Source organism: Arenibacter sp. S6351L (genome assembly GCF_023016025.1).
Taxonomy (GTDB): Bacteria; Bacteroidota; Bacteroidia; order Flavobacteriales; family Flavobacteriaceae; genus Arenibacter; species Arenibacter algicola_B.
In genome coordinates, this window is sequence record NZ_JALKBB010000007.1 from 1 (window position 1) to 115,343 (window position 115,343).

119 protein-coding genes and 1 riboswitch (1 of these 120 running past the window's edge) are annotated in these 115,343 nt (G+C 39.8%); of the genes, 62 read left to right on the plus strand and 57 right to left on the minus strand.

Annotated elements, in window-relative coordinates; all coding sequences use genetic code 11:
• The 4 genes from MWU82_RS07435 to MWU82_RS07450 all read left to right on the plus strand — a co-directional run.
• On the plus strand, positions 1-2,691 hold a 2,691-nt coding region (locus tag MWU82_RS07435), incomplete at its 5' end, for a SusC/RagA family TonB-linked outer membrane protein (protein WP_247095892.1).
• A gap of 11 nt (positions 2,692-2,702) precedes the next feature.
• A complete protein-coding gene (locus MWU82_RS07440) occupies positions 2,703-4,118 on the plus strand; it encodes a RagB/SusD family nutrient uptake outer membrane protein (protein WP_247095894.1) in 1,416 nt (471 codons plus the stop codon).
• Positions 4,119-4,141: 23 nt separating this feature from the next.
• On the plus strand, positions 4,142-4,705 hold the full coding sequence (locus MWU82_RS07445) for an insulinase family protein (protein ID WP_247095896.1): 564 nt from the start codon (positions 4,142-4,144) through the stop codon (positions 4,703-4,705).
• A 72-nt stretch (positions 4,706-4,777) separates the two neighbouring features.
• Entirely contained in the window at positions 4,778-7,021 is a 2,244-nt protein-coding gene (locus tag MWU82_RS07450) for an insulinase family protein (RefSeq protein WP_247095898.1), read from the plus strand.
• 66 nt (positions 7,022-7,087) lie between these two features.
• Here MWU82_RS07450 and MWU82_RS07455 read toward each other — a convergent pair whose 3' ends face one another.
• The 9 genes from MWU82_RS07455 to MWU82_RS07495 form a co-directional block, all read right to left on the minus strand.
• A complete protein-coding gene (locus MWU82_RS07455; RefSeq protein WP_247095900.1) occupies positions 7,088-7,366 on the minus strand; it encodes a DUF6520 family protein in 279 nt (92 codons plus the stop codon).
• A gap of 137 nt (positions 7,367-7,503) precedes the next feature.
• Positions 7,504-7,956, minus strand: a complete 453-nt coding sequence (locus MWU82_RS07460; protein ID WP_247095902.1) for a MauE/DoxX family redox-associated membrane protein — start codon at positions 7,954-7,956, stop codon at positions 7,504-7,506.
• 91 nt (positions 7,957-8,047) lie between these two features.
• Positions 8,048-9,031, minus strand: a complete 984-nt coding sequence (locus MWU82_RS07465; RefSeq protein WP_247095904.1) for a helix-turn-helix domain-containing protein — start codon at positions 9,029-9,031, stop codon at positions 8,048-8,050.
• A 42-nt stretch (positions 9,032-9,073) separates the two neighbouring features.
• The gene (locus MWU82_RS07470; protein ID WP_247095906.1) at positions 9,074-9,460 is read right to left on the minus strand and encodes a hypothetical protein; all 387 of its coding nucleotides are present in this window, start codon (positions 9,458-9,460) and stop codon (positions 9,074-9,076) included.
• Positions 9,461-9,975: 515 nt separating this feature from the next.
• On the minus strand, positions 9,976-11,628 hold the full coding sequence (locus tag MWU82_RS07475; protein WP_247095908.1) for a hypothetical protein: 1,653 nt from the start codon (positions 11,626-11,628) through the stop codon (positions 9,976-9,978).
• Positions 11,629-11,880: 252 nt separating this feature from the next.
• Complete coding sequence (locus MWU82_RS07480) at positions 11,881-12,171, minus strand: type II toxin-antitoxin system RelE/ParE family toxin (RefSeq protein ID WP_247095910.1); 291 nt, start codon at positions 12,169-12,171, stop codon at positions 11,881-11,883.
• On the minus strand, positions 12,164-12,403 hold the full coding sequence (locus MWU82_RS07485; RefSeq protein WP_111622471.1) for a CopG family transcriptional regulator: 240 nt from the start codon (positions 12,401-12,403) through the stop codon (positions 12,164-12,166). The genes MWU82_RS07480 and MWU82_RS07485 overlap by 8 nt, the downstream gene beginning before the upstream one ends.
• Positions 12,404-12,558: 155 nt before the next feature.
• Complete coding sequence (locus MWU82_RS07490; RefSeq protein ID WP_247095912.1) at positions 12,559-13,092, minus strand: GNAT family N-acetyltransferase; 534 nt, start codon at positions 13,090-13,092, stop codon at positions 12,559-12,561.
• Positions 13,093-14,901 (minus strand): PDZ domain-containing protein, encoded by a 1,809-nt coding sequence (locus tag MWU82_RS07495; RefSeq protein WP_247095914.1) that lies wholly within the window; start codon positions 14,899-14,901, stop codon positions 13,093-13,095.
• 127 nt (positions 14,902-15,028) lie between these two features.
• Between MWU82_RS07495 and MWU82_RS07500 the strand changes: the two genes are divergently transcribed.
• The 5 genes from MWU82_RS07500 (at position 15,029) to MWU82_RS07520 (ending at position 19,755) form a co-directional block, all read left to right on the plus strand.
• Complete coding sequence (locus MWU82_RS07500) at positions 15,029-16,180, plus strand: 8-amino-7-oxononanoate synthase (RefSeq protein WP_247095916.1); 1,152 nt, start codon at positions 15,029-15,031, stop codon at positions 16,178-16,180.
• 3 nt (positions 16,181-16,183) lie between these two features.
• Entirely contained in the window at positions 16,184-16,567 is a 384-nt protein-coding gene (locus MWU82_RS07505; protein WP_215949586.1) for a DUF2007 domain-containing protein, read from the plus strand.
• Position 16,568: 1 nt separating this feature from the next.
• Complete coding sequence (bioD, locus tag MWU82_RS07510) at positions 16,569-17,180, plus strand: dethiobiotin synthase (protein ID WP_215949585.1); 612 nt, start codon at positions 16,569-16,571, stop codon at positions 17,178-17,180.
• A 139-nt stretch (positions 17,181-17,319) separates the two neighbouring features.
• On the plus strand, positions 17,320-18,588 hold the full coding sequence (gene bioA / locus MWU82_RS07515) for an adenosylmethionine--8-amino-7-oxononanoate transaminase (RefSeq protein WP_247095917.1): 1,269 nt from the start codon (positions 17,320-17,322) through the stop codon (positions 18,586-18,588).
• Between the two features lie 3 nt (positions 18,589-18,591).
• The gene (locus tag MWU82_RS07520) at positions 18,592-19,755 is read left to right on the plus strand and encodes a beta-ketoacyl synthase N-terminal-like domain-containing protein (RefSeq protein WP_247095919.1); all 1,164 of its coding nucleotides are present in this window, start codon (positions 18,592-18,594) and stop codon (positions 19,753-19,755) included.
• A 111-nt stretch (positions 19,756-19,866) separates the two neighbouring features.
• On the opposite strand, the gene MWU82_RS07525 is transcribed toward MWU82_RS07520, so the two are convergent.
• Both MWU82_RS07525 and MWU82_RS07530 read right to left on the minus strand, forming a co-directional pair.
• Complete coding sequence (locus MWU82_RS07525; RefSeq protein ID WP_247095921.1) at positions 19,867-20,157, minus strand: type II toxin-antitoxin system RelE/ParE family toxin; 291 nt, start codon at positions 20,155-20,157, stop codon at positions 19,867-19,869.
• Complete coding sequence (locus tag MWU82_RS07530) at positions 20,157-20,393, minus strand: addiction module protein (protein WP_247095923.1); 237 nt, start codon at positions 20,391-20,393, stop codon at positions 20,157-20,159. The genes MWU82_RS07525 and MWU82_RS07530 overlap by 1 nt, the downstream gene beginning before the upstream one ends.
• Positions 20,394-20,891: 498 nt before the next feature.
• Between MWU82_RS07530 and bioB the strand changes: the two genes are divergently transcribed.
• The 3 genes from bioB (at position 20,892) to MWU82_RS07545 (ending at position 23,482) form a co-directional block, all read left to right on the plus strand.
• Positions 20,892-21,986, plus strand: a complete 1,095-nt coding sequence (gene bioB, locus MWU82_RS07535; RefSeq protein WP_247095925.1) for a biotin synthase BioB — start codon at positions 20,892-20,894, stop codon at positions 21,984-21,986.
• A gap of 76 nt (positions 21,987-22,062) precedes the next feature.
• Positions 22,063-22,920: a cupin-like domain-containing protein gene (locus MWU82_RS07540; protein WP_215949581.1), complete on the plus strand. Its 858-nt coding sequence runs from the start codon at positions 22,063-22,065 to the stop codon at positions 22,918-22,920.
• 64 nt (positions 22,921-22,984) lie between these two features.
• Positions 22,985-23,482 carry a DUF6646 family protein gene (locus MWU82_RS07545; protein ID WP_215949580.1) on the plus strand — a complete coding sequence of 166 codons (498 nt, stop codon included), beginning with the start codon at positions 22,985-22,987 and terminating at the stop codon, positions 23,480-23,482.
• A 49-nt stretch (positions 23,483-23,531) separates the two neighbouring features.
• Here the strand turns inward: MWU82_RS07545 and MWU82_RS07550 are convergent, their stop codons facing one another.
• Positions 23,532-24,014, minus strand: coding sequence for a regulatory protein RecX (locus MWU82_RS07550; protein ID WP_247095927.1), 483 nt, complete (start codon positions 24,012-24,014; stop codon positions 23,532-23,534).
• Positions 24,015-24,230: 216 nt separating this feature from the next.
• Between MWU82_RS07550 and MWU82_RS07555 the strand changes: the two genes are divergently transcribed.
• Positions 24,231-25,169 (plus strand): family 16 glycoside hydrolase, encoded by a 939-nt coding sequence (locus tag MWU82_RS07555; RefSeq protein ID WP_247095929.1) that lies wholly within the window; start codon positions 24,231-24,233, stop codon positions 25,167-25,169.
• A 65-nt stretch (positions 25,170-25,234) separates the two neighbouring features.
• Here MWU82_RS07555 and MWU82_RS07560 read toward each other — a convergent pair whose 3' ends face one another.
• Together MWU82_RS07560 and MWU82_RS07565 are read right to left on the minus strand one after the other, a co-directional pair.
• On the minus strand, positions 25,235-26,782 hold the full coding sequence (locus MWU82_RS07560; protein ID WP_247095930.1) for a ribonuclease E/G: 1,548 nt from the start codon (positions 26,780-26,782) through the stop codon (positions 25,235-25,237).
• A gap of 271 nt (positions 26,783-27,053) precedes the next feature.
• On the minus strand, positions 27,054-27,344 hold the full coding sequence (locus MWU82_RS07565; protein WP_031445631.1) for an HU family DNA-binding protein: 291 nt from the start codon (positions 27,342-27,344) through the stop codon (positions 27,054-27,056).
• Between the two features lie 130 nt (positions 27,345-27,474).
• On the opposite strand from MWU82_RS07565, the gene mutY reads away from it, so the two are divergent.
• From mutY to gldD, 4 genes are read left to right on the plus strand one after another with little or no spacing between them, the layout of a single operon-like run.
• Positions 27,475-28,512, plus strand: a complete 1,038-nt coding sequence (gene mutY, locus MWU82_RS07570; protein WP_247095932.1) for an A/G-specific adenine glycosylase — start codon at positions 27,475-27,477, stop codon at positions 28,510-28,512.
• A 24-nt stretch (positions 28,513-28,536) separates the two neighbouring features.
• Positions 28,537-29,004, plus strand: a complete 468-nt coding sequence (gene ssb / locus MWU82_RS07575) for a single-stranded DNA-binding protein (protein WP_215949576.1) — start codon at positions 28,537-28,539, stop codon at positions 29,002-29,004.
• A gap of 25 nt (positions 29,005-29,029) precedes the next feature.
• Positions 29,030-30,358, plus strand: a complete 1,329-nt coding sequence (locus tag MWU82_RS07580) for a gliding motility-associated protein GldE (protein WP_247095934.1) — start codon at positions 29,030-29,032, stop codon at positions 30,356-30,358.
• Positions 30,348-30,902, plus strand: a complete 555-nt coding sequence (gene gldD, locus MWU82_RS07585; protein WP_215949574.1) for a gliding motility lipoprotein GldD — start codon at positions 30,348-30,350, stop codon at positions 30,900-30,902. Before MWU82_RS07580 ends, gldD begins: the two co-directional genes overlap by 11 nt.
• A 7-nt stretch (positions 30,903-30,909) precedes the next feature.
• On the opposite strand, the gene MWU82_RS07590 is transcribed toward gldD, so the two are convergent.
• Positions 30,910-31,329 carry a hypothetical protein gene (locus tag MWU82_RS07590; protein WP_247095936.1) on the minus strand — a complete coding sequence of 140 codons (420 nt, stop codon included), beginning with the start codon at positions 31,327-31,329 and terminating at the stop codon, positions 30,910-30,912.
• Positions 31,330-31,752: 423 nt separating this feature from the next.
• Here MWU82_RS07590 and MWU82_RS07595 point away from each other — a divergent pair, with 423 nt between their 5' ends.
• From MWU82_RS07595 to rpmA, 3 genes are all read left to right on the plus strand, one after another.
• Positions 31,753-32,208 (plus strand): DUF4199 domain-containing protein, encoded by a 456-nt coding sequence (locus MWU82_RS07595; protein WP_215949572.1) that lies wholly within the window; start codon positions 31,753-31,755, stop codon positions 32,206-32,208.
• 100 nt (positions 32,209-32,308) lie between these two features.
• Positions 32,309-32,842, plus strand: coding sequence for a 50S ribosomal protein L21 (gene rplU / locus MWU82_RS07600; protein WP_111622451.1), 534 nt, complete (start codon positions 32,309-32,311; stop codon positions 32,840-32,842).
• Between the two features lie 24 nt (positions 32,843-32,866).
• Positions 32,867-33,127 (plus strand): 50S ribosomal protein L27, encoded by a 261-nt coding sequence (gene rpmA, locus MWU82_RS07605; RefSeq protein ID WP_031445623.1) that lies wholly within the window; start codon positions 32,867-32,869, stop codon positions 33,125-33,127.
• 90 nt (positions 33,128-33,217) lie between these two features.
• On the opposite strand, the gene MWU82_RS07610 is transcribed toward rpmA, so the two are convergent.
• Together MWU82_RS07610 and ahcY are read right to left on the minus strand one after the other, a co-directional pair.
• Complete coding sequence (locus tag MWU82_RS07610; RefSeq protein WP_247095938.1) at positions 33,218-34,321, minus strand: SDR family oxidoreductase; 1,104 nt, start codon at positions 34,319-34,321, stop codon at positions 33,218-33,220.
• A 110-nt stretch (positions 34,322-34,431) separates the two neighbouring features.
• Positions 34,432-35,748 (minus strand): adenosylhomocysteinase, encoded by a 1,317-nt coding sequence (gene ahcY / locus MWU82_RS07615; protein ID WP_215949570.1) that lies wholly within the window; start codon positions 35,746-35,748, stop codon positions 34,432-34,434.
• Positions 35,749-35,937: 189 nt separating this feature from the next.
• Between ahcY and MWU82_RS07620 the strand changes: the two genes are divergently transcribed.
• The 8 genes from MWU82_RS07620 to MWU82_RS07655 all read left to right on the plus strand — a co-directional run bounded on the left by MWU82_RS07620 (position 35,938) and on the right by MWU82_RS07655 (position 43,041).
• Positions 35,938-36,570 (plus strand): 4'-phosphopantetheinyl transferase family protein, encoded by a 633-nt coding sequence (locus MWU82_RS07620; protein WP_247095940.1) that lies wholly within the window; start codon positions 35,938-35,940, stop codon positions 36,568-36,570.
• Positions 36,571-36,908: 338 nt separating this feature from the next.
• Positions 36,909-37,547 carry a nicotinamide riboside transporter PnuC gene (gene pnuC, locus MWU82_RS07625; RefSeq protein WP_247095942.1) on the plus strand — a complete coding sequence of 213 codons (639 nt, stop codon included), beginning with the start codon at positions 36,909-36,911 and terminating at the stop codon, positions 37,545-37,547.
• Entirely contained in the window at positions 37,502-38,065 is a 564-nt protein-coding gene (locus MWU82_RS07630; protein WP_247095944.1) for an ATP-binding protein, read from the plus strand. The genes pnuC and MWU82_RS07630 overlap by 46 nt, the downstream gene beginning before the upstream one ends.
• Positions 38,065-39,603: a DUF4301 family protein gene (locus MWU82_RS07635; RefSeq protein ID WP_215949566.1), complete on the plus strand. Its 1,539-nt coding sequence runs from the start codon at positions 38,065-38,067 to the stop codon at positions 39,601-39,603. The genes MWU82_RS07630 and MWU82_RS07635 overlap by 1 nt, the downstream gene beginning before the upstream one ends.
• 278 nt (positions 39,604-39,881) lie before the next feature.
• Entirely contained in the window at positions 39,882-40,193 is a 312-nt protein-coding gene (locus tag MWU82_RS07640) for a hypothetical protein (protein ID WP_247095946.1), read from the plus strand.
• 359 nt (positions 40,194-40,552) lie between these two features.
• Complete coding sequence (locus MWU82_RS07645) at positions 40,553-40,855, plus strand: hypothetical protein (RefSeq protein ID WP_215949565.1); 303 nt, start codon at positions 40,553-40,555, stop codon at positions 40,853-40,855.
• Positions 40,856-41,232: 377 nt separating this feature from the next.
• A complete protein-coding gene (locus tag MWU82_RS07650) occupies positions 41,233-41,532 on the plus strand; it encodes a hypothetical protein (RefSeq protein WP_215949564.1) in 300 nt (99 codons plus the stop codon).
• Positions 41,533-41,682: 150 nt separating this feature from the next.
• A complete protein-coding gene (locus MWU82_RS07655; RefSeq protein WP_247095948.1) occupies positions 41,683-43,041 on the plus strand; it encodes a sigma-54 dependent transcriptional regulator in 1,359 nt (452 codons plus the stop codon).
• Here the strand turns inward: MWU82_RS07655 and MWU82_RS07660 are convergent.
• On the minus strand, positions 43,016-45,487 hold the full coding sequence (locus MWU82_RS07660; protein ID WP_247095950.1) for an ATP-binding protein: 2,472 nt from the start codon (positions 45,485-45,487) through the stop codon (positions 43,016-43,018). The two genes, MWU82_RS07655 and MWU82_RS07660, sit on opposite strands and share 26 nt — an antisense overlap.
• A 125-nt stretch (positions 45,488-45,612) precedes the next feature.
• Positions 45,613-45,707: riboswitch (TPP riboswitch) on the plus strand.
• A gap of 107 nt (positions 45,708-45,814) precedes the next feature.
• On the opposite strand from MWU82_RS07660, the gene MWU82_RS07665 reads away from it, so the two are divergent.
• A complete protein-coding gene (locus tag MWU82_RS07665; RefSeq protein ID WP_247095952.1) occupies positions 45,815-47,986 on the plus strand; it encodes a TonB-dependent receptor in 2,172 nt (723 codons plus the stop codon).
• Positions 47,987-48,118: 132 nt separating this feature from the next.
• Here MWU82_RS07665 and MWU82_RS07670 read toward each other — a convergent pair whose 3' ends face one another.
• The 3 genes from MWU82_RS07670 to MWU82_RS07680 are packed head-to-tail and all read right to left on the minus strand — an operon-like array spanning position 48,119 to position 51,289.
• Positions 48,119-49,495, minus strand: coding sequence for a Gfo/Idh/MocA family oxidoreductase (locus MWU82_RS07670; RefSeq protein WP_247095954.1), 1,377 nt, complete (start codon positions 49,493-49,495; stop codon positions 48,119-48,121).
• Positions 49,496-49,543: 48 nt separating this feature from the next.
• Positions 49,544-50,638 carry a PmoA family protein gene (locus MWU82_RS07675; RefSeq protein WP_247095956.1) on the minus strand — a complete coding sequence of 365 codons (1,095 nt, stop codon included), beginning with the start codon at positions 50,636-50,638 and terminating at the stop codon, positions 49,544-49,546.
• Positions 50,639-50,692: 54 nt separating this feature from the next.
• Entirely contained in the window at positions 50,693-51,289 is a 597-nt protein-coding gene (locus MWU82_RS07680; RefSeq protein WP_215949558.1) for a DUF1080 domain-containing protein, read from the minus strand.
• Between the two features lie 457 nt (positions 51,290-51,746).
• On the opposite strand from MWU82_RS07680, the gene MWU82_RS07685 reads away from it, so the two are divergent.
• On the plus strand, positions 51,747-52,736 hold the full coding sequence (locus MWU82_RS07685) for a Gfo/Idh/MocA family oxidoreductase (RefSeq protein WP_247095958.1): 990 nt from the start codon (positions 51,747-51,749) through the stop codon (positions 52,734-52,736).
• Positions 52,737-52,742: 6 nt separating this feature from the next.
• Here the strand turns inward: MWU82_RS07685 and MWU82_RS07690 are convergent, their stop codons facing one another.
• Positions 52,743-53,180: a hypothetical protein gene (locus MWU82_RS07690; RefSeq protein ID WP_247095960.1), complete on the minus strand. Its 438-nt coding sequence runs from the start codon at positions 53,178-53,180 to the stop codon at positions 52,743-52,745.
• Between the two features lie 111 nt (positions 53,181-53,291).
• On the opposite strand from MWU82_RS07690, the gene greA reads away from it, so the two are divergent.
• Entirely contained in the window at positions 53,292-53,765 is a 474-nt protein-coding gene (greA, locus tag MWU82_RS07695; RefSeq protein ID WP_031445604.1) for a transcription elongation factor GreA, read from the plus strand.
• A 181-nt stretch (positions 53,766-53,946) separates the two neighbouring features.
• On the plus strand, positions 53,947-54,339 hold the full coding sequence (locus tag MWU82_RS07700) for an HIT family protein (protein ID WP_247095962.1): 393 nt from the start codon (positions 53,947-53,949) through the stop codon (positions 54,337-54,339).
• Here MWU82_RS07700 and MWU82_RS07705 read toward each other — a convergent pair.
• Both MWU82_RS07705 and MWU82_RS07710 read right to left on the minus strand, forming a co-directional pair.
• Complete coding sequence (locus MWU82_RS07705; protein ID WP_215949554.1) at positions 54,332-54,682, minus strand: hypothetical protein; 351 nt, start codon at positions 54,680-54,682, stop codon at positions 54,332-54,334. The two genes, MWU82_RS07700 and MWU82_RS07705, sit on opposite strands and share 8 nt — an antisense overlap.
• Before the next feature lie 4 nt (positions 54,683-54,686).
• Positions 54,687-55,835: a HAMP domain-containing sensor histidine kinase gene (locus MWU82_RS07710; protein WP_247095964.1), complete on the minus strand. Its 1,149-nt coding sequence runs from the start codon at positions 55,833-55,835 to the stop codon at positions 54,687-54,689.
• A 117-nt stretch (positions 55,836-55,952) separates the two neighbouring features.
• Between MWU82_RS07710 and MWU82_RS07715 the strand changes: the two genes are divergently transcribed.
• The 3 genes from MWU82_RS07715 to aat all read left to right on the plus strand — a co-directional run bounded on the left by MWU82_RS07715 (position 55,953) and on the right by aat (position 58,181).
• The gene (locus tag MWU82_RS07715) at positions 55,953-56,834 is read left to right on the plus strand and encodes a flavin reductase family protein (protein WP_247096082.1); all 882 of its coding nucleotides are present in this window, start codon (positions 55,953-55,955) and stop codon (positions 56,832-56,834) included.
• 200 nt (positions 56,835-57,034) lie between these two features.
• Complete coding sequence (locus tag MWU82_RS07720; RefSeq protein ID WP_215949552.1) at positions 57,035-57,412, plus strand: DUF3127 domain-containing protein; 378 nt, start codon at positions 57,035-57,037, stop codon at positions 57,410-57,412.
• A gap of 133 nt (positions 57,413-57,545) precedes the next feature.
• Positions 57,546-58,181: a leucyl/phenylalanyl-tRNA--protein transferase gene (gene aat / locus MWU82_RS07725; protein WP_215949551.1), complete on the plus strand. Its 636-nt coding sequence runs from the start codon at positions 57,546-57,548 to the stop codon at positions 58,179-58,181.
• A 23-nt stretch (positions 58,182-58,204) separates the two neighbouring features.
• Here aat and MWU82_RS07730 read toward each other — a convergent pair whose 3' ends face one another.
• The 3 genes from MWU82_RS07730 to MWU82_RS07740 are packed head-to-tail and all read right to left on the minus strand — an operon-like array spanning position 58,205 to position 60,140.
• On the minus strand, positions 58,205-58,771 hold the full coding sequence (locus MWU82_RS07730; protein WP_247095966.1) for a hypothetical protein: 567 nt from the start codon (positions 58,769-58,771) through the stop codon (positions 58,205-58,207).
• Positions 58,761-59,324 carry a DNA-3-methyladenine glycosylase I gene (locus tag MWU82_RS07735; protein WP_215949549.1) on the minus strand — a complete coding sequence of 188 codons (564 nt, stop codon included), beginning with the start codon at positions 59,322-59,324 and terminating at the stop codon, positions 58,761-58,763. Before MWU82_RS07735 ends, MWU82_RS07730 begins: the two co-directional genes overlap by 11 nt.
• Before the next feature lie 60 nt (positions 59,325-59,384).
• Positions 59,385-60,140 carry a slipin family protein gene (locus MWU82_RS07740; protein WP_111622427.1) on the minus strand — a complete coding sequence of 252 codons (756 nt, stop codon included), beginning with the start codon at positions 60,138-60,140 and terminating at the stop codon, positions 59,385-59,387.
• 253 nt (positions 60,141-60,393) lie between these two features.
• Here MWU82_RS07740 and MWU82_RS07745 point away from each other — a divergent pair, with 253 nt between their 5' ends.
• The 5 genes from MWU82_RS07745 to MWU82_RS07765 all read left to right on the plus strand — a co-directional run bounded on the left by MWU82_RS07745 (position 60,394) and on the right by MWU82_RS07765 (position 65,107).
• The gene (locus MWU82_RS07745; protein ID WP_247095968.1) at positions 60,394-60,969 is read left to right on the plus strand and encodes a phosphatase PAP2 family protein; all 576 of its coding nucleotides are present in this window, start codon (positions 60,394-60,396) and stop codon (positions 60,967-60,969) included.
• A gap of 82 nt (positions 60,970-61,051) precedes the next feature.
• Entirely contained in the window at positions 61,052-62,368 is a 1,317-nt protein-coding gene (locus tag MWU82_RS07750) for a gluconate:H+ symporter (protein ID WP_247095970.1), read from the plus strand.
• A gap of 14 nt (positions 62,369-62,382) precedes the next feature.
• Positions 62,383-62,847: a RidA family protein gene (locus MWU82_RS07755; RefSeq protein WP_215949546.1), complete on the plus strand. Its 465-nt coding sequence runs from the start codon at positions 62,383-62,385 to the stop codon at positions 62,845-62,847.
• 19 nt (positions 62,848-62,866) lie between these two features.
• On the plus strand, positions 62,867-63,976 hold the full coding sequence (locus tag MWU82_RS07760) for a D-TA family PLP-dependent enzyme (protein ID WP_247095972.1): 1,110 nt from the start codon (positions 62,867-62,869) through the stop codon (positions 63,974-63,976).
• Between the two features lie 63 nt (positions 63,977-64,039).
• Positions 64,040-65,107, plus strand: a complete 1,068-nt coding sequence (locus tag MWU82_RS07765; protein ID WP_215949544.1) for a membrane dipeptidase — start codon at positions 64,040-64,042, stop codon at positions 65,105-65,107.
• 18 nt (positions 65,108-65,125) lie between these two features.
• Here MWU82_RS07765 and MWU82_RS07770 read toward each other — a convergent pair whose 3' ends face one another.
• Complete coding sequence (locus MWU82_RS07770) at positions 65,126-66,043, minus strand: AraC family transcriptional regulator (protein ID WP_247095974.1); 918 nt, start codon at positions 66,041-66,043, stop codon at positions 65,126-65,128.
• A gap of 248 nt (positions 66,044-66,291) precedes the next feature.
• On the opposite strand from MWU82_RS07770, the gene MWU82_RS07775 reads away from it, so the two are divergent.
• The 5 genes from MWU82_RS07775 (at position 66,292) to MWU82_RS07795 (ending at position 71,974) form a co-directional block, all read left to right on the plus strand.
• Positions 66,292-67,815: an aldehyde dehydrogenase family protein gene (locus MWU82_RS07775; protein ID WP_111622421.1), complete on the plus strand. Its 1,524-nt coding sequence runs from the start codon at positions 66,292-66,294 to the stop codon at positions 67,813-67,815.
• 18 nt (positions 67,816-67,833) lie between these two features.
• Positions 67,834-68,208 (plus strand): DUF779 domain-containing protein, encoded by a 375-nt coding sequence (locus MWU82_RS07780; RefSeq protein WP_247095976.1) that lies wholly within the window; start codon positions 67,834-67,836, stop codon positions 68,206-68,208.
• A 144-nt stretch (positions 68,209-68,352) separates the two neighbouring features.
• Positions 68,353-68,994, plus strand: coding sequence for a hypothetical protein (locus tag MWU82_RS07785; RefSeq protein WP_215949541.1), 642 nt, complete (start codon positions 68,353-68,355; stop codon positions 68,992-68,994).
• Between the two features lie 308 nt (positions 68,995-69,302).
• The gene (locus tag MWU82_RS07790; RefSeq protein ID WP_247095978.1) at positions 69,303-70,064 is read left to right on the plus strand and encodes an SGNH/GDSL hydrolase family protein; all 762 of its coding nucleotides are present in this window, start codon (positions 69,303-69,305) and stop codon (positions 70,062-70,064) included.
• 173 nt (positions 70,065-70,237) lie between these two features.
• A complete protein-coding gene (locus MWU82_RS07795) occupies positions 70,238-71,974 on the plus strand; it encodes an ABC transporter ATP-binding protein (RefSeq protein ID WP_215949540.1) in 1,737 nt (578 codons plus the stop codon).
• 136 nt (positions 71,975-72,110) lie between these two features.
• Here the strand turns inward: MWU82_RS07795 and MWU82_RS07800 are convergent, their stop codons facing one another.
• From MWU82_RS07800 to trmB, 7 genes are all read right to left on the minus strand, one after another.
• Complete coding sequence (locus tag MWU82_RS07800) at positions 72,111-72,440, minus strand: 2Fe-2S iron-sulfur cluster-binding protein (protein ID WP_031445582.1); 330 nt, start codon at positions 72,438-72,440, stop codon at positions 72,111-72,113.
• Positions 72,441-72,510: 70 nt separating this feature from the next.
• Positions 72,511-73,569: an NAD(P)/FAD-dependent oxidoreductase gene (locus MWU82_RS07805; RefSeq protein ID WP_215949539.1), complete on the minus strand. Its 1,059-nt coding sequence runs from the start codon at positions 73,567-73,569 to the stop codon at positions 72,511-72,513.
• 69 nt (positions 73,570-73,638) lie between these two features.
• Positions 73,639-73,881: a NifU family protein gene (locus MWU82_RS07810; protein WP_072860500.1), complete on the minus strand. Its 243-nt coding sequence runs from the start codon at positions 73,879-73,881 to the stop codon at positions 73,639-73,641.
• Positions 73,882-73,883: 2 nt separating this feature from the next.
• Positions 73,884-75,026, minus strand: a complete 1,143-nt coding sequence (locus MWU82_RS07815; RefSeq protein ID WP_215949538.1) for an Mrp/NBP35 family ATP-binding protein — start codon at positions 75,024-75,026, stop codon at positions 73,884-73,886.
• A 166-nt stretch (positions 75,027-75,192) separates the two neighbouring features.
• Positions 75,193-75,528 carry an MGMT family protein gene (locus tag MWU82_RS07820; RefSeq protein ID WP_215949537.1) on the minus strand — a complete coding sequence of 112 codons (336 nt, stop codon included), beginning with the start codon at positions 75,526-75,528 and terminating at the stop codon, positions 75,193-75,195.
• Positions 75,528-76,157, minus strand: coding sequence for a LysE family transporter (locus MWU82_RS07825; protein WP_215949536.1), 630 nt, complete (start codon positions 76,155-76,157; stop codon positions 75,528-75,530). Before MWU82_RS07825 ends, MWU82_RS07820 begins: the two co-directional genes overlap by 1 nt.
• Before the next feature lie 3 nt (positions 76,158-76,160).
• Positions 76,161-76,832 (minus strand): tRNA (guanosine(46)-N7)-methyltransferase TrmB, encoded by a 672-nt coding sequence (gene trmB / locus MWU82_RS07830; protein WP_215949535.1) that lies wholly within the window; start codon positions 76,830-76,832, stop codon positions 76,161-76,163.
• Positions 76,833-77,254: 422 nt separating this feature from the next.
• Between trmB and MWU82_RS07835 the strand changes: the two genes are divergently transcribed.
• From MWU82_RS07835 to MWU82_RS07850, 4 genes are all read left to right on the plus strand, one after another.
• Positions 77,255-78,103 carry a hypothetical protein gene (locus tag MWU82_RS07835; RefSeq protein ID WP_247096083.1) on the plus strand — a complete coding sequence of 283 codons (849 nt, stop codon included), beginning with the start codon at positions 77,255-77,257 and terminating at the stop codon, positions 78,101-78,103.
• A gap of 44 nt (positions 78,104-78,147) precedes the next feature.
• On the plus strand, positions 78,148-79,149 hold the full coding sequence (locus MWU82_RS07840; RefSeq protein ID WP_215949533.1) for a glycoside hydrolase TIM-barrel-like domain-containing protein: 1,002 nt from the start codon (positions 78,148-78,150) through the stop codon (positions 79,147-79,149).
• 105 nt (positions 79,150-79,254) lie between these two features.
• Entirely contained in the window at positions 79,255-80,514 is a 1,260-nt protein-coding gene (locus MWU82_RS07845) for a POTRA domain-containing protein (protein WP_247095979.1), read from the plus strand.
• 24 nt (positions 80,515-80,538) lie between these two features.
• A complete protein-coding gene (locus MWU82_RS07850; protein WP_215949531.1) occupies positions 80,539-81,585 on the plus strand; it encodes an N-acetylmuramoyl-L-alanine amidase in 1,047 nt (348 codons plus the stop codon).
• 6 nt (positions 81,586-81,591) lie between these two features.
• On the opposite strand, the gene MWU82_RS07855 is transcribed toward MWU82_RS07850, so the two are convergent.
• From MWU82_RS07855 to MWU82_RS07880, 6 genes are all read right to left on the minus strand, one after another.
• Positions 81,592-82,299: a TIGR04283 family arsenosugar biosynthesis glycosyltransferase gene (locus MWU82_RS07855; RefSeq protein ID WP_215949530.1), complete on the minus strand. Its 708-nt coding sequence runs from the start codon at positions 82,297-82,299 to the stop codon at positions 81,592-81,594.
• The gene (locus MWU82_RS07860; RefSeq protein WP_247095981.1) at positions 82,286-83,041 is read right to left on the minus strand and encodes a DUF547 domain-containing protein; all 756 of its coding nucleotides are present in this window, start codon (positions 83,039-83,041) and stop codon (positions 82,286-82,288) included. The genes MWU82_RS07855 and MWU82_RS07860 overlap by 14 nt, the downstream gene beginning before the upstream one ends.
• A 62-nt stretch (positions 83,042-83,103) precedes the next feature.
• Positions 83,104-84,069: an arsenosugar biosynthesis arsenite methyltransferase ArsM gene (gene arsM, locus MWU82_RS07865; protein ID WP_215949528.1), complete on the minus strand. Its 966-nt coding sequence runs from the start codon at positions 84,067-84,069 to the stop codon at positions 83,104-83,106.
• An 87-nt stretch (positions 84,070-84,156) separates the two neighbouring features.
• Positions 84,157-84,972: a purine-nucleoside phosphorylase gene (locus MWU82_RS07870; protein ID WP_215949527.1), complete on the minus strand. Its 816-nt coding sequence runs from the start codon at positions 84,970-84,972 to the stop codon at positions 84,157-84,159.
• Positions 84,973-84,978: 6 nt separating this feature from the next.
• Positions 84,979-85,590, minus strand: a complete 612-nt coding sequence (locus MWU82_RS07875) for a TIGR04282 family arsenosugar biosynthesis glycosyltransferase (RefSeq protein ID WP_247096084.1) — start codon at positions 85,588-85,590, stop codon at positions 84,979-84,981.
• Between the two features lie 164 nt (positions 85,591-85,754).
• Positions 85,755-86,372: a rhodanese-like domain-containing protein gene (locus tag MWU82_RS07880; RefSeq protein WP_247095983.1), complete on the minus strand. Its 618-nt coding sequence runs from the start codon at positions 86,370-86,372 to the stop codon at positions 85,755-85,757.
• Positions 86,373-86,509: 137 nt separating this feature from the next.
• On the opposite strand from MWU82_RS07880, the gene MWU82_RS07885 reads away from it, so the two are divergent.
• Positions 86,510-87,445, plus strand: a complete 936-nt coding sequence (locus tag MWU82_RS07885; protein WP_215949526.1) for a YitT family protein — start codon at positions 86,510-86,512, stop codon at positions 87,443-87,445.
• 119 nt (positions 87,446-87,564) lie between these two features.
• On the plus strand, positions 87,565-88,188 hold the full coding sequence (locus MWU82_RS07890) for a thioredoxin family protein (RefSeq protein ID WP_215949525.1): 624 nt from the start codon (positions 87,565-87,567) through the stop codon (positions 88,186-88,188).
• Here the strand turns inward: MWU82_RS07890 and MWU82_RS07895 are convergent.
• The 7 genes from MWU82_RS07895 to MWU82_RS07925 all read right to left on the minus strand — a co-directional run bounded on the left by MWU82_RS07895 (position 88,165) and on the right by MWU82_RS07925 (position 93,606).
• Entirely contained in the window at positions 88,165-88,902 is a 738-nt protein-coding gene (locus MWU82_RS07895) for a hypothetical protein (protein ID WP_215949524.1), read from the minus strand. The genes MWU82_RS07890 and MWU82_RS07895 overlap by 24 nt on opposite strands.
• Before the next feature lie 77 nt (positions 88,903-88,979).
• A complete protein-coding gene (truB, locus tag MWU82_RS07900; RefSeq protein ID WP_215949523.1) occupies positions 88,980-89,675 on the minus strand; it encodes a tRNA pseudouridine(55) synthase TruB in 696 nt (231 codons plus the stop codon).
• Complete coding sequence (locus MWU82_RS07905) at positions 89,675-90,460, minus strand: undecaprenyl-diphosphate phosphatase (RefSeq protein ID WP_215949522.1); 786 nt, start codon at positions 90,458-90,460, stop codon at positions 89,675-89,677. Before MWU82_RS07905 ends, truB begins: the two co-directional genes overlap by 1 nt.
• 3 nt (positions 90,461-90,463) lie before the next feature.
• Positions 90,464-90,730: a DUF3098 domain-containing protein gene (locus MWU82_RS07910; protein WP_215949521.1), complete on the minus strand. Its 267-nt coding sequence runs from the start codon at positions 90,728-90,730 to the stop codon at positions 90,464-90,466.
• A gap of 9 nt (positions 90,731-90,739) precedes the next feature.
• The gene (locus MWU82_RS07915) at positions 90,740-91,618 is read right to left on the minus strand and encodes a permease-like cell division protein FtsX (RefSeq protein ID WP_215949520.1); all 879 of its coding nucleotides are present in this window, start codon (positions 91,616-91,618) and stop codon (positions 90,740-90,742) included.
• Between the two features lie 139 nt (positions 91,619-91,757).
• On the minus strand, positions 91,758-93,320 hold the full coding sequence (locus tag MWU82_RS07920) for a T9SS type B sorting domain-containing protein (protein ID WP_247095985.1): 1,563 nt from the start codon (positions 93,318-93,320) through the stop codon (positions 91,758-91,760).
• Positions 93,321-93,393: 73 nt separating this feature from the next.
• Complete coding sequence (locus MWU82_RS07925; RefSeq protein WP_247095987.1) at positions 93,394-93,606, minus strand: hypothetical protein; 213 nt, start codon at positions 93,604-93,606, stop codon at positions 93,394-93,396.
• A gap of 111 nt (positions 93,607-93,717) precedes the next feature.
• Here MWU82_RS07925 and MWU82_RS07930 point away from each other — a divergent pair, with 111 nt between their 5' ends.
• The 4 genes from MWU82_RS07930 (at position 93,718) to MWU82_RS07945 (ending at position 99,218) form a co-directional block, all read left to right on the plus strand.
• Entirely contained in the window at positions 93,718-96,690 is a 2,973-nt protein-coding gene (locus tag MWU82_RS07930) for a class I tRNA ligase family protein (protein WP_247095989.1), read from the plus strand.
• A 92-nt stretch (positions 96,691-96,782) separates the two neighbouring features.
• Positions 96,783-97,037, plus strand: a complete 255-nt coding sequence (locus tag MWU82_RS07935) for a SemiSWEET transporter (protein WP_215949516.1) — start codon at positions 96,783-96,785, stop codon at positions 97,035-97,037.
• 250 nt (positions 97,038-97,287) lie between these two features.
• Positions 97,288-98,388: an alanine dehydrogenase gene (ald, locus tag MWU82_RS07940; RefSeq protein ID WP_247095991.1), complete on the plus strand. Its 1,101-nt coding sequence runs from the start codon at positions 97,288-97,290 to the stop codon at positions 98,386-98,388.
• Between the two features lie 134 nt (positions 98,389-98,522).
• A complete protein-coding gene (locus MWU82_RS07945; protein ID WP_215949514.1) occupies positions 98,523-99,218 on the plus strand; it encodes a zinc metallopeptidase in 696 nt (231 codons plus the stop codon).
• 51 nt (positions 99,219-99,269) lie between these two features.
• Here MWU82_RS07945 and MWU82_RS07950 read toward each other — a convergent pair whose 3' ends face one another.
• On the minus strand, positions 99,270-99,740 hold the full coding sequence (locus tag MWU82_RS07950) for an Lrp/AsnC ligand binding domain-containing protein (RefSeq protein ID WP_072860523.1): 471 nt from the start codon (positions 99,738-99,740) through the stop codon (positions 99,270-99,272).
• 48 nt (positions 99,741-99,788) lie between these two features.
• Positions 99,789-101,162, minus strand: a complete 1,374-nt coding sequence (locus MWU82_RS07955) for a saccharopine dehydrogenase family protein (RefSeq protein ID WP_215949513.1) — start codon at positions 101,160-101,162, stop codon at positions 99,789-99,791.
• Positions 101,163-101,239: 77 nt separating this feature from the next.
• On the opposite strand from MWU82_RS07955, the gene MWU82_RS07960 reads away from it, so the two are divergent.
• Complete coding sequence (locus MWU82_RS07960; protein WP_247095992.1) at positions 101,240-101,632, plus strand: DUF423 domain-containing protein; 393 nt, start codon at positions 101,240-101,242, stop codon at positions 101,630-101,632.
• 51 nt (positions 101,633-101,683) lie between these two features.
• The gene (gene pckA / locus MWU82_RS07965) at positions 101,684-103,300 is read left to right on the plus strand and encodes a phosphoenolpyruvate carboxykinase (ATP) (protein WP_247095994.1); all 1,617 of its coding nucleotides are present in this window, start codon (positions 101,684-101,686) and stop codon (positions 103,298-103,300) included.
• Positions 103,301-103,374: 74 nt separating this feature from the next.
• On the opposite strand, the gene MWU82_RS07970 is transcribed toward pckA, so the two are convergent.
• Together MWU82_RS07970 and MWU82_RS07975 are read right to left on the minus strand one after the other, a co-directional pair.
• Entirely contained in the window at positions 103,375-104,121 is a 747-nt protein-coding gene (locus tag MWU82_RS07970; RefSeq protein ID WP_215949510.1) for a uroporphyrinogen-III synthase, read from the minus strand.
• Complete coding sequence (locus MWU82_RS07975) at positions 104,118-104,783, minus strand: DUF4271 domain-containing protein (protein ID WP_215949509.1); 666 nt, start codon at positions 104,781-104,783, stop codon at positions 104,118-104,120. Before MWU82_RS07975 ends, MWU82_RS07970 begins: the two co-directional genes overlap by 4 nt.
• Positions 104,784-105,329: 546 nt before the next feature.
• Here MWU82_RS07975 and MWU82_RS07980 point away from each other — a divergent pair.
• Genes MWU82_RS07980 through MWU82_RS07990 form a run of 3 tightly spaced genes read left to right on the plus strand, consistent with a single transcriptional unit; the run spans position 105,330 to position 107,828 of the window.
• Complete coding sequence (locus MWU82_RS07980; protein WP_247095996.1) at positions 105,330-106,058, plus strand: polyprenol monophosphomannose synthase; 729 nt, start codon at positions 105,330-105,332, stop codon at positions 106,056-106,058.
• 1 nt (position 106,059) lies between these two features.
• On the plus strand, positions 106,060-107,400 hold the full coding sequence (locus MWU82_RS07985) for a dihydroorotase (RefSeq protein ID WP_247095998.1): 1,341 nt from the start codon (positions 106,060-106,062) through the stop codon (positions 107,398-107,400).
• Positions 107,400-107,828 carry a DUF4296 domain-containing protein gene (locus MWU82_RS07990; protein WP_215949506.1) on the plus strand — a complete coding sequence of 143 codons (429 nt, stop codon included), beginning with the start codon at positions 107,400-107,402 and terminating at the stop codon, positions 107,826-107,828. Before MWU82_RS07985 ends, MWU82_RS07990 begins: the two co-directional genes overlap by 1 nt.
• Here the strand turns inward: MWU82_RS07990 and MWU82_RS07995 are convergent.
• On the minus strand, positions 107,809-108,816 hold the full coding sequence (locus MWU82_RS07995) for an NAD-dependent epimerase/dehydratase family protein (RefSeq protein ID WP_247096000.1): 1,008 nt from the start codon (positions 108,814-108,816) through the stop codon (positions 107,809-107,811). The two genes, MWU82_RS07990 and MWU82_RS07995, sit on opposite strands and share 20 nt — an antisense overlap.
• A gap of 105 nt (positions 108,817-108,921) precedes the next feature.
• On the opposite strand from MWU82_RS07995, the gene tyrS reads away from it, so the two are divergent.
• Both tyrS and MWU82_RS08005 read left to right on the plus strand, forming a co-directional pair.
• Positions 108,922-110,217 (plus strand): tyrosine--tRNA ligase, encoded by a 1,296-nt coding sequence (tyrS, locus tag MWU82_RS08000; RefSeq protein WP_247096002.1) that lies wholly within the window; start codon positions 108,922-108,924, stop codon positions 110,215-110,217.
• 68 nt (positions 110,218-110,285) lie between these two features.
• Entirely contained in the window at positions 110,286-110,816 is a 531-nt protein-coding gene (locus tag MWU82_RS08005) for a hypothetical protein (protein WP_215949503.1), read from the plus strand.
• Here MWU82_RS08005 and MWU82_RS08010 read toward each other — a convergent pair.
• The 4 genes from MWU82_RS08010 to MWU82_RS08025 all read right to left on the minus strand — a co-directional run.
• The gene (locus tag MWU82_RS08010; protein WP_247096003.1) at positions 110,811-111,788 is read right to left on the minus strand and encodes an acyl transferase; all 978 of its coding nucleotides are present in this window, start codon (positions 111,786-111,788) and stop codon (positions 110,811-110,813) included. The two genes, MWU82_RS08005 and MWU82_RS08010, sit on opposite strands and share 6 nt — an antisense overlap.
• 362 nt (positions 111,789-112,150) lie before the next feature.
• Positions 112,151-112,474 carry a T9SS type A sorting domain-containing protein gene (locus MWU82_RS08015; RefSeq protein ID WP_215949501.1) on the minus strand — a complete coding sequence of 108 codons (324 nt, stop codon included), beginning with the start codon at positions 112,472-112,474 and terminating at the stop codon, positions 112,151-112,153.
• Between the two features lie 173 nt (positions 112,475-112,647).
• Positions 112,648-112,965, minus strand: a complete 318-nt coding sequence (locus tag MWU82_RS08020) for a T9SS type A sorting domain-containing protein (protein ID WP_215949500.1) — start codon at positions 112,963-112,965, stop codon at positions 112,648-112,650.
• Positions 112,966-113,134: 169 nt separating this feature from the next.
• Positions 113,135-115,343 carry the 3' portion of a TonB-dependent receptor gene (locus MWU82_RS08025; RefSeq protein WP_215949499.1) on the minus strand. The gene runs 620 nt beyond the window's last position, so 2,209 of the gene's 2,829 nt are visible here — the last part of the coding sequence; the start codon falls outside the window, past its right edge — the gene reads right to left on this strand; its stop codon occupies positions 113,135-113,137.

A 115,343-nucleotide genomic window follows, 5' to 3' on the forward strand; every position in this document is an offset into this window, starting at 1 on the left:
ATGAAGTCCGAGGTCACCGAGCTTCAAGAGGTGGAGGTCAATGCCGGTTACTATACGGTAAAGGAAAAGGAACGCACCGGCAGCATCAGTAGGGTCGCGGCCAAGGAAATAGAACTACAGCCCATCGTAAGTCCGTTGGAGGCCCTACAGGGCCGGATGGCGGGGGTGGAGGTGGTACAGCCCAATGGTGTGCCGGGGAGCGCGCCCAGGATACGGATCAGGGGACAGAACAGCTTAAGGAACGGTAGCGAGGACAATGGCAACCTGCCCCTATATATTGTGGACGGAGTACCCATAAATGCTGCTCCCATCCATAGTTATAGCGGATTGACCAATTCTACGGGGCTGGACCCGTTAAATACCTTGAACCTGGCCAATATTGAAAGTATAGAGGTGCTGAAGGATGCGGACGCCACGGCCATTTATGGCTCCCGTGGGGCCAATGGGGTAATCCTTATCAGTACAAAAACGGGCAGGGGATCTGAAGGGAAAACCCAGGTGGACGTCCGTCTTTATTCCGGTCTGAGCAGGGCCTCAAATCGGTTGGACCTCTTAGATACGGAACAGTACCTTTCCCTTAGAAGGGAAGCTTTTGAAAATGATAATGTGGCACCAACAACATTCAACGCGGTAGATCTGGTAGTATGGGACCAAGACCGGTATACCGACTGGCAAAAGGAACTGTACGGGGGAACCGCTACGGTAACGGATCTGAACATAGGGGTATCGGGCGGTAAAAAAAATACTTCTTTTGGTTTCGGGGGTTCCTATCATACGGAAGGTACCGTATTTCCAGGAGGCTCCAAATACAACAAGGTAACTGCGAACTTCAATCTTGACCACTATTCCAGGGATGCCAGGTTCCGATTGAACCTGACGGTAAACTTTGGACTGGACCATAACCGGCTCTTCAATGGCTCTTCCTTTGTAGCACAGGCCCTGAGCCTGCCACCCAATGCCCCCGCACTATATAATGATGATGGCAGCCTTAATTGGGAGGGTTCCACATGGACGAACCCATTGGGAATTCTTAAGATGGATAGCCGTGCCCAGGCCAATAACCTGATCTCCAATGTTGGGATGTCCTATAAGATCGGTAAGGCAATTACCTTGAGGACCAATATGGGATATACCTTTTTGGACAGTGGGGAGAAGTTGAGACGGCCTATAAGCGCTTATGATCCTGCAAATTGGGACAGGGCAACGCATAGCTCCCTTCATACCCTCACCAATAGGAAATCTTGGATCATTGAACCCCAGATCATATACCATGGTTCCAACCAATTAGGGAATCTCGATGCCCTTTTGGGTACTACCTTCCAGCAAAACAATGATAATATTATCAGGATGACCGGAACGGGGTATTCCAACGAGCATTTGATAGGTAACCTGGCCGCAGCCGATGCGGTCACCGTGGGCACCAATGAGAATGCCCTGTATAGGTACAATGCCATATTTGGACGGATAGGATATAACTGGAAAAGAAAATATTTTATAAATCTTACGGGAAGAAGGGATGGTTCCTCACGTTTCGGAAAGGATAAAAGATTTGCCAACTTTGGTGCCATCGGGGCGGCCTGGATCTTTTCTAAAAATAACCAATTGGACAAGGACCGATCCTTTTTATCCTTTGGGAAGTTCCGTGCCAGCTATGGCCTTACCGGGAGCGACCAGATCGGAAATTATAGGTATTTGGATGCTTATGAGGTTACCCCTGGGCCAGGGGGACTATATCCTACCCAGCTTACCAACCCCGATTATTCATGGGAATCCAACAAGAAATTGGAAGCCGCTGTGGAGCTCGGATTCTTTAAGGACATGATCAATTTTGGCGTGAGCTGGTACCGCAACCGCTCTTCCAACCAATTGGTGGGCTACCAACTTCCTTCAATAACGGGTTTTACCACTGTTCAGGCCAATCTGCCCGCAACCGTACAGAATAAAGGATTGGAAATAGAGGCATCTACCCTTAATTTTAATACCAAATATTTTAGGTGGCGAACATCCTTTAATATTTCATATCCAAATAACGAATTGGTCGATTATCCCGACCTGGAACAGTCATCCTATGCCAATCTGTATAGAATAGGCCACCCTTTAAATATTGCCCTTCTGTACAATTATGATGGTATTGATCCCGAAACAGGACTTTATCGGGTGGTGGACGTCAATGAGGATGGCAGGTTGGACTATGCGGACCGAACGATCATCCTGGACCAGAACAGAAAATATTTCGGAGGTGTCCAAAACGAGTTCAACTATAAGGGCCTTTCATTGAACTTCCTACTGGAATTTGTAAATCAGGACGGTATTAGGCAACCCAGTACCCCTCCGGGGAGAAACAACAATATACCCCAGGGACTGAACAATGTTTGGCGGGCGGAGCGCCAGCAAACGAACGTCCAAATGGCCTCACAGGCCTTCCCTGCCTATATTGCCTATCTCAATATGCAGAACAGCGACTTTAATTATGTGGATGCATCGTTCATTAGATTAAAGACCCTTTCCATGGGCTATGCACTGCCCAGCTCTATATTGCAAGGGGCCCATGTGAGTGCATGCCAGATCTATGTGCATGCACAGAACCTTTTTACAATAACGGGCTACAAGGGCCTGGACCCTCAAAGGCCCGGTTCTACCCAGTTACCGGCCTTAAGAAGTATAACCTTGGGAGTCCAGTTACAATTCTAAAAACAAGAACTATGAAGACACTATTTTCAAAATCGGGCATTATTGCCATTGCGTATTTTACCATGCTCTTAATTTCCTGCGAGAAATTTGTGGATGTGGATGTCCCCGACCATATGATCGTAAGCGAATCGGTTTTTGGGGACGATCAAAGTGCAATGTCGGCCATACAGGGGGTATACAACCAGTTGTTCAGGGCGGATTTTTCTTCCGGAGGGGGAAGGTCCGTGACCCTGCTGTCCGGATTATCGTCGGATGATTTTAAAATAACGACCTCCTCCAAGGAATACTTGGAATACCATGGGAACCAAATTTTGATAGCCAACAGCTATAATCAGGTACTCTGGTCCAGCATGTACAATGTCGTCTATATGGCAAATTCAATTTTGGAAGGGGTTTCAAATTCTGGGACTTTAAGTAGGGCCATTCAGCAACGATTGGTCGGCGAGGCCAAATTCGTGCGTGCGTTCTGTTATTTCTATTTGGTCAATCTTTATGGGAAAGCACCATTGATACTCGGTACGGATTATAAGGTCAATTCCTTGGCATCAGGGTCCGATACCGAAACCATATACGGTCAAATTGTTCTGGACCTGAACGATGCCATAGAATTATTGGGAGTTGGATATGCAGATGGAGAAAGAACCCATGCCAATAAGTTTGTGGCCAAGGCCTTATTGGCCAGGGTATATCTATTTCAAGGGAACTGGGAAAATGCCAAAACATTGAGCAGCGAAATAATTGCCCAAGCTTCCACATTTGGGATATTGGACGATCTGGACCAGGTTTTTCTTGCCAATAGCAAGGAGGCCATTTGGCAAATTTCCCCGCTGGGAAGGGGCAATAGCCTGACCCATACCGAGGAAGGCAATATTTTTATCAAGACCTCTTTGACCAACACGGCCATCGGACTCTCGGATAATTTGATGGACTCTTGGGATGTAGGGGATAGGCGCCATACCAATTGGGTAGGCCGGTTTGATGGTAGCGGTCCCGATGAAACCTATTATTATCCCTTTAAATATAAGGTCCGTTATGATAATTCGGGAGGCGATATCACGGAATATTCCATGGTCCTGCGCTTGGCGGAACAGTACCTAATCCGTGCCGAGGCCAATATTAAATTGGGCAATCTTCGGGAAGCCATTGCCGATCTGGACGTTCTAAGACAACGGGCCGGGATTTCACTATTGGCCGATTCATCCCCCAATTTGAGTGCTCCGGACCTCCTGGAAATTGTACTAAAGGAAAGGAGGAACGAACTGTTTGCGGAGTGGGGACACCGTTGGCTGGACCTAAAACGACATGGGATAGCGACAGAGGTGTTGGGGGAGACTAAGGACAATTGGGACCCTACCGCGGTGCTTTATCCCATACCTCAGGATGAAAGGTTGAAAAACCCCAATCTGGATCAAAATACAGGATACTAAAATTCATGATTTAAATTTTTAGGATGAAAAGAATTAAAAGAACCCTAATGGTCCTTTGGATATTGCATAATTCTACAATAATATGGGGACAGACCTCGAACCATATGGAAAGCAACATTCCACCTTTGGACCCAGGGATACGACATGGCCAATTGGCCAACGGATTTCAATATTATATAAAACCTATCCCTAATTCAGGAGCAAAGTTGTCCATGCGCCTTTATGTGAAGGTAGGAACGTTTCAGGAAGACCCGGATCAATGGCAATTGGCCCATTTTACGGAACATATGGCCTTTGTAAGGACGCAGAACTTTACCAATATAGGTGCAAACTTCGACATTTTATCATCTATGGGAATGAAGCAGGGAGATGTCTTTGCTTTGACCGCTGGAAACTTTACGAACTATTGGTTCGATATTCCGGCCCGAAACCCAACTGCACTTACAAATGGCCTTTTGTGGTTCCACGATATCATCAGTGGAAAAATGGAATTTAGAAAAGAGGAAGTTGATGGGGAGCGGGGACCTTTTTTTCAGGAATATCTTTTTCGAAATGGTAGGGGACGTTATTTGGATAGGAAAATCTAAGAGGGCATATCGGAGTGTTCTAAAAACCCTATCCATCCCGATGATTATAATAGGTACGTCCAGACTTTTGATATGGAAAAGCTGGTGCGTTTCTATAGGGATTGGTATCGGCCGGACCTGTCGGCCATAATGATCGTTGGGGACGTACAGGATCTGGATGCCCTGGAAAAACAGATCCGTAAAAGCTTTTCGGACTTAAGGGCGGTCAAAGGGGCAAGGGCCAAAGTGGATTGTGCCAAAGAATATCTAAAACGCCCGGACCAGTTCATTGTCCTTGAGGATTCAAAGAACCGGTCCAGTACCGATATTGACAACAAGGTGCTTGTACATTCCTTCATAAGGGACAATGGGGCCGTACTGCCCACTTTGGACAGCAACCGGTCAGCTTTGGCTATGGCCCTATTAAGTGAGGTAATCAACATGAGAACAGATCAAGTGTCCCAGGATTTGGGCAATACTTCCTATCGCCTAAGAAGCTTTTACGACCCTTCCGATGAATTTCCGGCCATTGAGATGAAATGGGAGACCAGGGAAGGAAAAGTGAGGGAATCGATAGAATTTGTCGCAAAAGTGCTACGGCATATCAAAGTAAGGGGTATTGATAGAACGGAGTGGGAGAATATGAAAGGGACGGCGCTTAAAAAACTAGAAAACGATACCGGTGCAATACAATATTGGTTAGATCAGATCAGGGACCATTTTGTTCTGGAAAGACCATTGCCGAAAGACAAAAACCTAATATTGCAAAATTGGTTAGGGGACCTTTCCCTTTCGTACATAAATGGGATATTGTCCAGATCTATCCCCGATATACCACAGGATATTGCTGTTATTGCACCAAATGGGAGTGAAGTTCTGAAATTGTCGGAAGGGGAGGTCAGGGAATGGATCTTAGGAATAAACCAGGGACCCCTTATGGAGGTTTCCAGACAGGCGGAAATAACCTCGTTGATGGATGCTGACAAAGTGGATGGGCTTATACCTGTAGGATATGAAGAAAAGGAGGACTACAAATTGGGGGTCAAGGAAATCTTCCTTGGCAACGGGGCCAAAGTGGTATTGCAGAAAGGCAGTTTTAAGGGTAATATCACGGTACACGGCTTTAGTTTAAAGGGGACTTCTTCATTTTCAAGAGAGGATTTTTATTCAAGTACAAATGCTCCTTCAATCGTAAGAAATTCCGGTGTAGGCGAATTGAATAATTTCCAATTGAACAAGTATCTCCGAAATACCAGTATCCCTGTGACGGTACTGCCCTATATGGAATATACAGAAAGCGGGATCAAAGGGGAATCCGACCTACAGGACTTTGAAAAGTTGATGCAACTCATCCACTTGTATTTTACGGCACCACGAAAGGATTCCTTGGCCTTTAAGTACTGGCAAGAAAAACAAAGGGACCGATATCATAAACAATCCGCCGAGTCGTTGATGTATACGGATATGCTCAATGAATTTATGGATAAGGTTTCCAATGATAGCATCATATTCCGTCCAATGGGGGGTACAAAACATTATAATGGGATAGGAAGAACCGATCAGGACCAGGCGTACAAGGCCTATTCCCAAATATTCGGCAATGCACGGGATTTTACCTTTTTGATCAGTGGAAATTACGAAGAAAAGAGGATTTTACCTTTGATCCGAAAATATTTGGGCAATCTGCCCAATCTGCAAGTGCCGGACATGCATATGGAGCCGGTCATGAAACATGAAGTGCACCATTTTTCCGAAATCAGATCCGAGCTATCGGGCCTGTCCTCCGAAAACACAAAGATCAGGATCAAATACATATATCCCGCAGAGGAAAAGTTGGATTGGAGAGAAAGGATCGGATTTGAATTATTAGCATGGGCATTAAGTGCCAAACTTGATGGATTGCGCTATGTAAACAAACGGGACGTATTTTCTGCAAGGGCCCATCAATGGTATTATGCGTCTATTGGATGGAATGTTATTTCGATAGATCTGGAGTGTTCCGTGAAAGATACCAAAGTGATAAGGAGGGACATACATAAAATAATCAATAATATAAAGAATCAAAAATTGGACGATGCCACTTTCCAATATGTGGCGGAAACCTATTACAACAAATATAGAGCTCAAAGGGTAAAAAATAGCGCACAGAAGATGCAGGAAAAAATTTATCGCACTATCCGTTTTGAAGAACCATACGTTTCCCCGGAAGAAGTTGAAGGCTATGTAAGGTCGTTGACCCCCAGAGATATTTTGAAAAGTGCCCAAAAAATCCTTGATGAGGATTATTGTTCCGAATTCATATTGAAAGGCTCGGAAAAGGAAGCTTATATGGAATAGTTGTTCTAGGGATGGCCAAAATTAAGCCCCGTATTTTGTAACAAATACGGGGCTAGTTCAATGTCCCTAATCCGTAATGGTATACGGTGTAGTAGTATTGGAATCGTACGGTTCTTGCAGGTCAAAATCCTTATAGAGTGTATAAGGACCTGGATTCTGAAGACTCTGTACAATTACTTGGCAATCTTCCCCGGTCCCTTCGCATGGGACGGTATTGATCTTATGTGGTGTACCTCCACCTAGATCGATCCATGCATCGGAATCCAGAGCGGCATTTACAGTTGTAAACGACATTCCAACGGCAAAAATGATTGCCAATACGGGCAATAAAAATTTAGTTTTCATAATACTTAGATTTATATTAACAATAAGTGCCTACTCTCTTTTACAGGTTTTCGGTCTTCCCCCTGCTCTTGCTGCGCAACAAAATATCTTCATCATTTTACTTTTTATATCATGGTCCCATGACCATTTATGGACCTTTACGGGCCTTCTTCAAGGGGTCCCCAATCTTTGAGTGAGGACCATATGGCCAGTAGGGCCAATAGGAGCAACATGGCATTGAACACCAAATGCTGTTCCCAGGACAGCAGGGAGATAATGCCCCCACAGGAACAGGGCCTGTAGGGGGCAAAAAATACAATGGCCACGGTATAGCCCGTAAATAGCAGCATTAGGCCCAATGCGCCATAAAAACCTATCAATCTGGTTTTTTTCCAAATCAAAAGAAGGGCAACGGCCAGTTCCGATAGCGGTAAGGTCCAAGAGGCCAGGGTCGCCATGGTTCTGCCCCCGAGAACGGGCGAATTTAGGATACTGTCATAGAATAAATTGGGAACCAAGAGTTTGGTGAGTCCGGTATAGACAAATAGGATTATAAACAACAGGCAAATCACCTTAACAATTATTCCCCTATATCTTGCAATCCATTTCATGTTCATTGGTTTGATATTCAATGGAATAAAGTTAAGAAGGTAGTTGGATCTATTTTGAGCAATATTTATCTAAACAGGATTATTTTAGTAACTATATATAATAATAATTAAGATGTGAGGATAACAATCTTAGTTCGGTGGGTGTATACCCGTAGCGTTTTTTGAATTCCCTGGCTAAATGGTTGCCCTGCTTGAATCCTACCGATCTAGCGATATATCCGATTTTTTTATTGGTATATTGGATAAGGGTGTGCGCTTTCCTAAGCCGCTGGTCCTTGATAAATTGAAAGACTGTCATCCCGTACAGTTCCTTGAATCCATTTTTTAATTTATATTCGTTGGTGCCCATAGTGTGTGCCAGATCCAAAATGTCAGGAATTGATTCGTTCAGGTGTGCTACAATATATTTTTTAATGGAATGTATCATCTCTATATCCAAGGTGTTCAGGATATATTTATGGCCCTTTTTATTCTTGGGTATTTGTGTTCGCCCTCCATGTGTTTTTTGGAGATCTAAATTTAAAATATCCTCAGGAGCCTCCCTTTGAAGTGAGACCTTAATTGATGTAACAATGATCTTTTGATTTAGGTACTGCTCATCGGGAAAGTACAATACCTTGCACTGTGCAGGGAACAAAAGACCGTAGTTGGTCAAAAAGCTCAATTGCAAGGTTGTTTCCCGTTCAGGTCCGCTGATAATTCCTTTCACCCCCTGGTCCCAGACTTTATGGGAATCGGTATAGAGCAACTTTTTAAATGTAAGACCTAAAATGTCGTTTTCTTCATAATGCAACAACTTTTTTACTCCATTGTTCATTTTAATGATATTGCGGGATCTATCCAGGAAAAAGAGCATTTGCGTGACTACCGTATAGGAATAAAATGGCCTTGAAAACCCAAGACGCATTATGGACCCCCTTATTTGTTCCGTTATCATATTGACCAATACCGATAGAGCCTCCAAATGGTCTTTGCTATTGGTACGTTCAATCTGCTGGAAATAATCACCATTGAGCATTGCCAATAGTTGTTGGTACAGATTTTCCAATCTTTGGCTGTTCTCCAATTTGTCCATGATCCTTAATTTTGATGTTTGTAATAGTTTTCTGTTTAACTACTAACGGGAAACAGCTTGGGCAAATGGGTGTAGGAATTCCAATGCCGACGTTTCATCCGTGAACATTTTTATTCGGAACGGGGAAATATCGTTGATATATATTTTGGTAAATATAGTAGACAATGGGGTCTTGGAAACGAATGCCAGGGCGTTGATCAACAAAGTGCCTTCTACGGCAAAGTATCCTCGGGCTTCCTTGGAGATTTCCCTTAGACCCCTGATATTACACAATATGGGATAGACATTTCCCTGTTGGAATGTCAGGCGTTGGGCAACTACTTTCATGGCGTCCCCTAGAAATAAGTTTACGTTCTCTTTGTAAACAATATGGAGGATGCCGTTTTCTAGCCGAAAGGATGCAAATTCATTTTCTTCATACTTTTTCATGATATTTAAAAAAAATCGGTTCAAATTACATATTTTTCTAATACATATAATAAGATAATTCTTATTAAACTTGTTAAATAAGTATCCATAATGGATAAAAAAATATCTGAAAGGGATTATTTTTATTTATGGATAGGTTCTCAGTTCTTGGTAGATTGTTCGAAACGGCCTATACTTTATGTATAGGATAGATTCAAAAGAGTTTGCAACCTCTATTTAAACCATCCAATTCTTGGACCCTTCTATCTATCCGGATTGCCTTCCGGCGTATATTCGGTAGTTCTGGAGACCTTTTTTGGAAAAATATTGAGGAAGAGCATCCTGAAATAGCACTCGATATTTCCAATTATTAAATATGGGGCTCGAAAAATTCCTATTTAGTAAGATGAAAATCCGATTAATAGGTTGTGGCCAAATGTATTACAACGGCCTCGGCATCGAGTAGTTCGGGGTTGCATACACTTGTCTTACGGCCTCTCAATTAGGTTGGTATATGGGATTTTCAATACTGGATCCTAATAAGTATTTATCCTCACATCCTTGAACATAAACGGATTTCTGCTGATTATCAAAGCCTTGCCACTTACGGTGGTTACATTCTTAAGGATTATTTCATTGGTTTTGATGTAGGGAAATTGCTCCTGATAAGTATCGTCCGTCATTTCTTCATTAAAATCTTTAAAAATGGCGGGCCCTTCGTAGTCTTCCGGATGATTGTTGTCATCTATGCGGAGGTTTTCTATGGTAATCCTTTCCGGCATATAACAGGTATAGCCAAAATTATGCTGCCCAGAGTAGGAACCTCCTATAATGTTGGCTTCGCTGGGCTTGCCCCCTTCGGGTACAAAAACACAGTTACGGATCACTATCTCTCCCTGCCATGTACTTCCATAATCCTCGCGCAAATTAATTAGGGTTTTACCTCGGATAGTGCTGTTCTCAATGGTCAAGACACCGCTACCTATAGCATTGATTCCCATATGGCCAAGGGTAGAATTTAGGATCGTGGCATTGGCAACCCCCTTATGGGCATCGAAGCGTGAAAAGGTGCAATGGTCATAGATCAGGTTCTTGGAGTAATTGGAACTCATTATCCCCCAATAGGTATTGTCGTTAATATCATTGGTCTGCCTGCAATTCTCAAACTTTACATTGAGGCCACGGTTTACCAGTAGGTCATACGAGCCCATAGATACCGGTTTCCCTGCCGAGCCAATAGTTCGGTAGGTTTTGCGACCGGTGAGGAGGGTGTTCTTCACTGTTACATAGGCACAGTCACGAATATTGAGAAAGCCGCCATAGGGCGCACCATGATCTCCTTCTCCTATGACGTGGTGCTCCAGCCCATCGATTACTACATTGGAACGGTTGACCCAGATGTTCCTGCTATAATAATTGTACTTGGATTCGGCCTTATTGGCAATGGTGGTAAAACGTCCTCCTGTAATATTTAGGGTTGTGGTGTCCAAGGGTATGGCGGTTACATTCGAAATCTGCTCAAAATCCCAAATAATGGGGGCGTCCAAATCCACATGTCCGTTTTTGTCAACGACAAAGATATCGGTTTGCTGGGAGCCATTGTCTTGGTTTAGCCCAAAGCGGATATAGTGCCTCACATTGGAATTCGTAACCGTGATAAGACAGGACTGAGGCAAAACGACGTCTATTTTTTCCTGGTTTCTTTTAAGTGATGTTATGCCATCCAGTTTAAAGGGTAGTAAGTTGGAAACCACCTTAAAAACTGAAGCTTTGTGGTTTTGGACTTGGGTATCATCAATAATAAAGGCCGCCGTTCCAAAATCGGTATCGGTTTGGATTTCTGCCGTACGTTCCTTGCCTCCTATGTAGTAGGTGAAACCCTGGTCGGCTTTCACCATAAGGCCGTGAAGATTGGCGAAGGCATGGGTTGCGGCAATGGCGTCCATATCATCTGTTTTACCATCACCTGTGGCGCCGAAATCACTATAGCGTACCCATCCAATAGCTTTAAATTTAAGGACATTTTTTGGGGATACATTTAGATGCAATTGCCCATTGTTACCTGCTTTTACTTGGGTTTTTTTCTTGTTGGAGGTGATAATTACATTTTCAAACTGCTTTTCTGCCTGTCCATGTGCCAAAAATAAACATGAAAAGAAAAAGATCAATAAAAAGGAATATTTCATCATGGGCGCATGCTTTAGGTCATTAATTTGAGAAAAAATCTTGCGGACGTTATAAATATATAAAAACTTGGCATTAAACAGCAAAGCTTGCATTGCCGAAGGGATTCAGTTATTCTCCGGCTTCCTAGAAGTACCGGTTAAGTAATTTGAGTTACTATTTAATAATAGGGAAGATATGAGCCTGCCGATTTGGACAAGGTTGAGTTAGCACAGGAATTTGTGGAGAAATAACTATTTAATCTGCGCTAACGGAGGTTAGAGTGGCATATTGTTTAAATCTTGCCTTCCAATAATGGCCATTATTTCAACAGTGTCATCCTGTATTCTGTAATAAATACTATCTGAACCGCAAACACAACGTCTATAGCCTTCTTTTATAAAATCAACTGCTTCAAATGAAAAAGGTAGTTGGGCAATAATGTCAAAATACTCGAAAAATGAATAGTAGTATTGGTCAGCTTGTTCAACACCAAATTTTCTTACTCCGTATTGATGAATTCGTATCAAATCCACTCTGGCAGAGTTGCTTAATTTATAGTTAGCCACGAAGTAAGGACTTGGATTGCTCTAATATTTGTTCTTTACTATCTTCAGTAAATCCGCTGTTCTCAGCTTTTTCTAATTTAGTTCTGATCCAATCTATTTGGACATGTTGTTTTCTGGCTTGTCTGATCAAATCATTGACCAGTTCACTTTTGCTAGAGTACTCCTTATTGTCTACTTGTTTTTTTAACCATTCATCGTTGGGTTCTGTGAATGAAATACTTTGTCTAGACATAATTTTTATTTTGGTGTAAAAATACACCAAAAACGAATCAAATACAAATTTCTCAATTATCTTACCTAGCTTATCGCATGGTTAACGCCTGCTTGACGGCTAGGTAGGTTTGCGCCCAAGTCTTACGGTTATTCCATCTTATTTCCCAAAATTCATTACCGCAACACGATCAACTTCCAATCCTGTCCGCCTGCATTATAGGTTTTTAGTTCCTTAAATCCCACCGCGTAATGCGCTTCCAAAGAACGGAGGTTAGTGGCATCTACCTCGGTAACGATACCGGTAAACTCCGGCTGTAGGCTATTCTTCATGGTCTCGTACAGCTTTCTAAAAATGCCCCGCCGCCTATACTCTTTGTCTATACAGATTTGCCCCATGACCATATAGGGGTCCGCTTTGGGTATTACCGAAGCTATTTCCTTAAACATGGGTTTTAAGACCTCTATATCGTTCCCAAAACTGGGGTGCATGCAAAGTGCATAGCCCACTACTTTATCTTGGTCCTTGGCAATGATATGGGGACAGGCGGTATTCATTTGGGTCAGGAGTTCCAAAGTATGGGATACCGTAACAAATCCTTCTTTTTCCTTTTCATCTGCATCCACATTTTGTAAGTGGTTCCTATGTTGCAGGTCCAAGATTTGCTGCAATTCGGATTTTGTGCTGCAGCGGGTGAATTTTATTTCCATTTATTCCAGTTTTAACCAAGCCTTTCTATTTTTTAATACTTGTTTACTGACTTTGCCTCCACCCTTCTCCATTAATTCTATGGTATAGGAGGGATCCGCACTTAAAACAACCGTGGTGGTTTTTGGAATGCCAAATCGGGTGTAGGCTACCTGAACACTTTCCCCTACCTTGAATTGTGCTATTAACTCCCCAAAATTCTGGTTAGAAGTCAGGGGGATATTGTTTATCGCCGTAATCACATCCCCGTACTCCAACCCTGCGGTATAGGCCGGGCTCCCAATGGTGGTATTACGTTGTACAAGGCCCGCACCAAATTGGTTGATGTTTACACTTGCCCCAAAATAAGGTTTGTCCTTGGCACGTTTCAGCACTATGCCTACTGAGTTGAACAGCTCCTCATAATTGGGCATTTCACTGTTATGGATATATTGATCAAAAAAGTGATTTCCAAATTCTTTTCCGGCGTACTGTACCAAGGTTTCACGTAGGTCGGACAGCGTATAGGGCACTTCCTTTTTGCCATAGGTCTGCCAAACTAATTTCATGTAATCGTCCAAATTCAACTTGTTTTGTCGCAACGAAAGATCCAGGGCCAATCCCAAAACACTGCCATAGGAATAATAGGAGATAAAGGTATTGTCCCTATTTACCGGATCCACAGAAGTGGCAGCGTCCACAAAGGGTGCCTGATAGCTCATTTCTATAGGGTTAAAGAACTGTCTGGCCGGAGAGTTCCAAACATAATTGAAAGTGCCCGTAAGTCCCTCTACGTATTCCTCTGGGGTGATGATACCGGCGCGACAAAGGATAAAATTGGTGTAATAACTGGTAAAACCTTCCGCAAACCAGAGTTCTCCGCTCATATTGGCTTCGGCAAAATTGAAGGGTTCCAAAGCCTGGGGCCGAATACGTTCCACGTTCCAGCAATGAAAAAATTCATGGGCAACGGTGCCTATATTATTCTTCATACCGCCTTCTGCCAACCCTTCCCTGTCCGTAAGAATGGTAGAATTTCTATGTTCCATACCATCCCCGGAAGCATTGGGGATGTAACAGGCCAAAAATGTATAGGTCCCGTAATCGTAGTTGGGCAGTTCGCCAAAAACGTCCTTTTCGGCCAGAACCACCTTCTTTACCTGTTCAAAATAGGTGTCGAGCTCTGATTCCGTTCCGTTGTGGTGCAAGACAAATTCTATGATCTGTCGCTGTCCATTATTGTCCACAGTAAATTGGCGTAGTCCATAATTGCTGATTTCCGTGGGGCTATCCATGAAGTATTGTAGGTTGGGCGCGGTATAGATATTGCCCATTACTCTGGGCATTTGGGTAGCCACCTTCCAGTTGAGGTCTTCACGAACCCTAAAGTCCACTTCTATTTTCCGATCTTCCAAATTGCCCACATACATAAAGGTTGCCGGGATATTTAAATGGGCGTGGGTTTCATCAATTTGGGCATAGGTGCCATCCCCACGATTGGCAAAAAGCGTATAACTTATCTTCACCTCCCCATCATGGCCGCTAACATCCCATTGATAGGGATTGGGCCTATGGATTTCCAAGGGTTTTCCTTTGCTATCGGTTGCCTTAAAATTGTATACATTTTTTGCAAACTCATGTAGGGCATAGCGCCCGGGAGAGGAGCGGCCCATACGTACAGATAGCACACCGGGATTCAGCTGTGGAAAGGAGGCTGTGATTTCCGCTTCGTGATGTACGGCATTTTCAAAGGAAATAGTGTAGCGGTTGGTCTGACTTTGTAGGCTTATGCAACTGGCAAGAAAAAGCAGGCTTAGAATGTTGATTTTCATACAATTTGGTTTCGAAACGTTTTATAGATGGGGAACCTGGCCAAGGACAAGGTTCCGAATATTATTTTTGCATGGCTTTGTATAAACGAATATACTATTTAAATACAGGATATGCTACATTTGTAATATGACGGAATTCCCAAAAAAATTGTCGGCTAAACTCACCGAAAGACAGGCCAATAATGCCCTTCGGAAATTGCCAGTGCCCAATGGCCTGATCGATTTTTCCTCCAATGATTATTTGGGTTTTGCCAAAAATGAGACCATTTTTAAAAATGCCTCCAGCATCTTGGATAGGAAAGATGCCATAGCCAACGGCGCTACTGGATCCAGGCTGTTGACGGGTAATAACGGATTATATGGGGAGTTGGAAAATTTGTTGGCCAGCTTTTTAGGCTCGGAATCGGCATTGGTCTTCAATTCGGGATACGATGCCAACATAGGTTTTTTTAGTGCCGTGCCACAGCGTTCAGATGTTGTTTTTTATGACGAACTCTCGCACGCCAGTATTCGTGATGGTATTGGGATGGGCCTTGCCCAAAGCTATAAGTTTAAACACAACCAATTGGAAGGTCTTAAAGGGCAGATAGACAGAGTGCGGGAAAGAAAGGTTGATAGCGATATTTATGTGGTTACGGAATCGGTTTTTTCCATGGACGGAGATTCACCGGATTTAAAAGCACTGGCGGAATTGTGCACTTCCAAAGGGGCCTACTTGGTCGTTGATGAAGCCCATGCGGTTGGTGTATTTGGTAAAAGGGGAGAGGGATTGTTAAATGAATTTGGGCTGCAGGACAGGGTATTTGCCAGGATCGTCACCTTTGGCAAGGCCATGGGCTGTCATGGCGCAGCAATATTGGGAAGCCATGCCCTTAAAAGTTATTTGGTGAATTTTGCACGCAGTTTTATTTATACTACGGGTATGCCGCCGCATTCCTTGGCAACGATTTTGGCAGCTTGTCAACATATGTCCATGTCAAGAGGTGGGCAAATGCAACTTAGGCGGAATATCAATTTTTTTAAGGATCAATTGAGGGACCATGACCTAGAACCCTATTTTATTCCAAGTAATTCGGCCGTACATTGTTGTTTGGTAGAAGGCAATGAAAAGGTGAAAAATTGGTCGCTACAATTGCAGGAAAAGGGTTTTGACGTAAAGCCAATTCTTTCGCCCACCGTTCCAAAAGGTCAGGAGCGATTGCGATTTTGTTTGCACAGTTTTAATACCGAAAATGAAATTAAGGATGTACTTTTAATATTGGCCGATTTATTTGATTAGAACATGAACCCAGAATTTTATACCCTAGCTGCGTTTGAATATGTAGCCGATGTTCAAATATTAAAAGGCCGATTGGAGGCCGATGGTATCCCCGTATTTCTAAGGGATGAAAACACCCTTAATTCCGACCCCCTTATCAGTAATGCTATTGGCGGAGTGAAGCTGCAGGTATATTATTCCGATAAGGAAAGTGCTACGGAAATCTATAATGAAATCAGGGCCTATGCGATGGACGACCAAGGTAATTTTAGGCGTTGTCCCAATTGTAAAGCACAAAGAATGGAGATTTATTATAACAGGAAGGGGATTTTTTATAAACTTTTTCCATTTTTTGAAAAAAGAAAGTATAAATGTCTAAATTGTGAGTTTATAACAGAACCAAGCTAGAATGAAACAATTTTTTGTAACAGGAATATCAACAGATGTAGGAAAGACAATCGCCTCGGCAGTTATGGTCGAGGCCTTGCAGGCCGATTATTGGAAACCCGTTCAAACTGGGGACGATTCTGATAGTGAAACGATTTCCAATTTAATTTCCAATACCAAAACGGTAATACATAAAAGTAGCTACTCCCTAAAGGCGCCAATTAGTCCTCATGCGGCCGCTGCTTTGGAAGGGGTTTATATAGATCACAATAAAATAAATGAGCCCAAAACAGAGAACCATCTGGTGATCGAAGGGGCAGGTGGAGTACTGGTGCCTCTTAATGATTCCGATACTATTCTGGATATTATTATGCCCACCTATCATGTAATAGTTGTGGTGAAGCATTATTTGGGCAGTATTAATCATTCCCTGTTAACCATTAAATGGCTCTTGCTAAAGGGTTATGATGTTGCCGTACTATTTAATGGGGAGCCTAATGCTGCCTCTGAGGATATAATTTCCAACATTACGGGAGTTTCTGTGCTCGGAAGAATTGGACAGGAAGCATCCTTGACCAAGGATGTTGTTAGGAAATACGCAGAAGAACTGCGTCCTGCGCTAATGGCATTATAATATCTTTGGCCGATAAAATATTTTCCTATATCTAAGAGGGATTATGGTTTGATTATCCCCTTAAAATGAATTGGGATCGGGATAGTGTTTTTAGTCATTATTCCCCATCTTTGCATCTCTATTTAAAAAGGATATTCAATTGAAAAGTCTTTCGGAAAGGGACCAAAAGCACCTTTGGCACCCACTTACGCAACATAAACTGCATCCCAAAATGCTTGGCCTTGTCAAGGCCAAAGGGGCGGTGTTGTACGATGAGCAGGGCAGGGAATACATAGATGGGATTTCCTCTTGGTATACCTGTATGTACGGTCATTGTAATGATGCCATAATAGCTAAGGTCTACGCTCAAATGCAACAGTTGGATCAGGTGGTCTTTAGTGGATTTACACATGAACCGGCCATTGCGCTGTCAGAAGCACTAATTTCGTTGCTGCCATCCAATCAAGAAAAATTGTTTTTTTCGGACAACGGTTCCACTTCAACTGAAATAGGAATAAAGATGGCCTTGCAATATCATCATAATAAAGGAAAAAAGCGCTCTGTTTTATTGGCTTTTGAAGATGGTTTTCATGGCGATACTTTTGGGGCGATGTCCGTCTCCAGTTTATCCGTATATAACGGCCCTTTTGAGGATTATTTTATTGATGTAAAAAGGATTCCTGTTCCTACGGATGACAATATTGGTAGACTATTGCATGAATTGGAAAATACTATAGATCTTGATGCTATTGCCGGATTTATTTATGAACCCTTGGTGCAGGGTGCAGCGGCCATGAAAATGCACAAGGCAGAACATTTGGAGAAAATTCTAAAAGTGATAAAATCCCATGGGGTATTGGCCATAGCCGATGAGGTAATGACGGGCTTTGGAAAAACAGGAAGACACTTTGCCTCCGATTATATGGAGGTGAAACCAGATGTCATATGCATGTCCAAGGCCCTTACAGCAGGAATGCTTCCAATGGCGGTGACCAGTTGTACCCAGGAAGTTTACGATGCCTTTTACAGTGATGATATTGCAAAGGGACTTTTTCATGGGCATACTTATACAGCTAATCCCTTGGCATGTGCTGCAGCTTTGGCGGGAATTGAATTGCTGAAATCTGATGATATTCAAAAAAATATTGCCCAAATAATACAGTGGCACCAAGAGTTTGATGCCGAAATAAAGGATCACCCCAAAGTTGCGTCCACTAGGCAAATTGGGATTATCTACGCGCTGGATCTTAATATTGTCATGGAGCGTTATGGAAATGTAAGGGACAAACTGTTTAAGCATTTTATGGATTCGGGGGTTTTTCTTCGACCTTTAGGCAACACTATTTACATTTTGGCACCCTATATCACCACTAGGGAGCAAATGCAAAAAATCTATAACAGTATAAAGGAAGTTCTTAATTCTTTTTAACCCATGCAGAACGAACCTATTTTTATCACCGCACTTTCATCCATTTCTCCTTTAGGAACTTCCTTGAAGGAGACCTGGGAAAATTATAAGCGTCCAGACCATTTTTTACAGCAGAAACACTATGGCGATCTAACCGCCTGGGGATCTGTCCTAACGGAGGATACACAACAAAAGATAACCGATTTAAAAAATTCGGATTCCAAGTATAAAAACTTGGACCCATCTGTACTATATGCCATTTATGCCTCTAGGGAAGCTATAGGTCAAGCCGGTTGGAAGGATGGTAATTTTGGGGTAAACATTGGCTCATCTAGAGGTGCTACCGGACTTTTTGAAAAATACCATAGCGAATTTATCCAAAATGGGGAGGCCTCTACCTTATCTTCCCCTACTACCACCTTGGGGAATATTTCTTCTTGGGTGGCCCATGATCTGCAGACACAAGGCCCGGAAATATCACATTCCATAACCTGTTCCACGGCTCTACATTCCTTGTTGAACGGGGTGGCGTGGCTGAAAAGTGGCATGGCCAATAAATTTTTGGTGGGGGGTAGCGAGGCGCCATTAACGCCTTTTACCATTGCACAGATGAAGGCCTTAAAAGTCTATTCACGGTTTGTGGCCAACGACCCTGAGGGTTACCCTTGTAGAGCCTTGGACTTGGACAAGAAACAGAACAGCATGGTTTTGGGTGAAGCTGCCTCCATGGCGTGTTTGGAGAAAGGCAACAAAGAAAATGCCCTTGCCCGCATTGAAGGTCTGGGTTATGCTACCGAAATACTGGAACACAATATTTCAATATCCGCTGATGCGGTTTGTTTTCAGCGATCCATGAAGATGGCTTTGGGCGGAATAGATCCAAAGGAGGTAGATGTGGTGGTATTGCATGCTCCTGGAACCATTAAAGGTGATTTGTCCGAAGTAAGGGCTATTGAAAAAGTATTTGGAGCACATGAGCCGGCAATGACCACTAATAAATGGAAGCTAGGACATTCCTTTGGTGCTTCCGGAATGTTGAGTTTGGAATTGGCGGTATTAATGTTGCAGCACCAAGAGTTTATAGGAGTGCCATATGTGACAAATGATGCCATTCCTAAACAAATCAACAAAGTAATGGTAAACGCAGTGGGTTTTGGAGGGAATGCGGTGAGTATTCTTATTGGGTAGGATTGATTTGTGAAAGCAATCAGAAGGAAAAAATATCTATTGTGCCAAACCCTGAGGAGAAGTATGCATTATAAGTACTACGGATGAGTATGAATTGGCACGCAACTAGAATTATTTCTTCTTTTTCTTGGGATTTTGCCAAGTATTGAATATTGAATAAACTATCACTTTATTATTAATGATTTCATATATAACAAAGAAGGGAAAACGTTTTAAAAATGCTTCTCTGTAAGGTTTACGTTTTTGGGGAAAGCATTTAGGGTTGGCTACGATTCGGTCAAAATAGTTGTCTAAATGTTCCAAGAATTCCTCACCAAGTCCAATTCGTTTTCCCTCGTAATATAGATAAGCCTCAATAATTTCTAGATTGGCATCGTTTATAATCTCTAAATTATATGCCATTACTGTGCAGCATTTCTGGCGTTTTGTTTAACTTGTTCCCAAGAAAATGAATTACTTTCTCCATTTAAATGGGCTTCCTTACGCTTATCTATCATTTGATATTGTTCTTCGCTTAAAGTTAGCTCCTGCTCGTCATTTTGATAGCTTTCCGCCAATGCTTTAATCATTTTTAAAAGCCTTATGTCTGCCTTGTCTATGTACTCTCGGACCGTATTTCTTAAATCGATGCTTGCCATAATAATTTCTAATTTCTTAAAGTAAAGATACAATTTATGTTCCAAAAGTTTCTTTCCATTTGGATCAATAAAGTAATGGTAAACGCAGTGGGTTTTGGAGGGAATGCGGTGAGTATTCTTATTGGAAGACCTTAATTCATTTTAAATAGGGATTTATTGGTTTGTCTACAGTCCATTTCTAACTAATCAAATATTTATTAAGCCCTTATTAAATAGCATTATCTAATAATTTAGGAATCGATTTTTGCAATTTCTGCAGATTATAGGTTATTTTTGACCCCTAAATAAATGTTGGCTTAGGGATTGCAGCGGCATCCTTTTTATGTTTACCGCGCCTGGCGAAGGTAAACTGAAAAAGATATAGCGAATAAGCCCGACCCCGACTTCCTTGCCCTCTCCTGCAAGGTGTAGACCTACAAGGTCTCCAAGACCTTGCAGGTCCTCCTTGTAGGAGTTGGGAGAGAAGGAAGTTGGGGAAAGCCCCAAGAACTAAAAAGTATGAGCGAAGTAAGACATAACTGGACCAAACAGGAAATACTGGATATTTACAACAAACCCTTTATGGAGTTGCTCTACGAGGCGGCTACCGTACATAGGGAAAACCATGACCCCAATACGGTTCAGGTATCTACCTTGCTATCCATTAAAACAGGGGGATGTCCTGAAGATTGCGGATACTGTCCACAAGCCGCACGCTACCATACCAATGTTGAAGGCAATGACCTTATGAGCGTTTCCCAAGTGAAGGCCCAGGCCTTGCGTGCTAAAACCGCCGGAAGTTCAAGGGTGTGTATGGGTGCTGCATGGAGGAACGTTAAGGACGGACCCGAGTTTGATCAGGTGTTGGAGATGGTGCGTACCATTAACAAGCTGGACATGGAAGTTTGCTGTACTTTGGGAATGATTACCGAGAACCAGGCGCATCGTTTGGCGGAAGCCGGACTATATGCTTACAACCATAATTTGGATACTTCCGAGGACTACTATAAAGATGTAATCTCTACACGTGCGTTTAAGGATCGTTTGGATACTATAGACAACGTACGTAAGAGTAATGTTACCGTTTGTAGCGGTGGTATTATAGGTATGGGAGAAGCTTTGGAAGATAGGGCAGGTATGTTGGTGGCCCTTTCCACTTTGGACCCACAACCGGAATCCGTGCCGATCAATGCCTTGGTGGCAGTTGAAGGTACCCCTATGGCAGACCTACCTCCGATTCCTATTTGGGATATGGTGCGTATGGTGGCCACTACCAGAATTATTATGCCCGAAACCCAAGTCCGTTTATCTGCCGGTCGTACTCAAATGAGTAGGGAAGGGCAGGCCATGTGTTTCTTTGCAGGTGCCAATTCTATATTTGCCGGGGATAAGTTGCTTACTACACCCAACCCGGATGTTAATGAGGATATGGCCATGTTTAAGCTGTTGGGATTAAACCCACAAAAAGCTTTTACCAAGGTTTCCCAGCCCCAAACTGTGGAAGCTGAGGATTCCCAGTATGCAGCCAAGGGCGAAAAGCCAAAATGGACCAGGCCCGGACATATCATTGATAGGAACGAAGCTGCTAAAAAGAAGGCCAATCTAACGGAGTAATCCTGCGTTGGAATGAATTGCCAAGAAAATTATTTTTGGTTTTTTTAACTTTGCTAGATTAATCAATCAAGTTATATTGAACTTAAAAGAGATTCCAAGGGTAGCGAATATTACCAAAGAAGAGTTTCTCAATAACTATTTTAGGCCACAGAAACCTGTGGTCATAGAAAAGTGTATTGAGGAATGGCCGGCCTATACCAAATGGAATTTTGAATATATGAGGCAGGTGGCCGGTAATAAAACGGTTCCGTTATATGATGATCGTCCGGTACATCATAAAGACGGATTTAACGAGCCCCATGCCTCCATGAAAATGTCCCATTATCTGGACCTTTTGCAAAGGGAGCCTACAAAATATCGCATTTTTTTATGGAATATTCTTAAAGAGGTACCAGAGCTGCAGAAGGATTATTCTTTTCCTGATTTTGGCCTGAACTTAATGAAGGGCCTGCCCATGCTTTTTTTTGGAGGTGCCAATTCCCATACCTTTATGCACTACGATATTGATCTTGCCAATATCTTTCATTTTCATTTCGCTGGAATAAAAGAGGTTATTCTATTTCCCCAGTCCGAAAATAAGTACTTGTATAAAGTGCCACATTCTTTGATTACCCATGAGAGCATAGATTTTTCGAATCCCGATTATGAAAAGTGGCCCGCACTAAAAAATGCCTCGGGGTTTAAAACCCGTTTGGAACATGGCGAAGTGTTGTATATGCCTGAAGGGTATTGGCATTATATGAAATATATCACTCCGGGTTTTTCCATGAGTTTAAGGGCAATAGCAAGAAATCCGGCGAATTTGGGACGGGCCTTCTACAATGTATTGGTCATGCGTTATTATGATAATATTATGCGAAAATTAAAAGGTCAGGAGTGGATAGATTGGAAGAATGAACAGGCCATAGAAAGGACAAATAAACAGTTGTCCTAGGTATTATGTCTAAGGAAAGGAATATCTTTGTCCCCTTTAAATAAAATTTATTAAGAAGTTAATTATGAGAAAATTATTGCTTGCATTGGTATTTGTTTTGGCTGTGTCATCTGTTAATGCACAGGCTTTTGAAGGTAGGGAAGATATGAAATTTCAGATAGGGACCAATTTTCAGGATAATGGTACCGGAATTGTATTGACTTATGATTATGGTTTGGGTGAAAACTTTTCACTTGGCCTGGCGTCCTCCTATGTATTGGGGGTGGCAGAATTGATCGATGCCGATTTTGGGGACAGAATAGACTTAAGGGCAAGGTTCAATGCCAATTTGGGCAGTGTTTTTCAATTGGGGGACAATGTGGATATTTATCCCGGATTGGACTTAAGTCTTAAAAATTTTGGAGGTCATTTGGGTATCCGCTACTTTTTTAGCGATGGCTTTGGTGTATTTTCCGAATTAAACACACCACTGGCAAAATATAATACAGATACCTTAACAGCGGCCGAAAAACTGCACAATCAGTTTGTATTCACCATCGGGGCTTCTTTTAATCTTAATTAAAATATACGATCCTTGGCCCTTTCCACAAGGAGGGGGCTGAAGGTCTATTTTATTTGTTGGGAACTAGTTCATATACTTTTTCATACACCATTCCACTTTCCCACCCTCGGTACAAAAGATAATCGGCGAGTTTTTTACGGCGTTTTTGTAGGTCCTTTTCCCTTATTTCTGCCAAGCGTTTTTTTGCCAAGGCATTAAACGTTTTAATGTATTCTTTGGAGTCTATTTCCTCCATGGCCAACCTTATATTGAATTTGGAGATTTCCCTATACTTCAATTCATTTTCAATTCTATTTTTTCCCCATTTTTTAATATTGAATTTTCCCCGGGCAAAACTTCTGGCAAAGCGTTCCTCGTTGAGGTAATTTTCTTTAATAAGATGTCCCACAACGACGTCTATGGCCTCAGGAATCATATTCATTGTCCTTAACTTGGAAATCACCTCTTTATGGCAGCGATCCTGATAGGCGCAATACCCTTCCAATTTCTTGGTGGCTTCAACTACGGTATAGGAATTTTTAGGAGTTATCATTTGGTAAAAAAGGATCTGGATGGTCAATTGCTCCAGTTAATTCTGTGCAGTATTTCTGTAAATATACGGTGGTTTGTGGAATTGATAAATCTAGCCCGTTATTTTATTCAAGGCCCTAAAGTTCCTAGGCTATTAGTGAGGTTATTTTGGGGTTGTTAATTGGTGAAGTAGGCATATTGTAATTATATTTACGACTCATAAAAAACAATCTCTAAAATGAATAATAAATTTAAAATGTGTTTAGTAGCATTGAGCTTTATATTGGCTTTTACTACTTTGTCCTTTGCCCAACAAATAAACTCAATAGAGGGGCGTTGGGATATGGTTATTTCCCAAGATGGGGAGGAACTTCCTTCGTGGTTGGAAATCCGCCATTCCGGTTCCCGAACTTTGGTAGGACGGTTTGTTTATGCCATGGGTAGTGCCCGGCCAATTGCCGAGGTAAAAATGAAGGACGGAAAATTTAGTTTTGCCATTCCCCCGCAATGGGAAAGTGGTGATAGTTATATGGAATTTGAAGGAAGTATGACCGGTGATGTCCTAAAAGGTACCATGTTATATACCAACGGCCAAACATACAATTGGGTGGCTACACGTGCCCCTAAATTGGAGTATACCAAAAATCCAAAGTGGGGCAAACCTATTAAATTATTCAATGGAAAGGATTTAAGTGGATGGCAGGCTATGGGAGAAAACCAATGGATAGTGGAATCAGGGGTGCTAAAAAGTCCTAAATCGGGTTCCAATTTGGTTTCCGAACAAAAGTTCAACGATTTTAAATTGCATTTGGAATTTAAGTATCCCAAGGGAAGTAATAGTGGGGTTTACCTACGAGGACGCTATGAGGTACAGATTACCGACAGTAAGGGGGCAGAACCTTCGGATGTGGAATATAGTGGCGTATACGGCTTCCTGACCCCAAATGAGGTTGTGGCCAAGGCTGCAGGAGAATGGCAGGAATATGATATTACCTTGATCGGTAGAAGGGTAACCGTAGTGGCTAACGGAACTACGGTGATCAGTGACCAAATTATCCCTGGAATTACCGGTGGAGCTTTGGACAGCAAGGAAGGTGAGCCAGGACCATTGTACTTTCAAGGGGATCACGGTCCTATAGAATTTAGGAATATAATTGTTACTCCAAGGGTAGATTAATGCTTTAGAGTAATTTAATGTGTTAAAACAAAAAAAGCGACTCCGTTTTGGAAGTCGCTTTTTTGTTAGTATATGGTTTTACCGTCTTTGTTCTTAAAACGATATTCAAGATACGTATAGGCATCCCTGGGTTGAATCTTAACCCATCTTTTGTGCTCCAAAAACCATTTGGAACGTATAGATGGAAACCCTTTGGTTAAATAGGCAGCAATAAATGGATGTATGTTTAATGTAATCCCATTATCTTTTGCCGGACCTTTTAAGAGTTTTTCCAGATCTGCATTTATCTTGTCGATCAAAACAATTGGAGCTTCTACCTCCTGACCGGAGCCATTGGGGTTTTCCTCACTTGTTTTAATGTTCATTTCGGGTCTAACCCGTTGTCTTGTAATTTGTATAAGTCCAAACTTACTTGGGGGTAGTATTTTGTGTTTGGCCCTGTCGTCTTTCATCTCATCCCTAAGGTGGTCAAAAAGGCGTCTTCTGTGTTCGCCTTTACCCATGTCGATAAAGTCTACCACGATGATTCCTCCCATATCCCGCAGGCGTAATTGTCTTGCGATTTCAGAGGCGGCCAATAAATTTACTTCTAGGGCTGTGTCTTCCTGATTTTTGGCCTTATTGGAACGGTTACCGCTGTTAACGTCTATAACGTGAAGCGCTTCGGTATGTTCAATAATTAAATAGGCACCTTTGCTCATGGAGGCCGTACGGCCGAACGAAGTTTTAATTTGTCTTTCTATCCCAAATTTTTCAAATATGGGAACATTAGAATTATACAATTTTACAATAGATTCTTTTTCCGGTGCAATTTCATGCACATAATCTTTTACTTGCTCAAAAAGCGTTTCCTCATCAACATGGATTCCGGTAAAGGAATCGTTAAAAACATCCCTAAGAATGGAAGAAGCCCTTGTAAGCTCTACCAAAACTTTGGACGGATGCGGTGCTCTTTGGATCTTATTGCACATTACTGACCATTTGTTCAGTAAATTCTGCAAATCTTTGTCTAGTTCTGCTACTTTTTTGCCTTCTGCTACTGTTCGGATAATAACGCCAAACCCTTTTGGTTTAATACTCCTAACGAGTCTTTTTAACCTATCTTTTTCTTCTTTGCTTTCAATTTTTTGTGAAACTGAAACGCGGTCGGAAAAAGGGACCATGACCAAGTATCGGCCAGCTATGGAAAGTTCAGAGCTTATTCGTGGTCCTTTTGTGGAAATGGGTTCCTTTACTATTTGTACGAGTAAGGATTGATTGGCTTTAATAACATCGGTGATGCTACCATTTTTGTCAATATCTTCTTCAAACTGAAAATTACTTAAAGAGTAGTCCTTAAGTTTTCCAGTGCTAACTTTTTTAATGAATTTCAACATAGAAGCTAGTTGCGGCCCCAAATCGTGGTAATGTAGAAAGGCATCTTTCTCATACCCTACATTTACGAAGGCTGCGTTTAGTCCAGTTACCGGTTTTCTTACCTTGGCAATTAAAATATCGCCAACGGCAAAGTCGTTACTGTCTTCTTCTTTGTGTAATTCAGTGAGTTTTCCATCCTTTAGCAAGGCAAAATCAACGGCATTGGAACTAGATCTTACGATTAATTCTCTATTCACCTGAATTAATTTATATTCATCCCGCCACTCAATATATCAAGTGGGGACAAATGATTAAACAATAATTTGTACAGGTTGTATAAACCCGTCGAAATTCTTTTATGAATTTCTATGTCAAGGAACGTATAAAAGGAAAAAGTAGTTGTAACAACTACTTTTTCTTGTGTCGGTTAGCTCTCCGGCGTTTTTTACGCTTGTGGGTAGCTACCTTATGTCTTTTTCTTTTTTTACCACTAGGCATAGAGGTCTACTTTTTAAGATTAATATTATTTTATTTGACTTGTACATTACTTTTTACACCTTCTACAAATACCTTGGCCGGTTTAAAGGCAGGGATGTTGTGTGCGGGGATTTTAATGGTAGTATTTTTGGAAATGTTCCTACCTGTTTTTTCAGCTCTTGTTTTAATGATAAAACTGCCGAAACCTCTTAAGTATACGTTGTCTCCGCTTTCTAAAGATGTTTTAACCTCATCCATGAAAGATTCCACAGTTGCTTGTACATCTCCTTTTTCAATTCCCAGTTTTTCTGAGATTTTCGTTACAATTTCCGCTTTCGTCATTTTAACTAAATAAATTTCTAAAGAATTTTTTTTCGGGATGCAAATATATGAATTAAATTCAATCTTTCATTGCTAAGGAACTTAATTTTAAGTTGGTAAACCATTACTTTTGTAAATTAGGCCCAAGTAAATGAACTTTTCCAGAATTATTTTAGAGTGGTACGAGCTAAATAAAAGGCTTCTTCCTTGGCGTAGCACCAATGACCCTTACCGTATTTGGCTGTCGGAAATTATGCTCCAACAGACCCGCGTAGCGCAAGGTATACCTTATTATTTGAAGTTTGTGGAGGCTTTTCCCAAGGTACAGGATTTGGCCGCTGCATCGGAAGAACAGGTGCTTAAGTTGTGGCAAGGTTTGGGGTATTATTCCAGGGCCAGAAACTTACATGCCACTGCAAAAATAATTACTGAAAAATATGAAGGAAAATTTCCAAATACCTATAAAGAGCTGATGCAATTGAAAGGTATTGGCGATTATACGGCCTCTGCAATAGCTTCAATTTGTTTTGACCGGCCAGAGGCGGTGGTAGATGGAAATGTCTATAGGGTTTTGGCCAGATATTATGGTATAGACCTGCCCATAAACAGTTCGGAAGGCATTTTGTACTTTAAAGAATTGGCCAAAGATATTATGGATGTCGAAAATATAAGGGACTACAACCAGGGAATTATGGAATTTGGCGCCCTGCAATGCACTCCCAAGAATCCGGACTGCAGTAGCTGTCCCCTGCAGAAATCATGTGTGGCCCTTGCAACTAACCACATAGACAGCCTTCCGGTAAAAATAAAAAAGAATAAGGTCCGTGATCGTTATTTTAATTACCTGGTATTGGTAGATGAAAATAATCAGACTTTATTGCAACAGCGAAAAGGAAATGGTATTTGGCAAAATTTATATGAATTTCCATTGCTGGAAACCGATAAGTATATAGATCAGGGAGAAGTTGCGGGTAATTTGAGAGAATTGGTAGCGTTGGAGGAGCCCTCCGAAATTTACCTTTATAATGAAAGTAAAATAGTTCATAAACTTTCACACCAACATTTGCATACTAGGTTTTGGATCATCACCTTTGAATCCAAACTTGAAAATGGAATACAAATAGCTGAACTTCATAAATATCCTGTTCCAGTTTTAATTGCAGATTTTATAAAAACGTTTAAAATTTAGTACTTTTGAACTTTACTTTGAGTTATGAGCGGAACACTAAATAAAGTTATGCTGATCGGGCATTTGGGAGATGAGATTAAAATTCACTTTTTTGAAGGTGGAAACTGCATAGGGAGATTCCCGTTGGCTACCAATGAGACCTATACCAATAAGCAGACAGGGGAAAGGGTAACCAATACGGATTGGCATAATATTGTGGTGCGGAACAAGGCCGCTGAAATTTGCGAAAAATACCTTAGTAAAGGGGATAAAATTTACGTGGAAGGTAGACTTAAAAACCGTCAATGGCAAGGGGAGGATGGCAACACCAGGTATACTACCGAGGTGCATGTTCAGGATTTTACTTTTTTGACCACAAAAAAAGAAAGTATGGCCAATGCCCAATCAAGTAACCAGAATCAACCACAACAGGGTACATCTGCCACAACAAATAAGGTTAACGAGCCGTTAGGTAACAACGGACCTGAAGAGGAAGATGATTTACCATTCTAGACTAATTAAATTTAAAGACTGACTATTGGACCCAGACCCCCTTAGTTTATTATTGAATTTTATTGCAATCGATAGCGGTTTTGCTTATAAAATCGCATTACTTTTTATTTTGTTGACTTTTTCTGCCCTTATTTCTGGGGCTGAAGTTGCTTTTTTTGGCCTTTCCCAAACCGATGTTAATGGGATTGAGGAAAAAAAGACGGCCAAAGGGAAAATCATTGTTACGCTCCTGGATCGTCCCAAAAAACTTTTGGCCACCATATTGATTGCGAACAATGCCATAAATATTGGGGTAGTATTATTGTTCAACAATATAGGCGACACCATTTTTGCTGAAATTACCTATGTTATTTTAGGACTTGTTCCTGTGCGCTTTCTCTTGGAGGTAGTAGTGGTCACTTTTTTAATTTTGATGTTTGGGGAGATTTTGCCCAAAGTTTATGCCAATCGCAACAGATTTACCTTCGCCTTTTTTATGGCCTTTCCTTTAAAGTTGTTGGATTTCCTATTTTCGCCTTTAAGTTTGCCAATGAGGTCGGCTACCATATACCTATACAATAAATTGGGCAAACAGAAATCCAATCTTAACGTGGGCCATTTGTCCCAGGCATTGGAGCTCACTTCGGAGGGGGATACTACCGTAGAGGAACAAAAAATACTGGAGGGGATCGTCTCTTTTGGAAATACGGATACCAAACAGGTGATGCGTCCCAGGATTGATATTTTTGCCCTTAATGAGGAAATGAAATTCCTGGAAGTTTTGGCGGAGATAAAAACACATGGGTATTCCAGGATTCCGGTTTTTTCTCAAAATATGGATAATGTTTTAGGAGTACTTTATGTTAAGGATCTCTTGCCCTACATAGACCGAAAAACCTTTAATTGGATGTCCTTGATCAGGGAGCCTTATTTTGTCCCGGAGAACAAAAAATTGGACAATTTGTTACTGGATTTCCAGACCAAGAAAAATCATTTGGCCATTGTTGTTGATGAATATGGAGGCACTTCCGGGATAGTAACCCTTGAGGATATTATAGAGGAAATAGTTGGGGATATAAGTGATGAATTTGATGATGAGGATTTAATTTTCTCTAAACTGGACGATTTTAACTACGTCTTCGATGGCAAAACGGCTTTGAAGGATTTTTATAGAGTGGCCAAAATTGAGGATGAGGATGATTTTGAGGAGAAAAAAGGGGAATCTGAAACAGTTGCGGGTTTTGTCTTGGAGATTGCCGGAAGCTTTCCCAAAAGGGGAGAGGTGGTAATATTCAAGGATTATCAATTTGTCGTGGAGAGCCTGGACAAAAAGCGTTTGAAACAAATAAAAATTACATTGCCACATGAAGCTTAATATCGGACTACTTATATTGTTGTTATGTCTTGTGTCGGCTTGTGAGGACAATGTTTTGCCGAAGCCCAAGGCAATGCTTAGGTTGGAATATCCTTCTGCTAAGGAAGAAGTATTGGAAACAGAGCACTTTTCTATCAAGTACAATGAAATGGCCAGATTAAAATCCGAATCCAATACCTCTTTTACATTAGACTATCCCCTTATGAAAGGTTCTATTTTTATTAATTATAAGGAAGTGAACGGCAATTTGGACAAACTCCTTACCGATGCCCAAAAATTAAGCTACGAGCATGTTGTGAAGGCCGACGGTATTTATGAGGAACCCGTTGTCAACGAACCCCATAAGGTATATGGAATGTATTATGAAGTAAAGGGCAATGCAGCCTCACAATCCCAGTTTTATGTAACGGACAGCACGAAACACTTCGTAACCGGGTCATTGTATTTTTATGCCAAACCTAATTATGATTCTATCTTGCCTGCAGCCGTACATTTGCAAAAGGATATTCGTAAAATTATTGAATCCTTACGCTGGAAGGAGTAACAATTCCCTAATTGCTTTGCAATAAATCTTCCGCCTGCTTAATACTGGAATTTATTTGATCCTTAAGGGCGTTTACTTTAGCCTCTTCCTCATCCAGCCATTTTTGTTTTTCTTCCGTCAATGCTTTCCCGTTCAGTATCTCATCCCCATTAAAACGATCGCCAAAGCCCTTCATCCAATCCATCATGGCCTTGTGTGCTGCTTTTAATTCTTCCCTTGCGGCTACATAATCGTCGGAGGAGGCATCGTTCGTGATTTTTTCGTCCAATTGTGACACCAATTTGCCTATAGTCCCCATTTTGGGCATTACCTCATCATGAACAGCCATTACGCTTTTCATTTGTGAATTCTCCTTGTTTTGGTCTTTACAGGAGTAGGCAACCGCAATTATTACGGATAGAATAAGGATTAAATTTTTTTTTGTCATCAGATAAAGTTTATTGCTATTACAGGTGGCCAAAGTAGTCTTTTAAGTTAAATTTTAATGGGGCAGACGGTTTTTTATATAGCCGGCACCAATACTTTTTAAGATAACAAAGATACTGAATTGTGAACTTTTTATACGGGATTTGGATTCCATTCTCCTGAAAATCGATGGGGATTATATGGCATACATGAATAATTTCCGTGATAATTGATCCAAAAACTGTCCGTGATCCCAATAACACCAATTTCATTAACATCCTTTCGGGAAAGGAAGGGTCTGTTTAGCCATTAAATACGGTGATTACAAAGTGGGGCCCATAGGTTTCGAGGGTAAAATGGAGTATAAAATCAATTCCATGTTAATTTCCGTGCATAAATCATTAAAATTCTGTAAATTAAATGCATAACCTAAAAATTCTATACAATGAAACAATTTGCACTCCCTATTAGGTTTGGCATAGCTGTTAGCGGCTCATTAATTGCCTATTTCTTATTGTTGTCTCTTTTTAATCTTCACACCAATATTTTTTATAGTCTTTTTAATGGTGTAATAACTGGCTTCGGAATATATGAAGCCATAAAATACTTTAGGGTAAAGGAAGGGCCTTCATTTAATTATGGAAAAGGCTTTACCGCGGGGATTGTTACTGGCTTTGTAGGCACATTGATTTTCACAATTTTTTTCGCCTTTTATGCAACCGAGATAAATCTGGGATTTTTGGATGAACTCTCCAAAGTATGGTTCAGGGATTATAACACTTCTGAAGGCATTGTATTCTTTACCGTGGCCATTATGGGCTTTGCTACTTCCTTGGTATTGACCCTTTCGTTTATGCAGTTATTCAAGACTTCCAACAACCTCAAAAGAAAATCGGTTTAAAAATCTCAAAAATCACTTGTGGATTAAGGATTTAGGAGTATATTTGCACCCGCCTAAGTAAATATTAGGCTTGTTCTTAAATTTATAAATAACACAAGCTATGTACGCAATTGTAGAGATAGCAGGGCAGCAATTTAAAGTTGCGAAAGACCAAAAAGTGTATGTTCACCGTTTACAAGACGAAGAAGGTAGCAAGGTAACCTTTGATAACGTTCTTTTGTTGGAAGATGGTAGTAACATTACAATTGGCGCCCCAGCTATAGACGGAGCCGCTGTTGAGGCTAAAGTCATTAAGCACCTAAAAGGTGATAAGGTAATTGTCTTTAAAAAGAAAAGACGTAAAGGTTACAAAAAGAAAAACGGTCACCGTCAGTATTTAACTGAATTGGTAATAGAAGGTATCATTGCCTCTGGAGCCAAAAAATCAGAAAAAAAGGCGGAACCAAAAAAAGAAGCTAAACCTGCCGCTAAAAAAGCAGAGGTAAAAGCAGAAGCACCTAAGAAGGTGGAAGCAAAAGCTACCGAGGATTTGAGTAAAAACACGGTTGCTGAGCTAAGAGAATTGGCAAAAGCTAAGGGAGTTGAAGGTTATTCTTCAATGAAAAAAGCTGAATTAATTGCCGCTTTAAGTTAATAACAAGAATTAAAACAATATATCATGGCACATAAGAAAGGTGTAGGTAGTTCTAAAAACGGTAGGGAATCAGAATCAAAACGCTTGGGCGTTAAGATTTATGGTGGACAAGCTGCCATTGCTGGGAACATCATTGTAAGACAACGTGGTACAAAGCATAACCCAGGAGAAAATGTTTATGCTGGAAAAGATCATACTTTGCATGCAAGGGTAGATGGTCTTGTAAAGTTCCAAAAGAAAGCTGGAGGCAAATCTTATGTTTCTATTGAGCCTTTTGAAGCTTAATATATTCTAGCTATTGAAAATTAAAAAACTCTTTCCAGCAATGGAAAGAGTTTTTTGTTTTTACGGACTCTACTGAATAATGTAATTGTTTTACCACTTCTGATTTCTAAAATTCTTGGCTTTGGCAAAAGCAACGGTTTCAGATAAATAATCCACTAGGTTGTAGTTGGGAATGGGCAGGATGCTCTCCAAAAGGCGTGTATCCCATTCGTTAGGCTTAGAGGTCATATACGGGTGTAAATGCAGTCCTATGGTTTCATAGTAAAACTCTTCCAGCTTTGAAGAAAATCCCGTTGAGGTATCAATTTGATCTTCGGTAAAACTAAAATTAGAGAAACCTACTACCTTCAATATTTTGGAAATGCCTTTTTTCATGTTCGTCTCTTTGGAATTAACAATGTTCAATTGTTGGATTTCCGTAGAAATCACCCTGGCAATCACCTGGGCGGCATAGTCCGTTGGAATAATATTTAATCCAGTTCCTGTTTTGGTAGTAATACGTATAGCATCCTTGGAATTGCTATTGTGGAAAAACTTCGCAAAAAGGTAAAAGACCATGTATTTTGATATAAAATAATTTGGGCTCTCATTAATATTTCCTCCAAGAACGCTGGGCCGCAATATTTGAATTGGAATATTTTTTTCCTTACCGGCCTTTAATAGAAACTTCTCCGAGGCGTGTTTGGAGGCCTCGTAATGGTTACGGTAGTTACCGTTTTTTATATTGGTATAATCATTATGCAATAATCCGCCTATATTCCCTGCGGCAAATGCTGTACTTATGTAGACAAATTTTACAATGCGACTGCAGTACGTATTGAATATTTCTTTGGTAAACTGTAAATTTTGACTGAATATTTCCTCCTTGGCGCTAGGATCTGTAGATAAATTGACAAAACCGGCCGAGTGAATAAAATAATCCAATCTATTGTTTCCTATAAAAGAGGTCGGATTTAATAGTTCTTCCGCATCTATCGTGACTATTTTTTTTAAGACTTCAGGAAGGTTCTTTTTTATAAAATCTGTTGCGAACTCACTTGATACTACATTTTTGACACGTTGTTCAGGGCTAACCGAAGTTTTCTTACGAACAGGGAGATAAATGGTTTCAATACTTTGAAAGCGAAGTTCCAAAAGCGAAAATAATACTCTAGAACCTAAGGTTCCAGTAGCTCCGGTTAAGAGTATGTTCATTAAGTTGATGTAGGAATTAAAAAATCAAAATCCTTATCTGTTTGAGTGTGATAAGGATTTTGATTTTGCATTAAAAAGCTTTCTTGGATTTTTCCAAACAAGAATGGAATCTAGTACCTGTAATAATCGGGCTTAAAAGGACCCTCAACGGTAACCCCAATATATTCTGCCTGTTCCGGTCTTAAAGTTTCCAATTCCACTCCCAATCTGGAAAGGTGCAAAGCGGCTACTTTTTCGTCCAAATGTTTTGGAAGCATATATACGTCATTCTTGTATTTGTCACTATGGTTCCAAAGTTCCATTTGAGCCAGGGTTTGGTTGGTGAACGAGTTGCTCATCACAAAACTTGGATGCCCGGTAGCGCATCCCAAGTTTACCAATCTACCTTCGGCCAAAACAATTATATCCTTTCCTTCAAGAGTGTATTTATCTACCTGAGGTTTTATTTCATCCTTGGTATGGCCGTAATTCTTGTTCAACCATGCCATGTCTATTTCATTGTCGAAATGGCCAATATTACACACAATGATTTTGTCTTTCATCGCCTTAAAATGCTGCGACTGTATAATATCCTTATTTCCGGTAGTGGTTATTACGATATCGGCATTTCCAATAACAGTATCCATTCTTTTTACCTCAAATCCGTCCATAGCTGCCTGTAGGGCACATATAGGATCAATTTCGGTAACCGTAACAATAGAACCCGCACCTTTGAAAGATGCTGCCGTGCCTTTTCCTACATCGCCATATCCGGCAACTACCACTCTTTTACCTGCAAGCATGGTATCTGTAGCCCTGCGAATAGCATCTACAGCACTTTCCCTACATCCGTATTTGTTGTCGAATTTGGATTTGGTAACAGAATCGTTAACATTGATGGCAGGCATTGGCAAGGTTCCTTTTTTTACCCTCTCATAAAGTCTATGGACACCGGTGGTAGTCTCTTCGGAAAGACCTTTGATACCTGAAGCCAATTCTGGGTATTTGTCCAAAACCATATTGGTAAGGTCTCCCCCATCATCCAAGATCATGTTTAGGGGTTGGCGATCTTCCCCGAAAAACAAGGTCTGTTCAATGGCCCAATTAAATTCATCTTCGTTCATTCCCTTCCAGGCATATACGGGCACTCCAGCAGCGGCAATAGCTGCAGCAGCCTGATCTTGGGTAGAGAAAATATTACAGGAACTCCAAGTTACCTCTGCTCCTAGGGCAACCAGAGTCTCAATGAGTACCGCTGTTTGTATGGTCATATGCAAACACCCGGCAATACGGGCGCCTTTAAGAGGCTGTTCTTTTCCATACTCTTCCCTTAAGGACATTAGGCCGGGCATTTCGGCTTCCGCAAGTTCAATTTCTTTTCTTCCCCATTTGGCCAAGCCAATATCTTTTACTTTATAGGGTACGTAAGGAATGGTTTTAGTACTCATAAACTTTTTTTGTTATAGTTAATTGCTCATATTCGTATTCAAATAAGTTGGAGGTATAGATCAAAAATAATATAAATGAAGAATATCTTTGATTAGCCTATTTCTTCTCCTTTTTTATTTTTATTTTAGTAATAGAACAATTTTCTTATTTTTTGCATTTGCAAAGGTAGTAATAACTTAAATAATCTAATGCCTCTTTACAAAACAATAACAGTTAACGACGGCACTAAAGTGCTGATTTGGAAAGTTGAAGAGTCGGAATCCCAACTTTCTGAAGGGGTTGTGCTTACCCCGCATTGCCAAAAGCGGATGATGGGCATGAAGTCGGAATTGCATAGAAGAGGTTTCTTGAGTATAAGGCATTTATTGGCGGTAGAGGGCTATGTAGACCATGATCTATTTTACGATGATGCTGGCAAACCTCATTTGACAGATGGCAAGTTCATCTCCATTACACATTCCCACGAATTTACAGGAATTATTATTTCGGATACCAGAGAGGTAGGAATTGATATTGAAATGCAACGCGATAAGATTCTGAGGATAGCCAACAAGTATACTCCTTTGGAGGAATATAAAACTGTTGCAAATTCAGAAGCTTTGATCAGAAAACTTACCATTGTTTGGGGAGCAAAGGAATCCTTGTACAAGATATATGCCCAGCACGGTCTAAGTTTTTTACATCATATAGATATTACGGATTTTTCGTTGTCCGACTCGGAGACTACGGGTACCATTCTATACAAGGGAAAAACTTCCCATTACGATATTATATTCTTGGAATTCGAAGGATATACCTGTGTGTATGCCATTAAAAATTAGTGGGCTATAATATAACCCCCTTAGCACTATCTAAAAACCTAATATCACAGCTCTCTTTTATCGGTTTAAGTTAATTCCTTATTAGACAATCAATCTAATAAACACGGTAATGGAGAAGTATTTTTCCTGATAAACCCCAATATTTTTAATGGGAACAGTTATTTTTGGTCAATATAGATTGATTAAAGCCTTGCCATAATCACCAGAAGGAGACCTATTGAATAATGTATATTTCTTCAGGGCTTTTGTAGCGGTTGAATGTAATGTCAAATCTTCCATTGAATTGTTGGAAAATGGTTTGATAAGGTTGAAAAATGTAAAATCTGACCGGAGTAACTATGAGCCCCATTTTTGATTGGATTTTTGCCCAATACCAAGACACTCCCACCCATTTGATAATTTTGGAAATGGTAGGGGTGTTTTTCGGATTTTTAAGTGTTTGGTACTCCATGCGCGAGAATATACTGGTTTTCCCTACAGGGATCCTTAGTACTGGGCTGTTCGTATATATTCTTTTGGTTTTTGGGCTATTGGGAGATATGCTGATCAATGCCTACTACTTTGCAATGAGTGTCTACGGGTGGTATGTATGGACAAGAAAGGTAGATGAGACCCATTTTATTCCCATAACAACAACTACTGCCAAAGAAAAAAAACGGACAGTCGTTCTATTTGCTGCTACTATTTTGTTTATTTCTCTGGTATATGTGGTATTCGATAAGTTGGATAATTGGACAGCTTATGTGGACACCTTCACAACAGCCATATTCTTTGTAGGAATGTGGCTCATGGCTAAGAAAAAACTTGAAAATTGGGTATATTGGATTATTGGCGATGTAATATCGGTTCCATTATATCTTTATAAAGGACTTATATTTACATCTCTGCAATATTTATTGTTCACTATTATTGCCATTTTCGGATACCTTGCATGGAAGAAAAGTTTAAACAAGAGCCCTCAAGTATTATTAAAGTAGTTTTATTTGGTCCGGAATCTACGGGAAAGACCACCTTGTCCCAGGATTTGGCCGAGCATTACAATACTGTTTGGGTACCTGAATATGCACGTGAATACCTTCAGGATAAATGGGATAGAGAAAGGAAAACCTGTGAGCCAAAAGATTTGTTGCCCATTGCTGAGGGCCAGATCAAATTGGAAAATTCCCTTACCAAAAAGGCCAATGAGGTTTTAATATGCGATACGGATCTTTTGGAGACCAAGGTATATTCCGAAGCTTATTATTTGGGTTACTGTGATCCGGTTTTGGAGGCTTACGCCTTGCAGAATAATTACGATATCTATTTTTTGACCTACATAGACATTCCTTGGGAAAAAGACGATTTAAGGGATAAACCAAATGACCGTGAACGAATGTTTCTTTATTTCAAGGATACTTTGGAAAAATATAACAGGAATTTTATTATCTTAAAGGGTGATAAAAAAACACGGCTGACAACGGCCCAGAACTACATTAACCAACTACTAAAAAAATAATGGAATTAACGGAAGCAGACAAAAAACAATTAGAAAAAAAGGGTATTTCTAAGGAAAAAGTTCTTGGTCAAATTGATACATTTAAGGAAGGTATTCCTTTCGTGAGATTGGAAAAGGCCGCGGTAGTATCCGATGGAATTTTTAAATTTTCCGAGGCAGAGGAGCAAAAGTTTATTAAAAAATTTGAGGATGCAAAAAAGAAGATTTCACTTCTAAAATTTGTGCCGGCTTCCGGTGCTGCATCCCGAATGTTCAAGGCTATGTTCAATTTTCTGGACACCTATGATCCCAAAGCCGAAAAATTCGAGGCCTATTTGGATAGGACCAAGGATAAGGACGTTAAAACCTTCTTTGATGGGTACAAAAATTTTGCCTTTTATGACCTGATTCAAAAACGTATAGCCGGTAAAACGAGCTCTAAGGATGAGGAAAAGTACCTTTTTGTAAAGGAGATGTTATTGCCGGAAGGCTTGGATTTCGGATTTTACCCAAAAGGCCTTTTGCCCTTTCATGACTATGGCAAGCATAGCGCTACACCTTTTGAGGAACATTTAAAAGAGGCTGTTGCCTACGCCCAGGCAAATAATGAGGCAAATCTACACTTCACCATTTCTGAGCAACATGGCGAAATGTTCAACAAGGAATTTAAGATTGCCGGGGAGCGGGTGGCAAAGGATGCTACAACCTCCTTTACGGTAAACTATTCCTTCCAGAAACCATCAACAGACACTATCGCGGTAACTTTGGACAATAAGCCCTTCAGAAATTCTGATGGTTCCCTGTTGTTCAGACCAGCGGGTCATGGGTCGTTGATAGAGAACCTGAATGATCAGGATGCAGACATTATTTTTATAAAGAATATCGATAATGTGGTGGTTCCAAGATTTTCCGACGATGTTGCCAGAAGCAAAAAGATATTGGCGGGACTGCTCTTGGAATTACAAAGCAAGGCCTTTGAATATGCCAAGGTGTTGGATGGGGATAATTTAACTTCCGAAATATTGGAAACTATAAAGTTGTTTTTGGAAAGGGATTTAAATGTCCGATTTTCAGATAAATACGGTGGCTTTAGTATAGGGCAGCAAATAGAAATTTTAAAGGATAAGATCAACCGTCCAATTCGTATTTGCGGAATGGTCAAGAATGAAGGCGAACCTGGGGGTGGTCCGTTTTGGATCAGGGATGCCCATGATCATATTTCACTGCAAATCATAGAATCTGCCCAAGTCGATATGGATAATCCAGCACAGGTCGATATCTTAAAGAACTCTACCCATTTTAATCCGGTAGATTTGGTCTGTGGGGTTAGAAATTATAAGGGAGAGAAATTTAATTTACTCAATTTTGTAGATACCAAACAAGGATTTATTACGCAAAAGACCAAAGAAGGCAAGGATTTAAAGGCTTTGGAGCTACCGGGTCTATGGAACGGTGCCATGGCCTTCTGGAATACCATTTTTGTAGAAGTTCCCTTGGTGACCTTCAATCCGGTAAAAACAGTAAACGACCTACTAAAACCTGCGCATCAGGTAAAATAGATTTGTGGTCAACATTTTGGATTATCATCCACTTTTTTTGTCTGGCTGATTTTCCATTTCAAACAGATATATAAGGTATTGTACCCAAAAAGTGTATAATTTTTATACACTTTTTGTGGTGCTATACATATTTATACATTACTTATAGATACAAAAAATAATTTAAACAATTGATTATCAATGAATTGAAAATGAAATTATTTAAATGTATACGTTGGCACAATTTTCCTTCTATGTTCTGTGAGAAAAAATTAGTATTCACACAAAATATTAGAGATATGAAAAATGATATGAAAAGCTTGGTTTTCGCTACAGCGATGGCCATGGGAAGTTTAAGTCCAGTTTTGGCATCTCCTCCTATATTTCATGATGGAATTATGGAAGTAATTATTGCTCAAGATTTTACTGAAATAGACCTTGATCAATTGCCGGACACAATTACAAAGGCTTTGGAGAAAGATCATGCTGGAGCCGTAATAAACAAGGCGTATGTAAATGAGGAAGCTGAATATAAATTGGAGGTTACTTTTTCCGATGGAACAAACTCCGAATTGTACGCCGATGCTGAAGGCAACTGGATTGACATGTAATATATTGGCAAAGTAAGTTATATATGAATTTGAATTAGCAGGGCTACCGCATGGTAGCCCTTATTAGTTTCTATAGGGGAGTGGCCTCCAATTTTATTATTGGTGTCTTAGTGATAGAGGTGTATAACTGATGCTACAATTGTTACTTTTTATGGATTTTCAAGTTAGAACCGTCTCCCCGAACTGTGGTCACAGTGTGTAATTTTAACACAATTGAAACCCTTAATACCCATTATTACACAGTTTCAGTGCAATAGCAAGAATACATTAAGTTATTGATAATCAAGTTAATAAAGTTTATTATCGATTTCGGTATCGTTTTTCCATTGATAATGGTAATAAATATTAAAATTAGAATCATGAGAAAGTTATTTTTTGGAATTGCATTATCAATAACCAGTTTAACCGCCTGTGCACAGGAGAACAAAGCAGTAAAGGGGGTGGTTACGGAAATAAGCGTTGCCCAAGATAAGTTCTCGGAAATAGGGGCAGCAGAATTACCCGAAGCTGTGACCAAGGCAATAGACACTTATTATCCATCTGCGGTGATCAATAAAGCATATGTAAACAATTCCCAACAATTTAGGTTGGATATAATTTTGAAGGAAGGTAATAGCGGTACCATATATGCGGATAAGGATGGGGATTGGATAGAAAGATAGGATGCGCTTATTTTGATATTATTGGTGCGTCCAATGATAATGGGATCGTTTAAACGATCCCATTTTTTTGTTTCTGACCTTTAAAAGGTGAAGTATGGTACTCAATTAATAGAATAATCATTTGATTAGGAGCTTTACACAATTAATTATTAGGTAATACGGAATTTGTTTTTGGAATATAAAAAGGATACATGGGAAGAAGTGTTTAGTTTTTACCCATTAAAAGAGTTGGATACCCAAAAATACACAGTTCAATTTTTTATAAAATTTCAATAACACTCACATTGACAGTCATTTACATTTATATCTGGCGTTGGTTGAATTTTGGTATCATATTTTCAATAGGTATAACAAGTTTAACTATTAAAATGAAAATCATGAAAAAATTATTTTTTGTAGCAGTATTATCATTCGGAAGTCTAACCGCATTTGCCCAAGGTGAAGATGTAGCCCTAGAAACTACACAAACCGCAATAGCTCAGGACGACTTCTCTGAAATAGAAACAAGTGATTTACCAGAAGCGGTTTCAACAGCGGTTTCTAATGACTATCCTTCCGGTAGTATCAGCAAGGCTTATGTAAATAAGCAAGAGCAATATAAATTGGAAGTAACCTTGGAGGACGGTACTACAGGTACTTTGTATGCCGATAAGGACGGTAATTGGATAGAACTATAGGAAAACTTGAATTATTTGTTTTGTATCAAGTTGGTTTGGTAAGAGGGGGATTGTTTTATACAATCCCCCTCTTTTTTTATGAAAATTTTTAAAGGCAACTAACTTTCTTATGGTATTTTTACTATCCATAGTAAATTGTAATAGAAAGGTATGCCCAAACTCCTTATCATTGAAGATGACGCCGCTTTTTGTCAAATGCTCCAAAAGTTTTTGATTAGAAACGGATACGATGTCGACGTTAGTTTTACAGCCCAGGATGCCAAGACCAAATTCAAGGCAACCACCTATAATCTAGTATTGACAGATTTGCGTCTCCCCAATTATGATGGGCTGCAATTGTTATCCGATATCAAGGGGGTAAATCCAAAGACACAGGTTATTGTGATGACCGGTTATGCTGAAGTAGGTTCTGCCGTGGAAGCCATGAAAAAAGGTGCCTATGACTATATTTCCAAACCTTTTACTCCTGAGGAAATTTTAATGCAGATCAAAAGTGCCTTAAACCAGGAGAACAAGCGGCAATTGGATAGTGAGCAAAAGGAAAGCCATGAGTTTGAAAATACGGTAGTTGAGCCCCAGGACAATAGGGTCGTTATTGGAATAAGTGAGGCTTCCAAAAAATTACACGAGTATATTAAGCTGGTGGCCCCAACGGACATGTCCGTTTTAATTACCGGCGAAAGTGGGACAGGGAAAGAGGTAACTGCAAGGGCAATACACGATAATAGTAAGCGTAAAGAACACAGTTTTGTGGCTGTAGATTGCGGAGCCATCCCCAAAGAAATAGCAACCAGTGAATTTTTTGGGCATGTTAAAGGTAGTTTTACGGGAGCAGTGGAGGATAAGAAGGGGCATTTTGAAGCTGCAAATGGCGGTACCTTATTTTTAGACGAAATAGGGAACCTTTCTTATGAAAATCAGATACAGTTGTTAAGGGCCTTACAGGAAAGAAAAATTAAAAGAGTAGGCAGCAATAAGGAGATAGAGGTAGATATCCGAATTGTAACGGCCACTAACGAAGACCTTACTGAGGCCGTTGAAAATGGTAGTTTTAGGGAAGATCTTTTTCATAGGATCAACGAATTTTCTGTGGAAATTCCGTCCTTGGAGGAACGCTTTGAAGACCTGCCACTTTTTGCTGATTTCTTTTTGCGAAAAGCCAACCGCTCCCTAGGAAAAAAAGTAGAAGGTTTTTCGGAGGATGTGGAGGATATATTTAAGCAGTATCACTGGCCGGGAAATCTACGGGAATTACAGAATGTGATTAAAAGGGCAGTTTTGTTGACCAGCGGGGATAAGGTGGAGAAAGGGGCCTTGCCCAAAGAAGTATATCGGAGTAAGGAAAGCAATGTTAAAGTCGATAACTTTTCCAAGGCCGATTATGAGAAGGAACAAATAGTAAAGGCCTTAAAACAATCAAATTTTAATAAGTCCAAAGCGGCCAAATTGCTGCAGATCACAAGGAAAACGCTTTACAATAAAATTAATCACTATAATTTGGACTTGTAGCCAAATACGATTTAATGGCCAGGATCAAAACAGTAGACTTATTTTGGAGGTCCCTGTAAGTTTGTTTTAAAACCTTTGGTTCCCATTGGTCAATTTCCAAAATCTCCATTTGTTCTAGAATAGGAACTATTTCCGTACTATTTAATTGACGGAACATGGGTAGCATCCTATGAGACACAACATTCACTTTCTTAATGTCCAAGTCATCTACAGCCTTTTTCAATCTTTCCATATTGGTTTTGGTGTCGGTAATAAAGGTCTGTAAAACTTCGGCGATACCCTCCTCATCATCCCCTAGAAAAGAGGAGATAACCCCCAAGTGGAATAAGTTGGAGCCAGAGGCGATAATAGGTTTCATTTTAGTTTCAGTTTCTTTATGAACTGCCTGGGGGAACAAGTTGGTCAATACTTCCAGGAACATATCTTTGGTAAAAGGTTTCTGCAGGATATCTGAAAAACCTGCTTCAATATACTGCTCTCTTTTTAAATCCTTTCGCCCGGTCATGGCTACTATGGGTTGCCCGGCATAATGTGAATATGTGCCGTTTTGTAGATTGCTCAACACTTCAAAACCGGTGATATTCGGCATTTGAATATCGGTCAGGACCATGTTGTACTTAAGTATTCCTGTTTTTGAAACTTCATAAAAATTATTGTAGGTATGGGCAGAGAATCCCAAATGATCACAGACTTCCTTTAATAGTTTTAGCATGGCAGGATCATCATCTATGATAAGGAGGGACAACTCAACTTTTGGATTGATTTCAATTTTCTTGGGAGAATTCAAAGGTTTTTTTGATATCTCGAGAGGAATTTCAACTGAAAATGTACTTCCTTTATTTTCCTCGCTACGGAGACTAATTTTTCCACCCAAGAGTTCGGTGAGTTTCTTGGAAATGGTAAGGCCTAGTCCATAACCACCATATTTTTTATCCGTATGGTCCTCCGCCTGGGTGAACTCTTTAAAAATGTGCTCTTGTTTTTCTTTTTTAATGCCTATACCAGAATCTGTGACCTCAATTAAGGTTATGTAGTTTCCGTTTGCCTCGCTTATTACCTTGGCTTCAACTTTTATGAAACCTTCATTGGTGAATTTATAGGCATTGCCCATTAGGTTGGTCAAAATTTGTCTTATCCTAAATGGATCTCCCAAAACGGGATTATCCAATTGCCTGTCTATTTTTAGCTGGAGTTCTATGGGTTTTGTTAAATGTATTTCCTTGAGGTTTTCGGCAGTTTCCCTGATAAGATCGGAAAGAATAAATGCCGTTTGGTCTATCTTGATTTTTCCTGCCTCCAATTTGGAAAAATCCAATAGATCGTTTACAAGGCTATCCACATATTTTGAAGCGGATTTTACATTTTTTAAATAGGATACCTGTTTGCCTGTGAGCCCAGTGTTTTCCATTAGTTCGGAATAACCGGTTATTGTATTTAGGGGGGTGCGCAGGTCATGGCTAACAGTAGAGATTAATTGTTCCCGACTTTTTAAAAGGGATTCGGAAAATTTCTTTTCTTTCTCCAGCTGCTGTCTGTACAGTTGTACCTTCCAATAATCTTTGGTAATCAAAAAAGTAAAGAGACCCACAATCGCTATGCCCAGCAAGCTGGCAAAACCGGCCACACGTAGGCTTCGTTTTAGGGCAGTTTGCTTTTTTAGGTTGTCATTATAGGATTTTGTTATTACTTCCTGTTCAAAGGCAGAAATAATACTTCGCAGCTGTTGTGAAATTTCCAGATCGGCCCTACTTAATTGCAATTCTTTCTGCGCTACCGAGCGTAGGGCTTTGGTATTGCTCTGTTTGGCCTCGGCCAAAAGTGATTTGGATACCGTTAAGACCGAATCTACCCGTTGTGAAACGGGAATGTTGCTGGTGTCTTTTGGGACGTTTTCGCTAAGGTATTCGGCCCATTTTTTTATGGTATTCTGCGCATCAGGAGGTAGGTCCAAATAATTGGGATTAAGGCTTTCCGGCGTAATTTTTCCAAGAGACTCCTCAATTTTGCTAAATTCCTTTAGGGCATTGTCTATAGAATTGTTGGCTTCGCTTTTTCTTTTCAATCGAAGAAGTTCATTGCTGTTGAAAACCTTTTTTTTAAGAAGCCCCTGTACGCTGTCCAACATTTCCTTTTGGTAGTCATTGACCGTAAGTAGTTTAAGGGAGTCTATGGTGATAAAGATGGAATCTATCTTTTGGGCATAGGCCGTAAAACTTTTTGGAGTCTTTTTTTGGAGTGCCAGCTTGGAAAGACTTTCCGCTTCATATAGTTCTGTAAGTAGGGAGCCTGTTTTTAGTAATTTGGCATCGTTTTCCGTTGCCGCGTCCGTAGATACAAATACCTTTATTTCTGAAAATATAAAATAGGCCACAACTAGGGTCAATATCCCAAGCATAAGATAGCTGAACATAATTTTAAAGGTGAATTTGTTCTTTGTTTTATTCATTAATAATTCCAGTTTTTACGGCTGTTATTCTAATTTACGTATTTCAAGGCCCATTGGTCTATAAATTATAGTTAATTATTTATCTCTTTTTATTATGAAATTAGATTGGCCGTACGTAAATTTGCGCCCGTCTCAAAGGGGTGCTTGTTAGGTCAGGCTGAGATTATACCCAAGGAACCTGGGCAGGTAATGCTGCCAAGGGATGCGAAAATCGCGTTTTGGAATTTCCAACGTTTTATTTTCGATACAATTTTGTAATCGGAAAAAACAAAAATCAATTTTTAACAAGAATAATAGCCCCTTTTATTCGTAACAAATGTATTACGGATGAAAACTATGTTCACAACGGTCGCTATCGTAGCGACTACGCTTTTGGCGATTGGCCAAGAGAAACCCAAAGATTCTTTGGAAGGAAAAGAAATTGCCTTGGATGAGGTATTGGTATCTGCCGTTAGGGTTACCAAGCAATCTCCGGTAACCTTTACCAACCTCACCAAAGAACAGATCAAACCCAGAAATTTAGGACAGGATATTCCTATCCTAATGAATTTTATGCCAGCTGTGGTTACCACTTCCGATGCCGGGGCAGGTGTTGGTTACACAGGTATTAGAGTTCGTGGTAGTGATGGTACACGGGTTAATGTTACCATTAATGGGATTCCCTACAACGATGCCGAATCGCATGGTTCGTTTTGGGTAAACATGCCCGACTTCGCCTCTTCCACGGAAAGTTTGCAATTGCAACGTGGGGTAGGAACATCAACAAATGGGTCAGGAGCCTTTGGAGCAAGTTTAAATTTGTTGACCGATGCCGTTTCCAATGAGGCCTTTGGTCAGATTTCGTCTTCCATAGGCAGTTTTGGCACACTTAGAAATAATCTAAAATTTAGTACCGGCTTATTAAACGATCATGTAGAGATTGCCGGACGTTTGTCTAGAATAACCTCTGACGGTTACATTGATAGGGCTTCTTCAGAATTGGATTCCTACTTTTTGCAAGGGTCATATGTTGACGACAATACATTGGTCAAGGCATTATTGTTCGGGGGTCATGAAATTACCTATCAGGCTTGGAACGGTATAGATGCCGAAACTTTGGCATCTGACAGGACTTTCAATTCCGCGGGAATCTATACCGATGAAAATGGAAATACCCAGTTTTATGACAACGAAGTGGATAATTATAGGCAAAATCATTTTCAATTGCATTGGAACGAACAAATTGCCAATAATTGGAATACCAATCTGGCATTCCATTTTACGAAAGGAAGAGGGTTTTTTGAACAGTATAAGGAAGACGATGACTTTAGTACCTATGGCATTGAGCCAATAATGGTTGATGGGGAAGAAGTGGATAAGACCGATCTAATAAGAAGACGCTGGCTGGTCAATGATTTTTACGGAACCACGTTTTCTGCCAATTATGATAAAGAGAGTTTAAATTTAATTCTTGGAGGAGGTTGGAACAAATATGAAGGAAGCCATTTTGGGGAAATTATTTGGGCGCGTTTTTCCAACAATAAAGATTATGAAGACAGATATTATGATGACAGTTCCACCAAAACGGACCTAAATCTTTTTGCCAAGGCCAATTATAAGTTTAGCGACCAATGGAGTGCTTATGGAGATCTACAGTTTAGGACCATAGGGTATAAGGCTAATGGCGAAGACACAGGACTTGTTGATGATACCTTTAATTTTTTCAACCCCAAGCTTGGGATTACCTATGATCTGAACATGAATAATAATTTTTACCTCTCTTATGCCAGGGCCAATCGTGAACCTAACAGAAATGATTATGAAAGTGGTAGCCCCAAGCCTGAAAAGTTAAACGATTATGAGTTGGGATGGCGCTATATTACTCCAGATGTACAGTTGAATACCAATGTGTACTTTATGGGGTATAAGGACCAATTGGTGCTCACTGGTGAATTAAATGATGTTGGAGCTCCTTTGCGTGCCAATGTTGGGGACAGTTACCGCTTAGGTTTGGAAGTGGATGCTACCATAGCCTTGGGGAATCAATTTAAAATACGGCCCAATGTGGCATTGAGCAGAAACAGAAACAGGGATTTTGTGTTTCAACGGGATGGTGAACTGCAAGAACTTGGAGATACCCATATTTCCTTTTCGCCAGATATTATCGTTGGAAACGTTTTAACTTATCAGCCTAAGGAAAATGTTCAATTTAGCTTGTTGACCAAGTTTGTTGGAGAACAATATATGGGTAATATAGATTCTGAAGGATCTAAGTTGGATTCGTATTCGCAAACCGATTTTAATGTGCAGTATGAAATCAATACCAACGGTTTTGTAAAGAGCATAGTTTTATCAGGATTGGTCAATAATATATTTGATGCCGTATATGTGTCCAATGGATACTTTTATACTTTTGATGACGATTATTCAGTGCCTGGGACCGTTACCACCTATGAAGGGGCCGGTTACTATCCGCAGGCAGGGATCAATTTCCTACTTGGGGCATCCATAAGTTTTTAAGTACGCGTTACCGTTTTATTCTGTAACTTAAAAACCCCTATGTTGGCTCATTAGGCCAACATAGGGGTTTGTTTTTATATTCCTAATATTAAAACTGTGCAGTTTAGGAGAACTAATTCTTCGGTTAGAAGATTATACTTTCTCCGGCACTATATAGGGATATCTGTACTTTCTGGTAAGCAAAAGGTCAGCTTCTTCATTGTTTATGAATTTTTCGAACTCCCCATTAAATTTTAAGGTTTCCCCGACCCTCAACGCAATATTTGCTATCAATGGCAGTACGGTGGACATATGACCTGTCTCAATATCGCAATTTAAATCATGGTGGTTTCCTGAGCGAACCCCGTCTATAAAGTTTCCATAATGTCCCTTGCTGTCAGGGGCGGTCAAAAATGAGGTGTCGCCACCAACGGCAGCGCTTCCGGCCATTTCAGAACCTGCAAAAGGTTCTGTTTCCTTGCCTCTGTATGCTTTCCAGGTAGAGCCGTTTACTTCCATCCATCCTTCTGTTCCGTAAAACATATTCCCAATCTTAATGCCTAAATTGGCCTCATGGTTGGTATACCTGCCACGGGTTTCAAATTCCAATATTTTTCCATCCTCATATTCAAATACCGAAGTTTGGGTGTTTGGTGTTTCTTGTGAACATTCCTGGGGTGTAAATCCAAAAATACCTCCCATAGACTGCACCTTAACCGGATGTATCTTTTTATTAAGACCCCATCGGGCTATATCAAATTGATGTGGCCCTTGGTTGCCTGTGTCGCCATTGCCGGTGTCCCAGTGCCAATGCCAATTATAGTGTCCCTTTTTTTCATTATAAGGCCTATAGGTTGCCGGACCCAGCCAAAGATCGTAGTTCAAGGTTGATGGTGAAACACTGTCTGGAGAAATCCCAAAGGAATCCCTAGGCTTAAAACAGGTGCCTCTGGATAAAAATACCTCTCCAATACCCCCACGATGCAAGAAATCCATGGCCTGCATTACATTGCTTATGGATCTGTTTTGGAAACCTACTTGGACAACCCGATTATATTTTCGTGCGGCCTCTACCATTTTTCTTCCTTCCCATACATTATGGGAACTAGGTTTTTCAACATACACATGTTTTCCGGCCTGGCAGGCCCAGATGGTGGCCAGTGCATGCCAATGATTGGGAACTGCTACTACTACAGCGTCTATTTCCTTGTCCTCAAAAACACGGCGCATATCTTCCTCGGTACCTGGTTTGTTACCTTTTTGGTTTTTGGTAGCCATTTTTACATTGTCGCCCAAAACAGCAGAGTCAACATCACAAACGGTTTTAATTCGTACTCCATCATTGTACATCTCGGAAAAATTTTCCAACAAATTACTTCCACGACCCCTGACACCAATAGATCCGAGGACCACGCGGTCATTGGCACCCATAATGTTCCCGTAAGATTTTGCGGAAAAGGCAGATGCACCAACAACAACGCCGGTACTGGCAAGGGTAGTTTTTTTAATAAAGTCTCTTCTGTTGTCCATAATTATGTTTTAATAAATTCTGTATTAATAAGTTATTTGGAATAATGTTTACTGCTTTGAAAAATTGGCGAACTCCGAATCTAGCTCTGCCTTTCCCAAATTCTTGCTTGCTACTACAATCCGATGTTTAAAGGTTACATCCTCCCCTTTGTCCAGGCTTAGGTTCAAAGTTTCCTTTCCATCACTAAAGACTTCCTGTCCTAAGGGATTGGCTGCAAAAAGGCCATAGCCCCGAGTATGCCAATAGGTAGGATAGCCGGCATTGGAAGTATGGTCCAATATTGCCAGGGATATTTTTTCGTCCCCAATGTTCGATCTTAAATTCACCCAATTGGATCGTTTTCCCCAACAGTCGTCCCCTTCAATATTCTCGCTGTTAATGTAATTTCCGTTTACGCCTTCATTGTTTAAGACAGGGACACCGGTAGGGATTCCATTGGAATCGGTAAAAATATCGGGCTTGTTGGAGGGGTGCTCCAATTCGCGAGTAACCCGTATGCCCAAGACGCCTTCCTTATTGTCCTTAAAAATTACTTTTTCGTTGGGAGCAGACAGGTTGGTGATACGATCTATGGAATATTCATCGTGATCGCCTCTAAAAATAAAAGTGGTGTTTTCTTTTAACAATACCTTTCCTTCGTTAGAAACCCAATCCATGGCCACCTTTAGGCTTGCTTCCTCATTGCCGTCTTCGATACCCAGTATTTCCTTGTGAAGAATGGTGCCGTAACTTCCTCTCTTTTCTACTTTGATGGAATCCGAATTGTTCCAAAAATCCAATCCGTTAACATCACCGTAATTAAACCAAACTCCTACGTGATGCGGATGGTCCACCCTTTCCCCCACAGACGGTTCCAAGGGATATTTTCTGGTAATCTTGGTGCCCTTAGGGGTAATTAAAGGGTATAGTACCGGTTTTTTAATGTTGGTAGGATAGATATAGGAGGTAAATAGATTACCATCAATAAATACATCTACCTTTCTCTCTTGGTCGTTGCGGACCAGTTTTATTCTTTTTTCTGTCTTGGGTTGAATGTCGGCCTCGACCGTTTTGTCCGACTTGGCCTGCTTGCAGGATACCATAAAGACTAGGGCTATAACACTGCTTAAACCCGATTTAAGAAGTAATGTTGTTGTGTTCATTCTTGTTGATCTATATTGAATTGGATTAATTTGTTTCAAGAGATTATAATTCCACTACATTTTTCCAATTTTAATGTTTCGGAAGCTGGCGGTCATCTCGGTATTGGGGTGTAGTTGCAACCCTATGGGTCCCGTTTTAACATAACTGTCGGAAGTGTAGCTCATAACATGTTTGTTGTTGAGCCAAACTTCGTAATACCCGGCAATGGCTATCACTTTTATGGTATTCCAGTCGTTGGGCTTTAGGATTTCCTTGACGTTTTGGGCTTCTACGGGATACTTTTTTCCTACAATGTAGGGGGAGCCGGTCATATCACGCTTTAAAGAGCCCGAAATCCCCATTTGTATCTGTTCTTTGTCGTTTCTGAGGAAAATCCCCGTATCAACGGTTCCTTCATCATATCTGAAGTCGGTTTCAATTACGAAATCGGTATATTCCTTTTCGGTCCATAAAATAGAGCCCTTTTTATCAGGACCACTTTTGGCCTGTAGTATTCCGTTTTCCACGGTCCACCATATGTTGTTTTCAGGAACAATCCATCCTTTGAGATTTTTTCCGTTAAAAGCACTTTTAAGTACTGGGTCTTGTGCATACATGTTTAACGCAATAAAATTCACTATAAGAAACGTACAAATAATTTTTGCTTTCATATAATTAAGGTTTTAACGGTGATACTATAAATTGGAATGTGGTCAATGATTATAAAATAGAGTTCTTAAATTATTGAGGAGTACATTACAGTATTGTTAATGCTACACCGTTTTTTTATAAAACTATTTAAAAACTATGTCATTTTCCAATTTTATCTGCCAAAATTTAGAGATAACTTTAAGTATTGGTAAAATACCATTACGTAGAGTTAAGAATTGTGAAGTTAGGAATGTTCTGTATAGAAAAAACACAATGTGTTGTCCTGAATACCGGATAATCAAACTTGCATTTTTCAAGATTTTATTGGAACAATATTCATTTCGATTTTATCTTTCAAAATTTTTGAAAAATTTTCAGGGCATTATGGAGAATCCTAGATTTTGTGCTGTTTAATTCATTTTTTAACCGTTATTTTTGTGACTCAAGTAGATAGCCAAAACCTATAAATTTTAGATAATGAACAAAACAAGTTACACGAAACCACTGCGATGGGGAATAATTGGTTGTGGAGCGGTTACTGAAGTAAAAAGTGGACCACCTTATCAACAGACCAAAGATTTTGAATTGATAGCTGTAATGCGTAGGGATGAAGAAAAGGCGAAGGACTATGCAAAAAGACATGGTGTCCCCAAATATTATTCCAAAGCGGAGGATTTGATAATGGATCCAGAAGTAGATGCAATTTATATTGCCACACCCCCGGATACCCATAAACATTATGCCTTAATGGTGGCCGAAGCCGGCAAGCCTTGTTGTGTGGAGAAACCCATGGCGCCAAGTTATGCGGACAGCTTGGAGATATACAATGTTTTTAAAGAAAAAAAATTGCCTCTTTTTGTGGCTTATTATAGGCGCTCCTTGCCAAGGTTTCTGAAAATAAAGGAATGGATGGACAATGGTGAGATTGGGGAAACAAGACATATCCGGTGGCATCTGTCCAAGTCTCCAAGTACTGAAGATCTGGAAAAAACATACAATTGGAGGACCGATGGTGAAATTGCACCCGGGGGTTATTTTGATGATTTGGCCAGCCATGGGTTGGACTTGTTTTCGTTTTATCTTGGGGATGTTGAAAATGCCTTTGGGGTCAGCACCAATCAACAAGGACTGTATACCGCAAAAGATGCTATCGCCGCTTGTTGGATTTACAAAAATGGAGTTACTGGGGAAGGCAGTTGGAATTTTGGCACCTCGGAAAGAGTGGATATGGTGGAGATTATAGGCAGTACTGGCAAAATATCCTTTCCAGTGTTTGATGAAGGGGATATCACTCTAAGCAATGAAAATGGTACTCAAAATCTCTTTATTGATCACCCTAAGCACGTGCAGCAGTTTCATGTAGAAAACTTACGGGCGCATTTGTTGGAAAACAGGGAGCATCCTTCAACTGGAAAGTCGGGATTGCATACCAGTTGGATAATGGACAGAATCTTAGGTCAGATATAAGGGGCGTTAATTGGAGATGATCACGGAATTGCCACTATAGGTAGCCCGGTAAAAAAGCAGGTCGTGATAACTCTTGCCGTCGTCCGGCCTGTTCATTAGTTGCCCTGTAAACAAATTGTATTCATAACCTTCGCAGGAGCAGGTAACCAATTGTCCATTTAAGGACATTGTGGAACAGTTATTTGGGGCATGGTTGGGGCAGCTGGCTTCCCAGGCCATAAAGGAATTAAATCCGGTATTGATGACAAATGAACCTCTGGTACCTACTGCGGCGTTTCCCACATATACGGCGCTACCTGTATTGGTCAACGCGCTGTATAGTGGTAGGTTTAGATTAAGATCAAACCTAAAGCTAATTTCTTGTAGGTACGGATTTCTATTGGTTGAGTTCTTGTCGCAGGACAATAATAAAAAGAAAAGTAATAATCCGAATATGCGTTTCATGCGGCTGTGCCTATTTAAATAACTTAAACAAAATTGAACAAAATTTATGTATATTTGTCTTAAATCCTCTTTAAAAAAAGAGGATTTTCCTATTTATTTAATGTAGAACTTATGAGTAAGGTATCTTATTATACAGCAGAGGGGCTAAAAAAATTGAGAGATGAACTTAATTATCTAAAGGATGTTGAGCGTCCAAAAGCTTCGCAAGCAATTGGTGAGGCCAGGGATAAAGGGGATTTGTCGGAAAATGCCGAGTATGATGCCGCAAAAGAGGCACAAGGTTTGTTGGAGATGAAAATTTCCAAGATGGAAGAGACTTTGGCCAATGCAAGGTTAATAGATGAATCGCAACTGGACACTTCCAAGGTGTTGGTGTTATCTACCGTTAAATTGAAGAACATGAATAACGGAATGGAAATGAAATATACCCTAGTGGCAGAAAGTGAAGCTGATCTAAAGACGGCAAAAATTTCTGTGAGTTCGCCTATAGGCAAGGGGCTGTTGGGTAAAAAAGTAGGGGAAACTGCAGAAATCACCGTTCCCAACGGAACATTAAAATTTGAAATTTTGGAAATCTCCAGATAGATCATTTTAAAAAATACGAAAGGGCCTCAATTGATTTATTCAATTTAGGCCTTTATTTTTAAGGCGGTTGCATTTGGTTTCAGTATTGGTAGTTGGGTTGTTTGAAGAAGACAAAGTATAGGTTTGGGCACATGGTTTAAAATATTTGTCCTATCTTTTAATTAGATTTAATTTCAGAGAAATGTCATCAATATTTACAAAGATCATTAACGGAGAAATTCCGTCCTATAAAATTGCTGAGGACGACAATTATTATGCCTTTTTGGATATTAATCCCAATGCCTTGGGGCATACTTTATGTGTCCCAAAAAAAGAGGTGGATAAACTTTTGGACCTGGATGAGGAAACCTATTTGGGGCTTATGGCCTTTTCCCGAAAAATAGGCTTGGCCATAGAAGCGAGCGTACCTTGTAATAGGGTAGGGCTAACTGTTATAGGCTTGGAGGTTCCCCATGTACACGTACATTTAATTCCTTTGAATGGAATGAGGGATGCCACTTTTCAAAATAAGGCTTCTTTGACGCCTAAGGATTTTACGGAAATAGCGGAAAAAATTAAGGGCAATATTAAATAATCCCTTCCATGATAATATATACCCCGGCTGCAACTACTATTATAAGTAGTAGTGTTAAAACATAAAAAAGGGTGGTAAAACGTATGGAGGCGCGGTCTGGGGCAATCATTTTTTGGTAGTAGTCATAAACGCGTTCTATGTCCTCCGTCCAGGTTACCGGATAGATCATGGAATTGCATTTTTTGCATTTAATTTCGTGGGTGATGTCCATAGTGGTCCTGTCGTATAATCGGCCATAGGTATGTCTTTGATAAAAGGTCAATTTTAATTCTTGATTAAAACATTCGGGACAATTGTTTGTTAAATCCGCTTCCTTAATTACAACTAATTTCTCCTTTGCCATCACCTTAATTTTTAACTTTAAATGTAATTTGCATTATGGTACCTTCCTTTGTGGATGTCAGTACTTTAATTTTGCCTTTGTGGTATTCTTCCACAATTCTTTTTACCAAGGAGAGCCCTAAGCCCCATCCCCTTTTTTTAGAGGTGACCCCTGGATTAAATATGGTCTGAAAATTCTTTTTTGGTATGCCACTGCCTGTGTCCGAAATTAGGACTTTGACCCAATTTCCGTTGGGAACTATTTCAATGGCAATACTACCCTTGCCCCTCATTGCATCTATACCGTTCTTTACCAAGTTTTCAATGGTCCAATTGTACAAAGCCTTGTTTAAAAGCACTGGTGCCTGGTCCACTTGTGAATTAAAAGAAAAGTGAATGAGTTTGGAGCTCCTTAATTTTAAATAATCGTATGCATTTTTTGTTTCTTCAACAATGTCGTACTCATTAAGAATGGGTAGGGAGCCAATTTTTGAGAAACGTTCCGTTATAGTTTCCAATCGGCTAATATCTTTGTCAATTTCCTTGGTAATTTCTGGATTGATATTTTCGGACCTCAATAATTCGTTCCATCCCAAGAGCGATGAAAGGGGAGTTCCTATTTGGTGGGCCGTTTCTTTCGCCATACCGGCCCAAAGTTTATTCTGTTCGGATGTTTTATTGGTCTTGAACAAAAAATAGATTACCGTTCCAAAAAGGAAGATGATCAATAAAAGGGCAATTGGGTAATATTTTAACTTGGTGAGTACCTCAGAATTTCCATAATATAGAGTGGCCAAGTTCTCCCCCTTGTACTCTATGGAAATAGGTTTATTTTCGGCCTTGAATCTACTAATTTTTCCGTGGATAAAAGCGGTGTCCGTTTTCTGTATACCGGGCATATTGTTCACTTTTATGGTACTGTCCTTGTTGACCAGTATCATGGGAGTGGAGGTATTGTTCTGAAAGATTTTGATGTGCAGATTACCAGGGTCGGCGTCAACCGGAAGGGATAAAAATTCAGATTGTGCCGTGGCCCAAATTTCCATTTTATGGCGTTCTTCTTCCTTAAACTTCTTGAAAAAACTGTTGGTGTTCCATAGAATTAAGCTCACAATAGCAAAGGAAGCTATTAATAACAGAAGGTTCGAAGTTTTCTTTTTAGGACTAAAATCCATCCAACTAAAAATTATTCTTAAAGATAACGCAATTTGGACAAAGATATTCTATTTTGATATCTACCTCTTTATTTCATTTTGCCTACATTTTATGTACCTTTACCTGCTATGAAAAAAATGGTTTCCATCACGGCCTCAGAAGTACCCACAGCTAGATTACATGGGTATTTATTGGGTGCCGTTGGACCAAGACCTATTGCTTTTGCCAGTACCGTTGATGGGAAGAATAGACCTAATTTATCGCCTTTTAGCTTTTTTAATGTCTTTAGTTCCAATCCGCCTATTTTGATATTTTCTCCCTCCCGAAGAGTGAGGGACAATAGTACGAAGCACACCTTGGACAATGTATTGGACAATATGGAGGTGGTAATCAATGTAGTGAATTATAATATGGTGCAACAAATGTCCCTGGCAAGCACGGAGTACAGGGAGGGCGAGAACGAATTTATCAAATCCGGTTTAACCATGTTGCCTTCAGATTTGGTAAAACCTTTTAGAGTGGCGGAATCACCTGTGCAGTTTGAGTGTAAGGTCGTTAAGGTGGAACCACTGGGAAAGGAGGGCGGTGCAGGCAACCTAATCTTTTCAGAAGTATTAAAAATACATGTGGATGCCGATATTTTGGATGAAAATGGAACCATTGATCAATATAAAATAGATCAAGTAGCCCGGATGGGGGGCAACTGGTACAGTAGGGCCAATATGGGATTGTTTGAAGTGCCCAAACCAGTTTCCAATTTAGGGATTGGCGTTGATGAAATTCCCGAACATATTAGGTTGAGCAATGTTCTTACAGGCAACGATTTGGGAATGTTGGGCAATATAGACAAATTGCCATCCCAGGAAGAGGTGAGACAGTACGTTGATAATCATGTGGACTTAAGGTCCATATTGAGTTCGGGTAATGAGGATTTACTCCATTCAAGGGCCCAAGAGTTGTTAAAAACCAAGGATGTACTCTCTGCATGGAAGGTTTTGTTGGCCGAGATACCCTCATAGAAGAATTAACATTAGATTTTTAACATTTATTTGTTTAGATTGAAGTAAGAATGGGGAGTAAAGTAGAATGATGCAAAGCAATATTCTAAGGGCTGAACCCCTAATAACTAAGATGTGATATTTTGTTTTAGGTGTTCCTGATCAAAATGCTTAATATTGACAAAAATAAGAATACAAAGTAGAATTATATAAATAGCAAAATGGAAGTACAAGGGAAAATTAAAATGGTAGGTGAGACCCAAACATTTGGGAGCAACGGATTTAGAAAGAGGGAAGTAGTGGTGACTACGGAGGAACAGTATCCACAACATATTATGGTAGAATTTGTACAGGATAAATGCGACCTTTTAAATAATTTCGGTGCTGGCCAAGCGGTAAAAATAAGTATTAATCTAAGAGGTAGGGAATGGGTAAACCCACAAGGGGAAACCAAATATTTTAATTCCATACAAGGTTGGAGAATAGAAAGTTTACAGGAGGAAGCAAATGCTCCAGGGATGCCTCCGGTACCGCCTATGGATGCTTTTGAACCAGCGGACAATATAAATGACGATGACCACGACGATTTGCCATTTTAATTAGTGGTATAAAAGTTTAAACAGCATAATTATACCCGTTTTTAAATGAGGTGTAATTTCAAAAAAAGGAAAACCTATTCAGTTTGTAACCGAATAGGTTTTCTTAATTTTAGGATTATTAATCAACTTCAAAATGTTTCTCCTTAATCATCGCTTACTGTTTCCGGATGTAGAAAAAGCTGATGAAGACGGATTATTGGCAGTTGGGGGCGATTTGTCTCCGGAGCGATTGCTATTGGCCTATAAGAATGGGATATTCCCTTGGTTCAATGAGGATTCCATGATTCTTTGGTGGAGTCCAGATCCACGAATGGTACTATTTCCAAACAATATAAAGATTTCGAAAAGTATGGCCCAAGTTATAAAATCCAATAGGTTTAGGATTACTTGGAATACACAATTTGAAGAGGTGGTTAATGAATGTTCTGCCATAAAGCGCCAAGGGCAGGAAGGAACTTGGATTACCCCAGAAATGAAAAGCGCATACTCAAAATTGCATCAAATGGGAATTGCAAAGTCCATTGAAGTATGGGAAAATGATGTTTTGGTAGGAGGGCTATATGGAATAGACCTTGGAAATGTATTTTGTGGAGAAAGTATGTTCAGCAAAACTAGTAATGCTTCAAAATTTGCTTTTATAAGTCTGGCCAAGGAGTTGCAGGAAAAGAAGTATAGACTAATAGATTGTCAAGTATACACTTCACATTTGGAAAGCCTTGGAGCGGAAGAGATTCCTAGAAAACAATTTATCGAAATTTTAAAAGGGTAGCTGTTGGATCTCTATACACGCCTTTAATATAATACACGATCGTAATTGGCAGGTAATGCCATTGTGGTTTTTATCAAATTTCCCTCAGCATCGAATATCGCTATATAATCCTCCTTTTTATCTATTTTTTTGCCGCGTAGCATTAGTTTGTAGGTATTGCTTGGCAAAATCAGATTTTGAAAAGTGTTTTTTAGCACATTTTCAGAGGAACCTGGATAGCGCTGTTGGATATATTTGATTTTTATTTTTTTGAAATTCGCATTCAATACGGATCTTATACTGGCGTAGGCGTCCGTTGGTATATCTACTTCCTTTACCCTGAATCCTGTATTTTGAAGAATTCCCTTTTCATTGTAATCTAAATGATAATGCATTTTTCCTTTCTTAAATTTTAAGGTATAGGTAATTTTGGAGGTGTCAACTTCTCGGTAGTACCTTATGTATCTGGTGTTCTCCAAAGGCAGGTTATCCATGTTGATAATGGGAAATTGCGATTTTTTAATGCGATGTTCCCGTTCCAATTTTGTTTGGGAAAAAGATTTTAAGCCGAGCATCAATAATAGCATTAAGGTTATATAGCTATACTTCATTATATCTAAAACAATTTATTTCATGATCGTTTACCATCCCGGTGGCCTGCATGTGGGCATAAATTACGGTGCTTCCCACAAATTTGAAACCGCGTTTTTTCAAATCTTTGCTTATGGTGTCGGATAATGGGGTGTTTCCCGGGGCATTTTTATAATCCCTATGATTGTTCTTAATGGGCTGGCCATCAACAAATCCCCAGATATAATTACTAAAACTTCCAAATTCCTTTTGGACAGCAATGTAGGCTTGGGCGTTGGTAACAGTGGCCCTTATCTTGAGTTTGTTCCTAATAATTCCGGCATCCTGTAACAAAGATTCAATTTTCGATTCCCCGTATTTAGCTATTTTTTTGTAATCAAAATGATCAAAGGCCTGTCGAAAATTTTCCCTTTTTCTCAAGATGGTAATCCAGCTTAATCCGGCCTGAAAGGTTTCCAAAATCAAAAATTCGAACAATAGGTCATCGTCTTTTAGGGGCACTCCCCATTCCTCGTCGTGGTACTTTTCATATAGAGCATCGCCCTTGCACCAGCCACATCTATGTTTTTCCATTTTTAATATTAAAACTTTCTTTAAAGATAAAGAAACCTTGATTTTAATAATGGGATTTACCTACTTTTTGTTTTTGGATTTTTTCACAGGGTTTCTTGGCAAAACCTCTTCCGGGAAGGGAAATAGGATAGTGGAATTCTTTTCTGCCGCTATATTGGATAGGGTTTGGTAGAGCCTTAGTTTTATGGCGGAAGGCGATTGATCGATCAATTTTCCCGCTTCCAATAATTTTCCGGCGGCCTGTTCTTCGGCAAGGGCCAATATAATTCGAGCTCTTCTGGACCTTTCGGCTTCTGCTTGGTTGGCCATCATACGCTTCATGTTTTCCGGTAATTGAATGTCCTTAATTTTAACATCGATAATTTCAATTCCCCATTCTTTGGTTTCCAATTCAACTATGGCCTTGATGTTTTTTCCCATTTCCTCACGCTTGGAGAGGATGGTATCCAGTTCCACCTTTCCACAGACATCCCTTAATGCAGCTTGGGCCAATTGGGTAATTGCAAAGCGGTATTCTTCCACTTCCAGTACTGCTTTCTCGGGATTGTTTATTTTAAAGAAAACTACGCCATCTATACTACAGGGAACATTGTCCTCAGTCATTACTTCCTGGGAAATTATATTTATTGTGATAACCCGAATATCCACGGTTTGTATTGTCTCCACTAAGGGAATAATCCACCTAAAACCTGGTTGCAGCGTTTTTACATACTTTCCAAACCTAAATTTAAGCGCTCTTTTGTACTCGAAAATAATGCGTATACCAGCTAATAAAAACAATAAAATAATAATGCTGAGAATGAAGGGTGGTGCCATGATATTTGCGTTGTTAAATTTGTAATTAACTCCTAAAAAATTATTTGGACAGAATGGAAAACTGGTTGCTTTTTTCAATTGTCCCTGGTCAACATCAGAAAGAAATTCTAAAACTCCAATTCTGTAAAGGGCAGATTTACTTAAAGTTACGAAAATTACCAAGCAGGTGAAAATAATAGTCCGCCTAAATTGATTTGTCTATAACGGCAATGATAATTTATTTATCTTGAAGCTATTACAATAAGGATTCTCTATGGAAAAATGGCCGTTAACCTTGGTATGTGCATTTTTGTGTATAACCAATTCATGTTATTCCCAAGATACAGAGGGAGGACATGAGAAATGGGAATATGTTTTGGAAGATACTGGCGACGTGCTTCAATTGGCACTACCTTTAACGGCTGGAATCATGACTTTGATAAAGAAGGATTACAAGGGAACCAAAAAAATGGCTTTTTCTTATGGTACAACCATGGCATTGACGTATTCCTTAAAACATTTCACCAAAAAAGAAAGGCCCGAAGGAAGGAAGATTTATGATTCCTTTCCTTCCGGTCATACTTCATCCGCCTTTTCTGGAGCGTCATTTATACAGCGCAGGTATGGATGGAGTTATGGGGTCCCAGCATATCTCCTTGCTAGTATAGTTGCGGTTAGCAGAACCGAAGCCCCGGACGGCTACCATGATTTCTGGGATGTATTTGCCGGTGCTGCTATTGGCATCGGCAGCACTTATATTTTTACCAAACCCTATAAAAAGGAGCAGATGACACTTGGCTTTGCTAATTATCGAAATACCTATTCTTTGACCTTCACGTACCAATTCTAAATTTTTCCTAATGGGATGTCAATTTTATGAAGTGTTATAGTATATTTAAGAATTGTATTCAACTAAATACCACACCAATACTATGCCTTTACTTATTGTTGTACTTGGATTAATTCTCCTCTTTTTACTCATTGCCAAATTTAAGCTTAACGCCTTTATAGCATTTATCATCGTGTCCCTTGCCGTGGGTATTGCCGAGGGAATGGAATTGCAGGGGGTAATACATTCCATCCAAAATGGGATTGGGAATACGCTAGGTTTCCTGGTAATCATATTAGGTTTAGGGGCAATGTTAGGCAAACTGGTTGCGGATAGTGGTGCAGCACAGCAAATAACGACCAAATTGGTGGCCAAATTTGGTATCAAAAATATTCAATGGGCTTTGGTTTTGACTGGATTTATTGTAGGCATCCCCATGTTTTACTCTGTAGGGTTTGTAATATTGATTCCTTTGATCTTTACTATTGCGGCTTCAACCGGGTTGCCATTATTATATGTGGGGCTGCCAATGATCGCATCACTTTCCGTAACGCATGGTTTTCTTCCTCCGCATCCTGCGCCTACGGCAATAGCTTCAATGTTTAATGCTGATATTGGTAAAACCCTTCTCTATGGAACTATTATTGCAATTCCGGCAATTACATTGGCAGGTCCAGTATTTTCCCGGACCATTAAAAATATAACGGCCACTCCTATTCAAGAATTTGTAAACCCGACTATATTGAAGGAGGAAGAAATGCCAGGTATAAATGTCAGTATTTTTACCGCACTTCTCCCTGTTATTTTAATTATGCTGGCCACTGTGGCAGATCTTTTATTGCCCAAGGATACTGCTATTTTACCTATTGTCAATTTCATAGGCAACCCGGTAATTGCTATGTTGATCGCTGTTTTAGTGGCCATTTATACATTGGGTCTGGCTAGGGGGAAGGAAATGACCGAAATAATGGTGTCTGTTGCAAGTTCCATTTCCGGTATAACCATGGTACTCTTAATTATTGCTGGCGCAGGCGCACTAAAAGAGGTATTAGTAGATAGTGGGGTTAGTGATTATATTGCCAATATCCTAAAGGATTCCAGCTTTTCCCCTTTACTTTTGGCCTGGCTTGTGGCAACTGTTATTAGGGTGTGCGTGGGTTCGGCAACGGTTGCTGGATTAACTACTGCTGGTATAGTAATGCCCTTAATAGGCGCTACCGGGGTGAGTCCGGAATTAATGGTGCTCGCCATTGGGTCCGGGAGTTTAATGCTTTCCCATGTAAACGATGGAGGGTTCTGGTTGTTCAAGGAATATTTTAACCTTTCCATTAAGGATACCCTAAAAACGTGGACGGTTATGGAAACCACTGTGGGCGTAATGGGATTGATAGGAGTAATGATTTTGAGTTTGTTTGTTTAATTAAAGAATCAATTATGAGTAGTTCACCTACAGAAAAAATTAAGGAATTAGGATTGGTTTTTCCTCCAGCCCCAAAACCGGCCGGGGTGTATAGGCCTATTTTGGTAGTAGATAAGTTTTTATATGTTTCGGGCCAGGGCCCAATTCAAAACGACGGATCTTTAATGATCGGGATAGCAGGTTTTGATATGAACGCCGAAGAAGCCAAACTGGCTGCAAGACAGGTAGGCCTTACAATGCTCTCTACGATTCAGACACATTTTGGTAGCTTGGACAAAATAAAAAGGGTAGTAAAGGTTTTGGGGATGGTAAATTCAACCCCGGATTTTGGAAAACAGCCCTTTGTAATAAATGGCTTTAGTGAATTGTTGGCCGATGTTTTTGGTAAGGAAAATGGTATTGGTGTACGCAGTGCTGTAGGGATGATGCTACCCGATAATATTCCAGTAGAGGTTGAGGCGATGTTTGAGCTTTATTGATGTAAAACCCAATGCTATAATGAACGAGGAATGGTATAGAATTACGGACCCAAAGGATATAATTACCCCTGCCCTTTTGGTTTATCCGGATAGGATAGAAAAAAACATAAGCACCATGATAGCCATGGCCGGTGGTACCCTAAACCTTAGGCCACATATAAAAACACATAAAACCGCAGAGCTTGTTCAACTTCAGTTAAATAGAGGTATCCAAAAATTTAAGTGTGCTACCATTGCCGAAGCCGAACTCCTGGGGAATTGTGGCGCAGCGGATATACTACTTGCCGTACAACCTGTTGGCCCCAATATAAACCGATTTTTCAGTCTAATTTCGGAATTCCCCAACAGTACATTTTCTGCCATTGTTGATAATGCCCAGATTGTTGAAAAAATCGCTGAAACCGCTAGGGACAAAGACATTAAAGTGGCACTTTGGGTAGATATAAACAATGGGATGAACAGAACTGGTATTGAGCCCAATGCCGATGCTGTGGAATTATATAAAAAAATATATGAAGACCCCAATTTGAAGGCCGCAGGATTACATGTATACGACGGGCATATCCACAATAAAGACCTATCTGAAAGAGAGAAGAAATGCAATGAAGATTTTGAAGCGGTTTTGGATTTGAAAGGAAATCTGGAGGAATTGGGTTGCCCTGTGCCCACCATTGTGGCCGGTGGTTCGCCAACCTTTCCCATTCATTTAAAGCGCGAAGGGGTGGAAACTAGCCCGGGAACAACACTTTTATGGGATGCTGGCTATGCGGCCTCCTATAAGGACATGGAGTTTCTGCCGGCCGCTGTTTTATTGACCAGGGTAATCAGTAAACCTAAGGCCAATTTAGTCTGTTTCGATTTGGGACATAAACACTTGGCTTCAGAGATGAATTTCCCAAGGGTAATGTTGTTGGAAGGAGAAGGTTGTACCCAAATAGGGCAGAGTGAAGAGCATTTAATTGTGCAATGCCCCAATGATGAAATGTTCACGGTGGGGGACGCCGTTTATGCTATTCCAGTACATATTTGTCCAACCGTAGCTAAATATAAAGAAGTCCTAACCGTAGTTGATGAAAGCTTAACCGGTGCCTGGCAGGTAGCTGCAAGAAATCTTAAAATAAATATATAAACCTCTCCTTTACCAGGACCAATAATTATAGGTTGGGCCTACAGTTGGGATAAATTTAAAAATATGTTCGTATTTGATGCCCATTTGGATCTGGCTATGAATGCCATGGAATGGAACAGGGATTTAACTTGGACCATAGCTGATATCAGGGAAAGCGAAAAGGGCATGACCGATAAACCGGATAGAGCCAATAATACGGTGTCTTTTGATGCCATGCGCAATGGGAATATAGGATTGTGTGTTGCCACCCAAATAGCAAGATATGTAAAGAAGGAAAACCCTTTGCCCGGGTGGAACTCTCCCTACCAAGCTTGGGCCCAGACCCAGGGACAGTTGGCTTGGTACAGGGCTATGGAGGAAATAGGCGAAATGGTCCAAATTAGAAATTTGGCCGAGTTGGATGCACATTTGGACGTATGGAAAAAAGGCAAGGACAAAAGCCCCATTGGCTATATACTTAGTTTGGAAGGTGCCGATTCCATAATTACTTTGGAACATCTGGAGCGCTCCTATGAACAGGGTCTCAGGGCCATTGGTCCTGCTCATTATGGTCCGGGGACCTATGCACACGGAACGGATTCGGTTGGAGGGATTGGACATAAAGGGAAGGAGCTTTTAAAGGAAATAGAACGATTAAACCTAATACTGGATGCTACCCATTTATGCGATGTAAGTTTTTGGGAAACGATGAAGGTTTACAATGGTCCGGTCTGGGCAAGCCACAATAATTGCCGAAAATTTGTGGAGCATAACAGACAATTCACTGATGAACAAATAAGGGAACTTATAGGTAGGAATGCAGTAATTGGAATAGCCCTGGATGCTTGGATGATGGTCCCTGATTGGGTTCGAGGGGTTTCAACACCTGAGAGAATGGATGTTACCCTTACACAAATGATCAACAACATAGACCATATCTGCCAGTTAGCTGGAAATTCCCTGCATGTTGGGATAGGGACCGATCTGGATGGAGGCTTTGGGAAAGAGCAATGTCCAACCGACCTGGATACGATCACAGACCTTCAAAAGGTTCCTAAGCTGCTTTCAGAAAGAGGCTATTCGGAAGCGGATATTGAAAATATAATGAGCAATAATTTTATTCGGTTTCTAAGAAAAGTTTGGGGTAGTTAATGGGTCGTTTTGCTAAATTTAAAATCTCTTTTCCCGAACAACATTGGCTTGATATTCACCTGGGGAAACATTTTTCTTTCTCTTGAATACACGGTTAAAATAAGATCTACTTTCAAACCCGCATTCCATAAAAACTTCTTTTATGGTGCGTTTTGGGTCCTGCAAAAGGCTAACGGCCAGTTTAATTCGTTCATTATTAATGAATTCCACAGGAGAAATGCCAAGTTCATTTTTAAAGACCCTGTAAAAATGGGACTCGCTCATATGGGCCTTTTTGCTCAATGTTTCAATACTTAGAGGCTGGTAAATGTTTTCCCTAATAAAGGAGACTATATACCCTAGCCTGCTGGTGTTGCTGATTTCCAGAGTTTGTTCCGTGTAAATTTTGCGCTCATTGCTCTGTAATATCCGCACTATCAATTCGCTTAGCATATTGTCTACAAAAAGGTCTTTGGACTGATGATTCTCTGTGAATAGAAAAAGCAATCGCTGTAAAATCTGATAGAGACCGATATCATTGGTGAAATGAAAATTATAATCCATCAAAGCCCATTCCTTGCCATCCAATTTGGGCATGGTTTCATTCATTACACTTAACATCTGCTTTATTTTATCTTCAGAAATGGCCATGGCCAGGCAACGGGTAGGGTTGCTGGCCTTTGCTTCGGGAAAATCAATACACATTACTTCTTTGGATGGCAATATTAGCGACTCACCGGGTAAGAAGTTAAAGGACTCATGGTCCCTGAGATGCATAATTTTCTTGCCACTTAGCATGCTTGCCAGTACGGGTTGGTCAAATTGGAGCAATATTTGTTCCGCCTGCTGATGGGTTTCAAAAACGTGCATGGCAGCATTGTTCAACGTATAGGTCGTTTGATTCTCGACCAAAGTTTCCAATTTCCTATTATTAAAGTAAGCGTTGGACAGCTGCATCACGGACTTGTTTAAATTGTCATTAATTATAATTCTACGAGCTTATTTTAATAAAAATACAAAATTAAACCCGTCAAATTAGGATATAGGCAATTATTGATAGGATAGTTCATGTTATTGATAGGATGGGTCAGAATTTTAACAAAAACGCTTCATACATTTGAAAACAAGCCACTTACACTTAGGATATGGCTCGGCCAATGGCGATTGGCAAAATGAAATTTAATATTAATTAAAAATATACGATCATGGGAGATGTAAAGACCACAGCACAGAACAGGGTTGAAAGACCAGTATTTAAAAGTCAGTATGAAAACTTTATTGGGGGTAAATGGGTTTCGCCCACCAAAGGGGAGTATTTTGATAATATCTCACCGGTGGATGGCAATAGTTTTACGAAAATAGCACGATCTACTGCAGAGGATATTGAACTGGCGTTGGATGCCGCATGGGCTGCAGCCCCGGAATGGAATAATTCCTCAGCGGCGTCCAGGAGCAATTTGTTATTGAAAATTGCGGATATCATGGAACAAAACCTAGAAGTCTTGGCACGGGCCGAAACCTGGGACAACGGTAAGCCAATTAGGGAAACCATGGCAGCCGATTTGCCTTTGGCCATAGATCATTTTCGCTATTTTGCGGGGGTCATACGGGCAGAGGAAGGCACGGCCAGTGAACTGGATGCCAATACCCTTTCGTTAAACATTCCGGAGCCTTTAGGAGTTGTTGGGCAAATTATTCCTTGGAACTTTCCACTGCTTATGGCCGCTTGGAAGGTGGCACCTGCACTGGCTGCTGGAAACTGTGTAGTTTTAAAACCAGCAGAACAAACCCCAGTGGGTATTCTTGTGTTAATGGAACTTATAGAAAATGTATTGCCGGGCGGTGTGCTCAATGTAGTGAACGGATTTGGTATTGAGGCAGGTAAACCTTTGGCTTCCAATCCAAGGATCAATAAGATTGCATTTACAGGTGAGACTACTACAGGCCAACTTATTATGCAGTATGCCTCCAAAAACATAATCCCTGTTACCTTGGAATTAGGAGGTAAATCGCCCAACGTATTTTTTGAAAGTATTATGGAGGCAGATGATGAATTCTTCGACAAATGCTTGGAGGGAGCCGCAATGTTTGCCTTTAATCAAGGCGAAGTTTGTACCTCTCCATCCCGTATCTTGGTACAGGAAAGTATTTATGAAAAATTTATTGAGCGGGTTGTAGCCCGTACCAACAAAATTAGGTTGGGACATCCGTTAGATCCTGAAACTATGATGGGCGCCCAGGCCTCCAATGATCAATATGAAAAAATACTGAACTACATCAAAATAGGAAAAGAGGAGGGCTGTGAAGTGCTTACGGGTGGTAGTGCCGCCTACAATGAAGGTTTGGAAGGAGGTTACTATATTCAGCCTACCATTCTAAAAGGAAACAATAAAATGAGGGTCTTTCAGGAAGAGATCTTTGGCCCAGTTGTATGCCTAACAACCTTTAAGGATGAGGCCGAGGCCATTGAGATTGCCAATGACACTTTATATGGACTGGGAGCCGGAGTATGGACAAGGGACACGCACCAGGCTTATAAGGTAGCAAGGGCCATTAAAGCCGGTAGGGTATGGGTAAATAGCTATCATACGTATCCAGCACATGCTCCTTTTGGAGGGTATAAGAAATCCGGTATTGGTAGGGAAACCCATAAAATGATGTTGAACCACTATAGGCAGACTAAAAACATGCTTATTTCCTACGACAAAAAAGCACTTGGGTTCTTTTAAGAATTAAAGTAATGTGAAATGGTGAAAAGGGTATTGATTTCAGAAAATGCAAGGCAGGTATTGGAGCAACTAAAGTCCCAGCATGGGGAGCTCATGTTCCATCAGTCTGGAGGTTGTTGTGATGGGTCTTCGCCCATGTGTTTTCCAAAAGGGGAATTAATGCTAAATGAAACCGATGTTTATCTAGGAGATATTGCAAACTGTCCTTTCTATATGTCGAAGGATCAATTTGAATATTGGAAACATACCCAATTGACCATAGATATCACCAAAGGCCGGGGTTCTAGTTTTTCCTTGGAAATACCATTGGGATTGCGCTTTGTTATTAAGTCCCGTTTATTTACAGAGGATGAATTTGCCCAATTGGGTCCGGTGGATACGGTCAAAAATTAAGGAATTCTCCCCTGAATTATTAATGCCGGTTTAAGCTCATGCTTAAACCGGTTTTTTTGTTATTCTGTGAATTTAACAGCATTTTAGTGACACATGGCAAGGTATTTGATATTTTTGTAGCTGATAGGTACCTTAAATGGCTATATGAGAATAGTATTTTTATTTTGCGTTCTATTTTTATTTTCGCAGTTGGGTATGGCCCAAACAGACCTTCCTACCACCAATCCTCTAAAAATAGAAGGGGACAGGGGGGTTAGGGAAAATCCCAATCAGGGAACTGCTTTGAAAATGCCGTCCATTATTACCTTAAAACCCACTACCAATCTCAGGGATTCCCTTACCGCTAGAAATGTGAAGATGCTTCCGGACAGGGAATTGGTGCAGGCTGGCTATGGTTTAAAAATAGATCCAAAAATTGGTGAAAAGGAAAAGGAAGGCTCTTCTACCTTTTTCGGGAATATGTATTTGGGCGATATTAAGAGCAATGGGAAATTCGTAGGTATTGTTTGCCGTGACCATGAATACGTAGATGGCGACAGGGTAAGAATATTGCTCAATGATAAGGTGGTGGAACCTAATATATTTCTAACAGGTTCCTTTAAAGGAATTAACCTAGATTTACAGAAGGGCTTTAATAGAATTGATTTCGAGGCACTGAACCAAGGTACTTCAGGTCCCAATACGGCCCAAGTTAATGTTTATGATGATGAAGGTAAAATGATACATTCCAATATGTGGAATTTATCCACTGGGTCCAAAGCCACCATAATTATCATAAAGGAATAACTCGATAAATATCAAAAACACTGACCAGTATGAAAGGATATTACTATTTATTGATTATTAACCTACTGCTTATCCTAATCCCCTATACCTTAAGATTGCTTAGGAATTCTAGAAGAAATAAGTAATTCACAAGCGCTATTGCCACAAGTTTACCAGATTTTAATTGTCAAGGAAACCGCTATGGTTTAGGTAGTTTTATATTTGAATTTAAAATTCGTCATTATTGGGGTTAAAAAAAGATTTGATCTTTTTTGAATTGGAACAAACCTCTTAGCCTTTTCTTTCGTAAATTATAAAAAACACTTTCAATGCGGTTATCATTGTTATTTGTCATTGCTATTGTTTTCTTCGGATGTTCCCAAGAAAGGGAGTTGTCCTCTATTGAACCTTCCATGGACAATATTTTGGAAACAGAGCCGCCTTCTACCCTTGCCAATGAATCGGTTGGACCACATTTAAATGAATCTGGGACATATAACTATTTGGCTTTGGGGGATAGTTATACCATTGGTGCCAGCGTTACTACTGCAGAAATCTTTCCAATCCAACTAAAGGAGAGACTGGAGCAAGGTTTAAAAGTGTCGGTCAATACCGAAATTATTGCTGTAACCGGATGGCGTACAGATAATTTATTGGATGCAATAAACAAGGGGACCTTGTTGCCTTCCTATGATTTGGTAACCCTTTTAATCGGGGTCAATAATCAATATCAAGGCAAGCCATTTAGGGTATATACCAAAGAGTTTCCCCAACTTTTGGAACGGGCCATTACATTGGCTTATGGTAATCCAAAAAATGTAGTGGTTATTTCCATTCCGGATTATGCTTATACCCCATTTGCGGAAGGTAGAAATACAGATAAAATTTCCAAGGAAATTGATGAATACAATGCCTTTGCAAAAGCTACGGCTTTGCAGAATGGTGTTCCTTTTGTAAATATTACGGACATAACGCGCAATGGATTGACCAATCCCGATTTAGTAGCAGGGGATGGCCTACATCCTTCAGGGGAGGCGTATAAGAGATTCGTGGATGAATTGTATCCCGTAGTACTTCCTATTTTTGATTAATGACAATTCTCTTCCATTCAGATTTGTGATCAAGTCTTAGGATACTTTCTGTTTTTTAATGTTAGCTGAGGACTATAATTAAGTAGTAACAGAGAAAGTTTCATGGTTCGCCTACCAATAACTTTAAGTACATTTATACCTCAAAAATCCTCTCAATCAAAATATAATTCATAATGTCCGATAAAAAAGTTAGTATGCTTACCGCCTTTAAAACTATAATTTGGCCTCGGCGAAATATGGTTTTTATTGGTCTGTTCTTGATTGTCATAAGCAATGCCGCCAATTTTGTAGGCCCTATCTCCCTGAAATATTTTATGGATGATGTTATACCCAATAAAAATATGGACATGCTCAAAATTTTGGTAGGCGTGGTAATCCTGTCTATTTTGGTAAGGGCCATAACTTCTTTTATGTTGACAAAAATTTTAAGTGTGCAGGCTCAATACCTTATCTCGGAGCTACGGGCTCAAGTACAGAAAAAAGTACTCTCGCTCCCGATCCGTTTTTTCGATAATGCAAAATCAGGGGCTTTGGTCTCCCGAATCATGTCCGATGTCGAGGGAGTTCGCAACCTTATTGGGACAGGACTGGTACAATTGGTAGGGGGAAGCATTACGGCCATAGGTGCCTTGGTTTACATGTTGTGGATAAGTCCATCTATGACCTTCTTTACCTTTATTCCATTGGCCATTTTTGCATTTATAGCCTTAAAAGCATTTAAGATTATTAGACCTATTTTTAGAAATAGGGGAAAAATAAATGCCGAAGTTACAGGGAGGCTTACAGAAACCTTGAGCGGAATCAGGGTAATTAAAGGCTTTAATGCTGAGGAGCAGGAGACCAAGGTTTTTGAGAACGGGGTGGAACTGTTGTTTCAAAATGTAAAAAAGAGCCTAACGGCAACCGCTTTTATGACCAGTTCGGCCACTTTCTTAATTGGTATTGCCACTACAGGAATTATGGGAATTGGTGGGTATAAAATAATGTATGAAGGCTTGAGTCTTGGGGATTTTTTGTCCTTTACCTTTGTTTTGGGCATCATGATCGCACCTATTGTGCAAATGAGCAATATAGGGAGTCAACTAACAGAGGCACTTGCCGGCTTGGACCGTACGGAAGAACTAATGAATATGATACCTGAAGCCAATGAAGAGGAAAGGACAATTATCCTGGAAAACATAAAAGGGGATATAGCCTTTAATGATGTTTCTTTTGCCTATGAAGAGGATAAGGATGTATTGCACAACGTTAGTTTTGAAGTAAAGTCGGGCAATGTGGTAGCCCTAGTGGGCAGCTCCGGTTCAGGAAAATCCACCATAGCCGGTTTGGCGGCAACCTTTTTAAACCCTCTCTCCGGGACCATTACCGTGGATGGTCAGGATCTTTCCAAAGTTGATTTGAGCAGTTATCGCCGGAATTTAGGGGTTGTTCTGCAAGATGAATTTTTGTTTGAAGGCACTATCAGGGAAAATATAATGTTCCCTAGGCCCAATGCAACGGAGGATGAAGTTATAAAGGCCGTTAAGGCCGCTTATGTGGATGAATTCACCGATAGGTTCGAAAAAGGATTGGACACACTAATTGGGGAACGCGGAGTGAAGCTTTCAGGCGGACAGCGCCAACGTATTGCTATAGCCAGGGCCGTTTTGGCCAATCCAAAAATTTTGATATTGGATGAAGCTACTTCCAATTTGGATACGGAAAGTGAAGCCCTGATTCAAAAAAGTTTAGCCACCCTAACCGAAGGAAGGACTACTTTTGTCATCGCCCATAGATTGAGTACCATAAGGAAAGCCAATCAGATTCTTGTAATAGAAGATGGGAGAATTGCGGAAAAAGGCACTCATGATGAGCTAATAGCAAAAGAAGGACGATACTTTAACTTATTTACCTATCAGGCGAGGATTTAATTTCTATTGGCAGTACTTGTGACCTGATTTGATATTAGGATGCCAATAGTTAGCTCTCAACCACGGTACACTATGTGTATTGGATTGTGGGGTCCAAGAATACAATAATCCCGGAGATGCACAATAATGCTAATTGTTAACTCTCAGGCGCCAACTCCACTTCTAGGCCTTCCAAATCTTCTGTGATATGGATTTGGCAACCTAGGCGGCTGTTATCCTTTACATTGAAAGCTTCGGCAAGCATGGCGTCCTCATCATCGGACATTTCGGGTAATTGATGGTCAGACTCTACATAACATTGGCAGGAGGCGCACATGGCCATACCACCACATATACCAATGGTTCCCTCAGGGGCAAGTTCGTAGGAACGAACTATCTCCATTAGGTTCATATTCATATCCGTGGGTGCGTCTACCTCGTGAACAACCCCGTCCCTGTCCTTAATTTTTATTTTAACATCGCTCATGCCAGAAATATTCTTTTTTGCTAATAGCCAGCAAATTTAAGGGATTTACTTTAGGATTTGGTTGTTTTTTTTAATCAATGGCCTTTACTACTGCCTTAGGGGCTTCTTTTTTACTTCCATCAAAACCGGATACACCGCCTACGGTAGTATATTTCATTACATATTTCTTGTCCGGGAAAATACGTTGGTAGGCACTTTGGCACATTAGGGTTGCCTCGTGAAAGCCACAAAGGATCAATTTTAGTTTTCCGGGATACGTATTTACGTCCCCAATGGCATAAATACCTGGAATGTTGGTCTGGTAATCGAAAGTATCCACTTTTATGGCATTCTTTTCAATTTCCAATCCCCAATCCGCAATAGGTCCCAGCTTGGGCGACAGCCCGAACAAGGGGATGAAATGGTCTATTTCTTTGATGATTTCTTCATCCTCATCGCCGGATTTGTTGATTACTACGGCCTCTAATTTCCCCGATCCTTTTAAGCCAACTACTTCTGCGGGGGTAATAAGGTTTATTTTTCCAAGGTTTTTTAAGGACTGTACCTTCTCTACGGAATCCAAAGCACCTCTAAACTCATTTCTTCTATGTACCAAAGTTACTTCCGAAGCAACATCGGCCAAGAAGATACTCCAGTCCAGGGCGGAATCACCACCACCGGCAATCAACACTTTTTTATTGCGATATATTTCTGGGTCCTTTATAAAATAGGCCACACCCTTGTCTTCATAATCCTTAATTCTATCTATTAAGGGTTTTCTAGGTTCAAAACTACCAAGGCCACCGGCAATTGCCACAATTGGGGCATTGTGTTTGGTACCCTTGTTGGTAGTTACCAAAAAGGTGCCATCTTCCAATTTTTCGATAGTATTGGCCCGTTCCCCCAAAGTAAATCCGGGTTGGAAGGCTTTTATTTGTTCCATAAGGTTATTTACCAGATCACCTGCCAATACTTCAGGGAATCCTGGTATATCGTAAATAGGCTTCTTAGGATAAATTTCGGAACACTGCCCACCTGCTTGTGGTAATGCGTCTATTAAATGGCATTTAAGCTGTAACAGGCCTGCTTCAAAAACTGCAAAAAGTCCTGTTGGGCCTGCACCTATAATCAGAATATCGGTTTTAATCATGGAAAAAAGAACTTAAAATAGCTACAAAGCTAAAAAAGGAATTGAAAATAGATTATGATAAAAGTCAGCTTATTGGACCACATTTATGACCTCCTGTATTTGCGGGGCATATTTTTTTATGGTCATTTCCACGCCACTTTTTAGGGTCATTTGGTTTACCGAACAGCCTACACAGGCCCCTTCCAATTTAACCTTAACCGAATTATCATTGTCTATGGAAATTAGGGAAATATCCCCTCCATCACTTTGCAAAAAAGGACGGATTTCCTCCAAAGCCTTTTCAACGTTGTTTTTAAGTTCAATCGATGTCATAATTACTTCTTTTTAACAGCCGAACAACCTGCCATTGTAGTTATTTTAATAGCCTCCGTTGGAGGTAAACTTTTGTTTCTATCCACCACTTCCTGAACTACATTTTTTGTAATTTCCTCAAAAGCTGTTTCAATTGCAGTTGCCGTTTGTAGTGCCGCTGGCCTTCCTACATCACCGGCTTCCCTAATACTTTGGATTAGAGGTATCTCCCCTAAAAAAGGAACATTTAAATCCTCTGACAAATGCTTGGCTCCTTCTTTTCCAAAAATATAATATTTGTTATTGGGCAATTCCTCTGGTGTAAAATACGCCATATTTTCTATGATTCCCAACACGGGTACATTTATGGAATCTTGTTGGAACATGGCCACTCCCTTTCGGGCATCGGCCAAGGCCACTTCCTGCGGGGTGCTTACTACCACTGCCCCTGTAATTGGTAAGGATTGCATAATGCTTAAATGTATATCCCCCGTTCCTGGAGGAAGATCCAGCAACATAAAATCCAACTCACCCCAATGGGCGTCAAAAATCATTTGATTGAGCGCTTTGGCAGCCATGGGGCCTCTCCAAATTACCGCCTGATTGGGTTGGGTAAAAAATCCAATGGACAAGAGTTTTACGCCATAATTTTCTACGGGCTTCATTTTGGATTTCCCTTCAATATTTACGGCCAAAGGTTTTTCCTGGGCAACATCGAACATGATGGGCATGGAAGGACCATAAATGTCTGCGTCCAATAGGCCCACTTTAAACCCCATTTTAGCTAAGGTGACGGCCAAATTTGCCGTAACCGTGGATTTTCCTACCCCTCCTTTTCCAGAAGCGACCGCAATAATATTTTTAATCCCTGGGATGGGTTTTCCTTTTATCTCATTAACCTTGGGCTTGGCAGCGGGGGCATCCACTTTTACGTTCACGGTAATCTTGGCCTTGTTGTAGACCTTCTCGTGTATCACCTTCAAAATTTCAACTTCGGTTTTCTTTCTCGCCTGTAAACTTGGGTTGGAAATGGTAATATCAACAACTACCTCGTCCCCAAAAACCATAATATTTTTAACCGCGCCACTTTCCACCATATTCTGTCCTTCTCCTGGGACAGTGATGTTTTCAAGGGCTTTAAGTATGTCTTTCTTGTCTAATTTCATCCTAAATCATTCTTATTCAGTCATTATTAAAACTGATTCTAAATTACAAAGATAGGGCTTAGGAGCGAGATTAGGAAGGAAGGTAATTGAAAAGTAAAATAAGGCAATAAGTATCCTTTATACGTTGCGATTTATCCAATATTATCGGCAATTGTAATCAAGAAAATTACTTCAATTCTTGCCAGGGATCCCAAAAGAGATTTTCAAAATCCACGATTTGATTATCCACCACTTCTATTCCCTCATTTTCCAATAACTGCTGCATTAAATTAGTGCCTTCAAAATGATGTTTTCCTGTTAACAGCCCTTTTCTGTTAACTACCCTATGAGCGGGAATATCTCCAATTTTGTGGGCGCCGTTCATGGCCCATCCCACCATTCTAGCGCTTCTGGCGGTACCTAGATATTTGGCAATGGCACCATATGAGGTAACCCGTCCATATGGTATTTGCCTGGCCACTGCATATACTTTTTCAAAAAAGTTTTCATTTTCGGGTTTCATCAGGTATAAAAAATACGTATTAAGGTAATCACCAATAGCAGCATCATTAAGGCACTTAAGATATAATTGGAATTTTTTGAAAACCCGTTGTTCTTGGTTTCCAATTTGGTAAAATAGACCGTGTACAAATAGAGTACTGTAAAAGTGCCGCATCCGGCAGCTAGAATAAAGGTGGCTATATCGCGGAATTGAAATTTTATCCAGCCGGAGGCGTTCCACATGGCATTCAAGCCACTGTAATAGGGAATGGTCAGTAAATTTACCGCCGCCAACAATACTCCTTTAAAGAAACTATTTCTCTTGCTTACCTTAACTATTTTGGGTCGATTAAGTTTATTTTTCTTGCCCTTTAGAAAGAAATAGATGGTAAAAAAAGCAAAGACAATAAGAGCAATTTTTAAAAGAAGGTCTATAATCTCCGGATGTTTGAATAGAAATTTGGAAATCAACACTGAAATATAGGCCTGGATAATGATCATGGTAGACACCCCCAGACTAAAAATAATACCATTGGTCTTACCCTTTTCCACACTAATTTTTGCAGCATTCATGTTCAATAGCCCTGGTGGAACAGTGGCCATGAAGGCAGCTGAAAATGTGGCAAAAAAAAGGATTAGCAAATGTTCCATGGTTTAACTAATTCTAAACTTGATATAGGTGATCGGTTTTCCTTTTTCAAGATACTGTTTTTCGTAGAAAGTCTGTATTTCCAAAACCTCTTTTGGGCTACCTTCGTTTTTATATACATCATGATTGGCATAGAGTACTTCCAATCCTTTTCCGTGTAAAAGGCCCAAGGTGTAGCCGTGCATAAATTCGCTATCGGTTTTTAGATTAACTACACCATCTTCCTTAAGAATCAATTTGTATTTCTCCAAAAAAGCCTCATTGGTAAGTCGGTGCTTGGTGCGCTTATATTTAATTTGGGGGTCTGGAAAGGTAATCCAGATCTCGGAAACTTCATTGGCGGCAAAAAGTCCGTCAATTAATTCTATTTGGGTTCTTAAAAAGGCAGCATTGGATACATTCTCTTCTATGGCCGTTTTGGCACCACGCCAAAAGCGGGCTCCCTTGATATCTATTCCAATGAAGTTTTTATTTTTATTTTGCTTGGCCATCCCAATGGTGTATTCACCTTTACCACAGCCCAGCTCCAAAACTATAGGGTTGTCATTGCCAAAAAATTCATTCCATTTACCTTTTAAGGAGAAAGTGCCATTAGTAATTTCCTCCCTGTTGGGTTGAACTACATTCTTAAAGGTTTCATTCTCTTTGAATCGCTTCAGCTTATTCTTACTTCCCACCGGTACTATTTATTTAAATATTTGGCAAAGCTAATGAAATCTAAGTTTGTTTCTAATATGGAATGTCTATCATCAGGAATTGTTGTTATCTGGTATTTGGATTTTTTTAAATCAAATCGGGATATGCGCCTAGATACCCTAGATAAATACTAACTTAAAAAAATATTTTGTAATAAATATGTGATACTTTTTTGGGATTTTTGAAGGTGTTAGGGAAACTTAAACTGTTAAGCACTATTAAAGTGCCTGAATTGCAGGTTTTTTGAAATTAAATAAATCTTAGTTGCAATTTGCAGATCGGGTATTAAATAGACCGTATTTTTTTTGGCCCTATGTAATGGTTTTGAAATTGGCCGACCTATTATAAGAACTAAACATAACATAGTATAGAAATGAAAAACATTCAAAATAAATGGCCCTTAATGGTTGCTTTCTTTGTTTTTACAATGGGTATTTCCCAAGATTTTGACCAGGATACGGATAGTAATATTCAACAGTACACTCCCTCTAAATTAATGGGTAAAGGGCAATGGGATTTAAAATGGTTTAATAATCTTTATACGGAAACGAAAAGTACTTTTTCCAGTGGTAAGGAGGCCCGAAAAACATTTTTCACTTCTACTATTGAGGTATATACGGGCACGGGTGAAAATAATAGATGGAATCTTGGTGCTATTATAGAGCTAAGGTCCAATGTTGTTGGTGGAAGAGATGCCTTGGATGTTTTTAAGTTCGATGGAGAAAATACTACGGCCAGGTCTGGGATAACTTCTATAGCTCCTTCCGTAAAATTTGTACCTATTGAAGCGCTGAGTAATTTTTCAATTCAGAGTTCCTTTTTTATTCCACTTGTGGATAATGAAACCGAAAATGGGGTGTTTTTGGATCAAAAAGGTTACATATGGCAAAACCGATTTTTTTATGACCTTACTTTTTCCAATAGGAAATGGCAATTGTTTACTGAACTAAATTCTGAATTAAGTTTCGGAAAAGCTGGTGAAAGCTTTGCTAATAACAGCTTAAACTTGTCTCCGGGGATATTTTTAAGTTATTTTCCAAGTTCTAAATTTACCATTTTGGCTCTGGCACAACACTCCCAAAGATTGGATTTAGGGAATAATTTTGCTCAAAACTATACGGCCTTGGGAGGTGGTGTAAAATATCAGTTAACAAATGCTTTAAATATAGAAGCTTTATACACCAATTTTGTAAGAGGTGAAAACACAGGTTTGGGACAAACATTTAACTTAGGCTTACGGGCTATTTTTTAAAATGACCAATAAATAGCCTAATTTAGAGTTCAAATTCTTTATTGATGCGAAATCTGGGCCTACTTATCTTAATTTTTTTACAGCTTGGTTGTAGCGGTCAGGCCGTTGAGAAATTTAATGGAGTAAGTTTCGTGGCCTCTAGGGATAAGGTTTCACAAGAACATGTTGATGCCGTGAGGAATGTCAACGCTAAGTGTGCTGCAGTTATGCCTTTTGGATTTATAAGGGATGCAGATTCACCGGAAATTATTTTCGACACCTCAAGACAATGGTTCGGGGAAACAAGGACTGGGGCCAGACAATATATAGACATCTTGCACCAGAATGGCTTAAAGGTAATGTTGAAGCCCCAAATATGGATTTCCAGGGGTGAATTTACAGGTAACTTAACCATGAATTCTGAGGAAAATTGGAAGGCCTTGGAGAATTCTTATACCAACTTTATTGTGACTTATGCTACTTTGGCGCAGGAAACCCAAGCCGACGCATTTTGTATAGGAACCGAGTTGGAGCAATTTGTTAATCATAGACCGGAGTATTGGGTAGGACTTATCAAAAAAATCAGGAGTGTTTATAAGGGGAAACTTACCTATGCTGCCAATTGGGACGAATATGGAAGGACGCCTTTTTGGGATGATCTGGATTTAATAGGGATAGATGCCTACTTTCCGCTGAGTGATGAGAGGACCCCTACTGTGGAACAATTAAGGAGGGGGTGGCAGCCTCATAAAGAAAAAATAAGGTCGTTGGCCTTGATGAAAAACAAACCAATTATTTTCACGGAATACGGATATAGAAGTAATAATTATACGGCAAAGAAACCTTGGTTGGTGGATCATAGTCAGGACGATGTAAATCTTGAGGCCCAGGCAAATGCTACCAAAGCTATTTTTGAAGAATTTTGGAAGGAGGAGTGGTTTGCCGGAGGATTTGTGTGGAAATGGTTTATTGATCATGAAAAGGCGGGTGGGATAAACGATAATAGGTTTACCCCACAAAATAAGCCGGCCCAAGAGGTGATAAAGAGTTTCTATAAGATGTATTAGGGTTTACTTTCAGGTTTCCGAATCATTGAACTTGGTCCTTTTGGTTTTTGGAGCCTTTTCATATTTAATTCATGATTACTCTTCCCATATAATTGCACATTGATAATGAAAATTGGTTTAAGTGTATTATTGTTTTTTTTATTTTTAGCAGGATACACCCAGCAACCTACGGTTACTGCCGTGAACATTAATGGGGCCACTAGGACTAGTGTTTCTTTTTTAGAAAATCTTATAAAGGTGAAGTCGGGCAGTTTATTGGATTCTGTGGCTTTGAAAGAAGACGTTCAACGCTTAAAACAATTGCCTTCCATTGCCAATGCTATTTTTAGTGTGGAAACCGATTCGGATGACCAGAAATTTGTTATTTATACGGTTGAAGAACATTTTACTTTAATTCCTTTCGCCAATCTTTATACTTCGACCAACGACGAATTTGCATTTAAAATAGGGTTGCAAGAGTACAATCTTTTTGGCAGAAACATGATATTGGGTGGATTTTATCAAAGGGATATCTTTAATTCTTATGGAATAAACTTGAGGGTGCCTTATATTATTAGGGGCAACTTTGGATTTGCACTTAGTTACAATAATATTACAACCCAAGAACCAGTTTTTATTAACAATAATACAGCGGATTACAGATATAACAACAAGGCTTTTGAAATTTTGGGTTTGTACAACATCAACAACAAGAACAGGATCGACTTTGGAATTAATTTGTTTACAGAAGATTACAGTTATCTGACTGGTGCTACCAGCCCAAATGTCCCCCAAGAATTAAAAGTGGACAAATATTTGTATAAGGCTATCTACTATTACGAGAATATAAAATATGATTATCATTATCGTTCAGGTTTTGGCAGCACTTTAAATTTTCAATATGTCAAAAGTCCCAATGAAAATTTACCTGAATTCTTAATTGGGATCAATGACTTTGTCTATTTTAAAAGGATAGGATATCGAGGAAATTGGGCTAATCGCTTGCGTTTGGGCATTGCCAGCAATATTGATACACCTTTTGCTCCTTTTTCGGTAGATAACAATATTAATATACGGGGTGTGGGAAATAAAATAGACAGGGGTACGGCCACCTTAGTGTTTAATACGGAATATAGATATAGTTTTATAGACAAGGATTGGTTTGTATTACAGGGCAATTTTTTTGTCGATTCAGGAACATGGCGTAACCCTGGGGGAGATTTTAGTGATTTTATGGATAGTGAAAATCTAAGGATTTATCCAGGCATTGGTTTCAGATTTATACATAAGCGCATATTTAACGCTATTTTCAGAATAGATTATGGTTATGGGGTCACAAAAAATGCCTCACAAGGGATTGTTTTTGGAATTGGGCAGTATTTTTGATAATATTTGTGTAAAATTAGTATCATGTTGGTCATGAAACCATTTGTCGTATTTTGCATAGTTGCCCTTTTTTCCCTTCCGGTTTTCTCCCAAACTTCGGTTAAAACCGTAATTGCGGAAAAGGGAGATGGTATTTATTCCATTCTTAGGAAGCAAGGGATGAATCCGGTTAGGCACTACGGACATTTTGTTGATCTTAACCAAGATAATTTACGGGATAGCATGCATCTTTATGAGGGACGGGAATACATTATACCTCCCGTGCCAGTAGATACTGTTTCCATAGAGGAATCCGTTGTAAAAAAGACTACCGAAATTAAGGCAGTATCCAATATCCTCAACGATGATATTTTTGGTAAGGATTACGCTACCACTGAAATAAAAAGTAATAAGTTGCAAGGGGCCATTTATTATTTAATATCAGGTCACGGCGGGCCGGATCCCGGTGCTATAGAAAAATATGAAGGCAAAATTATAGCTGAGGACGAGTATGCCTACGATATTACGTTGCGATTGGCAAAGGAGCTTATATCCCATGGGGCCAAGACCTACATTATTATCAGGGATTCCAATGATGGTATAAGGGATCAGCGTGTTCTGGAAATAGATAGGGACGAGGTGGCCTATCCCAATGAGGAAATCCCTTTGAACCAATTAATGCGTTTAAAGCAGCGTGTTGATATAGTGAACAAACTCTATTTGGAAAATTCGGGAAAATATCAGCGGTTAATAGTGACCCATGTAGATAGCCGCAGCAGGGGCCAGAATATAGACGTGTTTTTCTATCATCATGAGAAAAGTAAGAATGGAAAGCGTTTGGCGGAAAGTATCCATGAGACCTTTTTGAAAAAATACCAGTTGTACCAGCCTAACAGAAATTATGAAGGTACCTTCGCAGATAGAAGTGGACTGTATTTGGTTAAAAATACCTTGCCTGCCATGGCCTATATAGAGATTGGGAATATTAAAAACAAAAAGGACCAAAAGCGTATCCTGGACCCTGACAATAGGCAAGCTCTTGCCAAATGGATTTCAGAAGGGGTGTTGTTGGATTTTGACAACAGAAATTAGGGATATTTAAGGGGCGATATTTTTCTTGTAATAGCGGTACAATTGGTCGGGGCCAAAACCCAATAAATTCTTCAAATGAATTATTCCAAAGTGATATTGAAGTTTATAAGAACCATATTGTTCATATTTTCTTGCGGAGGTTAAAACGCTATGTGGCAGAACTGTAAAATTTGATATTTTGTAAAGGCGGCCAATAAATTCTGAGTCTTCGTAAATAATATAATTTTCATTAAAGCCGCCCGATTTTTGGAATAGGTCCTTAACAATAAACAGCGATTGATCGCCGCCCCTACATAACTTGTGGTTAATTCTGCTGAACCAGGCGAAGAATCGTAAAAACTTTTTGGAGGTATCGAACTTCATTCTAAAGCAGCCCGAAGATATATTGTGGTGTATGGCATTTAGAATATAAAGGTCAAAGTCTTTTGGCGGATAGGTGTCGGCGTGCAAAAAGTAAAGGACGTGGCCCGTGGCCAATTCCGCGCCTTTGTTCATTTGTTTGGCACGCCCCATTTCTGAGGTGATGATCCTTGCTCCCAAAGCTTTTGCCAAGCTTGGGGTGCCATCCGTACTGCCACCATCCACAACAATTATTTCCTTGATATTCTCGGGGTTGCTGTTCGCTTTTAAATGCTGCAACAAATTACCAATATGGGCGGCCTCATTGAGGGTTGGGATTATTATGCTAAGAGTTGTTGAATTACTCAATTTCATTTAATCCCCAATTATAGTTCAAATAACTTATTTTGGTATTGGAAGTCAATTTTTGATAGGCATACTTGTTAAGGTAATCTATCAAGGAACCATTTTTAGTAAAATCTTTTTTGTACCAGTTGAAAATTTCGGATAGGGAAGCTTTTTCCTTTGATAGCAAGTTTCTTTTGGGGTCATTAATGAAATCTATAGCCGTTTGTTCCAGCATTTTTTCAAGATTGGCAGAAGTAAAAGCTGTGTTCAATAATTTTGGACAGGAATAAGAGGCGCAGTTAATGGCAAAATGAATTCGCGGTTCATCCATTTTACGCAGTATTTTGTGTTCCAGATCGCCCAAAGAAATTTTTTCACCTCCCATTTGCACAATATTTTTCCCCCATGGATTTTTGATGTCCTTGATACTTTTGGTAGGATAATTGTCCAAAATAAGTTTTACGGTAGCGGCATTGTAAAGGTTTATATAATAAGCAAGTCTTTCGGGTTTGGGAGACTTATCCATTGGGCGGTTCTTTGCCAAATAATCCAAGTAATTCTTTAGTGCTTTGATATCCTCGGAAAAGCCTTTATAGTTGACATTTCCTGTATCGTCTACGTGCTTTTTGAGTAAAATGTCCCATTTGGAATGATCTAATTGAAATTCAATTTCAGGAGCATCATTTAACGTATACCTTGGGGTAGGGGCAATACTATGAACACTGCCAATTAATAGTAGAATCAGTAATATGGATAATTTAAGGCGCATAGTAATATTATTTACCTCTTATTAGTGTAGCCAACTCCTTAAACCTTACATCGAATTGATTATTAACAGCAACCTCCGCCATTATAATGCCAAGTACTATCGCTTATATGAATTTCAGAATTACTTTTTTGTAGTGCCGATGCTGTTTTGTCACAAACTGCCAATGGCTGGTTCTGCATTAGAACATGGCCGTTTTTATCGTCAAAATATTCTTCATTACCGTAATAAATGGCTGTTTTTCCAGTAAAAATGCAAGGGCCGTCCTTGGGCATAGGGTCTTTGATGGCAGCAATTTCAATAGATTCAATAAAGATTAAATCATCTGTCGGATAGTGATTGGGAGAAAGAACACGGTAGGATTTTCGAGCTCTAATTTCTATGGTACCAAAACCTGCATCCGTCAAAACCTTCACATAATCTTTAATTGGGATACTGCCACTTAAACAAAGGGCTCTAAGTCGATCATCGTTACGCAATGTTTCGTTCATAGGCTGTTCGCAGGTAGGGTCGCTCATAACCAATCGGCCATGGGGTTTTAATACACGATACATTTCCGAAACGGCCTTCTTCAAGTCTTCTGTCTTAAAGATGTTAAATAGGCAGTTCTGTGCTGCAACATCTATACTTTCATCCTCAATGGGTAGGTGTAGGGCATCCCCTTTCACAAGGTTTACGAACTCGCTCTTAAACCAAGGGTTTTCCTGTTCCGCTATTTTAAAGTTTTCTTTGGAGGCTTCCAGCATTTCATCCACAACATCAACCCCGGTTACCCCGCCCGTTTGTCTGGAAAAATATGAAAACTGCAATAGCTCCATTCCGCCCCCGACACCTACATATAGCACCTTTGGGTTATTGACCAAATCCTGGGCAGAAACCGTACTTCCACAACCGTAGTTCATCTCCTGCATAATTTTTGGGACGGATAATCCAGGGAACTGCCAAATAGGATTCGTGGTGCAGCACAGTCCAACATCCGGGGTCAATGCGGCATTCTTATATAACTCATTTGTTGCTTCTAAATAACTCATGTCTTTATGCTTAAAAGTTAGTCATCGGGTTTGTAATATCCTTTCCTCACTAATCACTAATCACTAATCACTAATCACTAATAGTAATTATATTCCCTTGATCAATTCCCTAAATAATTTTATCATTTTTGGTTCCGTTTTCCCTGCAATTGCAATTATTTCGGAAATGTTGACGGGTTTTAGATTGTCAGGGTCGCATTCGTCCGTTAGTACAGATACGGCCACTACCGGCAATTTCAGGTGATTGGCAACGATTACCTCTGGAACGGTGCTCATTCCTACTGCATCGGCACCGATAATTTTCAGCATTCGGTATTCCGCCTTGGTTTCCAGTTGTGGCCCTACCACGGAGGCGTAAACCCCCTTCTGAAGGGTAATGTTTTCCTTTTTGGCTATTTTTTCCAAACTTTTGCGCATTGGAATGTCATATGGTTCGCTCATATCAGTAAAGCGATCTCCAAATTCACTAACGTTTTTAAATGCTAGGGGAGACCCGCCTTGAAGGTTAATATGGTCCTCGATAAGCATGAGGTCACCTTTTTTAAAATCGGGGTTAATGGCCCCTGCAGCATTGGAGATAAATAGTTTTTTTATTCCAAGCATTTGCATTACCCGAATAGGGTAGGTAACGTCCAAAAGATCATATCCTTCGTAAAAGTGAAACCTGCCCTGCATGACGACTACTTTTTTGCCTTCCAAGACTCCATAGATCAATTTACCGGAGTGGAATTCTACGGTAGCCAAAGGAAAATAGGGAATATGATTGTAATGTGCCTCTATCGGATTTTCAATTTCATCTGCCAGTTTGCCCAAACCTGTTCCTAGTACAATGCCAATTTCAGGGGCTTCAAAGCCCTTTCCTATTAGATAATCAGTAGATTCCTTCAGTAATTTACCTGTCATATAATTTCAATTTTTTAAAAAGGTTCGGAAGATTTCAATATCCTTGATATCTTCAAAATAGTCAATATCATTTTTAGGAGCCAACAGGTCGTAGTTTTTACCTTTTAAATCCTGTATGGTATCCTCCAATACAGTGTCAGTACCCCAAGTTTTATTTTTAAAAAGAACGGGGTTCAAGACTTTCATCCCCAGCAAATAATAGCCGCCATCAATGGCCGGACCTATTACGTAATCATGATGATCCAAGATTTGAAAAGCTTCCAACAAATCATTTTCGTTTAAATCGTACATGTCACTGCCAATAATAATAATTTTTTCATGGCCTGCATTAAATCCGTCAATAAAGGCATTGGACATGCGCTCACCTAAATCATTACCGGATTGCACTTTTTTTTCATAAACGGATTTATCCCAAATATCATTTTCCCAAATATCATCGGAATAGTACACCCACTTCCCAATTTTTAGACCCTTTGTAATATTCTTGGTATGGTCAAGTAAAAATTTATATATGTTAAGGGCACTCTCGTCGCCCACAGTTGCTGCCAACCTCGTTTTGCATTTGCCAAGTTCCGGGTTACGTGTAAATATGATAAGTAGGTCTTTGGGGTGGTTCATATTGACTGTTGAATATCTTTTTAATTTATTGGACTTGGTCTTAATGGTCGTTATAGCTTTGTATTCATTACTGAATTGCAGGCTGGAAATTGAGATTTTGATAAGACGCCATCTGTTTGTCCCGCCCATTAAGGCAGCTTTATGCCTTTTGGCAAAGTAAGTATTTAGTTGTTGTGTTTTCTTTGTCCATATACTTTAGTGGCATTGTTCAACATTTTACCCCAGTGCTTGTTATAGGCATGCACCCTATCCGTTTCTTGTCCAATGGAATCATATACTGGAAAATCCTTGTTTTTCCATTCAAAAATACCCCCGTATAAATTGTAAACCTCCATATAGCCCTTTTTTAAAAGCTTTTCTCCCACATCTTCAGAACGCACCCCAATGGAACAATAGACAACAATGGGGGTGTTTTTATCGGGAATGCTGTCGGAAACCATATCTATATCAAATTCTTTGTCACCGACCCATACGGCATTTTTAAGATGACTCACCTCAAATTCCTCCTTTTTCCTGGTATCAAGGAGTAAGAACTCGTTATTCTGCGTTAATTCGTCCACCTTTATATAAGGCACACTGTTGTTGTTGAAGTTCCTTAATGCCTTGTCTATCTTACTTTGACCGTGCAGTCCGTAAAGGCAAAAAAGGCTTATGATTATATGGAACAGATATTTCATAGGAAGATGTACATCGTAGGGCAAAGATAGTATATTGGTAATATAACCTGATGGGACAACCAATGGCTGCAAATTAATTTTATTTAAGACCGAAGGGATCTCCATTATTAAAATTTGATTTTTTAATTTCACGGTTCCGTAATTGCGCAATTTGTTTTCTTTTAATCTTTGAAGATATTTTTTTGGCAATCACCTTGATAATCTGCCTTTGCTATTGATAAAGCTCATTTTAATATTATTATATGCCCGATAAAAAGAAAAAGAATCATGACTTTAGTTCCAACCTCTATTCCTATTGGAAAAAATCCCGGAGGTTTAGGGTTGGGATTTTTGCTGACATACATGATGCCCTGTTTATAATAGCGGGAATTTTTTCTGCTGCCTTTGGTCTGGAGAGTTTTCTATTGCCCAACAGCTTTATTGATGGTGGGGCAACGGGAATCTCACTCTTGATCTCGGAAATCTCGTCTATGCCCTTATATATATTGATTATTCTTGTTAATATTCCATTTATATTTCTTGGTTATAAAGTGATAGGCAAACAATTTGCCATCAAGGCCTCTTTGGCAATTATTGGCTTGGCCATAGTTTTGGCCACGGTACACTTTCCTGAAGTAACAGAGGACAAACTCCTGGTAGCCGTTTTTGGAGGTTTCTTCCTAGGTGCCGGAATTGGTCTTTCCATTAGGGGAGGTGGTGTCTTGGATGGCACCGAGGTTCTCGCCATTTATCTGAGCAGGAAATTAAGGACCAAAATTGGGGATAATATTATAGTGATAAACATAATAATATTCTTGGCAGCGGCCTACTTCCTTTCTTTGGAAACCGCACTTTATTCAATGTTGACCTATTTATCGGCTTCGAAAACTTTGGATTTTGTGGTGGATGGGATCGAGGAGTACACTGGGGTTACCATTATATCTGCCCGAAGTGAGGAGATCAGACTTATGATTACGGAAAAATTAGGTAGAGGCCTTACCATTTATAAGGGTCATGGCGGATATGGAAAAAGCGGCGTACATAATGAGTACGACATTATTTATGCGGTAATTACCAGATTGGAGATTAGTAAATTAAATACTGAACTGGAAAAAATAGACCCCAATGCCTTTGTTGTAATGAACAGCATAAATGACACTAAAGGGGGCATGATTAAAAAGCGGGCCCTGAACCATTAAAACTCCAATTGTTTAACAGATATGTAAGTATTGTGGAAGTATTGCTACCAATGTAACTATTGTTACCCATTGTTGGATTAAGAAGGACTAATTTTGGGTGTAAATAGTAGTACATTTTTATGGAACAAGCAGTACAGAATACGAAACAGGAATTGGTACGGGATGGTTTAAAGTCGTCTATGGGTTATGTGGATTACAGGTTAATGGTTTCCAATTTGGCTTTAGAGGGAAAATCCACGGGATCAATAGAAAGTCAGGAATTGAGTGATTATACACGTCTGAACGATCAGAGGATGAAACGTTTGGACAAGACTATTAAGATCGATGCTGATTCCGAAGCCAAAATTAAGGGAGTGGATAAAAAAACTACCTGGTTGGTGCTTACTGAAAGTTGGTGTGGCGATGCCGCCCAAACGCTTCCTGTAATGAATAAGATTGCGGATTTAAATGAGAATATTTCCTTAAGACTTGTATTGAGAGATGAAAACTTAGAGTTGATGGAGCAGTTTTTGTCCAATGGGGCTATGGCTATTCCTAAGCTGATTTCCATTGATGATACTACGGGCAAGGTAATTGGGGAATGGGGTTCCCGGCCCTCTATTGCTGCCAAAATGGTGCAGGATTACAAAAGCAAATATGGGAAGTTGACGCCAGAATTTAAACAGGATCTACAACTCTGGTATAATAAAGATAAGGGACAAAATACGGTGGCCGACCTATTATCTTTGCTTTTCTTGGAATAGATAGGTAATGGTGCCCATTTGTTCAGCCTTTTCTCCGGTATTGAATTTGGATTTTAAGGCATATTCAATAGCGTTATCCACTAGACAACCATTGAGGGTGCTGGAACTTTTTTTGTTAACATCGGCCTCTATGACCTTTCCTAAGGGGTCAACCTTAATGTTAATGACCACTTTGCCCCCTTCTATGCAGGTATAAATGGGTATGGGAAGGCTGGTATGCCTTCTGTCTACCAAGGAGTAGGAGATAGAAGTCCTTCTTTTGGCCAAATTGTTGGTCATTACTTCTTTACTAGCTTCCTTTTCTCCCAATAGTTCTTGTTTTTCCCTTCTTCTCTTTGCCAATTCTTTTACTCTTGCGGCGTATTCGGAGTCGGAGCTAAGATAGTCCGTGGGGTCGTCACTATCGGAGGACAGCTCCTGTTCTTCCAAAATTTCCTCTAATGTTTTGAGTGGCTCAGGATTGCCAAAACTTGGTTTATTGGCCTCATTATAGGCCATATGACTTTTAACGGGATCGGCCTTGGCCATTTCCTCCATTTCTTTTAATTCTTCCTCGATTTGCTTTTCCAAATCCTCCTCTTCCAACAAACTTAATTCAATAACATACTCTTCCTTTTCTTCCTGCCCAAGGTGGATGTTGTATAAACCTAGCACCACCAAGGCCATGGAAAAGAATGTTATTAAGAAAGAAAGCTGTTTACGGTTTAAATTCATAGTGATATAACCACGTTTTATCAAAAATATTTCAAATTATCGACGAACGGTTAGGTTACCACTTTTATTATCGAAGTTTAACTGTCGATTTGCAGTAAGTTACCAAATTCCTCGGGGGTTATGGCCTTATTTACGTTGTAATCACCTATTTTGGTTCTTTTCAACGAGGATAAATGCGCGCCGGATTGCAGCGCTTTTCCAAAATCATGGGCCAAAGACCTAATATAGGTGCCTTTGCTGCAGACCACCCTAAAGTGGACCATTGGCAGTTCTATAGAGGTAATTTCAAATTCTGTGATAGTGACCCCTCTTTTTTTAATCTCTACTTCCTTGCCTTCCCTTGCGTATTCATAAAGTCTTTTGCCATCTTTTTTTAGAGCTGAGAAAACTGGTGGAATTTGTTCTATATCTCCAATAAATTGGGCAGTGGTACTGTGTATCAGTTCATTGGTAATATGATCTGTGGGGAAGTTTTCGTTTATTTCCGTTTCCAGATCATAGGAAGGGGTTGTGCCACCTAGGGTTATAGTGCCCGTGTATTCTTTTTCTTGACCCTGTAGTTCGTTTATGGTTTTGGTGGCTTTTCCTGTACAGATAAGTAATAATCCTGTCGCCAGCGGGTCAAGGGTCCCGGCGTGGCCTATCTTAATTTTTTTTAGTTGAAATTTCTTTCTAATTTTCCATTTTAAGGAATTAACTGCCTGAAAGGATGACCAACCAAGCGGTTTGTCTATTAGTAAAACCTGTCCGTCTAAAAAGTCTTCCTTTGTCATTAGATTACCGTTAGCGGACTTATAAAATAATGTATGATAATGATTGCGAAACCTACTACTATTCTGTAGTAGCCAAAAACCTTAAAACCGTGTTTGCTTAAATATCCAATAAAGGTCTTAATTGCGAAAAGGGCCACTACAAAACCAACTACGTTACCTATAATCAATAAATTTATTTGTTCGGAGGTAAGGGTAAATCCGGCATTGTAATAATCATAACTCTTTTTAAGGGTAGCCCCGAGCATGGTAGGCAAGGCCAGAAAGAATGAAAATTCTGCCGCCGCTGTCCTGGATAATTTCTGGGTCATACCTCCAACAATACTGGCACCGCTTCTAGATACTCCAGGAATCATTGCCAAACACTGGAAGAGTCCAATCTTGAACGCTGTAGCATAGGAAATATCGGTGTTTTCTGAATTTCCGAACCAGTCATCCACCTTTAATAGAATGAATCCTCCTATAACCAAGGAAATGGCAACTACCAGCGGACTTTCCAGTAAGGCGTCTATGAAATCACTTAAAAGTAGGCCAAAGACCACCGCCGGAATAAAAGCGACCAAAAGTTTATAATAAAAATCGATACTTTGGAAGAATCGCTTAAAGTATAGTACCACGACCGAAAGGATGGTACCTAATTGTATGACGATAGTAAACAATTTGGTGAAATCTTCCTGGGCAATACCAAAAAAGGAAGATGTAATAATCATGTGTCCAGTTGAAGAAACCGGTAAATACTCGGTTATACCTTCAATAATGGCAAGAATAATAGCCTCAAATATGTCCAAAATTTATTTCTTCTTATGCGGATTCAACAGAATGGCGTAAACTTCTATCCCAAGGCCAATCAATACCAATGTTGGGGCCAAGCGTATTCTTCTGAAATTATAAATTTCAGGATTAAAGACATTGGGATCGTCACTTCCTCCACCGCTCATAAGGATAAATCCTAGGCTTATTAAGGCCAAACCAACAAACATAAAAAGGTAATTTTTTTTCTGAAAAATAAATTCCTGTCTAGGCTTTTGTGGTTGATTATTGTTTTGTTTTTTACTCATGCCGCAAAGTTAATAATATAAATCGTCTGTTCTAAGGTTTAAGAAACGTTGTGTTGCAAAAAATGTACTTATAAAGGAAATCAAGACCCCTAAAAAGAAGACACTTGCAAAAAGAAATATGAGAATTGTAGGGTCCTGAAAAAGGTTGAGTTCCGGAAAATTTATATTTACATAGTATATTACAAAGCCTAGAGCAATTAAGGCTATGACCGCTCCAAGGACCCCCAATTTAATGTTGGTCCAAATAAAGGGTCTGCGGATAAAAGTTTTAGTGGCTCCAACCATCTGCATGGTTTTTATAATAAAGCGCTTGGAGTAAATGGATAGTCGGATGGAACTATTTATCAAAAGCACAGCGATAAAGGTGAAGATACCACTCGCGACCAGAATCCAGAAACTTATTTTTTTTACGTTATCGTTTAAAAGTGTAATCAAGGGTTTGTCGTAGCTCACTTCTTCAATATAGTCCCGACTTGAAATTTCCTCTGCTATTTCAGCAATCTTCTCTGTAGAAACATAATCGGCCTTAAGTTGCACGTCTATGGAATTCTTAAGGGGATTATATCCCAAGAAATCCAAAAAATTCTCTCCAATTTCTTCACTGTGTTGTTCTGCCGCCTGTTCTTTGGAAACATAGGTGGCCTTTTTGGTATATTCGGCCATGGCCAAACTTTTTTGCAATTGATCAACCTCCACTTCCTTGGCATTGTCCTTAAGAAATACCGATATGGTAATCTGCTCCTTAAAATGGTCTGCCAACTTTTTAGTATTCAATACCAAAAGTCCCAAAATCCCCAATAGAAAAAGGACTAGGCCAATACTTAGGACTACTGAGAAATAGGAAGAAATCAGTTTTCTTTTTTGAAAACGTTCGAATGATGTGCTCATAGTACAAAATCAATATGTAAAAATAGGAAAGTAAATTGAATTAAAAATAGCAGAGGCTCCTTTCCTCACTAATTAGAAGCTGTACTATGGTCTAGCGGTTTCATTTGGCCTCTTGAAAACCTCTTCTTTTTACTAGAAATCATCTTTTTAAGGCGAAATGGCCTTTTTTTATGTTGTTGTTAACTTTAAATTGAAACCAATAATCAGAGGCGGGAAGTTCTCGCCCATTATAACTACCATCCCATTCGAAAGGACTGTTCATTGTGGTTTTTAAAAGGTTGCCATAGCGGTCAAAAATACTTAATTGTGCCGGTTTTAAATTTTCGGCCCCACTAATCTTGAAAGTATCATGTATACCATCTCCATTAGGGGTAAAAAATTTAGGGATTACCAAATGAACATAAGGGAGATTTGTTGTGCCACAGTTGTTTTTCTCACGGGCAAAGAGGGTATATAATCCGCCCTCAGTATTGGTAAACTGATTATCGTCTTGGTAATTATAACCATCTAGGGAATATTCAAAATCCCCATTATTATCCATGATTATGGTAAGGGTGTATTCCTCCGAAATGGCTGTTTTTATTTTAGGCGCATCAATTTGATTTAAGGTAATGGTTTTTTTGGTAGAACAGCCATTGTCATTGGTTAGTGTAACAGTATAGATTCCGGGGGTACTAACATTAATATCAGAGGTAGTTTCGCCGGTACTCCACTCATAGTCTACATTACTTGTGTCGGAGGACAAGGTGATGGTCGTATTTTCACAGAAACTCAGGGTTTCATCTGTTGGTTTTTGGGGGTCGTCGTGTACAATAATGGATACGGGTGTCCTTTGGCTGGAGGAACAACTCAATATGGAATCGGGATCGTGAACGAAGGAGCCAGGGACCGGTGGTCCCAAAGGGGCGGGCAAAGCCCGAGATTCAGCATAATACGTGCCCGATGTTAGAGCCAAAAGAGTGGTACTGTTGGCAAGCAACAGATTACCGCCTATGGGTTCGTCATACCAATCCACTGTTAAATCTTCATACCATTCCACTTCTTCATCTATGCTTACAGTTAGCATCCTGTTTTCGGATCTACAAGCTTCTATATTTCCAAGGCTCAGGGGAGGGTCGGGCTGGGGTACGCTGAAAATCTCGTATACTTGATAATCAAAATTACATAAAGAGCCTGGTGATTCTTCATCGATTAATACATACCTATAAAAGCGATAATTGGTCGACGACGATGGAATAATATATCGGTTACTGAGTCCTGGTACATTACTAATAGCGTCTTCCCAATCTCTGCCATCTGTACTTTTCTGCCATTTATTGACGTATTTAAAATTTTCTGTTTGTTGAGGGCTTGAACGAATGATTGTAGAATTTACTTGAAGTCTTATACTGGTAGGAGGCGCTGTTTCACAGCGGGGAAAACTAGTATTACCCCATTCATCGTACACGACAGTCTGAACGCGGCAATTTTGGGCAACAGTATTCACCTTTTTTGGGATTGTAATTGTTTGCTCTTTATGAGGGGGATATGCGAGTGCGTGCGGAGAAATACAGTCTTGGCTGCTTTCGGTTTCATCCCATACCGAAAATAGGGGCAGGCCAGTATGTATTGTGTTATGCTTAAATTCTCCATAAACAAAATTGCTGTAAAAGCAAACTACTAAAAGTAGTTTAGTACACAGTTTTCCTGAGAAATAGTTCATATTGAAAGTTATATATTTTGTGACAAATGAGCAACTTGTTTCGTTGACATGTCATTTTGCCGCTTGTAATCCCTTATAATGGGTTTAATTCTCCAAGGCTTGCCTGCCCATTCCAGTCAGGCCGGCCTTTAATGTAACCTGTTTTTTCAGAAGCATGCCATTTATCCTTGGGGCTAGGGTATTCATTGGATTTATTTTTAAGGTGTGAAATTGGCTGGAGGAGATGTTGTTGTAGCCTGCTTGAAACAATTCCTAATTTATATATTCTTACCACTATAATCTTCATCTTAGGCCCTATTGTGATAGTTCATTTCATAGATTAAACTTATTTTTGCGCTACATTAATAAATGCAGGGGTGTGCAGTAGGTACACTGGATTAAAATACAATACATTAGGATGACTTACGATTTTAGGAAGATTGAAGAAAAGTGGCAGAAATTTTGGGCGGAAAACCAAACCTTTAAAGCGGAGAATAACTCCCAAAAAGAAAAGTTTTATGTGTTGGATATGTTTCCATATCCTTCCGGTGCCGGTTTGCATGTAGGGCATCCTTTAGGTTATATTGCCAGTGATATCTATGCACGTTACAAAAGGCACAAAGGTTTTAATGTATTGCATCCTATGGGATACGATTCCTTTGGATTGCCTGCGGAGCAATATGCTATTCAAACAGGGCAACATCCTGCCATTACCACAGAGACCAATATCAACAGATATAGGGAGCAATTGGATAAAATAGGCTTTTCTTTTGATTGGAGCCGGGAAGTTCGTACCTCGGATCCCAGTTATTACAAATGGACTCAATGGATCTTTATCCAGCTTTTTAATTCCTGGTACAATAAGGATACCGATAAGGCGGAAGATATTTCCAGTCTGATTGCTATTTTTGAAAAAGAGGGCAATCAAAGTGTAAATGCTGTTTGTGATGAAGATGTTGCAGCATTTTCAGCAGCCGATTGGAAAGCCTTTACCGCAAAGGAACAACAGGAAGTGTTATTGCAATATAGGTTGACGTATTTGGCGGAGACCGAAGTAAATTGGTGTCCCGCCTTAGGGACGGTTTTGGCGAACGACGAGATTGTCAATGGAGTTTCGGAACGAGGTGGTCATCCGGTGATCCGTAAAAAAATGACGCAGTGGAGCATGCGCATATCTGCCTATGCCCAGCGGTTGTTGGACGATTTAACTATGGTAGATTGGCCTCAGCCCTTAAAGGACTCCCAAACCAATTGGATCGGTAGGTCCGAGGGGGCGGAAGTAACGTTTAGGGTTAAGGGGCGTGAAGAAGTGATAGATGTTTTCACCACCCGCCCAGATACGATATTCGGGGTTAGTTTTATGACCTTGGCCCCAGAGCACGAATTGGTTGCCAAAATAACTACTTCTGAGCAAAAGGAAGAAGTAGAGGCCTACATAGCGGCTACGGCCAAACGCAGTGAGCGCGATCGTATGGCCGATGTAAAGACCATTACGGGAGCCTTTACCGGTGCTTTTGCGGAACACCCATTTAGCAAGGAACCCATTCCAATTTGGATAGGGGATTATGTATTGGCCGGTTATGGTACCGGGGCGGTAATGTCCGTTCCCTGTGGAGATCAGCGCGATTACGACTTTGCAAAGCATTTCAATATTCCTATTCCAAATATATTCGACGGAGTGGACATTTCTGAAGAGGCCTTTGCCGATAAGGAAAAGACAGTCATTGCCAATTCCGACTTCTTAAATGGACTTCCCTATAAAAAGGCCGTTAAACGCGTCATTTTCGAATTGGAGAAATTGGAACAAGGAACTGGAAAGATCAACTACAGGTTGCGAGATGCTGTATTTAGTCGCCAACGCTATTGGGGGGAACCTTTTCCAGTATATTATGTGGACGGGATGCCCCAAATGATCAGAGCCGAACATTTGCCTATTGTACTACCTGAAGTTGAAAAATACTTACCAACCGAAACGGGGGAACCCCCTTTGGGCAATGCTACGGTTTGGGCCTGGGACGTAAAGAAGTCTGCAGTTGTCAATAATCAGTTAATAGATCATAAAACCGTATTCCCGTTAGAGTTGAATACCATGCCGGGTTGGGCAGGAAGTTCGTACTACTTTAACCGTTATATGGATCCCAATAATAAGGAGGAAGTATTTTCCCAAGAGGCCATTAATTACTGGCAGGATGTAGACTTATATATTGGAGGTAGCGAGCATGCTACCGGACATTTGCTGTACAGCCGTTTTTGGCAGAAGTTTTTGTTCGATAAAGGCATAGTGCCAAAACCCGAGTTTGCCAAAAAACTCATCAATCAAGGGATGATCACGGGGACAAGTGCTTTTGTTTATAGATATGTATTGAATTGGTATACTGGAGATTCTGAGGAATGGGATTCTAAGAGTGAGAATAATCATCAAGTTACACTGATAGTTTCTAAAAAATATTACAAATGGTTAAATTCTGAAGAGTACAGTTTAGATAATAATCTTGTAATTGATGTTTTAGGTGATCATATACCAGATTCTTTTCATAATGGAAGATTTAGGAGTTCTGATATAGCTTTAATACATGCAGATGTTTCTTTTTTAAATGCATCAGATGAACTAGATATTGAAGCATTTAAAAAATGGAGGCCAGAGTATGAAGATGCGAAATTTGTTCTAGAGGACGGGAAGTACGTTGTAGGTCGTGAAGTAGAAAAAATGTCCAAGTCCAAATACAATGTGGTAAGTCCGGATAATATCTGCCAGGAGTACGGTGCAGATTCCCTGCGTTTGTACGAAATGTTCCTAGGACCTTTGGAGCAATCCAAACCTTGGAATACTGCGGGTATTACAGGGGTTCACAGTTTTCTTAAGAAAATGTGGCGTTTGTTCCACGGGGGAGATGAAGGGGCCTTTTTGGTCACCGATGCCGAACCTACCGCAGATAATTTAAAGACTTTGCACAAAACTATCAAGAAGGTGGAAGAGGACATTGAGAACTTCTCTTTCAACACCTCTGTATCTACCTTTATGATTGCTGTGAATGAATTGTCTGCCCAGAAATGTTCCAGCAAGGCTATTTTAGAGCCCTTGACTATTTTGGTTTCTCCCTATGCACCGCATATAGCGGAAGAGCTGTGGAGTAAATTGGGACACGCCACCTCTATAGTCACTGCTCCCTTTCCTAAATTTGAAGGGAAGTATTTGGTGGAGAGCAGTAAGGAATACCCTATTTCTTTCAATGGGAAAGTGCGCTTTAAATTGGAGTTGCCGGCAGATCTTTCCAAAGAGGAAATAGAGGCTGCTGTAATGACGCATGACAAAACACAGGAACAACTACAGGGTCGTACCCCTAAAAAGGTGATTGTGGTCCCGGGAAAAATTGTCAATATAGTAGGATAAGGAGATTGATCTGAAGGTTAAGTTTTATTCAGGAATATCATTGGATTTAAATTCACATTGTGGGGATTGTCCATAAAATTGTATCTATCGGGATGGAAAATATCGAAATTATGGGCATGGTGGCAGCCGTGCTAACTACCTATTCTATAGTGCCGCAGGTATATAAGACCTGGAGCAATAAATCTACCAAAGATATTTCGCTCACCATGTATTTGGCAATGTTCCTTGGAGTGGTACTATGGTTGATTTATGGTATATATCATGAAAGTGTGCCCATGATCTTGGCCAATTTTATTACTGCGGTGTTACTATTTATTATGATAGTTCTTAAGCTAAGATATAAATAGCTGGCAATTTCTTTATTGAAATTTCTTATTATTTGGTGCAGTATATGGCCAGCCTTTTTATTGGGTTCGTACACATAATGTGAAAAGTGTAATAATCAATGATTCTGTCCTCATTTAGGGGATTTTCTTTTTTTCTTATACTTATTTTTTCCATTTTTGGAATTCTTACCATCATTTAAAAGTGGTAATAAATAATGACTCTTGCCTGAAAGTGGTGTTTTTTTCATTTAGTTTAAAAAAAGAATTGACAATGAAAGTCGGGATTCCAAAAGAAATCAAAAATAATGAAAGTAGGGTGGGCATAACACCTGCCGGGGTTTTTGAACTGGTGAGAAATAACCATACGGTATATGTGCAAACCGGAGCCGGTGATGGCAGTGGGTTTTCAAATAGCGATTATCAACAAGTGGGAGCCATTGTTTTGGATACCATAGGTCAGGTTTACGCCATGAGCGATATGATTGTTAAGGTAAAGGAGCCTATAAAGGAGGAGTATGCCCTGGTTCAAAGAGGGCAAGTTGTATTTACCTATTTTCATTTTGCCTCTAGTGAGGGACTTACTGAAGCCATGATAGATCGTAAGGGTATTTGCATAGCCTATGAAACTGTAGAAGATGAAGATGGAACATTGCCATTATTGACGCCCATGTCCGAAGTTGCTGGTAGAATGGCCATTCAACAAGGGGCCAAATACTTGGAGAAACCAGAAAAAGGCCGAGGGGTGCTCTTGGGAGGGGTTCCTGGAGTGGCACCGGGAAGGGTTTTGGTACTAGGAGCTGGTGTTGTAGGGATTCAAGCTGCTAAAATGGCAGCCGGACTTGGGGCCCATGTTACTATTTTGAATGTTAATATGAAACGGCTTCGTTATGTAAATGATGTAATGCCAAGTCATGTGGTGACAGAATTTTCAAATGAATTCAATATTAGGAAACATATTAAGGACCATGATCTAATTGTTGGGGGTATCTTATTAAAGGGAGCCAAAGCCCCTAAGATTATTACTAGAGATATGCTTAAGGATATGCGTCCAGGGACGGTAATTGTGGATGTGGCCGTAGATCAAGGAGGATGTGTAGAAACTACGCGGCCTACTACGCATGAGAATCCGGTATATATTATAGATGATGTGGTACATTACTGCGTTACCAATATGCCGGGAGCAGTTCCATATACTTCAACCATGGCCTTGACCAATGTAACCTTGCCCTATGTGTTGAAATTAGCTAATTTGGGTTGGGAAGAAGCTTGCCAGTCGGACGTATCCCTGCAAAAGGGACTGAGTATAGTAAAGGGAAAAGTGATCTCTAAAGAGATTTTGGATGCCTTTAAGTGGGAGTCAAGGGATCAATAGAAAGTACATTTTGTCATACTTCCAACCCTGTCATAATTTGGCGGGGTTTTTGATTAAATAGAAAAGAAAGAATTACTTGATATTAGGAAAAGGAAACTTTAGTATATTGGATTAATTTTAAAAAGAGAATTGTTATGATGATGTATTATATATTACTGGGTGCCATAGCTCTGGTAAGTTGGTTGGTTAGTAATAAGCTAAAAAGTAAATTTAAGTTCTACTCCAAAGTGCATTTGCGCAACGGTATGAGCGGTGCCGAGATTGCCGAAAAAATGTTGGCAGACCACGGAATTAGGGATGTAAAGGTTATTTCCACACCAGGAATGTTAACAGACCACTACAATCCGGTAAATAAAACGGTAAATTTAAGTGAGGGGGTCTACAATCAAAGAAACGCTTCAGCAGCAGCGGTTGCAGCCCATGAATGTGGACATGCGGTACAGCACGCTACGGCATATGAATGGTTGACCTTACGTTCCAAATTGGTGCCAGTGGTAAGTGTTACCTCGGGAATGTCCATGTGGGTGGTCTTCGGTGGTATTATGTTGGGAGCTGCAGCGGGAGTTGGTCTTGGATACTGGGTAGCCGTGGCAGGTCTAATAATGATGGGACTCGCTACCTTATTCAGTTTTATCACTTTACCCGTAGAATACGATGCCAGTAACCGTGCCTTGGCTTGGTTAAAGAATAAGAATATGGTAACTCCTGAGGAATACAAAGGTTCTGAAGATGCCTTAAAATGGGCGGCCAGAACGTATTTGGTAGCAGCAATTGGCTCGTTGGCCACTTTGGTCTATTGGGCTATGCAGGTCTTGGGAAGTAGGGACTAAGACTTATGACAAATCAAATAAAAAGGGACATCTTTCTGGATGTCCCTTTTTTTATATCGTTATTTGTCGGTCTATTTGTTGGTCCAGTGAAATAAAGGTCTCTGTTCTGGATACCCCTTCTATCTGCTGTATATCCCTGTTAAGTACATGCATAAGATGTTCGTTGTCCCTGCAAAGTACTTTTATAAGAATGGACCAGTTTCCTGTAGTATAATGGCATTCCAGTACCTCTGGAATTTTTTCAAGCTCCTTAACCGCCACCGGATTGCTCATGGCCTTGTCCAAATAGATGCCAATATAGGCCATGGTGGTATATCCCAAAACTTTGGGGTTGATAATGAATTTAGAGCCTGCTATTAAACCTGAAGCTTCCAATTTTCGCAACCTTTGATGAATAGCAGCACCTGAAATCCCAATATTTCTGGCAATTTCCAGAACGGGCTTCCTGGCATCGTCCATCAAAAATCTTAGTATCTTTTTGTCGATACCATCAATTTTTATGTTTTCGTTATTGGATTTCATTGGTTCTACTTCAATTTCTATATAAAGATACCAAAATGGTTTTACATCTTAACTAGCAACAGAGTCGGGATTATAACCCAAGTAGGGTACCTGGTATTCCTTAAAGTGAATTCCATAGCTTTTAAGTTGCTTTAATATAGGTTCGTATACCTCACGCCTTATAGGTAATTGTACCCCTGGAGTGGTGATTTTTTTGTTTAATATCAAAAGGGTGGCCATGGCTACAGGTAATCCAACTGTTTTGGCCATTGCAGTATAGGTCCGGTCTTCCCCAATAACCACTGTATTGGAATCTATCTGTGCTTTTTTTCCATTAAGTTCGTATCCAAATTTATGGTACATAACAATCATATCCTTGTCCGTACTGGCCAAGGTCCAGCTATCTTCCAAGATTCTTTGTAAAATTTGTGCGGGCGTAGCGTTTTTTAATTCAATTTTCCTTTTCGAATCAAATAAGTGCAATTCCATTAATTTTTCCCACATTATATCGTCCTGGTCTATCTTAAGATAATGCCGCAGTTTTAGTTCTACCGTATTGGTAGGGGAATAGGGTAGAAATAAGTTTACGAATTCGCGGTAAGACATTCCTTCGGAATTCTCAATGGTATAGCTGTCATCGGTCATGCCCAATTGGACGAACATATTCCACGCCTTGGAAAAACCTACCCTTCTCATGGTTCCCCTATATAGGGTGAGTACGTTCTCCAGTCCGTAGGCTTCCCTGTATTTTAGAGAGTCCCTGTTGGCGTACACTTCAAATTTTCCGTAGCCTTCTACATCCAAGAATTCGGTTCTTCGAAATAGTTTGTGGTAGGGAATATATTTGTATGTACCTTCTTGAATAAATTTGGCTACTCCCCCCTGTCCGGCCACCACCACATTTCTAGGGTTCCAAGTAAATTTGTAGTTCCACAGGTTGTTGTCGCTTTCCGGGGCCACCAACCCGCCGGTGAAAGATTCGAAGAGAATTATTTTGCCGCCACGTTCCCGTATATTATCTATTACCTGCATGGCACTCATGTGGTCTATACCGGGATCCAAGCCAATTTCATTCATAAAAATCAGGCCTTTTTCTTTGGCCTGTTGGTCCAAAGCCATTATTTCATCGCTTATATAGGAAGCTGTAACCAAATGTTTTGTAAATTGAATGCAATCCACTGCTACCTTGATGTGAAAACGGGCAGGGAGCATGGAAATGACTATGTCCGATTGTTCTATGGCCTTACTTCTTTCCTTATCATTGAAAATGTCCAATTTTAATATAGTACAGGCCCCATGTAATTTTATTTTCTCAGGAAGGACTTCCGGATTTAAGTCACATATAGTAATATGTAAATTTTCGGATTCGGCTTTTTGCAATAAATAATCCAACAAATATGCAGTGGATTTTCCGCTGCCGACAACAAGAATTTTTCGACGCATTGGTTTTTTGCTTTTCTATTTTACGGATACTAAGGTATCAAATTGTTATATTTGTAAGAAATAATCCCTTATAAGTTATGAACAAAACAATTTTCGGTACTGGTATTTTTTTCGGTTTAACAGCAGTTCTTTTGGGAGCTTTTGGGGCACATGGTTTGGAAAAAATGATCGATGCCAAGGCAATTCAGACCTTTGAAACCGGGGTAAGATATCAGATGTACCATGCATTGTTCCTTATGATTTTGGGAGGTTGCAACGTATTGGCCAACGAGCGCAAAAAGATGGTTTATTATTTTATCGTGGCCGGGGTTGTATGTTTTTCTTTTTCAATTTACCTTTTGGCCATCAATGAATTGTCAAGTTTTGATTTCAAGAAACTGGCGCTATTGACTCCTTTTGGAGGTGTTCTTCTGATTACAGGCTGGATACTTTTGGGTATTAGGGTTCTTAATCAAAAACCATCTAATTAAAACTAACAAGCTCATAGAGCACTTATATTTTTCTAATAAAACTCAACTATTATGAATTCATCAACACCCTCAACTAAATCGATTGCGTTGGAGACGTATGGTATATCCAGTAAAAAAATTCATTACCAATTGGCACCGTCCAAATTGCATGAAATTACAGTGGAAAAGGGAATGGGAGTAACCTCGTCTACCGGAGCTTTGGCTATAAATACTGGCGAATTTACTGGTAGGTCGCCAATGGACAGATTTATTGTAAAGGATGATATTACGGCCGATAAAATTTGGTGGGGAAATGTGAATATTCCCTTTGAAAGCGAAAGGTTTGATGCCCTTTACAACAAGGTCATCAAATATCTCAATGAAAAGGAGCTTTATGTAAGGGATTGCTTTGCTTGCGCTGATGATGATTACAAGATGAACATTAGGGTTATCAACGAATACCCCTGGTCGAATATGTTTGCTTATAATATGTTTTTAAGGCCAACGGAAGAAGAGTTGGTGGGTTTTGATCCGGAATGGACGGTGATCAATGCACCTGGGTTTATGGCAAATGCAGAGGAAGATGGAACAAGGCAGCATAATTTTGCCATCTTGAATTTTACACGCAAAATAGCCTTGATAGGAGGTACCGGTTACACCGGGGAAATTAAAAAGGGAATATTTTCTGCACTGAATTTTATTCTCCCGGTATTTAAGAATTGTCTTCCCATGCATTGTTCGGCAAACGTTGGCGAGGATGGGGACACAGCTATCTTTTTTGGACTTTCCGGAACGGGCAAGACTACCTTGTCGGCAGATCCACATAGAAAATTGATCGGGGATGATGAACATGGGTGGACCAAAGAAAATACCGTTTTCAATTTTGAGGGAGGTTGTTATGCCAAGGTCATTAATCTTTCGGAAGAAAATGAGCCCGAAATTTACGGAGCTATAAAGAAAGGGGCGCTTTTGGAGAATGTGGTCCTGGATGCCAATGGGGTGGTCGACTTTGCAAATACCTCCATTACCCAAAATACCAGGGTAAGTTATCCTATTTATAATATAGATAATATACAGGTACCGTCCATTGGTAAGAACCCAAAGAATATTTTCTTTTTAACGGCAGATGCCTTTGGGGTATTGCCTCCAATTTCCAAGCTGACCCCTAGTCAGGCTGCCTATCATTTTATATCGGGATATACGGCCAAGGTGGCTGGTACCGAGGCAGGGGTGGTGGAACCTGTACCCAGTTTTTCGGCCTGTTTTGGAGCGCCGTTTATGCCATTACATCCAACCAAATATGCAGAGATGCTCAGTAAGAAGATGTTGGATGCAGGGGTGAATGTATGGTTGGTAAATACAGGTTGGACCGGTGGCCCTTACGGGGTGGGTACCAGAATGAAATTGAAATATACCAGGGCTATGATCCATGCGGCATTAAGTGGCGAACTGGGATTGTACAGCTATGATAATTACCATATCCACTCCGTTTTTGGAGTGGCGCAGCCTAGGGAATGTCCTGGAGTCCCCACAAGTGTGCTAAGCCCACGGGCAACATGGAACAATGATGAGGCCTACTACAAAACGGCTTTTAAATTGACCAATGCCTTTCGTGAAAACTTTAAAAAATTTGAAGTCTATGCCAATGAAGAAATAAGACGTGGAGGGCCACAACGATATGCATTCTAAAAGAAAAACCCCGAGGCACGCCTCGGGGTTTTTTATAATGGAGTATTGCTAAATTAATTCTTCGGCAATAATTATTATTTCTTGTTTACACTAGTAATGTATCTCTGAAGTGCCATGGTCATAGAAGGCGTTTCCGGGGTAGGGGCCTGAATGTCTATTCTTAACCCTGCTTCCGTGGCCGCTTTAACCGTTGAATTTCCAAAAACCGCTATTCTGGTTTCGTTCTGTTTAAAATCGGGGAAATTCTTTAATAATGATTCTATTCCCGAAGGACTAAAGAATACCAATACATCATAGTACACATCCCTTAAATCGGAAAGATCACTAATTACGGTTCTGTAAAAAATACCTCTGGTCCAATCTATTCCCAAACTATCCAGAGTTTCAGGAACAATAGGTTTAAGAACGTCAGAAGACGGTAATAAAAATTTTTCGTCCTTATATTTTTTGATCAAAGCATTTAAATCTGGAAAATTCATTTTCCCGACATATATTTTACGCTTACGGTATACAACGTACTTTTGTAAATAGTAGGCTACTGCCTCTGACTGACAAAAATATTTCATCGTATCAGGAACCTTAAACCTCATTTCCTCCGCGATCCTAAAGAAATGATCCACCGCATTCCTACTGGTAAGAATAATGGCAGTAAAATTCTTAAGGTCAATTTTTTGTTGTCGGACCATTTTGGCATCAACACCTTCCACGTGGATAAAAGGTCTAAAATCTACCTTTATTTTCTCCTTATCAATAAGCTTGGAATAGGGGGAGTTTTCCATCTTAGGTTCTGGCTGAGAAACCAAAATCGTTTTTACTTTCATAGGTTTCGATCTATTAGATAGTTTCCAACTATAATAATTGGTGCTATTTCAAGAGCGCAAAGGTACAAAATAAAATACACAAAATTACTGGCGATGAATTTTTGATGATTTCTCAACGTTGTTGTCCAACCAATAGCGTTTATAAGAAATACTAGTAAAAGACTTATAAAAACTACTGCTTTTGACTCCCTGAAAACATAATTTAATAGAAGATTGGCAAATAGCATTACAATGCCACTATAGTTAAGATAGGAGAGTTTCTTGAAAATTATTTCGGAAATGACCTTATTGGAATTGAAAATAAAACCGTTACCCAATTGCAAAAGTATTTTAATAGTAAAAAATAAAAAAAGCGATATAAAGATTATACCGTAGGCTACGAACTGTTGACCTTCCGGAATCTTGAAAAAAATTGTGTAAGCAAAATATAGGAAAAGGGAAAAATTAAGTAATTGAAAAATACTGAAAAAAATACTAAACCAATTAAAGAGTTTGTCTTTCTTCTGGTAAAGGAAGATATATTTGTTGTTGAAAGGTAAAATAATATAGTTCAAGAAACGGCTATAAAAGGATGTTTTTGCAAGTACCATAAAAAAGATACTGGAAAATAGGATAATGGTTATCCAATCTACGGTATAGTCATTTCTTAAAATAGCTTCCATTTATACGGTCTAGTTTTTATTTCCCGACAGATTCAAAAAAACAATCATTTATCTAAATATTCTACCCGTTTTTCTCTGTGCTTAAGGTCTTGTGCTTTGGCAGATATTATTGCTAACAACGTATATTTAAATACTTTAGTGTCGTAAGCAATTTAATCAATCCTTCCAGCCAGACATGGGGCACTTGTTATTTTTTAGGGCGATTAAATAATCAGCCCAAACCTAAGCTTTTTTAGGACCATATCCATGGAAAAAGATAAGAAACCAGTTAGGACGGCGTTATAGGATTATTAATGGATTTGCCGTTGCCGCCATGTGTGCCCTTCCCTTTTTATAAATACTTATATCTCCGCTACTGAACAAGACGTTGTCCAATGATGATATTTATTGAATTCAATATAGCCGTGGCTCCATTTAGGAAGTGCTATTTAAAGGCCAAAACCATACATTTGCCATTATATGGAATCTTTAAAAAAATCATAAAAGTTCCCTGATATTTCACTACAGTTTATAAAATACTATTTTTGCTAAAATTGCAATACCTAGATGGCGGATAGCTTGGTCATTATTCCTACCTTCAATGAAATTGAAAACATTGAGCTCATTATTCATTCCGTCTTTGCTTTGGAGCAGGATTTTCATATCCTAGTTGTAGATGATAATTCTCCTGACGGTACAGCTGAAGCGGTAAGAGCTTTGCAGGAACAATATTTGAATAAATTATTTTTAGAGGTAAGACAGGATAAATTTGGATTGGGAACTGCCTATATCCATGGGTTTAAATGGGCCATAGAAAAGAAATATGAATATATTTTTGAGATGGATGCCGATTTTTCACATGCCCCATCAGATCTTATAAAGCTGCGCCAAGCCTGTATTGATGGGGCGGATGTGGCCGTAGGATCACGGTACAAAAAGGGAATTAATGTAGTAAATTGGCCCTTGCATAGAATATTATTGTCCTATGGGGCTTCATTTTACGTGAAGTTGATAACGGGAATGAAGGTGGACGACCCTACGGCCGGATTTGTCTGCTATAGTAGAAAGGTCTTGGAAACCATCAATTTGGATTCCATTAAATTTATTGGCTATGCATTTCAAATCGAAATGAAGTTCAGAGCCTATCTTCAAAATTATAGGATTGAAGAGGTGCCTATTATTTTTACCGATAGAATAAGGGGAAAATCAAAAATGAGTGCTTCCATTATTAATGAGGCGGTGTTCGGGGTACTACAGATGAAGTTGCGCAGTTTGTTTCACAAAAAGAAATTTTAAGATGGGAAGAATACTTTTAAAAAACGCTACAATTGTTAATGACAATAAAATATTCCCTGCCGATATACTGCTGGAGGATGATATTATTCTTAAAATTGAGGACCAAATTTCATCGGATGGGGTGGCCAAGGTGATTGATTTGGAAGGGAAATATGTAATACCAGGGGCTATAGACGATCAAGTGCATTTTAGAGAACCTGGTCTAACCCATAAGGGTACTATTGCTACGGAGAGTAGGGCAGCGGTTGCAGGCGGAATAACCTCCTTTATGGAACAGCCCAATACCAATCCCCAAACAACTACCATTGAAGCTTTGGAGGAAAAGTTTGAAATGGCAAGAAATTCTGCCTTTGCCAATTACTCTTTTTTGTTTGGAGGTACCAATGATAATTTGGAAGAGATAAAAAAGTTGGATAAGAATGCCTGTTCCGGGATTAAACTCTTTTTAGGTTCCTCCACAGGTAATATGTTGGTAGACAATGAAGAAGTGATCGAAAAAATATTTAGGAATACCGAGATGGTCATTTCTGCACATTGCGAAGATGAGTCCACGATTAAGGCAAATTTTGCCAAATATAAGGAGCAATATGGGGACGATATTCCCGTAAAATACCATCCTTTGATCAGGAGTGCCGAAGCTTGTTATCTTTCTTCCTCTAGGGCCATTGCCTTGGCCAAAAAAACCGGGGCAAGATTTCATGTCTTTCACCTATCTACAGGAAGGGAAACAGAGCTTTTTAGGAATGATATTCCATTAGAGGATAAAAAAATTACAGCTGAGGTCTGTATTCATCACCTTTGGTTTTCGGAAGAGGATTACGACACTAAAGGAACCTTAATTAAATGGAATCCGGCTGTTAAAACTGCTTTAGATAGGGATCAGCTTTGGGAGGCTTTATTGGACGATCGTATAGATGTTGTTGCCACGGACCATGCACCACATACTTTAGAGGAAAAGAACAATGTGTATACTTCAGCCCCCTCCGGAGGCCCATTGGTGCAGCATGCCCTGCCGGCAATGCTGGAGAAATACCATAGCGGAAAGATAAGTTTGGAGAAAATTGTGGAGAAAATGTGCCATAATCCGGCAAAGTTGTTCCAAATAAAAAAACGTGGTTTTATTAGGGAAGGGTTTTATGCCGATTTGGTGGTGTTAGATCTTAATGATTCCTGGACAGTGACCAAGGAAAATATTGCCTATAAATGCGGGTGGTCCCCCTTTGAAGGTAACTCGTTCAAATCCAGGATAACCCATACCTTTGTTAATGGCCATTTGGCCTATGAAAATGGCAATTTTTCGCAGGAGCGAAAAGCAATGAGGTTAACTTTTAATAGAGAGTAATGCTAAGATATATTGTTGTCATTTTTCTAGGGCTGTTATTTTCATGTAATGAAAAGGTGGTGGAGAAACCGGAAAACCTTATTCCGGAGGATAAAATGGCTACCATTTTATACGACATTTCATTATTAAATGCGGGTAAGATAATTAACGAAAGCATTTTAAATGAATATGATATTGAGCCTATGGGGTATATTTATACCAAGTATGGGATAGATAGCGTTCAATTTGTAAAAAGTGATACCTATTACGCCTCTATGCCCACTGTATATGAGGACATCTATACCAAGGTAAAAGATAGGTTGGAGAAGGATGAAAAGTTTTTTGAGGAAGAAAGGCAGCAGAAACAGGATTCCTTAATGGAGGCCAAAGAAAAGTTGAACCCCGATCTCAAAAAGAAACCAGAAACTTCTAAGGATTCTCTTCCATAAACTTTTTGCAGGAAAGTTCAATAGCGCCGTCCAAGGCTTCAAAGGAATGCCCTAATTGATTTTGAATTTTGTCGGAACTGAACAATTGGTTCTTTCGTAAGGATTGAATCGAATTTTTGGTAAGCTTTCTTCCGCTGTTCCAGAAAATATTCCTTAGCCAATCCAATCGTCTAAACACCTCTAATTGCCAAAATTTAATTGCTTTGCCGGGACCTGGTTTGCCGAAGGCCTTTGTAATCATTTCCAGGATTTCTTTGTAGGTCAAATTTTCGGCCACAAGAATATACTTTTCATTGGTTATGGAAGACTGCATTAATTGGGTCATTACCTTGACCACATCATTTACAGTGACGAAACCTGTCCCTCCTGGCGGATAATATTTACGGGCCTTATAAGCGGTTTTAAATAAAATTCCAGTTCCCGTTTCCCAGAATCCAGGGCCCAAAATAACCCCCGGATTTACAATAACCGCAGGAACATTTTCCTGTGCTCCCCTCCAAACTTCCAGTTCGGCATCCATCTTGGTCATGGCGTATACATTGCTTTGTTGGGTGGTCCAATCCGTTTCTTCAGTAGCCTCTTGGTTGCCTACTGTTCTCCCTATGGCGCCTATGGAACTGGTATAGCATAATTTTTTAACACCCTTGGCAATACAAAGATTGACAATGTTTTTGGTGCCTTCATAATTTACTGTACGCAACAGGTCATAATCATTGGGGTTGAAAGAAATTAAGGCCGCACAATGATAAACATGTGTCACATTTTCAAAAGCAATTTCCAAGGCTGGTAGGTCGTTAAGATCGGCCTTTACCCAATTTATTTTTTGAAACAGTTGGTGGGATTGGTCGGTATAATACCCAAATACCTTTTCAACCTCCTTTAGGTTGCTCTTTTCTCTATGAATGGCTTTTACCGTAGCACCCGACTGCAATAAGTGCAAAAGAAGGTGCGCTCCTACCAAACCAGTTCCTCCTGTGACTAAAATCATGGCGCAAATTTACTCAATTGCCTCCAATTTATTCCGTTTTTGGCAGGAGTTAAACAACCTATTATTTTATATTTGCGACTATTATTGAATTAGAAGATTTATAGGATGATTACGAACTTTGTAGAAGAGTTGACTTGGAGAGGAATGTTGCACGATGCAATGCCCGGTACGGAAGAACATTTGTTAAGTGGAATGCAATCTGCCTATGTGGGAATAGACCCTACGGCAGACTCCCTTCATATTGGACATTTGGTAGGGGTTATGATGCTTCGCCATTTTCAATTGGCTGGACATAAACCTTATGCATTGATAGGTGGAGCAACCGGAATGATCGGTGATCCTTCAGGAAAATCTACTGAGCGAAATTTGCTGGATGAGGCTACATTGGCGCATAATCAGGCCGCTATAAAAGCACAACTTTCCCGTTTTTTGGATTTTAACAGTGGAAAGGACAATAGTGCCATCTTAGTGAATAACTATGATTGGATGAAGGATTTTTCCTTTTTGGAATTTATAAGGGATGTGGGGAAGCACATTACTGTAAATTACATGATGGCCAAGGATTCTGTGAAAAAACGTTTATCGGCCGAAGCCAAAGAAGGTATGTCCTTTACGGAATTTACCTATCAATTGGTGCAGGGATATGACTTTTTACATCTTTATAGAGAGTATAACTGTACCCTTCAAATGGGGGGTAGTGATCAATGGGGAAATATTACCACAGGTACGGAACTTATTCGTAGAATAGGGGGCGGAAAGGGATTTGCCCTTACCTGTCCTTTGATTACAAAGGCCGATGGTACCAAATTTGGGAAATCCGAAGGGGGTAATATATGGTTGGATTCAGAAAGAACATCGCCCTATAAATTTTATCAATATTGGTTGAATACCTCGGATGAGGATGCCGAAAAATATATAAAAATCTTCACCTTTTTACCGAAGGAAGAAATAGAAGATTTGGTAAAAACCCACCATGAAGCCCCGCATTTAAGGGTCCTTCAAAAGCGTTTGGCAGATGAGGTTACGGTAATGGTACATTCACAGGAAGATTTGGACAATGCCGTAAAGGCAAGTGACATCCTCTTTGGAAAATCGACCTCCAGCGATTTGAAAAAGCTTAATGAAAAGACATTTTTGGAAGTGTTTGAAGGTGTACCACAGGCGGAGGTATCCAAAGAGGACATAAACAATGGCCTGGATATGATTGCGGCCTTGGCGGCGAAAACAGGTTTTTTAGCTTCGAATGGGGAAGCTAGGCGCGAATTGAAACAAAATTCCATTTCTGTTAACAAGGAGAAAGTCAAAGAGGATTATATCATTTCTTCAGAAGATCTGATCAACAATAAATTTGTTTTGTTGCAGCGCGGGAAGAAGAATTATTTTGTGCTGGTCATTAAATAGCACTGTATTTTCCCTAGTTATCCCCAATAAAATTAGGATATACCCGTTAGCCTAATAAATTGGATATTATGAAGAAGTATTTTTTGTTATTTGCCTTAGTGGGACTTTTTAGTTCTTGTGATAAATTGGACGAGCTTACCAAATTTGATATGGATTATGATCAGACGGTGGTAATACCTTCAACAACAGGGGTAGATTTGCCTTTTGATATCTTTACCCCTGAAAAAGAGACCAATTCATCTGCCGAGTTTGAGGTAAACGATACCAGAAAAGATCTTATAGAGGAAATCGTCCTGAAGAAATTGGTGATGACGGTTGAGGCTCCTGAAGGGGAGGATTTCAGTTTTTTGGAATCGATTATTATATATATGTCCGCCGAGGATTTGCCTGAGATTAAAATAGCTTGGAATGAAGAAGTATCGGCCACTGCTGGCGAACAGCTGGAATTGGTAACCACGGCAGAAGATTTAAAGGAATATATTAAAAAGGATTCTTATACTTTAAGGCTAAAGACTGTAACCGATGAGTTTTTGTCCTCGGATTATGAAATAAACATTGCCACTACCTTTTTTGTAGATGCCAAGATCTTGGGCTTATAACACCATTAAATTACAGCCTCGAATATCGGAATGGTCAAACCTGCCCAATATTTCAAAACTTCCGTCGGTATGTACCTTGCCCAAATCTTGAGTGGCAATAAAACTGCAGGAGTGTATGTTGGCCAGGTCAATGATGTTGACACCTCCCGTTTTACCCTCTTTCTGCAAGGTTAAAGGGTCTTCGGTTTCCCGTGTCAAGACTTTCATCCATTTAGGGGAAAAGAAACGTCCATTGCCTTGGGAATAGGCTTGGGACAAAAGCTCTGTCATTCCATACTCCGAATGGATGGATGTCACCCCAAATCCCTTTTTTAATAGTTGGTGCAATTCCTCCCGGATCAATTCCTTTTTTCGTCCCTTCATGCCACCGGTTTCCATAACTACGGTATTCTTTAGTTTTAATTGGAATCTTTCCGTCATGTCCAATAGGGCAAAGGAAACACCTAGTAGTAATATTTTAGTATCATGGCTATCCAATTCAACCAAGGTCTTTTGTAAACGGTCAAGATCATCCAAATAAAAGCCGCTTTCGGAATGTCCGCTTTTATTGATGAGGTCGTTGGCCATATAGATTAAGGAAGACCCCTCTCTTTCCAGATAAGAAGGTAGTAAAGCCAGTACACAATAGTCCTCTATATCCCCATAAAACTGTCTAAAGGCCGATAGATAGCTTTGTTCGTACAGTTTAAGATTTTTTACGTAATGCTTGCTTACTTCACTTCCGGTAGTGCCACTGCTGGTAAAGGTGATCTGGGGCACAAATGAACCACAAATTACTTTTTTGGATTTAAAAAATTCTATCGGTAGAAAGGGAATATCTTCAATGGTTTTAACAGAGGACACATTTTTACCTAAGTGTCGGCAAAATTCCTGATACACCAAGTTTTCATGAAATTGGACCTGAAATGTTTTCAATGCCATGGCATTGAACTCTTCGTCCGTTGAAATTGTAAAAATATTTTCGAGAGGCATATTCTAAATCACTACTACAAAAGTAGTGATAACAACATAGTGGAAACCCTATTTTATGGTTTTATTAGTGAAACTCAATTTTGAGAAGTCAGTAAGACGCACTGAAAATTGCAAGTTGAACTAATCCCGCCTTTTTCGGCGGGATCTAGGTTCAATACCTCGATCCTTGGGTCGATTCCTATTATTGGATTCAGGGCTTGCCCTGAGGTTTAATACCTGTTATTGGTATAGTCTTAAATCTCCCTTTGGGAAAAGTATGAATTCTCCCTATCCATATCCCCATAAATGGAAATGTAAAAAGGAATAGGCAAGTATTGGTTATAGGGTGGGGTATAGAAAGAAAAATGTACAGTCCGAATGGCTTATTTCACGACCAATTTTCTGGTCATCGTTACCCTGTTTTCAGTAATTTGCAATACGTAAACTCCCGGTGACAACTTTGATATATTCAAAAGAGTATTGGTAATCCGGTCCTGTAAAACTATGGTTCCAAAAACATCATAGACTACAACATCCTTTACTCCATTATGCTTTGTGGTAATATGTACCACCTCCTGATAGGCGGGATTGGGGTATAATTTAAAAGTATTGGTTTGGGTAGTTCTGTCTAGTGGCTCTTCAACGAATTCCTGTGCAGAAACGGCCATAGAAAATACCATGAACAGTAGGGTGTAAAATATTTTCATAGGTTAGCATTGATTTGGGATCAATACAGTAAATGTAGGAAAACAAGTATAGAAGTGGTAATAAATGTTGTAAATGAGTGTTTTTTGTATGTGTATCCTTATTTTAAGTGCTGTACTATGATATTAAGACCTAAAGATGAGGTAATTATGGAGCTTTTATAGGTTGGGAAACGCTATTTTATAATTAGCTTTCTTGTAGCAATTTTGTTTTTTTCGTTTACCCTTAACATATAAACACCGGCGTCCAAATCATTGACATTTAGTTCCGAACCAATAATGGTGGTTTCCAGTACCTGGGATCCAAAAATGTCGAAAATTAAGATTTGTTTCGGAGCGTTCAAGGAAGTACTGATATATACCCTGCCATTAGTGACTGGATTGGGGTATATCTTAAACCCAGGAATATCCCCTCCCCCAACATTGCCTTTAGGATCCTGTCCAAAGGAAATAGAGATAAAAAGTAAGGCTATAACTAAGTAGAGTTGCTTCATAGAAACTTTAACAGCAAATAATATACCGTAAATGTAAGAATTTTAGGTGCAGTACGTCTGCGGCAGCTAAATTTATACTTAAAAATTCGATGAAATGCAAAAAGCGGCCGGATTCTATGTTAAAAAACAAGGAACTCGGCCGCTTTTTTATTAATTACAATTATAAAATTTAAAACTTAATGTTGTATCCCAATGTAAATGTTCTTCCAGGACTTCTTTTGGAGAAGGTCTTGTTTTCAGCCTTGTAGGACTCATATTCACTTTCTACATCATCATCCAAAAGATTGCTTATTTTAAAACTAACACTCTGATTTTGGTTTTCACCGAAGCTCTTGGAGAAGTTAAAGTTTAAATTGTGGAAGGGCATGGTATACACGTCCGGTACAAATCCATTACCCACTACCTGTAATGTTTTTCCCTGTACATTATAGTTCATTCCCATTTGGATCCCGTTTTCGGCTCCTTCATAATTTAACCCGGAATTGATAAGGAAAGGTGACTGTCCCTGTAATTCCCGGTCATTGCCCAAGGTTTCGCCATCCCTAAGTCCCAGCGTTCTAAGATTACGCTCACTTTCACTATAAACTTGGGTAGATTTAATGATGGAGGTATTTACGTTTAAGCTAAAATTTTGTAGTGGAGCTGCAATGAACCCTAAATTTTTCCTTAATTCAAATTCCAATCCGATCACATCCGCATCACCAAGGTTTTGAGGGGTAAAGTTATCGGATGAAGATTCGAAGTACGTTAGTTCAATGGGGTCGGTGAATTTTTTGTAAAAGCCGCTCAATGCAATCATCTCTGCACTTTCACCAAACCATTCCACCCTGAAATCGAAATTGTTAATGTAGGTTGGATCCAAATCAATATTGCCTATAAAGGTGTTGTTGGATAGTGGGTCAAATATCTTGGCTATGGAAGCTTCCTTAAAAGAAGGTCTTGCCGTAGTTCGGGAATAGGATCCCCTTAGGTTAACGTCTTCTGTAAGTTCATAGATTAAATTGGCTGTAGGGAAAAGATCAAACTTATCTATTATGGTTTCATTATCATAAATAACCTTTTGAGGATCATTAATGTCCTTATTGTCTTCCCCGGTATATTTGGATTCAAATTTTTCCACCCTCACACCAAGGATAGTGCGCAATTTTTGCCCAAGTTTAAACTCGTTGGAGACATAACCTGCTATATTTTGTTGTGCTGCCTCATAGGTGTTGGCCGGTTCGGCAACGGATATGTCCGGATCAATATAGGAACCGGAGTTGTTGTTAACGGTCCATAGGTTTTCGTCCAAAAGGATATTGTCTGCAACACCATTGAATATAGTGGTTTGCCCATTGTTCTCAATTTCAAAGTTCAAGATGCTAAAGTCCCTAGTTTTGTAGGAGCCATAGGCACCAAATTTTAATTTGGCATCTTTTTCCAGAAAATCATATTTTTTGGTAAGATCTAGTTTTGCAACTGCATTGATCTCTTCCAAATCCCTCCAGATTCTTTTTGGCTGGTTGTTCTGGGGAATGGAGTATACGCCATCCTCTACCCTAAAAGATGTTGTTCTAATGTCCTTGTCCTGAATTTTGGACAGGGTAGGGGAAAGTGCCCATTCCGTTGTCCATGATGCATCTTCGCTGGAATGTATTCCACTAAGCAATGCGTTGGTGATAGAGCGTTGGGTATATTCCAAGTTATCTTTTGAGAAATTGACGAAATCCGAAAAATTCAAGGTCTGGCTAAAATAACCTGCTGTAGATTCTCCGTTCTGAATATGAAGGAGATTAAGTTTGTATTTGGATTTTTCTGTCTTAAAAGAAGTGCCCAAAAGACCGCTTACCAATACGTTATTTCTACCTAAATCCCCAGTTTGTGTCCTATCGGTTTCCAATTCAAAAACAGAGGTGTCAGCATTTCTTCTATAGAAGTTGTTTTCTGCCCCTTCGTAAAAGGTGGTAGTGTTTTTATATGAAACAGATGCTAAATATCCCAATCTGTTCTGGCCTTCTCCTACCATGTATTGGTTACCCGTGGTAAATCCAAAGCTGTAGTCCATAGCGCTATTTGCCTTCATGGCCGATAACACCGGATTGAACTTTTTGGTAATCGCTGTTAATAATGGATTATACTCAAAAGTGTTGGGAATATCCTGATTTCGGTTAATAGGAACACTTCGGTTACCATTGTCAAATCCTAGGAAATCTGTAGTGCTGCCTTTGTAATCCAAATAGTTTTCATTAAAGTGCATATCGGGATTGTAACTGCCACTAAGGGAAATGCTGTGTTCCTTTTTTGTGGGGTAGTCCTTGGTCACGATATTTACGATACCACCGGTAAAATCTGCAGGCAAATCTGCAGATGCAGATTTAAGGACCAAGATATTGTCTATG

Coding starts and splice junctions, on each gene's coding strand:
- MWU82_RS07610 (WP_247095938.1), bottom strand. CDS start 34,321: ATGAACATACTCTTAACCGGAGCTACTGGAACCTTAGGTTCTAGAGTA.
- ald (WP_247095991.1), top strand. CDS start 97,288: ATGAAAGTCGGGATTCCAAAAGAAATCAAAAATAATGAAAGTAGGGTG.
- MWU82_RS07860 (WP_247095981.1), bottom strand. CDS start 83,041: ATGCGCCTTAAATTATCCATATTACTGATTCTACTATTAATTGGCAGT.
- MWU82_RS07705 (WP_215949554.1), bottom strand. CDS start 54,682: ATGGCAAAGGAGAAATTAGTTGTAATTAAGGAAGCGGATTTAACAAAC.
- MWU82_RS07945 (WP_215949514.1), top strand. CDS start 98,523: ATGATGATGTATTATATATTACTGGGTGCCATAGCTCTGGTAAGTTGG.
- MWU82_RS07775 (WP_111622421.1), top strand. CDS start 66,292: ATGGGAGATGTAAAGACCACAGCACAGAACAGGGTTGAAAGACCAGTA.
- MWU82_RS07655 (WP_247095948.1), top strand. CDS start 41,683: ATGCCCAAACTCCTTATCATTGAAGATGACGCCGCTTTTTGTCAAATG.
- MWU82_RS07875 (WP_247096084.1), bottom strand. CDS start 85,590: ATGAACCACCCCAAAGACCTACTTATCATATTTACACGTAACCCGGAA.
- MWU82_RS07670 (WP_247095954.1), bottom strand. CDS start 49,495: ATGGACAACAGAAGAGACTTTATTAAAAAAACTACCCTTGCCAGTACC.
- MWU82_RS07880 (WP_247095983.1), bottom strand. CDS start 86,372: ATGGAGATCCCTTCGGTCTTAAATAAAATTAATTTGCAGCCATTGGTT.
- pckA (WP_247095994.1), top strand. CDS start 101,684: ATGAATTCATCAACACCCTCAACTAAATCGATTGCGTTGGAGACGTAT.
- bioD (WP_215949585.1), top strand. CDS start 16,569: ATGAAACAATTTTTTGTAACAGGAATATCAACAGATGTAGGAAAGACA.
- MWU82_RS07505 (WP_215949586.1), top strand. CDS start 16,184: ATGAACCCAGAATTTTATACCCTAGCTGCGTTTGAATATGTAGCCGAT.
- MWU82_RS07740 (WP_111622427.1), bottom strand. CDS start 60,140: ATGGCACCACCCTTCATTCTCAGCATTATTATTTTATTGTTTTTATTA.
- MWU82_RS07555 (WP_247095929.1), top strand. CDS start 24,231: ATGAATAATAAATTTAAAATGTGTTTAGTAGCATTGAGCTTTATATTG.
- rplU (WP_111622451.1), top strand. CDS start 32,309: ATGTACGCAATTGTAGAGATAGCAGGGCAGCAATTTAAAGTTGCGAAA.
- MWU82_RS08020 (WP_215949500.1), bottom strand. CDS start 112,965: ATGAAGCAACTCTACTTAGTTATAGCCTTACTTTTTATCTCTATTTCC.
- MWU82_RS07815 (WP_215949538.1), bottom strand. CDS start 75,026: ATGAAATTAGACAAGAAAGACATACTTAAAGCCCTTGAAAACATCACT.
- MWU82_RS07930 (WP_247095989.1), top strand. CDS start 93,718: ATGACTTACGATTTTAGGAAGATTGAAGAAAAGTGGCAGAAATTTTGG.
- MWU82_RS07595 (WP_215949572.1), top strand. CDS start 31,753: ATGAAACAATTTGCACTCCCTATTAGGTTTGGCATAGCTGTTAGCGGC.
- MWU82_RS07960 (WP_247095992.1), top strand. CDS start 101,240: ATGAACAAAACAATTTTCGGTACTGGTATTTTTTTCGGTTTAACAGCA.
- MWU82_RS07460 (WP_247095902.1), bottom strand. CDS start 7,956: ATGAAATGGATTGCAAGATATAGGGGAATAATTGTTAAGGTGATTTGC.
- MWU82_RS07925 (WP_247095987.1), bottom strand. CDS start 93,606: ATGAAGATTATAGTGGTAAGAATATATAAATTAGGAATTGTTTCAAGC.
- MWU82_RS07590 (WP_247095936.1), bottom strand. CDS start 31,329: ATGACAAAAAAAAATTTAATCCTTATTCTATCCGTAATAATTGCGGTT.
- MWU82_RS07700 (WP_247095962.1), top strand. CDS start 53,947: ATGTCATCAATATTTACAAAGATCATTAACGGAGAAATTCCGTCCTAT.
- MWU82_RS07635 (WP_215949566.1), top strand. CDS start 38,065: ATGGAATTAACGGAAGCAGACAAAAAACAATTAGAAAAAAAGGGTATT.
- MWU82_RS07525 (WP_247095921.1), bottom strand. CDS start 20,157: ATGGCATATAATTTAGAGATTATAAACGATGCCAATCTAGAAATTATT.
- MWU82_RS07710 (WP_247095964.1), bottom strand. CDS start 55,835: ATGGATTTTAGTCCTAAAAAGAAAACTTCGAACCTTCTGTTATTAATA.
- tyrS (WP_247096002.1), top strand. CDS start 108,922: ATGATTACGAACTTTGTAGAAGAGTTGACTTGGAGAGGAATGTTGCAC.
- MWU82_RS07545 (WP_215949580.1), top strand. CDS start 22,985: ATGAGAAAATTATTGCTTGCATTGGTATTTGTTTTGGCTGTGTCATCT.
- MWU82_RS07500 (WP_247095916.1), top strand. CDS start 15,029: ATGACGGAATTCCCAAAAAAATTGTCGGCTAAACTCACCGAAAGACAG.
- MWU82_RS07795 (WP_215949540.1), top strand. CDS start 70,238: ATGTCCGATAAAAAAGTTAGTATGCTTACCGCCTTTAAAACTATAATT.
- MWU82_RS07745 (WP_247095968.1), top strand. CDS start 60,394: ATGGAAAAATGGCCGTTAACCTTGGTATGTGCATTTTTGTGTATAACC.
- MWU82_RS07985 (WP_247095998.1), top strand. CDS start 106,060: ATGGGAAGAATACTTTTAAAAAACGCTACAATTGTTAATGACAATAAA.
- MWU82_RS07915 (WP_215949520.1), bottom strand. CDS start 91,618: ATGAGCACATCATTCGAACGTTTTCAAAAAAGAAAACTGATTTCTTCC.
- MWU82_RS07825 (WP_215949536.1), bottom strand. CDS start 76,157: ATGGAACATTTGCTAATCCTTTTTTTTGCCACATTTTCAGCTGCCTTC.
- MWU82_RS07765 (WP_215949544.1), top strand. CDS start 64,040: ATGTTCGTATTTGATGCCCATTTGGATCTGGCTATGAATGCCATGGAA.
- MWU82_RS07800 (WP_031445582.1), bottom strand. CDS start 72,440: ATGAGCGATGTTAAAATAAAAATTAAGGACAGGGACGGGGTTGTTCAC.
- MWU82_RS07785 (WP_215949541.1), top strand. CDS start 68,353: ATGAGAATAGTATTTTTATTTTGCGTTCTATTTTTATTTTCGCAGTTG.
- MWU82_RS07780 (WP_247095976.1), top strand. CDS start 67,834: ATGGTGAAAAGGGTATTGATTTCAGAAAATGCAAGGCAGGTATTGGAG.
- MWU82_RS08010 (WP_247096003.1), bottom strand. CDS start 111,788: ATGCCTCTCGAAAATATTTTTACAATTTCAACGGACGAAGAGTTCAAT.
- MWU82_RS07470 (WP_247095906.1), bottom strand. CDS start 9,460: ATGAAAAAGTATGAAGAAAATGAATTTGCATCCTTTCGGCTAGAAAAC.
- MWU82_RS07715 (WP_247096082.1), top strand. CDS start 55,953: ATGGTTTCCATCACGGCCTCAGAAGTACCCACAGCTAGATTACATGGG.
- MWU82_RS07650 (WP_215949564.1), top strand. CDS start 41,233: ATGAAAAAATTATTTTTTGTAGCAGTATTATCATTCGGAAGTCTAACC.
- MWU82_RS07920 (WP_247095985.1), bottom strand. CDS start 93,320: ATGAACTATTTCTCAGGAAAACTGTGTACTAAACTACTTTTAGTAGTT.
- MWU82_RS07665 (WP_247095952.1), top strand. CDS start 45,815: ATGAAAACTATGTTCACAACGGTCGCTATCGTAGCGACTACGCTTTTG.
- gldD (WP_215949574.1), top strand. CDS start 30,348: ATGAAGCTTAATATCGGACTACTTATATTGTTGTTATGTCTTGTGTCG.
- MWU82_RS07995 (WP_247096000.1), bottom strand. CDS start 108,816: ATGATTTTAGTCACAGGAGGAACTGGTTTGGTAGGAGCGCACCTTCTT.
- MWU82_RS07455 (WP_247095900.1), bottom strand. CDS start 7,366: ATGAAAACTAAATTTTTATTGCCCGTATTGGCAATCATTTTTGCCGTT.
- MWU82_RS07970 (WP_215949510.1), bottom strand. CDS start 104,121: ATGAAAGTAAAAACGATTTTGGTTTCTCAGCCAGAACCTAAGATGGAA.
- MWU82_RS07520 (WP_247095919.1), top strand. CDS start 18,592: ATGCAGAACGAACCTATTTTTATCACCGCACTTTCATCCATTTCTCCT.
- ssb (WP_215949576.1), top strand. CDS start 28,537: ATGAGCGGAACACTAAATAAAGTTATGCTGATCGGGCATTTGGGAGAT.
- MWU82_RS07680 (WP_215949558.1), bottom strand. CDS start 51,289: ATGAAAGCAAAAATTATTTGTACGTTTCTTATAGTGAATTTTATTGCG.
- MWU82_RS07990 (WP_215949506.1), top strand. CDS start 107,400: ATGCTAAGATATATTGTTGTCATTTTTCTAGGGCTGTTATTTTCATGT.
- MWU82_RS07950 (WP_072860523.1), bottom strand. CDS start 99,740: ATGAAATCCAATAACGAAAACATAAAAATTGATGGTATCGACAAAAAG.
- MWU82_RS07980 (WP_247095996.1), top strand. CDS start 105,330: ATGGCGGATAGCTTGGTCATTATTCCTACCTTCAATGAAATTGAAAAC.
- MWU82_RS07675 (WP_247095956.1), bottom strand. CDS start 50,638: ATGAACACAACAACATTACTTCTTAAATCGGGTTTAAGCAGTGTTATA.
- MWU82_RS07750 (WP_247095970.1), top strand. CDS start 61,052: ATGCCTTTACTTATTGTTGTACTTGGATTAATTCTCCTCTTTTTACTC.
- MWU82_RS07735 (WP_215949549.1), bottom strand. CDS start 59,324: ATGGAAAAACATAGATGTGGCTGGTGCAAGGGCGATGCTCTATATGAA.
- greA (WP_031445604.1), top strand. CDS start 53,292: ATGAGTAAGGTATCTTATTATACAGCAGAGGGGCTAAAAAAATTGAGA.
- MWU82_RS07855 (WP_215949530.1), bottom strand. CDS start 82,299: ATGAAATTGAGTAATTCAACAACTCTTAGCATAATAATCCCAACCCTC.
- MWU82_RS07890 (WP_215949525.1), top strand. CDS start 87,565: ATGGAACAAGCAGTACAGAATACGAAACAGGAATTGGTACGGGATGGT.
- MWU82_RS07805 (WP_215949539.1), bottom strand. CDS start 73,569: ATGATTAAAACCGATATTCTGATTATAGGTGCAGGCCCAACAGGACTT.
- pnuC (WP_247095942.1), top strand. CDS start 36,909: ATGAGCCCCATTTTTGATTGGATTTTTGCCCAATACCAAGACACTCCC.
- MWU82_RS07885 (WP_215949526.1), top strand. CDS start 86,510: ATGCCCGATAAAAAGAAAAAGAATCATGACTTTAGTTCCAACCTCTAT.
- MWU82_RS07850 (WP_215949531.1), top strand. CDS start 80,539: ATGTTGGTCATGAAACCATTTGTCGTATTTTGCATAGTTGCCCTTTTT.
- MWU82_RS08005 (WP_215949503.1), top strand. CDS start 110,286: ATGAAGAAGTATTTTTTGTTATTTGCCTTAGTGGGACTTTTTAGTTCT.
- MWU82_RS07770 (WP_247095974.1), bottom strand. CDS start 66,043: ATGCAGCTGTCCAACGCTTACTTTAATAATAGGAAATTGGAAACTTTG.
- MWU82_RS07645 (WP_215949565.1), top strand. CDS start 40,553: ATGAGAAAGTTATTTTTTGGAATTGCATTATCAATAACCAGTTTAACC.
- MWU82_RS07685 (WP_247095958.1), top strand. CDS start 51,747: ATGAACAAAACAAGTTACACGAAACCACTGCGATGGGGAATAATTGGT.
- MWU82_RS07495 (WP_247095914.1), bottom strand. CDS start 14,901: ATGAAAATCAACATTCTAAGCCTGCTTTTTCTTGCCAGTTGCATAAGC.
- MWU82_RS07910 (WP_215949521.1), bottom strand. CDS start 90,730: ATGAGTAAAAAACAAAACAATAATCAACCACAAAAGCCTAGACAGGAA.
- bioB (WP_247095925.1), top strand. CDS start 20,892: ATGAGCGAAGTAAGACATAACTGGACCAAACAGGAAATACTGGATATT.
- truB (WP_215949523.1), bottom strand. CDS start 89,675: ATGACAAAGGAAGACTTTTTAGACGGACAGGTTTTACTAATAGACAAA.
- MWU82_RS07840 (WP_215949533.1), top strand. CDS start 78,148: ATGCGAAATCTGGGCCTACTTATCTTAATTTTTTTACAGCTTGGTTGT.
- MWU82_RS07895 (WP_215949524.1), bottom strand. CDS start 88,902: ATGAATTTAAACCGTAAACAGCTTTCTTTCTTAATAACATTCTTTTCC.
- MWU82_RS07630 (WP_247095944.1), top strand. CDS start 37,502: ATGGAAGAAAAGTTTAAACAAGAGCCCTCAAGTATTATTAAAGTAGTT.
- MWU82_RS07935 (WP_215949516.1), top strand. CDS start 96,783: ATGGAAAATATCGAAATTATGGGCATGGTGGCAGCCGTGCTAACTACC.
- arsM (WP_215949528.1), bottom strand. CDS start 84,069: ATGAGTTATTTAGAAGCAACAAATGAGTTATATAAGAATGCCGCATTG.
- MWU82_RS07550 (WP_247095927.1), bottom strand. CDS start 24,014: ATGATAACTCCTAAAAATTCCTATACCGTAGTTGAAGCCACCAAGAAA.
- MWU82_RS07690 (WP_247095960.1), bottom strand. CDS start 53,180: ATGAAACGCATATTCGGATTATTACTTTTCTTTTTATTATTGTCCTGC.
- MWU82_RS07450 (WP_247095898.1), top strand. CDS start 4,778: ATGGAAAAGCTGGTGCGTTTCTATAGGGATTGGTATCGGCCGGACCTG.
- mutY (WP_247095932.1), top strand. CDS start 27,475: ATGAACTTTTCCAGAATTATTTTAGAGTGGTACGAGCTAAATAAAAGG.
- MWU82_RS07485 (WP_111622471.1), bottom strand. CDS start 12,403: ATGTCTAGACAAAGTATTTCATTCACAGAACCCAACGATGAATGGTTA.
- rpmA (WP_031445623.1), top strand. CDS start 32,867: ATGGCACATAAGAAAGGTGTAGGTAGTTCTAAAAACGGTAGGGAATCA.
- aat (WP_215949551.1), top strand. CDS start 57,546: ATGTTTCTCCTTAATCATCGCTTACTGTTTCCGGATGTAGAAAAAGCT.
- MWU82_RS07465 (WP_247095904.1), bottom strand. CDS start 9,031: ATGGACAAATTGGAGAACAGCCAAAGATTGGAAAATCTGTACCAACAA.
- MWU82_RS07810 (WP_072860500.1), bottom strand. CDS start 73,881: ATGACATCGATTGAACTTAAAAACAACGTTGAAAAGGCTTTGGAGGAA.
- MWU82_RS07790 (WP_247095978.1), top strand. CDS start 69,303: ATGCGGTTATCATTGTTATTTGTCATTGCTATTGTTTTCTTCGGATGT.
- MWU82_RS07730 (WP_247095966.1), bottom strand. CDS start 58,771: ATGAAGTATAGCTATATAACCTTAATGCTATTATTGATGCTCGGCTTA.
- MWU82_RS07660 (WP_247095950.1), bottom strand. CDS start 45,487: ATGAATAAAACAAAGAACAAATTCACCTTTAAAATTATGTTCAGCTAT.
- MWU82_RS08015 (WP_215949501.1), bottom strand. CDS start 112,474: ATGAAAATATTTTACACCCTACTGTTCATGGTATTTTCTATGGCCGTT.
- MWU82_RS07440 (WP_247095894.1), top strand. CDS start 2,703: ATGAAGACACTATTTTCAAAATCGGGCATTATTGCCATTGCGTATTTT.
- MWU82_RS07530 (WP_247095923.1), bottom strand. CDS start 20,393: ATGGCAAGCATCGATTTAAGAAATACGGTCCGAGAGTACATAGACAAG.
- MWU82_RS07475 (WP_247095908.1), bottom strand. CDS start 11,628: ATGATGAAATATTCCTTTTTATTGATCTTTTTCTTTTCATGTTTATTT.
- MWU82_RS07565 (WP_031445631.1), bottom strand. CDS start 27,344: ATGACGAAAGCGGAAATTGTAACGAAAATCTCAGAAAAACTGGGAATT.
- MWU82_RS07975 (WP_215949509.1), bottom strand. CDS start 104,783: ATGGAAGCTATTTTAAGAAATGACTATACCGTAGATTGGATAACCATT.
- MWU82_RS07620 (WP_247095940.1), top strand. CDS start 35,938: ATGCCTCTTTACAAAACAATAACAGTTAACGACGGCACTAAAGTGCTG.
- ahcY (WP_215949570.1), bottom strand. CDS start 35,748: ATGAGTACTAAAACCATTCCTTACGTACCCTATAAAGTAAAAGATATT.
- MWU82_RS07955 (WP_215949513.1), bottom strand. CDS start 101,162: ATGCGTCGAAAAATTCTTGTTGTCGGCAGCGGAAAATCCACTGCATAT.
- MWU82_RS07640 (WP_247095946.1), top strand. CDS start 39,882: ATGAAAAATGATATGAAAAGCTTGGTTTTCGCTACAGCGATGGCCATG.
- MWU82_RS07760 (WP_247095972.1), top strand. CDS start 62,867: ATGAACGAGGAATGGTATAGAATTACGGACCCAAAGGATATAATTACC.
- MWU82_RS07845 (WP_247095979.1), top strand. CDS start 79,255: ATGAAAATTGGTTTAAGTGTATTATTGTTTTTTTTATTTTTAGCAGGA.
- MWU82_RS07720 (WP_215949552.1), top strand. CDS start 57,035: ATGGAAGTACAAGGGAAAATTAAAATGGTAGGTGAGACCCAAACATTT.
- MWU82_RS07835 (WP_247096083.1), top strand. CDS start 77,255: ATGGTTGCTTTCTTTGTTTTTACAATGGGTATTTCCCAAGATTTTGAC.
- MWU82_RS07490 (WP_247095912.1), bottom strand. CDS start 13,092: ATGGAAATAAAATTCACCCGCTGCAGCACAAAATCCGAATTGCAGCAA.
- MWU82_RS07755 (WP_215949546.1), top strand. CDS start 62,383: ATGAGTAGTTCACCTACAGAAAAAATTAAGGAATTAGGATTGGTTTTT.
- MWU82_RS07870 (WP_215949527.1), bottom strand. CDS start 84,972: ATGACAGGTAAATTACTGAAGGAATCTACTGATTATCTAATAGGAAAG.
- MWU82_RS07445 (WP_247095896.1), top strand. CDS start 4,142: ATGAAAAGAATTAAAAGAACCCTAATGGTCCTTTGGATATTGCATAAT.
- MWU82_RS07820 (WP_215949537.1), bottom strand. CDS start 75,528: ATGAAACCCGAAAATGAAAACTTTTTTGAAAAAGTATATGCAGTGGCC.